Below are 110274 nucleotides of genomic sequence, written 5' to 3'. Positions count from 1 at the left end.
CTTGGGATTGATCTCGCTGCTGGATACCCAGCGGCGCCTTCAGTGTCAGTCATGAACCGCCGTATGCGGAACCGCACGTACGGTGGTGTGAGAGGGCGGCGGGAGTAATCCCGCTCCCTACTCGATCCTAGTTGGTTACCAGGCGCTGCTAACCAAGCGATATGCAGTGCGCAGCGAGCGTGGGTTACTGCTGCTCGTTAGCCAGCAGTGCCAACAGCGCATTTTGCTGTCGGCGGCTCATTTCGCGATACCGAACCAGGAGCGCCTGTTCTGAGGAGGACAGGTCATCCAGTTGCTCGTTCAACGCTTGGCGTGACGGTTGGGTTTGCTCAGGCAGAATGGGCAGATCAAGAAGGCTATGTTCGAGCCTGGCGATGATCTCGGAGTTCATGCTGCGGTGATGTTGCTTGGCGACGTCGGCAATGCGGTCGCGCATGCCCTCGGGCAGCCTTACAACGAACTTGTCTGCGGTGCGACTGGTGTAGTTTTGAGTAGCAGTTTTCATAGGGCAACAATGATCGCTTGTTTGAAGTGAGTTGGTACTGGCCAAGCGGAAAATGCAGCAAATTGCGCTTTGACAGACCACCACGCGGCTGAATGCAGCTGAATAATATAATTATAGACAACTAGAGCCTGTTAAGTGCCCTAGTTAATCCTGTTTTTTTACACTGCGCCAGTGGGTGACAAAAAAATGTCTCCGTTTTGTGACGGAATTACGACGAATGGCATTTAGCCATGAATGCCGATGCGGTGGTCAAAGTCGTCAGTATTCAGTTAACATGCGCTCTTAATTGATCGAGTTCAATGAGTTGGCACCGTCAGCTCATGCTCTTTACGCGCTTGTAGCTCAGCTGGATAGAGCAACCGCCTCCTAAGCGGTAGGTCCCCGGTTCGAATCCGGGCTCGCGCACCATTTATAGCAAAGGCTTGCGCGATGTTAATCGGCAAGCCTTTTTTGTTCCAGGTGGGCGCTCTTGCCTGCCGTTAAGCCGTTAAAATGTCCAGCATGCCTGCTTTTCCCGCGCAATGTGTTGCTGGGGTCTAGAACCGAGCGGGCGGATGAATCAGGAGGTTTCGGTGACTACCATCGGTTCGCAAGCAGTCTCTGATGCCTCGCTATCAGCTCGAGATGTTTATCAGTTATTCAAAAACGTAGCGCTAGGCCTGATTGAGGTGGAGCCCCTCACGCCGCAATGGTCTGAGGTGGAAACCGGGCGTGTGATTGTGTTGCTGGGCGACTATCGCGTGACCTTCTGCAAAGATGCAGGTGAGTTGGATCATTGCCTCAGCTGTGAGTCGCCTGACGGGCAGCTTGCCGATATAAATGATTGGCCGGCCAGAGGAACTGATCCACTTGAATTACTCAGCGTCTGGGAGCGCAGGCAGATGCTGTCAGCGCTCCAGGCTGCAAGCAAACGTTAAGCGATTGTGTATTCAGGTGAGGGCAGTCCTTTCCTCGTTCAATATCTGGTGCTTTCCGCTCAGGCTCTCAATATCTAAACCTTTCCCCCCTCATGTAGCTGCTCTTGTTGCTCATAGACGCACTCGGATATTCATTGATAGCGTATAGCTATAAGCCGCTTTGAATTATCTCAATGGCGTCAGCTGTCTGCCGTGCTTAACTTAGGGGCAGGTTGCAGGCACGCACCAAGGCTCATAACGCCTTCAACGCTGTTTGTGTAAGCCGTAACACCCAATACTGAAGCGGAGATCGACATGAGTGACAAGAAAGCAGGCGGATGCCCAGTGATGCATGGTTCAAACACCAAGTTAACGGGGCGGGGCACCATGAATAAGGATTGGTGGCCTAACCAGCTTAATCTGAGCATCCTGCATCAGCACAATCCCAAATCCGATCCCATGGGCGATGGTTTCGATTACGCTGCTGAATTTAATAAGCTCGACTTGGCTATGGTCAAGCGTGACGTTGCGGCACTGATGACCGACTCCAAGGACTGGTGGCCTGCCGATTACGGTCACTATGGTCCCTTCATGATTCGCATGGCGTGGCACTCTGCCGGTACTTACCGTACTGCTGACGGTCGCGGCGGCGCCTCCACCGGTAACCAGCGGTTTGCACCCTTGAATAGCTGGCCGGATAACGCCAACCTCGACAAGGCCCGTCGCTTGTTGTGGCCGATCAAGAAAAAGTACGGTAACAAGCTGTCCTGGGCCGATCTGTATATTCTCACCGGCAATATGGCGCTGGAAACCATGGGGCTTAAGCCTTTTGGCTTTGGCGGCGGTCGCGAGGATATCTGGGCCCCCGAAGAGGATATCTATTGGGGCGCAGAGGAGGAGTGGCTGGCAACCAGTGATAAACTCAATAGCCGCTACTCGGGTGACCGCGACCTGGAAAATCCGCTGGCCGCTGTGCAAATGGGTCTGATTTATGTCAACCCGGAAGGACCAGACGGTAAGCCGGATCCGTTGGCATCAGCACGCGACATTCGCGATACCTTTGAACGTATGGCGATGAATGACTACGAAACGGTTGCGCTCACTGCCGGTGGTCACACCTTCGGCAAGGTGCATGGTGCGGGCGACGCCGCGCATGTGGGGGCTGAGCCTGAAGCCGCGGCTATTGAAGAGATGGGTCTGGGCTGGAAGAGCAGCTTTGGTACCGGCAAAGGCGCTGACACCATTACTAGTGGTCTTGAAGGTTCCTGGACGCCGACGCCAACCCAATGGGATATGAGCTACTTCGATGTGCTCTTTGGCTACGAGTGGGAGCTGACCAAGAGCCCTGCCGGTGCTCACCAGTGGACACCGAAGAACCTGGCAGAGAAAGATCACGCGCCCGATGCCGCGGACCCAAGCAAGCGGGTGGGTATCATGATGTCTACCGCTGATATGGCGATGCGTGAAGATCCCCAGTACCGCAAGATCGCGCAGCATTTCCATCAGAATCCGGCTGAGTTCGCTGATGCCTTTGCACGTGCCTGGTTCAAGCTGACGCACCGTGACATGGGGCCAAAGGCACGCTACCTGGGACCGGACGTGCCAGCTGAAGACCTGTTGTGGCAGGACCCTGTGCCAGCAGTCGATCATGCTTTGGTTGATGCTCAGGATATTGCAACGTTGAAAGCCAAGCTGTTGGCATCGGGCTTATCGACAGCCGAACTGGTATCCACCGCCTGGGCCTCGGCCTCCACCTATCGCGACTCCGATAAACGTGGCGGCGCCAACGGGGCGCGCATTCGTTTGGCGCCCCAGAAAGACTGGGAAGCTAACCAGCCGCAGCAGTTGGCCAAGGTACTCAAGGCGCTGGAAGCAGTGCAAGCGGACTTTAACTCAGCCCAATCAGCGGGTAAGAAAGTGTCGCTGGCGGATTTGATCGTGCTTGGCGGAGCTGCAGCGATTGAGCAGGCAGCAGGCGCTGCTGGTCACCACATTGAGGTTCCGTTTGCACCGGGCCGCACTGACGCGACTGAGGAGCAAACAGATGCAGAGTCGTTTGAGCCTCTGAAGCCTGAAGCGGACGGTTTCCGTAATTATCGTCGCGCTCGCTTTACTGTCGCCGATGAGGAAATGCTGGTCGACAAGGCGCAGCTGCTGGGTCTCAGTGCCCCAGAGATGACGGTACTGGTGGGTGGTCTGCGCGTATTAGGCGCGAACCATGGTGCCAAGCAGCACGGAGTGTTTACCGACAGCCCCGGCACCTTGAGCAACGACTTTTTCGTTAACCTGGTGGATATGGATACTACCTGGGTACCCGTTGCTGGCGATGCTGATGTTTTTGAAGGGCGTGACAGTAGCACTGGCGCTATCAAGTGGACGGGGACACGAGTTGATCTGATTTTCGGTTCAAACTCGCAGCTGCGTGCGCTGGCGGAAGCCTATGCTCAGGACGATGCCAGTGAGAAGTTCGTCAGCGATTTCGTTTCAGCGTGGAACAAGGTAATGAACGCTGATCGCTATGACCTGATCTGATTCTCCTCTGTTAGTAAGCAGTAACCCTCGGGCGCCTTTTGGCGCCCGAGGTGTTTTCGGGCTTTGTTTCTGGCTTTGGCCCGTCGCTTGCTCAGCTTGATTCTCAGTACGAGAAATGAGGATGGATAGTTAGCCCGTAGGCTATTCTGAATAGTCTGATTTATGGGTTTTGATAAGCCGGTAGTGTTAATAGAGGCTCTGCCGTCGCAATCACCGTCGCAAACCAGGCAAAAGACCAAGAAAGATGTGCTCCGTGTATATTTTCTGTCACGCCATACCTGTAACCTGCGGCTGCAATTGATACGGCTTGGATATACTAAGATTGTTCCTCTCTATGCTTTAAGGAACTCTGGTCCAGGCTGGTTGGTCCACAAGCGCTGATGGCTGGCCAGGTTTATGTCTGGCTGTGTCGCGGTCAGCTCTTTGAGCGTCAAGCGGAAGATGGTTCAAAATCTTGTCCGCGTTAAATTGCTATATCCACTCGTTTTGTATTGCACGACTATTTGCACTGGAGCATTGATGTCTCACGCCCTGATGGCTTTTTCCTCTCTGTATTTCGCTACTCTGCTGATGCTGCTCGGAAGTGGTTTGTTGAGCACTTATCTGGGTTTGTACCTGTCCGCGCGGGAGGTGAGTGAGATCTGGATTGGCGTGCTGATGACCGGCTACTATGCCGGCTTGGTGCTGGGGGCGTCGGTTGGCCACAGACTGATCGCACGAGTGGGTCATATTCGCGCATTTGTGGCCAGTGCCGGAATCGTTACTGCCTCTGTACTAGGGCATGCGCTCACAGACAACGTATCAGTCTGGTTGGCTCTGCGGCTGCTGACCGGTATGGCAATGATGTGCCAGTACATGGTGCTGGAGAGCTGGCTAAACGAGCAAGCCGAGTCGCACCAGCGCGGCATGGTGTTTGCCAGCTATATGGTGGTGACCTTCCTTGGGTTGGTGCTGGGGCAGGTGGTATTCACTGTCATGCCTGAACTGCAGATCGAGCATCTGCTGTTTGTAGCCATGTGTTTCTCGCTTTGTCTGGTGCCCGTCGCGGTCACCAAACAGATTCACCCTGCGCCGCTGCATCCCGCACCGCTAAAAGTGAAACTCTTTGTACAGCGCATTCCGCAGGCGTTGACCACGGTTGCAGTATCAGGGCTGATGCTGGGGGCTTTCTACGGTATGGCGCCGGTCTTCGCCAAGACCGAGGGGCTGACCACATCGCAGATTGGTGTTTTTATGGCGGTAACTATTTGCGCAGGCCTTATGGCGCAGTGGCCTGCGGGTTGGTTGTCTGACCGGGTTGACCGTAGTCATCTGATTCAACTGAATGCCATCGTACTTACGGGTGTTGCGCTATTGATGGCGCTTGATTTACTGCCAGGCATGGCCTTGATGGTGCTGACAGCGATCTTTGGTTTTCTGGTTTTTACGCTTTATCCGCTTGCCGTCGCCTTGGCCAATGACCATGTTGAGCCCGATGATCGGGTGCCGTTGTCGGCAATGCTGTTGGTGACCTTTGGCTTGGGTGCCAGCATTGGCCCGTTGTTGAGTTCGGTAATGATGAAGGTATGGGGGCCCGAAATGCTCTACATCTTCATGGCCTGCTGTTCGATGGTACTGGTCTTCAGAGTGCGTGCCGCTACGGTAACGGGTGAGCATCTGGTTGAAGAGGCGCCACTGCACTTTATGCCGGCAGCAGGTAACCTGGCCAGCTCGCCTTTGTCTGCAGCGTTCGACCCCCGCGTTGACGAACAGGCTGTCGCTGATCAGATGCAGGATGACGTCGTAGAAGAAGAGGAAGCCATGAGTGAAGCAGAGGTGGCGGCAGCCGATGCGGATCAGGATGATCATCGCCCCGGCTGATACGGTACTTTCTAAAAGAGATCTTCCTTCTCGATCCGGCGCGCCTCACGTTGCAAGTAGTTTACATAGCGATCTATTTGGCGCTGGGCGAGGGGGGAAGGCTGTTGGAAGTGAATGCCAATCTGTGTTTCGTTGGCGGTTTCTATGAAACTAACGTGGCGAATAACCACGGCCAGTTCAAGTCTTCCTGTCTCTGGTAGATGCAGGTGGCAGGGCGAGAATAGCTCGCCCGGCTGAAGTGATGAGCACTGATCCCCTTCAATACGCGCTTTGCATCCGGTCGCTGAAATATCCATCAAGTAGGTAGTCAGCGTGCGTTGACGTTCTGGGTGATTCAGCTCTAATGGGACATCAGCTGTACGTCGCACGCTCGCACGAAACGCGCCGCGCTTCTGATGATACATTAGTTCTTTAGGCAGTTTGGTTGAGTATGCCGGGGCTTCATCAAATACGATTTGAGTGGCTTGGCCAGCGGCACAGCTCCAGCGCATGTGTATGCCTTCATGCCATGCGTCTATTTTGAATCCTTCGCCCTGGCTGGCATAGCGATCGCCCTCACGGGGAATCATTTCGTCGAGACAAAGGGCGTCGGCATCTGAGTCGACGTTGACGATAAAGCTCTGAAACTTCTGCGCGCGGTCATCAAAGGTGATGATTAGTGGATCGCGAGACTGCATCAGAGTTTTGAGTAAGGCTGTTATCTCAATGGCGGAGCGAACTTCGCGGGGCGGCTGCGGGCCTGCTTCTTGTGATAGTAGGGTAGACACTTCGAGCTCTCGATTTTATTGATTTAGCTGAGATAACTATACAGCAAGCTGGCTGTTTGGTATCAGTCTTAGACCTTTGTGAGGTCGCGGGAGATACCGGTACGACTCCGATTACCCAGCTGGTCATAGACATTTTGTCCGGATTCACCCTGGTTGCGTAATAGGTCTAGCAGGCTGGAAGTGCTGTTTTGACTGTGGCGCACCAAACGCGCGTTGCCGTCGTTAGCTGCTTTGCATTGCCCAAGGCGCTCAATGAAGCCCTGGTAGGCTGCGCTTAGCCCTGCATCGCCCAAGCTGGCGATATGACTTTTCAGCCCGTCGTCAGCAATATGCTGTGCGCTGCAGTAAGCTTTGATGCGGAAGTCGTGATTCGCCAAGGCTTCGATGAGCGGGCGTTTTTCCTGCAGGATTTTTTCAAGTTCGTCCATGTTTTGCTGGACGATTGATTCTCTCTCGCGCTCTGACAGTGCAAGATAATGCTCACAGTCCTGATCAGCCTGTTGAAGGATAGAGCTCAACTCATGCATCGGTATCTCCGTAAGCATGGGCCTGGATCAGATAGCTGCTCAGCTTTCTAAGCTAAGCAGCTTGTCGGCAATCCGCGTACTGTCGACCTGATAGCTGCCGTCAGCAATGGCCTGTTTTATTTGGTTGACCCGCTCACTGTCGACTTCCGGAAGGTCGCGCAAACGTTCTTCGATCGCCTGAAATTGCTGTGCTTGCGGGCTCAGGCTGACAGAGGAACGCTCGGTGCTGGTTTCTTTCGCTGCAGTGGTAGTCGCTGTTTCTGTCGTGTCGAGCGCGGCGTCACGCTTGCCAGCTGTATTGCTTGTCTGGCTGTTACGACTGGCCCCAGAAGGACCATTTGTCGAGTTGAAGTCAATGACCATGATGGTTTCCTCAAACTGTAAAATCTTCTCTAATTGCTTTAACGGCCGCGAGGCTGAAAACTTTAGGGAAAATAAGTGTGAAAAGCATCACTGTTTGGCGTGCTCGGCTCTAACGTGAGTATATCCGAAAATTCCTTGTTCATCACATGTCTACCCTGACTTGCCCCGCCGCGCTCACACGCGCTTTTATTTCACGGTTTGATCGCGTGTTACGCACTCTTATCTGGGCGCCCACCGCACCGTCCTCCATCGCTTCACCTGGCATTTTCACTGACACGCTGCCATTGCTGGCGCTGATCACAACTTTGTCGCCGCGGCGGATAACTTCGTTCTGCGCAATGATAGCGAAGGTGACTATGGTGTCGGGTGCTACTGGTCGGGTCAAGCGCATGCCGATGGCCTGCTCCGGCTCAACCAGATACTTGTCGCGCAGCAAGCTGGTATCTCGTTCCTGTAGTGTCAGATCGCTGGCGCTGAGCACGGTGTCCCTGGAAAGGGGGTGGGCGCTGACGAGCACCTGCTGATAGAGGCTGACCTGGCCCGGAACGAAAAGGCGCCAGGGTGAATCGCTGTTGCAGGTTAGCCTGACGGTCACTCGACCAACGGGAATATTCGGACTTTCCAGTTCTGCGCTAAGCTGTTCTTCAGGGCATAGCGGCAGGCGTAATCGGGCATCAAGCCGATTGAGCTTGATTTCGTAGCGCCCGGGCTGGCCAGTGCGAGCAATATGTTCCTGTACTTCTTGCTCAAGAAACTGATTGGTCGCGTCGATAAGCTGATCAATGAGGGGGGTCGCGAACAGTGGCGAGGAAAAAAATATCGTCAATGCCGCGCACCTGGTGAGAAAACGCATACAATTACCTTTAATAACAAACGATCGGTGCGTGTCATTTTACTGTCGGTTCGATAGCCTTATTGTCGTACTGCATGAAATATGCCGCATTGAGCACAATACGAAAAGGAGCTGCCCATGGCTGGTGTAATGGATTCAGTCAATCAGCGTACACAGCTGGTTGGCCAGAATCGGTTGGAGCTGCTGCTGTTCAGGCTGGCAGGTAATCAGCTGTACGGTGTGAATGTGTTCAAGGTCAAAGAGGTGTTGCAATGCCCTCGCCTGACCATGATGCCGAGGCTGCATCCGGTCGTGCGCGGAGTGGCGCATATTCGCGGCGGAACCTTGCCCATTCTCGATTTGAACCGGGCGACCGGCGGCCCGGGGCTTGATAATCTCGACACCGCGTTTGTTATCATTACCGAGTACAACTATAAGGTGCAGGGGTTTCTGGTTCGCTCAGTCGAACGTATCGTCAATATGAACTGGTCAGAAATTCATCCGCCGCCAAAGGGCACTGGGCGTGATCATTATCTGACAGCAGTGACGCGCGTTGATAATCAGATGGTTGAGATTATTGATGTCGAGAAGGTCTTGGCTGAAGTCGTGCCAACCAACGAAAAAATCTCAGAGGGGGTCATCAGTCAGGAAACCCAGGCGGAAGCTGTCTCGCGCAAGGTGTTGATAGTCGATGACTCCTCTATCGCGCGCAAACAGGTGTCTCGATGTTTGCAGGAAGTGGGGGTAGAGATCATCACGCTCAACGATGGCAGGCAGGCGCTGGACTGGCTTCGCGCGCAAGCCGACCTGGGCGAAGATGTGAGCAAGACGCTACTGATGATGGTCTCGGATATTGAAATGCCCGAGATGGATGGCTACACGCTGACGGCTGAGATTCGCAATGATCCGCGGCTGAAGAACCTGCATGTGATGTTGCACACTTCACTGTCAGGGGTATTCAATCAGGCAATGGTCAAGAAAGTGGGCGCAGATGATTTTCTCGCCAAGTTCAAGCCTGATGATCTGGCTCAGCGCGTTATTGATCGGCTTCATGCTCTGCGCGAGCAGACTGATTAGCCGATGGTGATAACTTTATCGACTACAACAACACAAGGCGGCCCGTGTGACTTTGGCTAATCAGGACTTTCAGGCTTTTCGTGAGTTTTTGGAGAAGGCCTGCGGCATTGTGCTGGGTGATAACAAGCAGTATCTGGTATCAAGCCGGTTGAATCGCTTACTGGAGCAGGAAAAAATTGGCAGCCTGGGGGAGTTGGTAAAGCGTATTCAAAGTCAGCCGCGCAGTAATTTGCGCGAGTTGGTTATTGATGCAATGACGACTAATGAGACTCTCTGGTTTCGCGACGTCTATCCTTTCGAGGTGCTCAAGAAAAAGCTGATTCCGGAGTTTATCAAAAGCAATCCGAACCAGCGCTTGCGTATCTGGTCTGCTGCTTGCTCTTCCGGGCAGGAACCCTACTCGCTGAGCATGTCGATTGACGAGTTCGAGCGGAGCAATGCGGGCCAACTGCGCAGCGGTGCGCAAATTGTCGCGACCGATCTGTCTGGTGGTATTTTGAACGCCGCCAAAAGCGCAGAATACGACAGCCTTTCGGTTGCCAGGGGGCTTTCGCAGGAGCGGCTGGCACGTCATTTTGACCAGTTGGCGCCTGGCCGTTGGGCGCTGAAGCCGGCGTTGCGCAATCGCGTCGAGTTTCGTGCTATCAACCTGCTCGACAGTTATTCGATGCTTGGCAAGTTCGATATTGTGTTCTGCCGTAATGTGCTCATTTACTTCTCGGCTGACGTAAAGAAGGACATCTTGCGGCGTATTCATGCCACGCTGAAACCCGGTGGTTATTTGATGTTGGGCGCCTCTGAGGCTCTCAATGGTTTGCCGGAGCTGTATCAGATGGTCCAGTGTAATCCGGGTATCGTTTACCAGGCACGTTGATCTCTGCTTAAGGTATTGCCGCTGACAATGGCGGCAATACTTTTGCCGCTTTATCTCCCCTCCGATTTATCCTTTGTTGCCGTTTGCCGGTAACTCCTTGCCGCTTTTGCCACTTTTTTTTCGCAACTAGCTGAATTTCCTGGGTTTTTAATTTTGGCACGCTGTTTGCTTTGTTGTTGGCATAGAGGCCTTTTGGCTTTGTGCCAGAACGAGGAAGGTTGCCATGAGTATCAGTTTCGACAACGCATTGGGTGTGCATGAGCAAGCACTCAAGTTCCGCTCCCAGCGGGCTGAGGTGCTGGCTAACAATCTGGCTAATGCGGAAACCCCAAACTACAAAGCGCGTGACCTGGAGTTCAGTGCCGTACTGGCGGCTCAGCAGCCAGGTGGCAGCCAGTCAGTCAGCCTGGCGCAAACCAACTCGGGTCACATTGCCGCCGATAGCCTCATAGACCAAGTGGCTGGGCTGCGGTTTCGCACCCCGCTACAGCCTTCGCTCGACGGCAACACAGTAGATGCAGAGGCAGAGAAGGCCGCTTACGCACAAAATGCGATCGACTTTCAGGCCAGCTTCACCTTCCTCAACAGCAAATTCAAGGGCCTGATGACAGCCCTGCGGGGAGATTAAACCATGTCTCTTGATAAAGTTTTTGATATCGCCGGCTCTGGTATGAGTGCGCAGTCGCTGCGGCTTAACACCGTGGCCAGCAATATTGCCAACGCCGAGACGGTTTCGAGCAGCATTGATCAAACCTACCGTGCGCGTAACCCGGTTTTTGCAACCATCTTCAGTGCTGAGCAGGGCGCTGGCGCCTCCTTGTTTAGTGATCAGCAGCAAGTTGGCGAAGGTGTTCAGGTTTTAGGTGTTGTTGAGTCCGACGCGGAGTTAGAACCGCGCTATGAGCCCGATCATCCCATGGCGAATGAAGATGGGTATGTGTTTTATCCCAACGTAAATGTGGTTGAAGAAATGGCCAACATGATGTCTGCCTCCCGGTCCTACCAGACCAATGTGGAAGTCATGAATACCGCCAAAACCATGTTGCAACGCGTCCTGACCCTGGGCCAGTAAACGGAGACATACCGACATGAGTGTCAGCAATAATGTGGCAGTGGGCAACAGTGTATTGGACCAGTACAAGTTCGATACAGATCGTGAGCCTAAGAGCGACGAGCTGGGCAAGGATCAGTTTCTCGAGTTGTTGGTTGCGCAGATGAACAATCAGGACCCCCTTTCCCCGCAGGAAAACGGTGAGTTTATTGCCCAGCTGGCGCAATTCAGTACGGTCGAAGGCATCGAGAATATGAACACCTCGATGGAGGCTTTGCTCAGTGGTTATCAGTCTTCACAGGCGTTACAGGCATCTTCTCTAGTGGGTCGTACCGTGATTGTGCCGTCTGATCAGGCGATTGTGGATACGGCTACAGGGGTCGAAGGTCAGTTCGCTCTGCCGGAAGACAGTGGCGCAGTATCTATCAAGGTGCTCGACAGCGCCGGTAGCCTGGTGAATACCATCAACATGGGTGATCTCAAAGCCGGGATGCATGATTTCAAATGGGATGGCAAGGATGGTAGCGGCAATGTCTTGCCGCCAGGTGCCTATACCTTTGAAGCGACCGCAGCGGTTGGTGGTACAACCAAGCAGTTGGCTACGCTGTTGCCGGCCAACGTGGATAGTGTATCGCTGGGGGCTGGCAATAATGGTGAGTTACTACTCAATGTGGCTGGCCTGGGCAGTATCAGTTTATCCAACGTTTACTCGATTAAATAACAGTCGTCCGCATCAGGCTGAGGAGAAATATTATGTCTTTTAATATCGGTTTGAGTGGTATCCGGGCGGCAGCTTCCGATCTGAATATCACAGGTAATAATATTGCGAACGCCGGTACCGTCGGCTTCAAAAGCTCGCGTGCCGAGTTTGCTGATGTCTATGCCGCCTCGGTTTTGGGTACTGGCAGCAACGCCCAAGGCAGTGGCGTGAGGTTGCAGAATACGGCGCAGTTGTTTACCCAGGGCAACATCGGTTTTACCGAGAACAGCTTGGACATGGCCATCAACGGTAACGGGTTCTTCGTTACCAGCAAGGATGGTGCGCTGTCTTATACTCGCGCTGGCTATTTTGGCACTGATAGCGACGGTAATATCGTCAATAACGCAGGTGAGCGCTTGCAGGGGTTTGCGGTCAACGCGGTATCCGGTCAGATCGATCAAGGCATTCAGACGGATCTTCGTGTTGATACGCGTTCAGCTGATCCGAATGCCACTACATCTATCAGCTCGACGCTGAATCTGAATTCTACACAGACCCGGCCCCCGGTCTACTCGCAAGGCTATGATACTGCCTATGCGGCTTCAATCGCTGGCGCCGTCGATCCTGCCAACCCGACGCCGGCTGAAATCGTGGCGGCCGAGACCGCAGGTCTGGCGGCGGCGCGAGCTACCTTTGATCCGACTAACTCGGCGTCTTACAACAGCTCTACGTCGGTGAAGATTTACGATAGCCTGGGTAACGATCACGTATTGACGAAGTACTTCGTGAAAAATGACGCGAACAGCTGGGATATGTACGTCCTGGTAGACGGTCGTGACCTGCAAAGCGGTACGCCTGCTACCGATCCAGCTTTTGATCCGACGGCAACCACGCGTTATGACGTGGACTTTAACAGCGTGGGTGAGCTGGTTAGTCCTCAGCCATACAACATAACCGGCTGGCAGCCGCTGGATAGTGAGGGGCAGCCAACGGGGGCCGAATCTCCGGTAGCGAATCTCGACCTGAATCTCACTGGCTCCACGCAATATTCATCCAGCTTCGCGGTGACCGCAGTATCGCAGGATGGCTTCACTACGGGTGAGCTGGCTGGCCTGGGTATCGATAAGTCCGGCTTGCTGGTGGCGCGCTATACCAACGGGCAAACTCGGGTTCAGGGGCAGGTGGTGCTTGCTACCTTTGCCAACCAGCAGGGCTTGAGCCCCTTGGGTAATACGGCTTGGTCGCAGTCATTCGAGTCGGGCGAGCCGGTAATAGGAGCGCCTACTACGGGGACATTGGGCAGTATTCAGTCCGGTGCGCTGGAGCAGTCGAACGTTGACATTTCCGAGCAGTTGATCAATTTAATCGTGGCGCAGCGCAACTATCAAGCTAATGCCAAAACCATTCAGACTGAAGATGCGGTGACCCAGACCATTATCAACCTGAGGTAAGTCGTCAGCGTATAAAACGGCGATCTCAGCGGCAATACCGGCAAATAGGCGTGCCGGTATTGCCGCTTTTTTTTGTCCTTTATTTTTTAAGTCTATGATTTTTATTGCTTAAATAGTAAATGTGGGTTGATGGCATGGTCTGTGCTTTATCTTCTGTATCAAGAGCAAAAGCGGCAATTCTTTGTCGCGTCAGTTGATGCGGGAGAAAGGACATGGACAAATCGCTATACATATCCATGACGGGGGCAAGCCAAAACGCGTTAGCGCAACGTTCGCACGCCAACAACCTGGCAAACCTCACCACCACCGGGTTTCGCAAGGACTTTGAACAAGCGCGCTCCATGCCGGTTTTTGGCGATGGGTTTGCTACCCGCGCCTATGCAATGACTGAGCGTCCTGGCACCGACTATTCCGCCGGAAGCATGCAAGAGACAGGTCGCGAGTTGGATGTTGCCGTCCAGGGCGAAGGTTGGATAGCAGTGCAGGCTCCAGATGGCACAGAAGCTTACACGCGTGCTGGCAACCTCAAGATTGATGCTTTTGGGATTCTGCGTACCTCTGGTGGCCTGCCAGTGCTGGGTAACGGTGGCCCCATTGCGATCCCGCCAGCAGAAAAGATCGAGGTTGGCTCGGACGGCACCATCAGCATCCGTGCCCTGGGTGAAGCACCCACGGTCATGGCAGAAGTAGATCGCATCAAACTGGTTAATCCTGATCCTGCCAGCCTGCGTAAGGCGGAAGACGGCCTGATGCGCGCTGATGGCGGCCTCGAGCAACCGGCCGACGGGGCTGTGCAGGTTGCGACCGGTTTTCTGGAAGGCAGCAATGTCAATGCGGTTGAAGAGATGACCTCGATGTTGACGCTCGCACGGCAGTTTGAGCTGCACATCAAGATGATGCGCACCGCTGACGAGAACGCTCAGGCGTCAGATCGCGTCCTGCAAATCAGTTAACGTTTAATAGCAGTGTCAGTTAACTGACACGCGAGGAGAGACACCATGCTCGCAGCACTTTGGGTCAGCAAAACCGGTTTGTCCGCTCAGGACACCATGCTCACCACTATTTCCAACAACCTGGCTAACGTATCAACTACGGGTTTCAAGCGTGATCGGCCGGAGTTTGAAGATCTGCTGTATCAGGTCAAGCGCCAGCCTGGCGGCCAGAGTACTCAAGACACGCAATTGCCTTCAGGTTTGCAGTTGGGTACGGGTGTACGGGTGGTGGGTACCCAGAAGATATTTACCGAGGGCACGCTGCAGACCACTGAGCAGCCACTGGATATGGCGGTCAATGGCCGCGGGTTCTTTCAGATCCTGATGCCCGACGGCAACATTGGCTATACCCGTGACGGTAGTTTTCATCTCGACGCCGATGGTCAGATTGTTACGTCCAATGGTTTCCCGCTTGAGCCTGGCATTGTGCTGCCAGATGACGTCCAGACACTGACCATAGGTGAAGACGGCACCGTCAGCATTTCGGTATTTGGCAATCCCGGCATTCAGCAGATTGGCAATATTCAGACCTCGGATTTCATCAACCCGGCGGGGCTGCAGTCGATTGGTAATAACCTGTTTTTGGAAACCGCCGCCAGCGGCGCGCCGCAGAACGGCAATCCGGGCGATAACGGTCTGGGTACTGTTCTGCAGAACACCCTTGAGAACTCCAACGTCAGTGTGGTTGAAGAGCTGGTCAACATGATCACCACTCAACGCGCGTACGAGATGAACTCCAAGGTTATTTCCACCGCAGACCAAATGCTGCAGTACATCAGTCAGAATCTCTGACGGGAGCTTAGTGTCATGAACTTCTTGCGTAACGCGTTGGTGCTTTTTGGCTTGGTGAGCCTGGTTGGCTGCATGCAGATGCCGCCAACCCGGGACGACCCGGCTTATGCCCCGGTTTTGCCGCGCACACCCTTGCCGCAGGAGTTGAACAACGGCGCTATTTACCAGCCCGGCTTCGAGATGAGTCTGTACAACGACCGTAAAGCGCATCGCGTCGGCGACATTATCACCATCACGCTGAGTGAGCAGACGGCCGCGCAGAAGAAGGCTGAGAACGAAATCGATAAAGAAAGCAACGTGTCCATTGGTAACCCAACCCTGTTAGGCAATACGGTTGGGTTCAAGGGCCTGGATCTGGGGGTGAGTGTTTCCGGTAATCGTGGCTTTGATGGTTCCGCCGACGCCAACCAGAGCAATAGCCTGACGGGCTCCATAACCGTAACTGTGGCTGAAGTGCTGCCTAACGGCATTCTGGCGGTACGTGGTGAAAAATGGATAACGCTGAACCAGGGCGATGAGCTGATACGTATTTCCGGTCTGGTGCGCGCGGATGATATTGGGCCGGATAACACCGTGCTGTCGACTCGGGTCGCCGATGCGCGCATTACCTATTCGGGTAACGGCGCTTTTGCCAATGCCAGTCAGCCGGGTTGGTTGAACCAGTTCTTCCTCAGCCCGCTGTGGCCTTTCTGACAGGAGAGACAAGATGCGCTTTTTATCGCTCTGCCTATGTCTGTTGTTGGCCAGTCCGCTGGTACAGGCTGATCGCCTGAAGGATATCGGCAGTATTGCCGGGGTCCGCAGTAACCAACTGATTGGCTACGGCCTGGTGGTTGGCCTGGACGGCTCGGGTGACCAGACCAGCCAGACTCCCTTTACCGTACAGACCTTCAATAACATGTTGGCGCAGTTTGGTATTACGGTACCGCCGGGTACTCGAATCCAGATGAAAAACGTGGCTGCTGTAGCGATTCATGCTGATCTGCCTGCCTTTTCGCGGCCGGGGCAGACCATCGACATCACAGTCTCTTCGATTGGTAATGCCAAGAGTCTTCGTGGCGGCAGCCTGTTGATGACGCCGCTCAAGGGTATTGATGGGCAGGTCTATGCTATTGCGCAAGGCAACCTGGTGGTGGGTGGCTTTGGCGCAGAAGGTGCGGACGGCTCGCGCATCACGGTAAACGTGCCCAGCGTGGGCCGTATTCCCAACGGTGCCAGCGTCGAGCGCGCGGTTGCCAGCCCCTTTAATTCCGGTGATCACTTGACCTTTAACCTGAATCGTCCGGACTTCACTACCGCCAAACGGGTGGTAGATGAGATCAACAGGACTTTCGGCCCTGACGTGGCGCAAGCCTTGGATGGCGGCAGTATTCGGGTGCGTGCGCCTATTGATCCCAATCAGCGCGTGGATTATCTGGCTATGGTTGAGAATCTGCGGATTGAGCAGGGTAACGCCGCGGCCAAGGTCATCATCAATTCGCGTACCGGCACCATCGTTATTGGTCAGGATGTGCGTGTGCAGCCAGCCGCGGTAACCCACGGCAGCCTTACTGTCACCATCAGTGAGAACGCGCAGGTGAGCCAGCCCGATGGCGTGCTGGCTGGTGGTCAGACCGTGATTGCACCCAGCTCGCAGATCAACATTGATCAGGGTGATAGCCGCATGTTTGTCTTCAATCCAGGTGTATCGCTGGACGAAATTGTACGTGCGGTAAATCAGGTAGGCGCGGCTCCTGGTGACCTGATGGCTATTTTGGAAGCACTCAAGCAGGCCGGCGCCTTGAACGCCGATCTGGTTATCATCTGAGTCGGGAGGCCAGCATGAGCATCAACAACAGCAGTCTCAACTACACCGACCTGAACAGTGTTAGTCAGCTGAAGTCAGGACCCAAGGCCAATAGCCCGGAGAATATCCGCAAGGTGGCTGAACAGTTCGAGTCGTTGTTTGTGAACATGATGGTCAAAAGCATGCGTGATGCCAATGCGGTTTTTGCTGAAGGCAACCCATTGAATACCCCGCAGACCCGGCATTATCAGGATATGTACGATAACCAGCTGTCGATTCACTTGGCGGAAAGCAAGGGCTTGGGGATGACCGATACCCTGATGCGTCAGTTGTCGCCGCAAGGCAGTACGACAGCCGCGTCTGCCAATGCTGGCAAACAGGCAGTAGAAGGGCTTGATCAGTCAGCTTTGCTGGCGCGTCGCCGACTGGCGATCTCATCCAACTATAGCGATTGGGCACAGCGTCACGCCCAGCAGAGCGCCATAGGTGCGCCTGACAGCAGTGAAAGCAAAGATAGTTCAAGCGTGGTGCAAAACTGGCAGCCGCTGCGCGCCCTGCAGGCGGCCGCTCGCAACGCTGAGAGCCCGTCCAGCGCACAGATGGTGAATAGCGATAGCGCTGCACGTACGCGCTTTGCCAATGCCGATGAGTTTGTTGAAACCATGCTGCCGATGGCTGAAAAAGCCGCTGCCAGGCTCGGTGTCGATCCACATTACCTGGTGGCCCAGGCCGCTCTGGAAACGGGTTGGGGCAAGTCAGTGATAAAAGGGAGCGATGGTGCCAGCAGCCACAATTTATTCGGTATCAAGTCGCATGGCGGTTGGCAGGGCGATTCTGCGCAGGTGATGACGACTGAGTTTCGCAACGGGGTAGCGGGTAAAGAGCGCGCCGCGTTCCGCAGTTATGATTCCTGGGAGCAGAGCTTTGAAGATTACGTCAGCTTCCTGGAAACCAACGGCCGCTACCAGCAGGCTCTGGGCAGCACCGCCAACCCGGATTCCTTCTTCCGTGAACTGCAGCAGGCCGGTTATGCCACTGATCCGCAGTATGCCAGCAAGGTCTCGCAGATTGCTCGCAAGTTGATCAGTGAAAGTGACACTCGTGTAGCGAACAACACAGCAGCGCCGGATAGCGCTGAGGGCAGGGCATAATGGCTGACCTTTTTGGTATTGGTCTCAGCGGGCTCAAGTCGGCTCAGACACAGCTGTCGGTCACCGGCCAAAACATCAGTAACGTCAACACCCCTGGCTATAGCCGCCAGACTGCGGTGCAGTCAACGCAGCTACCCACATTCACCGGCGCTGGTTACATCGGTAACGGTAGTAAAGTGGTGGATGTTGATCGCATCTATAATCAGTTTCTAACTAATCAGGTACGCTCCAGCACCTCCAGCAACGCTGAAGTCAAAGCCTTTCAGTCGCAAATGGAGCAGCTTAATACGCTGGTCTCCAGCAGCGCGACCGGTATCACCCCAGGCCTGCAGAATTACTTTGATGCGCTGCAGACGGCGATCGAAGACCCGTCCAATCTGCCCGCACGCCAACTCTTTCTGTCCGAGGCTGAGGGACTGGCATCACGTTTTAATACGGTACAGAGCAGTCTGGCGGGGCAGAACCAGTTTATCGGACAGCAGATGAGTACGCTGGCTGATCAGGCGAGCCGCCTGTCGGCTACCATTGCCGAGTTCAATGACAGCATTGCCAAGGCAGCTGCCAACGGTGCTCAGCCTAACGACTTGCTGGACTCACGTGACGAGGCCGTGCGCGAGCTGTCCAAACTTATAGGGATCAGCGTGGTACCACAGGACGATAATCAGATTAACGTCTTTGTTGGGTCCGGTCAGCCCCTGGTGGTGGGTAGTGAGGCTTCAACCCTGTCAGTGCGCAACGGTGCGTCTGACCCTTCACGGGTCGATGTTGTGCTGACCAGTGGTGGCTCGACGCAGGATATTACCTCACTGCTTAGTGGTGGCGAACTGGGGGGGCTGGTGCGCTATCGTCAGGATGTGCTGGATCAGGCGATGAACTCGATTGGTCGATTGTCATTGTCGATTGCTAATGAGTTTAACCAGCAGCAGGGGCAAGGGCTTGACCGCAATGGCAATGCGGGCTCACTGCTGTTCAACGACATTAACAGCGACGCGCTGGTGGATGGGCGCAGCCGTGCGCGGGCTAATAACAGCGACCCGAATGCCAAGCTGGACGTGCTGATCACCGATACTTCGCAGCTTGGCACCTCGGATTACGAGGTGGTTTTTAGTAGCTCGACTGAGTTTACCGTCCGCCGCACCTCTGATAACAAGGTAACCGGCCCCTACGATCTGACCAGTGCGCCGCCGCCAGAGCTGGATGGTATTTCCATTGAGTTGAGCGCCGGTAGCGTAGGTGCTGGCGATCGCTTTTTGCTGACCCCAACCCGTTATGCCGCGGCCAATATAGATGTGGTGATGACGGAACCTCAGGAGCTGGCGTTTGCTGCGCCGGCCAGCAGTGACGCTAATCTGGATAATCGTGGTACTGGTAGTATTACTCAGCCGGTGTTGACTGGTGGGCCTTCACCTATTGATCCTGCTGCGCTGCAGGCCTTGCTGCCGGTTGATCTGAGCTATGACTCGGCAACCGGAGAGCTGACTAGCTCCAGCGGCACACTGACACCGTCTCCGTTGGTTATTACCCCTGGCCAGACGAACGACGTCGAGCTGACCGTGGGCGGCTATACTTTCAGTATGCAAATGAGCGGCAGGCCAAAGGACGGCGACAGTTTTAGTGTCAACTTCAATACGGGTGTCGCCGATAACCGCAACGCGTTGGTGATGTCCGAATTGCAGACGTCCAAAGTGCTGGGCAAAGCCAATGGTGCTGATGGCTTCTCCTTCGTTGATGGTTATGGTGATCTGGTGCAACGTGTGGCCACTTTCACAGCTCAGGCGCGAACGGATGCGGAATCGACCGGTGCTGTGCTGCAACAGGCAACGAATAACCGGGACTCCGTCTCGGCTGTCAGCCTGGACGAAGAAGCAGCAAACCTGATCAAGTTTGAGCAGTACTACAACGCCTCGGCTCAGGTTATTCAAGTTGCGCGGTCTTTGTTCGATACACTGCTCAGCAGTATTCGCTAACGGGTAACAAAATATGCGGATTTCCACCATTCAGCAGTTCAACAGCGGCGTGCGGGGCATTCAGGATAACTATGCCAACGCGTCACGTACGCAGGAACAGATCAGCACCCGTAAACGCATTTTGTCGCCCGCTGATGACCCGGTAGCAACGGTGCGCCTGCTGCAGTTGAGTCAGGAGTCCAATAAGCTGGAGCAGTACAAGGGCAACATGACCGCCGCCAACAATAGTTTGGCGCAGGAAGAGGCTATTCTGAATTCGGTCAACAACGCCCTGCAGCGCGTGCGTGAGATTGCACTGGAAGCCGGTGGTGGTGGGTTGAGCGATGAAGACCGTGGTGCACTCGCGACTGAGCTTGAGCAGCGTGAAGAGGAGTTGCTGGATCTGTTCAACAGCCGCAACGCCCGCGGCGAATACCTGTTTGGTGGCTATCAGAGTAACGAAGCCCCTTTCATCAAGAACCCTGATGGCAGCTATAGTTATCAAGGTGACGAAGGTCAGCGCTCGGTCCAGATCGCCGGGTCAAAAACGGTAGCCTTGAATGATAACGGCAAAGATTTGTTCGTTGATGTGGGTAACGTTAACCGGGTACTGACTGCCGCCGATGCGGCCAATACCGGTACCGCGCGTATCTCGCTTGGCGTGGTTGAGAACAAGAACGACTACGATCAGAATTTTTATCCGCAGGGCAGTGTGGGTATCGTTATAGGCGCTACCGCCGATACCTACGAAATAGTCGATAGCGGCGGTACCCCCCTGGTGCCTCCGGTGACCGGTGCGCTTGAAGAAAACGATGACGGTGGTTACAACATTCGTTATGCCGGTGTTTCCGTCGTTTTGGATGGTGCACCGGCGGCGGGCGACAGCTTCACCATCACCACCGGGGACAGTACCGCTACCAGTGATAAGCGTGAAACGCGCGGCATTCTGGAAACCATTGCGAACCTGCGTGAGACGCTGGAAACGCCGACGACCAGCAGTGAAGACAAGTTGCAGCGCAGGGACGTGATTGCCATCACTCTCGACAACCTCGACAACGCCATGAACAGTGTATTGCAGGTGCAGACCACCATAGGCGCGCGAATGAACGTGATTGAGTCGACGCAGCTGCAAAACGGTGAGCTGTCGCTGATCAATACGTCGGTCACCTCCGAGTTGGAAGACCTGGATTACGCCGAAGCATTGAGCCGTCTCAGTTTGCAAACAATCGTGCTGGAAGCGGCGCAGCAAAGCTTCGTCAAGGTCAGCGGCCTGAGTCTGTTTAACCTCCTGTAGCCCGTTCTGTTGCGTTAGTGCGCAACAGGCGCTGGGCTAACGGCTGCAGCCTTCAACATCGCGATAAAGGCAATCGCAGCCGGAGAAAGCGGGCGTTGCAGACGGGTTACCAGGCCAAAACTGGTGCCGGGCATGAGCTTGGGCCAGTCGAGCAGCACCAGTTCACCCCGCGCCAGCTCTGCTGCCAATGTACTGTGGCTGGCAAAACTCAACGCGTCGCAGTTCATTACCAGTCGTTTGAGAACGTCCAGGTTGTCGCATTCCAGACTGATCAGCGGTGTATCTCGCGGAAAGGTGTCTTGCAGCAATTGCTCAATCACGCCAGGTAGCCGGAAGCTCGCTAACGGGTACTCGGCTAATTGTGCTGGCGTGAGTTGTTTGGCTTGCTTGATTAGCGGGTGGCCCGCGCGACAGAACAACAGGCTTGGCTCCTGCTGCAACGGCTCCACCTGCAGCAATGGGTCGCCCTCGAGTTCGCGAATATCCGCTACAAAAAGCTCGAGTTCTTCGGCCAGCAGTTGGCGCCGCAGTGCAACCCAGTGTTGAATCTCCAGCCTGACTCGCACGCCCGGGTAGCGCTGGTTGAACTGGCCCAGAACGCGTGGCAGCAGATCAGCTGCAGGGAAAGGGCCAGCGCCGATCAGCAGCTCGCCGTCTTCCAGATCATTGAACTGGCGCAAGGCATTCTTCAGTGCCGTGCTACCGGCCAGCAGACGCTTGGCGTGCGCGAGTACCAGTTGCCCCTGCGGTGTCAGCTCCACGCCCTTCCCGCCGCGTTTGATCAGGGCGCAGCCCAGACGGTGCTCCAGCGTCTGGATACTGCGGCTTAATGCTGGCTGACTAAGGCCAATAGCTTCACCGGCGCGGATAAAGCCCTGGTGTTCAACCAGGGCTGCAAAGTGGCGCAGTGACTTTAGGTCCAGCGGAGATTGTTCACTCATCGGCTCGCCAGTGATTCAATGATGGGACAGTCAGGTCGGTCATCGCCATGGCAGCAGTTGGCTAGGTCAGCCAATGTGTTGCGCATGGCCTGCAGGTCAGCAATCTTCTGTTCCAGTTCCTGCAGGTGTTGCTGCGCCAGACGTTTGACCTCGCTGCTGCTACGTGAGCGATCCTGCCATAGCATTAGTAGTTGTGCTATTTGCTCCATACTGAAGCCCATCTCACGTGCGCTATGGATAAAACGCAGGCTGTGCAGATCCGTTTGCGTATATTGGCGGTAGCCGGATTCACTGCGCGCCGGCGCGGGTACCAAGCCGATCTGTTCATAGTGGCGGATCATTCTTGCGCTGAGACCGCTGGCCTTGGCGACTTGACTGATGTTCATGGTTTCTCCGGGGTCCAGCGCTTCAACAGCAGTGCGTTGCTGACCACGCAAACACTACTAGCGGCCATCATCGCACCAGCCAGCATCGGATTCAGCAGGCCTACCGCCGCTAGAGGAATACCGACGCAGTTGTAAACAAACGCCCAGAACAGATTCTGTCTGATTTTACGCCAGCTAGCCCGCGATAACGAAAGCGCTGCAGGAACCAGCAGGGGGTCGCCGCGCATCAGCGTAATGCCAGCGCTGTGCATTGCAACGTCGGTGCCCGTGGCCATAGCCAGGCCGATATCCGCTGCGGCCAGCGCTGGTGCATCGTTGATCCCGTCACCCACCATGGCAACCACACTATGTTTAGCACGCAGACCTTGTACTACCTCTGCTTTTTCATTCGGCAGTACACCGCCCCGAGCCTGCAGTATCCCCAGTTTTTGCGCGACTGAGTCTGCGGCGGCCTGGTTGTCGCCGCTAAGTAGCAGTGTCTTGATGCCTTGGTCGTGAAGGCGGGCAACGGCTGCGGCTGCGCTAGGCTTGATGGTATCGGCAAAGGCTAGCATAGCCACTGCGCGTGGCGGGTTGTCGGCGGCCAGCCAGGAGATTGTCGCACCGGCGGTAGCCTGTTTCTGGACGTCGACGAGCCAAGCCGATAGGTCAATACCCTGGTCGGCCATCATGCGCTCGTTACCAAGCCATAGTTGCGTGCCGTCCACCATTCCTTGAGCGCCTCGTCCCGCGCAGACCTTGAAGCTGCTGGCTGCCGGCGCACTGACTGAATGCGCCTGGGCAAAATCGCATACTGCCTGCGCAAGCGGATGCTCTGCCTGCTGCTGAATAGCTACCGCCCAAGCCAATGCCTGCTCCTGCGTAATATCCTCAAGCAACTGAAAATTGGTGAGAGAGGGCTGGCCCACCGTCAAGGTACCGGTTTTATCGAAAACCACGGTATCAACCTGATGCGCTTGCTCCAAAGCGATGGCATCGCGGATAAGAATGCCGTGCTTTGCTGCCACGCCGGTGCCGACCATAATCGCGGTAGGTGTCGCCAGACCCAGTGCGCAGGGGCAGGCGATAACGAGCACGGCTATGGCATTGAGCAGAGCTTGTTCTGGCCCAATAATCAGACTGCCGATTACCCAGGTGAATAATGCGATCAGCATGACAATAGGTACGAAGATCGAGCTGACGCGGTCTACCATGCGTTGTATCGGCGCTTTGGACGATTGTGCACTCTCTACCAGCCTGACAATCTGGGCCAGCCGCGTCTCTGCGCCTACTGCGCGGGTTTTCAGCAGCAGCAGGCCGTCCTGATTCATGGCGCCCGCGCTAACGCTGTCGCCAGGCTCTTTGCTCACCGGCAGGCTTTCACCCGTCAGCATCGACTCGTCCACATGGCTGGCACCGTCGCTGACTTCGGCATCCACAGGGATGCGTTCGCCGGGTTTGACCACGACCAGGTCATCGACCATTATCTGGTCGAGTGGCACCAGTTGGTCCTCTGCGTTACCGGTGCGCCTGCGAGCAGTGTCGGGGCGCAAGGCGCTAAGCGCGCGTATGGCTTCAAGCGTCTGCCCTTTGGCGCGGCTCTCCAGATACTTGCCAAGCAGAATAAAGCTGACAATGGTTGCGGAGGCTTCGTAGTAGAGCGCCGGATTCTCGCCGGGCGCGGCCTGCAGCAGGTGCCATGTGCTCAAGGCCCAGCCGGCGCTGGTGCCCAGGGCAACCAGCAGGTCCATATTGCCGCTGCGATTACGCAGCGCATGCCAGGCGCCCTTGTAGAAGCGTGCGCCAAAGATGAACTGCACTATCGAGGCAAGCACCAGCTGGAGCCAGGGCGGCAGCATAAAACTGTGATTGCCAAAGAGGGCAGGGATCATCCCTATACCCAAGGGCAGGGTAAAGGCGACAGCCAGTATCAGCCAGGTCCGCTCCTTGCGCAGCTCGCTCGTCTGTTCGCCGTCCTGATGTTTGCCGGCGTCCAGCCACTGGCCGGGATAGCCAGCATTAGCTAGCGCATCCAATACCAACTGTTCATCGGCGCCTTTGAGTAGGGTGATACGGGCTTGCTGACTAGCCAGGTTGACCTCGGCGCTGAGCACGCCCGCAACATTCATCAAAGCCTGTTCTGCACGGCGCACGCAGCTGCCGCAGTTCATACCCTTGAGTTGAAGTTGACGCTCTTCTCGCTTTGCCGGGTAACCCGCCTTGTCCAGTTGAGCACTGACAGAACGCAGCTCCTCGGTGGTGGTGAAGTCGAACCGGGCGCTATTGGCGGCCAGGTTGACTTCCGCTTGCTGAATGCCTGTTGTGCTTGATAGCAGCTGTTCGACGCGGCTGACACAGCTGCCGCAGTTCATGCCGCCCAGTGTCAGGGTAATGGTCTGCATGTGGGTTCTCCAATTCTGCTGATGAACTCAGCATGCACCTTGACACGATGTGAGGGTCAAGCGGCGGCACTAAAAACCCAATTTGGGACCGCCGCTGCCTTCACCCAGTTTCAGGCCGACCTTGAGAATCCAGTCGTTATCCATGGCGGCAACGACCCAACTGTGGCCTTCCCATTGAATATGGTCGCCGACCACCGGGTGGCCGCCAAAGTGACGGCTGAAGAAAGCAGCCAAAGTCAGGTCCTGCATGTCTTGTGGCACATCAAAGCCATAGAATTTGCCGACTTCGCCCAGCTGCGCGTCGCCCTCCAGGATGAAATCACCGAAGAAGTTTCGGCTCTCCAGGTAGCGCGGCGCCTGGGCTTTACTGAACAGCTTGGACAGTGCAGGAAGGTCGCGGGGTCTGCCGACAACGCAGAGCACGTCGTTCAGCGCTAACTGGGTGCTACCGGTCGGATGCAGCAGACGATTACCGCGGAAAAGTGCTGCAATGCGCGTTTCGGTCGGCATAGTGAGGTCGCGCAGGGCGACACCCACACACCAGTTGGCGTTGTCCAATTGATAGATCAGTAGCTCGAAATCACCCTGTATGGCGGTATCCAGACTGGTGCGCTGCAGCGGCTCGGGTTGCGGTGGAATCTCCACCTTGCATAGCCGCGCAACCCAAGGCAATGAGGAGCCTTGCAGCAGCAGAGAAACCAGTACCACGACAAAAGCCAGGTTGAACAATAGCTGTGCCTGCTCCAGCCCGGCCAATAATGGAAAGAGCGCAAGTATGATCGGGACTGCGCCACGCAGCCCAACCCAGGCGATAAACAGGCGTTCTCGCCAGGAAAACACAAAGGGCGCCAGACAGATGAGAACCGCTATCGGCCGAGCAACCAAAATCAGGAAGAGCGCGATCAATACCGCAGGCATCGCGATGATCAGCATTTCGCTGGGCGTGACCAATAGCCCGAGCATCAGGAACATGCCGATTTGGCTGAGCCAGGCCATACCGTCCTGCACCTGCAGAATGTTCTGCAGATTGCGCACGCGCTTGTTACCCAAAATCAGGCCGGTCAAATAGATCGCCAGAAACCCGCTGCCGCCAATTTTGTTGGTGACGGCAAAGACCAGTATGGCGCCGCTGGTAATGAGTAGCGGGTAAAGCCCCACCGGCAAATGTACTCGGTTAACCAGCCACACCAGCAAAAAGCCGCCGCCCAGGCCGCAGAGCGCGCCAATACCGAATTGTTCGATCAGCAAGAGGGCGAAGTTCCAGCTAAAGCTGGTCTGTCCGCTAGACAGCATTTCAACCAGGGTAATGGTCAGGAAGATCGCCATCGGATCGTTGGAGCCGGATTCGATTTCCAGGGTAGCGCCAACGCGTTGCTTGAGGTTCAGGCCTTTGCCCTGAAGCAGGGAAAAGACGGCGGCAGCATCGGTGGAACCCACAATGGCGCCCAGCAGCAAGCCTTGCAGCCAGTGTAGATCCAGCAGCCAGGCAGTGAGCCCGCCGGTCAGGGTGGCGCTAATCAGTACACCAAGACTGGCCAGCGACATCGCCGGCCATAAACCGACGCGGAAGTTCTCCACGCGAGTACGCATGCCGCCATCAAGCAGGATGATGGCCAAGGCAAGGCTGCCGATCAGAAACGCGCTGCTGGTGTCCTCAAAGGCAATACCGCCCAGCCCGTCTTCGCCTGCCAGCATGCCGATCACGAGAAAGATCAGCAGCAGCGGGATGCCCAGCCGGGAAGAGAGTGAGCTAGCGAGTACGCTGAAGCAAAGCAGCAGCGCGCCAATCATAAAGATGGTGTTGATGTAATCCATTTAGCGCTTGCCTGAAAGCCGAATGATAGACACCTCTACTATATAGCCTCCCAGCCTGATGAGTAATAAAAATACTGTATAGTCAACACTTTGCGTGGCAAGAGGTGAGTATGGAAGCAGAATTTTGGCAAACCCGCTGGCAGCGCGGGGAAACAGGCTTTCACAAGAGCAGAATAAATCCGCTGCTCAGTCGTTGGTGGCCTGCGTTGCAGGTGCGTCCGAGTGCACGGGTCTGGGTGCCGCTGTGTGGCAAAAGTCTGGACATGCTCTGGCTGCGTGACCAGGGGTATGAGGTCCAGGGGGTGGAGCTTGCTCGCACTGCAATCGAGTCCTTTATCAGTGAACAGAAACTGGCCCTTACATGGCAGCAGCAGGATGAATTTGATGTTGCCATAGGCGCAGGTTTTGAGTTGCTGTGCGGCGACTTCTTCAAGCTCACCGCCGAGCAGATGAAAGACATCACTGCAGTCTATGACCGGGCTGCGTTGATAGCCTTGCCGCCCGATATGCGCCGTGCCTATGTCGCACATACTCGAGCCATATTGCCGCCGGGCTGGCAGATGCTGCTGGTGACCCTCGACTACCCGCAGCAGCAAAGGCCGGGGCCGCCCTTCAGCGTCCCGGACGATGAGGTACACAGTCTGTTTGCGGGCTGCCGCATTGAACTATTTGATGAGCAGGATGTGCTGGCCGATCATGCGGTCTTTGCCGCGCAGGGTATGGATCAGCTAGTTGAGCGGGTATACCGTATTCAAAACTGAAGGCGCTGTTCTTATTTTAACGTCCTTACTGTTCGCGGAGTTGCGATGCTGGCCGCCCTAGCTCTGGTATATAAACTGCTGCCGCTTTACGCAACTGTGGCCTTGGGTTGGGTTGCGGGCCGTTACCTGGATGCCAGCGGCAGGCACATTGCCGGCATCATGATGTACATAGTGACGCCTTCCGTGATTTTTGCCGGGGTGATGAATGCGCCGCTGTCGACTGAGGTGGTCATGCTGCCTTTTTTGACTTTCAGTTTGTGCTCGTTGCTTGGGCTACTGCATTTGTTTGTCGCGCGCCGCTGGTTACATGACGGCAGTGCCAATATGATCCCGTTATCGGTGGGCACTGGTAATACCGGTTATTTTGGTATCCCGGTGGCACTTCTGCTCTTCGGCGAGCAAGGCTTGAGTATCTACATCGTCTGCATGCTGGGTACCACGCTGTTCGAAAACTCGGTCGGATTCTATCTGGCGGCGCGTGGCCGTTTTGGGGTGCGTGACTGCGTGCTCAAGGTTGCTCGTCTGCCTTCGTTGTACGCATTCTTTCTGGCTGTAGCGCTCAACTACAGCAACGTCAGTATTCCCGCAGCTTTTATGCCCCTGTTCGACAACCTGCGGGGTGCTTATAGCGTCCTTGGCATGATGATCATTGGCATGAGCATTCTTAGCTTTCAAGGTTTGGCGGGCAATCCGCGGTTCACGGCGCTGGCGTTCTTTGGCAAGTTTGTCAGTTGGCCACTGGCTGCATTGGTGTTCTGGTTGCTCGACAGTCAGCTATTGCATATCTACGATGCGGCGGTTTATCGCGCAATCCTACTCATCTCGATCACGCCCATTGCGGCCAACACCGTTGTTATCGCCACCCTTCTGGATACGAGTCCACAGCAGGTGGCTGGAACGGCTTTGTTGAGCACCTTGGTCGCGCTGGTCTACATCCCGCTGGTAATCGCACTTGTGTTTCCAATGATCGCATAGTGGTGAGGCGCCATTTTTTTGTAAGCCAAGGGTTTTTATTCTGAAAACGACTAAAAGTCGTTAATGCTTTGGGCATTTTAGTCGATACTTAAAATAGGAAGCCAAGCATTGTGGGTAGGGAGTCTACCTGCGGTTCGCCGCGTTGTGATCTGATGCAAGCCAAGGATATTGGTGTTTTCCGGAGTGCTCTCGGAAGCTATTCACATGCGGTCGTTACAAGCCTCCAAGGAGTAGGTAGGGTCGCATGAGACGTCCCTCGATATCGCTGCCAATAAATAAAGAGTGCACACTCATGATTAGTCTATTTCGCAACTTGGGTTTCCGCTGGAAGCTCACCCTGCCTATTCTGGTTCTAGCCGCCTTATTCGTCGCTTTGGGTTTTTCCGCCATATCGGCGGTAAATAATGTTGAAAGTCGATTGATCAGGGTATCTCAAGAGTTGTTACCACAGAGCTCTACCATTCTCGAAGCAGACCGCGATCTTTACCAGGCTCTTCAGGCCGAACGGGCATTGCTGGCAGGTGTTGATTTCCCCGGTTTGGCCGATGACCAAACCGGTAATATGCAACAGGCCAGTGATCGTATTGCCAAGTACGGCGCTGCCACGGTATCACCCGAAGGCAAGGCCCTGGCTGCGGACTTTGCACGCGCTTTTGACGTCTGGAAGCGTACCTCTCTGGAAAACGTGCGCATGGCCGCTGCCGGTAACGCAGAGCAGGCGAGACAAACCAGCTTTAATCGCGGCTATGAAGAGTTCAGTAAGGCGCGTGGCCTGATCGACCAGATGACCGAGCTGGTCAATGCCGAAGCGGCGCAGGAAAGCATCGAGGCTGAAGAGGATGCCAATGCCAGCCATGCACGGGTGGCCATGGTCCTGGGGGTCGGGGTTGTAGTTTGCGTCTTGATGATCGCTTTCTTTCCGGGGCTGATTATCAATCCGCTGAAGGACCTGTTGCAGCGGATTCGCGATATCGCCGATGGCGAAGGTGATCTTACCAAGCGCGTTGTAGTTCATTCCAAGGATGAGCTGGGCCTGCTTAGCGAGGCCGTTAACGATTTTCTGCAGCAGCTGCAGACGCTTATCCAGCAGGTCGCGGAATCGACTTTGCAGGTTGCTTCTGCATCTGAGGAGATGAGTGCTATTGCCACTGGGCAGGAGCAGTTGGTCAACGAGCAGCATTTGGCGATTGACCAGGTCAGCACCGCCGCGACCGAAATGAGTGCTGCCATTCACGAGGTCGCTGATAACGCGCACAGCACAGCTGATGCTGCCAGTACTGCCGATAAGCAGGGGCACGAAGCGTCCGATATTGTTGGTCAGACCATGAATGATTTGCGTCGTTTGGCCGCTGACGTGGCGGAAGCCGCCGGGGTTATCGATAACCTGGAGCAGGATACCGACAAGATTGGTGGTGTGTTGAGCGTCATTGAAGGCATTGCCGAGCAAACCAACCTGCTGGCGCTGAACGCCGCGATCGAAGCAGCGCGAGCTGGTGAGCAGGGCAGAGGTTTTGCGGTGGTGGCTGACGAAGTGCGAGCTCTGGCCGCAAGGACGCAGGATTCCACTCGCGATATTCAGCAGATGATTCAGAAGCTTCAGGCCGGTGCCGGACAAGCCGTTACTGTTATGCAGCGCGGCGCAGAGTTGGCCGCGCAAAGCGTTGAGCGGGCAACGACGACCGAAAGCTCGCTGGCAGAGACGTCAGCTTCGGTGATGCGGATTAACGATATGGCCGCCCAAATCGCCGCTGCCTGCGAAGAGCAGAGCCAGACAACGGAGGACATCGCACGCAATATCAGTGGTATTCGCGATCTTTCCAACCAGTCCGCGCAGTCTTCGCAGGAGAGCCGTGACGCCAGTAACGCCTTGGCTCGCTTGGCTGCCACACTGCAACAACAGGTTGGTCGCTTTAAAACCTGATATTCGGGTTGTAACTTACGGGTAAGCCGTTACAATAGCGCGGCCTGACATCAGCTCAGGCCGCTATGGTGACCCTGCCGGTCCCCTCGCAATGATTCGCCGTGAACCTGGTCAGGCCCGGAAGGGAGCAGCCACAGCGGTTACATCGTGTGCCGGGGTGTGGCTGGCAGGGTTGCCACCCATATTTACCTCTTGTTTCTTCCCTCTTCTTAAGTCAGCTTCGCCGGCAAACAGATAGTCCGCGTTTGTTTGGGTGCAAAGCCGTGCGCGCCTGCCTGGTTTTGCGGCCAGGCAGGCGCGCTCCGGTCAGACCCTAAAGTGGCTGATCAGTTGTTGCAGGTCGTTGGCCAATCGCGCCAGTTCCTCGCTGGTCGCAGCGCTTTGCTCTGATGCGGTGCTGGTTTGCTGAGCGATATCGTTTACGTTGCTGATGTTGCGGTTGATTTCTTCGGCAACGGACGACTGCTCTTCTGCCGCTGAGGCGATTTGTATATTGATGTCGTTGATGCGCGTTACGGCATCAGTAATTGCCAGCAGGCGGTCACTGGCCAGCCCGACGGCTTCTACGCCACGTCCTGCCTTTTCTCTGCTGCTTTGCATTACGCTGACGGCTTGGTCGGCACCCGCTTGCAGGCGGGTGATCATGCTTTGAATCTCGGTAGTGGATTGCTGTGTGCGCGAAGCAAGTGCACGTACCTCATCAGCTACCACAGCAAAGCCGCGACCCTGCTCGCCGGCGCGCGCAGCCTCAATAGCGGCGTTCAGCGCCAGTAGATTGGTCTGCTCGGCAACACCCTGGATGACGCTCAGTACTGATGTGATGTTGCCGCTTTCTTTTTCCAGGCTCTGGATAACGTCGGCAGCGCGCTCAACTTCTTCGGCCAGGGTTTGGATGGCGTCGATAGTCTGGGTAGCCAGTTTGCGCCCCTGCTGGGCTTCCTGTTCGGCCTGGTGTGATGCTTCTGCTGCTCCTGCCGCGTTTCGAGCCACATCTTGAACGGTAGTGGTCATCTCGTGCATGGCGGTGGCGACTTGAGCTACTTCGTGGGTTTGCTGGCGCACTCCACTGCCGGTTTGCACGCTGATCGCGGAGGTTTCCTCTGCTGCGGTCGCCAGTTGGCTGCTGGAGCCGGCGACTTGGCTGATGGTTTGCTGGAAGCGTTCGGCCATGCGGTCAAAGGCCTGGCTGATGCGGCCAAGCTCGTCCTTGCTGCGATCATTGGTGCGGGCGGTGAGATTCCCCTCTGCGAGCTGATTGCTGGCGTTTTCGAGGCGCGCAACGGCTGCACTGATGCCGGCAATAATGCCCCACGCCAGCAGCGCGAGCACAGTGATCGCCAGCAGAGTAGTGACGGCTGCAAATACCAGATTGTCTCGATAAGCGGTTCTGGCCGATTGGTACTCCTGCTCGGCTATCTGCAGTTGCAGGTCGAGCATTCTGTCGAAGGTACTATCCAGTGCGCGGCTATAAGGTTGCAATGTGCCGAGCAAGTTTTGGTTGGCTTCGGCAAAGCGCTGTTGTTGCAGCTGGGAAACAGTGGGGTCGATACCCTGTATGAGCAAGTTTTCTAGCTGCGGTGCTGCGGTGTCGGCGAGCTGCTTTTCTTCCGCTGTGAGGTAGGTTGCCAGGTAAGCTTTCCAGTCATCCGTTACTCGCTTTCTGGCCGCTGTAACGGAGTTGATATGCTGATCTATCGCATGGTTATGGTTCGCACTAAGCGGTTGTGAGGGGGCGTGCTGTAGCGCGTACAATAGCTCGGATTGTATATGTTGCAGCTCATACTTGATCCGGCCCAGTTGCCCGGTAGGTACCAGACGATCCAGATAGACAGTTTCCAGCGAGTCGGCTGACTTGCTGATGGCTCTCACGGCAGCGACGCTCAGCAGTACCTGCAGCAATACCGCAAAGATAATCAGGCCAACCAGTCTTGTCTTGATGGTCAGGTTATTCAGTTTGTTCATTAATGTAGCAATCCGAAAATACGGGAAGGTGGGATGTCGCAGGCAATGAATATCGGTCTGCAGGCGCATTCGAACGCCTACTGGGTGCTATTCACTGAAATCACTACCATGTGACAGGCCATAAAGGCCTCTTTCCCTCGCATTGTCGCCCCTGCTTGCGATACATTATCCGCCAGCACTCGAACCAATGGAACCGAACCTAGCCAATGAGTTATCAGGTATTAGCCCGCAAGTGGCGCCCCCGTCTATTCCGTGAAATGGTTGGGCAAACGCATGTGTTGCAGGCGCTGATCAACGCGCTGGATAACAACCGGCTGCACCACGCCTATCTGTTTACCGGCACCCGCGGTGTGGGTAAAACCACGATCGCGCGTATTCTTGCCAAATGCCTGAACTGCGAGCGGGGGGTGAGTTCCGAGCCGTGCGGGGAGTGCTCCGCTTGTCGTGAGATTGACGAGGGGCGTTTTGTTGACCTGATTGAGGTCGATGCGGCCAGCCGCACCAAAGTAGAAGATACCCGCGAACTGCTGGACAACGTGCAGTACGCGCCGTCGCGTGGCCGCTTCAAGGTTTACTTGATTGACGAAGTGCACATGCTGTCCAGCCACAGTTTCAATGCCCTGTTGAAGACGCTGGAGGAGCCGCCTGAGCATGTAAAGTTTTTGCTGGCGACGACCGATCCACAGAAGCTGCCGGTTACCATCTTGTCGCGGTGTTTGCAGTTTTCGCTGAAGAATATGCCGCCAGAGAAGGTCGTCGAGCACTTGCGTCATGTGCTTGACGAGGAGACTGTTGGTTTTGATGACGAGTCGCTCTGGTTGCTCGGCCGTGCCGCTGACGGCTCAATGCGCGACGCGCTTAGCCTTACCGACCAGGCCATTGCTTTCGGTAACGGAGCCTTGCAGGTGGCCGAGGTGCGCAGCATGCTTGGTACTATTGACCATGGTCAGGTATTTGGCTTGCTGGAGGCGTTGGTAGCCCATGACGCCCGTGCATTAATGCAGGCTGTCGCCGATCTGGCTGAGCAGGGCGCTGATTTTGCTGGCGTGATGGCGGAGCTTATTTCTACCTTGCAGCGCTTGGCTATTGCTCAGGTGGTGCCCGAGGCAGCAGACAACAGCTTGGGTGACCAAGCTCGCCTGTTGGAGCTGGCCGGGCGCATCAGTGCAGAAGACGTTCAGCTATTTTATCAACTGGGGCTGCATGGCCGTCGCGATTTGCCGCTGGCCCCGGAGCCGCGCGGTGGTTTTGAAATGGCGTTGCTGCGGATGCTGGCGTTTCGTCCAGGCACCCTGGGTGATGGCCCGACGGTCAGCGCGCCAGCCAGTCAGGCCAAAACGCCTGATCCCGCGCCGGAAAAGCCGGTCGGACTCAGCCAGGCCAAGGCTGAGCCCGCAAGCGAGAGGCCAGCAGCCGGTGCTGAGCTATCTCAGGGCTCACCCGACAGCCCAGCCAAAGTCTCCAATGCGTCCGAGCCAGCTGCTAGGGTGACCCCTGAAGTGGCCGGTGAACACGGCGATGCGCAACAGGATGTTGCCCCCGTGGAGGTGGAGCAAGATTCCCGGCCGGTTGACGATCACGCGGACGATGGCTCGCCTGCCGCAGCAGTGCCGACACCACAGCAACCGCTGAACTCGCGTACTCCGGTTAAGCCGCCACCGAATGAACCGCCGGCCGAATGGCTGGAAGCGCCGCCGCAGGATGACGTGCCCGACCGTGAGGACGATGAAGAGCCACTGGATGTTTCTCAATATCTGGGCGACTGGTCAGATGAGCCGGTCATGGCCGTCGAGGACGCTTTAGTTGATAGTGCTGACGAAATCAGCAGTTTGCCTGCGGCGACGGGTGTGGCTGCACACTGGTTGGCATTGTTTGATCAGCTTGGATTGTCCGGTCTGACCCAGAGTATTGCTGCACACTGTGAGCTGGTCGCAAACGAGGGTGGAGCCTGGAAGCTGCACCTTGATCCCGGCCACAGTGCGCTATACAACGAAAATCATCGGTTGCGGCTGCAGCAGGCCATTGGTGCTCAGCAAGGCAGTGATATCCGCCTGGAAGTTGAGGTGCAGGCGCCGCAACAGGAAACGCCGGCGATTGCGGCTGCACGCCGCAAGGCGGCGAGGCAGAAGGCAGCCGAGGCGAGTATTAACGGTGATCCTATGGTCCAACGTCTGTGCAGTGAGTTTTCGGCTGAAATTTGTGAGGGCAGTATCCGCCCCATCGATGCGCCCGTTATTTAATCGTTAGAGGACAGAATCATGATGAAAGGTGGCATGGCAGGCTTGATGAAGCAGGCTCAGCAGATGCAGGAAAAAATGGCCAAGGTGCAGGAAGAGTTGGCTAATGCCGAGGTGACCGGGCAGTCTGGTGCTGGCCTGGTATCCGTGGTGATGACCGGCCGCCATGATGTGCGTCGGGTTAGCATTGATGACAGCCTGATGCAGGAAGAGAAAGAGGTCCTTGAGGACCTGATCGCTGCCGCATTCAATGACGCGGTGCGTAAGCTGGAAAAGGAAAACCAGGAGAAGATGTCCGGTATGACCGCAGGCATGAATTTGCCCGACGGCTTCAAGATGCCGTTCTGAACCAGCTGAAGGCGATACCTAGATGAGTTTTAGCCCCTTGATTCGGCAAATGATCGAAGCGCTTCGCGGCTTGCCGGGTGTAGGCCCGAAAACCGCCCAGCGCATGGCATTGCATTTGTTGGAGCGCGACCGCGCTGCGGCTGCGCATTTATCCAAGGCGCTCGATCAGGCGATTGCCGGTGTGGGCTATTGTCGTCGCTGTCGCACGCTAAGTGAGACTGAGCTCTGCGAGATATGTACAGACGAGAGGCGTGATGCCAGCTTGCTCTGTGTTTTGCAGAGCCCGGCTGATGTGTGGGCAGTTGAGCAGGCCGGTGGCTTCAATGGGCGTTATTTTGTGCTGAAAGGGCACCTGTCTCCTATTGATGGTATGGGGCCGGATGAGATAGGTGTGCCCGCGTTAGTCGATTGTCTGGAAGGTAGCGAGGTGACGGAAGTCATACTGGCAACCAATCCGACCGTGGAAGGCGAGGCGACGGCGCATTATATCGCCAGCTTGCTGCGTCCACGCGGCATCAAGGTGTCGCGTATTGCTCACGGTGTACCGCTGGGTGGTGAGTTGGAATATATCGACGGCGGCACGCTGGCGCATGCGCTGGCAGGCCGCACCCAGGTACTCTGATCTGAGTGCGGCTTGGCAAGGCGTTCAGCCGGCTAGTGTGCCTTGCTGGAAGTCACGCACCGCCTGGTGTATCTCGGCCTCGCTGTTCATCACGAAGGGCCCGTACTGAACCACTGGCTCGCCAATAGGTTTACCGGCGATGATCAGCAGTCGAGCGCCTTGGCCGCCTGCCTTGAGTTCTAGCAGATCCCCTTTATCGAAGCGACCCAGTCGGCCGGCTTTAAGGCCGGCCTGGCGCTCCTCGCCGTGCACCTCGATGTCACCTTCATATACGTAACTCACCAGGTTATGGCTACCAGGCACAGGCAGTATCACCTGTTCGCCGGGTGTCAGGTGAAGGTCTAGATAGAGTGGTTCGGTTGACTTGCCGGTAATAGCCCCCGACATTGCTGCGCCGTTCAGCTCCAGCGCCCCGGCAATTACCTTGAGTGAGCCACCGTTGCCAGTGGCGTATTCGGGGATGGCATCAGCGGGCAGGTCCTGGTAATGAGCCGGCTGCATCTTTTCTGCTGCTGGCAAATTCACCCACAACTGAAACCCGCGCATGGTGCCGTGGTCCTGCTGCGGCATCTCGGAGTGAATAATGCCTCGTCCTGCTGTCATCCACTGGACGCCACCGGGCTCAAGCAGTCCCCGATTACCCATGTGGTCTTCGTGCAGCATTCTGCCCTCAAGCATATAGGTGACAGTTTCAAAACCACGGTGGGGATGCGATGGGAAGCCGCCGATATAGTCTTCAGCGCTGTCTGACCCGAACTCGTCGAGCATCAGAAATGGATCAAAGCGTGCACTGTTGCTGCCGCCGAACACACGGGTAAGTTTGACGCCGTCGCCATCTGACGCAGGTTGGCCGACGATGGCTTCAAGCAGATCTCGTTTCTTGAGCTGGGACATGACGCACCTCCTTGGTTAAGCGATGCGTCATTGTAGTAACAGATAATTCGATTTAATAACGCAATAATTGCGTCATTCGTATCTGTTTTGCTGATCATGCTGCCAGGTCATGCTCCGGCTTTGGCGGCCTCGACATCATGGTCAAGCGCATCGATCAGCCGTTGATAAGCTTGGCAGGCATCAAAACTGCTGTCTGCAGGGTTCTCTTCCTGCAGCTGATTCATGCGGTCGCGCAACTCTTCAGCTTTGTCAGGATTGTTCTTGGTCATGTCATAAATCATTTGAGCTACTACGCCAGCCTTGTCGATGGCTATTTTCGGCGTGCAGACTTCCGGTTCAGGGGCTGTATCAGCAGAGACCTGAGTGGCTGACAGGCAGAATAATCCGGCAAGCAGCAGTGCTGAAAATTGTTTCATCATGACCTCGTATTTGGGTATCCAAGTGTTAATGGTAGCCTTATAGACGCCGAGCTCCAAGCGAGCAAATGAAGCGTTGTTACCCGCGGTGAAGTAAAGAAGGGTATTGCGCTGAGAAAAGGGACGATAAATGCAGCGTTGTAGGGCAGTTTTGGTGGGCTTGCTGGTTTTTTGCTGCGCGCATGTGTCGCAGTCGATCGCAGCGACGCTGAGGGTGGGGTTTGGTGCTAGTAAACCGCCCTATGTCTATGAACATGAGTCACGCGGGCTCGAGTATGATCTGGTTGCGGCTGCGCTGCGTGAGGGCGGTGATGAGTTAAGACCCTATTATGCGCCGGCTGAGCGCCTGCATCGTATGCTTAAGCAAGGTGAGCTGGATGCCATGGCGACTACTGGCAGCGCCAGCGATCTGGGCGCTTTCTATTCTGACAGTTACATCGAGTATCAGAACGTGGTCGTTAGTCTGGCCAGCAGGGATATTGTGCTACAGCGTATAGCGGATCTGGACGCGCTCTCGGTGAGTGCTTTCCAGCGCGCACGCTATATGCTGGGTGCTGAGTATGCTGCCATGGTTGGGCGTAATCCGGCGTACCGCGAAGAACCGCGCCAGATTATCCGTAGCTTGCTGCTCTATGCAGGTCGCGTGGATGCGGTGGTGGCTGATGAGCGGATTTTTAACGCGTTTAATCCGCTCATAGCTGGACAGGTCGATGTAGCGCAGCCGATAACCATTCATCGGCTGTTTGCGCCTACGCCTTACAGCGTTGGTTTTGTTGATAGTGCAGCAAGAGACCGCTTCAATACTGGTTTGGCAGCGCTTCGCGCCAGCGGTGAGTATGCCCGCATCGTGGCGCGCTACGCTGCTCAGTGATGCGGGCGAATACTTCAGTTACGTCCTTTTTGCCATTCACTCTTGAGACTGTTCCAGAAGGTTCTCAGGCTCAGTACCTTGTGGTCTACCGCATCAATAAATTCATCTAGATGCTCGATAAGGTCGTGCTGACTTTCATCGTTGTCCTGGTGATGAGCCAGTTGGTTTTCCAACTGGTTAAGTGATTCACGCAAGGCCTTTATGCGCTCTTCGGTTTCCTGTCGACTGTGTTGACTCATTGGTTCGCTCCTTGCGTTTAAATTTGGCCGATGCCGATCAGTGCGAGTGGTAGCACGAAGAAGGTGCCGCCGATGTAGCCGGCAACATAAAGTTTGTTGCGCTGAGCCAATGTGGCCAGGCCTTCGGCAAGGCGCGGTGGGATCTGGCGTAAAAACGGGATGCCGTAGATAACAGCGATGCCCAGCAGGTTGAAGAACAGGTGAACTAGTGCGATCTGCAAGGCGAGCACCGCGTTGTCGCCGCTTATAGCGGTGGCGGCCAGCAAGGCCGTTACGCAGGTGCCGATGTTGCTGCCTAGGGTAAAAGGGTAAACCTGGCGCATCGAAAAAACGCCGGTGCCGGCTAGTGGGACGATCAGTGAAGTCGTGGTTGAGGACGATTGCACCAACACAGTAATAACGGTGCCGGACGCCATGCCTGAGATCGGCCCGCGACCAACACTGGCGTGCATTATATCCTTGGCGCGCCCCACCATCACCTTGCGTAGCACACGGCCGATAGCTGAGACGACAAACAGAATCATGCCCACGCCGATCAGGATCAAGGCGATACCCTGCCAGACAGATCCTGGTAGCCAGGATACACACAGCTTGAGTAGGTCAATGGCGGGCGCAAGTACGGTTTTCATCAGATTGACGCTACCCATGTCCAGGCTGGCGTCGCTCACCAGGAGTGCGGCGACGACTTCCGAGCTGCGCTGCAATGGGTGAAAAAGCAGCTCGATCGGTAGCAGGATAATCACGGCCAGGATATTGAAAGCGTCGTGCACCGTAGCGGCAGAAAAGGCACGGCGAAACTCCTCACCGTTGCGCACGTGACCCAGTGCAACGATAGTGCTGGTCAGCGAGGTGCCGATGTTGGCGCCCATAATCAGGGGAATGGCAATTTGCACCGGCAGGCCGCCCGCTACCAGGCCAACAATGATCGAGGTTACCGTGCTGGAGCTTTGGATCAGTGCGGTGGCGACCAGCCCGATCATCAGCCCGACAAAGGGGTTGGTGGCGAAGGCGAAAAGCTCTTTGGCATTGGCGCCAGCCGCTGCCTTGAAACCACCGCCGATGGCACCGACGGCCGCCAGCAGTAAATACACCAATACCACCACGGTCAACCAGGAGAGCCATTGGCGGCTGGCGGGCTGGGTAGGTTCTTGTGAAAGCGGTTCCTGCGCAATAGAGGGGGCTTGGCTGCTCATCCAGGGCGTCCTGTTTCAGTGAAGGTTATGCTGGCCTTCTACTGTCTGCCGCGATTGCGGTGAAAACATGACGACGGGATGAATTTGCGATGACAGGGTGCTGTGGCTAGTCCTGTGCGGCCAGGAAGTCCCTCAGCATGTCGGGCGGTACGTCGCGCTTGTGGCTCAGGCTCGCGTCTCCAGTATCGGGGTGGAATACGATCAACAGCTCTTTTCGTTCAAGCTGCTTGCGTACCTGCGCAACGCGTTGCTCAAGACTGTCCTCAAAGCCATTATCGGTGCCGTCACGGGTGACGAAATCTTCGAGCAGGCGTTGCAGGGTTTCGGTTTCGAGCATTTGGTAAGGGATCAGCATGGGGTCGACTTCTCGGATGACTGTAAGTGCAATGGTACACTCGCAGGCCCTTGATTGACCGATTGACCTGCAATGATTACTGATCCGCTATTTTACCTGTACGCCATACCTGCCGTCCTGCTCTATGGCATTGCCAAGGGTGGCTTCGGCGGCAACATAGCCATCCTGTCAGTCCCTCTGATGGCGATGGTCGTGGCGCCGCAGCAGGCCGCAGCGATTCTGTTGCCGATACTCTGTGCCATGGATCTGGTCGCGCTGCGGACCTTTCGGGGCCGCTGGGATAAAACCAACCTGCGTATTATTCTGCCGGCAGCGTTGGTGGGGGTGGCGTTGGGTGCGCTGACTTTTCGCTATCTTAACGATTCCCATATCAAGCTGTTGATCGGCGGCATTGCCTTACTGTTTACGCTGAATATTTTGTTGCGCAGGGGTGTTGCTGACCCGCGTCCAGCCAGTCTTTGGCGTGGCAGTTTCTGGGGCATGATATCCGGCTTTACCAGTTTTGGTATCCATGCTGGTGGCCCACCTATCAACGTTTATATGTTGCCGCAACGCCTGGAAAAAACATTGTTGATGGGCACCATTGCGGTGTTCTTTACCGTAGTCAACTGGGTAAAGGTGCCGGCCTATGTATATCTGGGCCAGTTTTCCACCGAGAATTTGCTGACCTCTCTGGTTTTGCTGCCGCTCGCGCCCATTGGTGTGCGGTTGGGTTTCTGGATGCTGCAGCGTAGCAATGAGCAGTTAATCTATCGTCTTTGCTATATCTTTCTGTTTTTTACCGGTGGCAAACTTTTCTATGAAGGGGTTATCGGCTTGGTTGCTGCCTGATCAGCCGTTTCAGGCTGCTGTACAGGGGTGTGCTCTGGACAGGTTTGGCCAGGTAGTCGTCCATACCTGCCGCCATACCCTCGAGGCGGTGGCTGTCCAGAACATGGGCAGTCAGCGCCACAATAGGTATGCGTCTTAGGTGTTCGCGTTGCTCATGGGCGCGGATACGTCGCGTTGCCTCAAAGCCGTCCAGTACGGGCATCTCACAGTCCATCAGAATCAGGTCATAGCGCTGTGGATCATCCCGGTAGGCGCTTAAGGCCTCGGCGCCGTTGACTGCAATGTCAACGCTATAGCCGACCTTCTCCAGTAAGGTGCGCACGACCAACTGGTTTACCTTGTTATCTTCTGCGATTAAAAGATGCCCACCCGTCTGCTCGGTTGCGCTGTCGCGGCTCTGGATGTTGTTAGCGCCAGCATCGTGATCCAAGGCTTTTACTTGCCGCATCAGTTCGCGCATCTGCGTTGGTAACACGGGCGTGCTGTGAGTGATTAAACCCGGGGGCGCTACAGAGGTTGCGGGCTGAGTATTTGGGCTATGTAGCAAGAGTGTTTTTAGCTGCTGTTGCAGAGCTGAATGCACCAGCCGGTCTAGGGGGGCATCCGCTATCCCTGCAGTGGCCAATACCAGCAGATCATAGCCTGCGATTGCCGGTTGTTGGCTTTGGTCATCCAGGGCGCAGCAGGTGACATTGCAGCCGAGGCGTTCCAGTTGTAAGCGATAGGTAAGTTGCGCTCTGGGTTGCGCTGCGACGAGCAGCACCCGGCTGTCGATGCTGGTTGTTTGCGTTACTTCAGCGGCGGCTTCAGGCAACGCGATAGTGAAATCAAAGCAGGCGCCATTGTCAGGTTCGCTGACCAGGCTGATCTGGCCTCCCATCAGGCCAACCAGTTCTTGGCTGATCGTGAGTCCGAGGCCGCTGCCGCCGTAGCGTCGGGTCGTGCTGCTGTCTGCCTGAGTAAAAGAGCGGAACAGATTTTTCCTGGCCTCGACCGCAACGCCGATGCCGGTGTCGGTCACCCTGAAACGCAGTTGCCAGAGTCCTGTCTGGTCCTTGTCGGGCAAACCGGTCACATCGATCGCTACATGGCCACGTTCGGTAAACTTGACCGCGTTGCCAAGCAGGTTGAGGAGTACCTGCTTGAGCCGGGTCGGATCACCGATCAATTGGCCAGGTACCTCGGGTGCTAGGCTGCAGTAAAGACTCAGGCCTTTGTTCAGGCTTTGCGCGGTAAACAGGCTGGCAGTATCGGATACCAGTTCCTCCGGATCGAAGGCAATTGCTTCCAGCTCGACGTTTCCGGACTCCAGGCGGGCAAAGTCGAGGATATCGTTGATAACCGTGATCAAGGTATTGCCTGATTTGCTGATGGTATCCAGGTAATAACGCTGTGTGCCGTCCAGTCGGGTGTCGCGCAGCAACTGCAGCATGCCCAGTACGCCGTTTAGCGGGGTACGAATTTCGTGGCTCATGCGGGCAAGAAAACGGCTCTGCGCCTGCGTTTCCAGACGTGCCTGCCGTGCTTGCTCGTCAGCCTGGTAGCGCGCTTCCTGTAGTGCCTTGATTCGATCGGCGAGGCCCAGCGAGAGGATGAACATTTCTACGCAGATACCCAGCTTGACCCAGGTCGTACCGTAGGAGGAACCAAAGAACTCATAACCGAGTGAGCCTGCGGTAGACAGCATCAGCGAGCAGAGCAGCAGCACCCAGGCGCAGGTGTAATAGGAACCGTAGCGGAAGCCCGCACGCCACACGCGCAAGCCGCTGAACAGCAGGATGGCAGAGCTGACCAGGACGAACAGGCTTGCTGCTCGGTTATACAGGTCATGACTGATCAGCGGCAGCAGCACCATGCTCAGCAAGACAAGCACTATCTTGGCCTGTAGCAGGCGATCGAGGCGCGGGAAGTGCGCTGCGGTATGCAGGAAGTGCCGACTGAACTGCGTCGCCACGGCGCAGTGCATGAACATCAGGGTATAAATTGACAGCGACTGCACCGTATTACCCGGTGCCACCCATTTCCATAGCACGCCGTCGAACGCGATCATGAACAGCATCATATTGAAGGCATAGATCAGGTACCAGAGGTAGGTTACCTCGCGCAGCGATACCAGCAGGAAGAGGTTGTAGGCAAAGAGGCCAAGCATGATTCCGTAGAACAGCCCCGCAGCCAGAGAGCTGTTTTCCTGCGCCACGGCGTTGGCCGGCCAGGTAGAGGCATATAGCGGAACGACTACGGTGCTGGTGGTTTCAACGCGCAGGTAGAAGGGGTTGTCACCGGGCGCCAGGGTTACCGCCAGCCAGTGATTGCGCACTTCGATAGGTCGCTGCGCTTCGCTGATGTGATCGCCGCTTTGCTGGTGCTGAACGCCATCTGTGCCAAGTTGGTACAGGTCCAGCTGATCGAGCAGGTTGTAGTTGACCTCAACTACCGCATCCAGCGGCAGCTCGTTTGGGTTGCGCAGGGTAAAGCGTAGCCACCAAACCGAATCATTCTTGCCCTGGTTAACATGCTTGCCGTTGGTAGTGCGCCAGTCTTTTGCGGTCGTCTTATGCAACACCTGGTCCAGCGACATGCTGGCGCTGGGGTCCTCAAAGATCTGCAAGTGTGAGACCAGGTTGACCCGCGGAGTCTTGGTGTCCAGGGTCACAGCGGCAAGCTGCGCTGAAATAGGCTCTGTAGGCACAGGCGTGTTGGCTGAACTCGCCCCACAGTGCCAGAGCATCAGAACAAGGAACAGCAGGCTTAAGCGGCGCTCGCGCATCGGTATTCTTACCTGATCAAGCCATCAGCTGATTATTGTCTTTGTGGTGCGATGGCGTTGGCCAAAGGCTAGCACAACCTGGTCAATCTGGTGATAAGCCGTGCGTGCCTTTCTGACTACCGGTTTGCTCGCCACGGATCAGGCGACGTAACAGAAAGCGGTTTGGATGTACCGCTTCTGCCAGGTCCCTTGGCAGTGGTAGCGGTTCGCCGGTGATCCAGGCCGCCACCAGCTCGCCGCTCAGAGGGCAGCTGATCAGACCACGTGAGCCGTGCGCGGCGTTGATATACAAATCTTGATGCCAAGGCGCTGCTGAATCGGGCTGTTGCGAGGCATCCTTGGCCAGTATCGCGTAGCACTGGTTGAACGGGTCGGGGTCGGCGATGGGGCCAACCAGCGGGAGATAATCAGGCGCGGTACAGCGCAGTGCCGCTCGGGCTTGTAGTTCATCGGCCTGTTCGCGATACGGCGCAAAGCTATCGTTGAGTTGTGGCGATAGTGCGGCAAGCAGGTCCAGGTTACTGAGGTTCTCTTCGGCACTGGGCTGGTTGTCCAGCCGATCAAAGCGGAAACTGGCGCCCAGGTGGTGCTGATCCTGTTTGGCGGGTGATATGTAGCCATCTGCACACAGCACCGTTTTCAGGTTGAGGCTATCAGCGGTGGCCGGCAAGTGGGTGATCTGACCGCGAATAGCCTTCAGCGGCAGGTGACCACTTTGCTGGAAGCGAGCGCTTTCATGGGCGCAGCAGATAATGACGACCGGGGCGCTGACCAGCGTGTCGTCAGTCTGATCAATAATGTGCCAGTTGCCGTCTTCACGCTGCAGACGATCTGCACTCGCCAGTGGTTGAATGTCGATCAGCGCATGATGTGCCAGTTGGCGGCATAGCGCTGGTGGGTTGACCCAGCCAGCGCTAGGGAAGAAAAGCCCGGAGGTATTAATCTTTACGCCCGCCAGTTCGCTGGCCTGCGATGCGTTGACGGTATGCAGAAAATCGGCTGCGTAGTCCTGAGCGGCTAACTGTGATTGGCGCTCGGCTTCCTTGGCGTTTTTTGCCAGCTGGAGTACGCCGCAGGCTCGCCAGTTGTGCTCGCCCTCAGGTAGCTCACGTCGCAGTGTACGCAGGCTGTATTGATAACTGCTTTGAATGAAGCGCGACAGTGGCGGGTGATGCGGCGAGAGCTTGGCGTAGAGGATGCCTTGCGGGTTGCCTGACGCCTCCTGCGCTAGTTCTGAGTGACGTTCCAGCAAGGTTACGCGCCAGCCGCGTCGAGCCAACGCGTGAGCGGTGCTGCAGCCGGCGAGGCCACCCCCTATAACCAACGCGTGGCGTTCAGTGCGCTGTGGTGGTTTCGGTCTGGCGAACCAGGGCGGCTGCCATCCGGGCGTAACCTGGCCCCCCAGTTCGCCGCTCAGCATCTCTCGCTTGCGGCCAAACCCCTTGACCTTGCGCATGCTGAAGCCCGCTGCTTGCAGGCCGCGACGCACCTCGCCAACGCAGGTGAAGGTGGCGACCGTGGCATTGGGTGCAGATAGCCGCGCCATCTGCTGGTATAGGGCTGGTTGCCACATATCGGGGTTCTTGGCCGGCGCAAAGCCGTCCAGGAACCAGGCGTCCACGCTGGCATCCAGCTGCGGTAGGGTATCGAACACATCGCCAATCAGCAGTGTCAGGGTTACGCGGCCTCCGGCCAGACCAAAGTGTTGCCAGCCTGGCGCAAGACCGCTGTATTGCGCTAGCAGCTGGTCAGTCCATTCGGCCAGTTCAGGCCAGATGCTCAAGGCTCGACGCATATCCGTCGGTGTTAGCGGGTATTTTTCGGTGCTGACAAAATGCAGGTGTGCGCTCTTGGGGGCAATCTGATCCCAGAGCTGCCAGGCAGCCAGGAAGTTGAGTCCGGTACCAAATCCGGTCTCACCAATACAGAAGCGTGATTCGGCTGGCAGTGAGCCAAAGCGCTGGGCTACTTGGTTGTGTTGCAGGAAAACATGGCGTGTTTCATCCAGGCCAGCATCACGTGAGAAATAGACGTCGGCATATCGGATGGAAAATGGTTGCCCACCCTCTATCCAGTCCAGCTCTGCGTGGTAGGAAGTTGGCTCTGTCACTGTTGCTCCGGAATCAAAAAGTCGGAGCTATTGTAACGCTGACAAGAGCAGACTGCTGCGTTGGCTCAGGCTGATATTCAACTCATATTAGGTAATATCAGCAGCAGCCAGGTAGCAAGAAAGACCAGGGCAACAGTCGACCATTTTGGTTTTATCAGGGTTCTCATGGCGTACGCCTTTTATTGTTATGTGCTGTCAGCGCCTTGTGAGCACTTTGCGATGCGCTCGCCGCGGGTGGCGGCTTTACGCAAGGGCGCGAGACTAATGCATACCCAAAGGGGTTAAGCCTCCCGCCACACGCTATTTATATCATGTGTCTAAGGTGAGTTTAGTGATCTAAATCGCGTCTATTAGACTAATTGGCTACTAGACTCGGCGCGCATGTCGCCAAGCAATATGAAACTGCCATCATTTTGTAATCTAACGCCTGAAGCGCCTACGTGTGTAGGCGCCTAGCTTGCCAATGGATCAACTTAATTGGTCGGTCCGCGCGGCCATGATTAGATCGTTGCGATGCACGCCGCCTAGCCCATGGCTCCACCAGGTAACGGTAACCTGCCCCCACTCGGTTAGCAGGGCAGGGTGATGGTCTTCCTGCTCGGCGAGCGCGCCAACCTGATTGGTAAATGCGAGAGCGGCGCTGAAGTCCTTGAAGGAATAGACCTTTTCAATGCGCTCGACCGAGTCGACCTGCTTAACTACCCAGTCAGGCAGCTGTGCAAGCAGGCTATCGATCTGTTCGCTAAGCAATTTTTTTGCATTGGCTTGGCTGGTATCGAGTGCTTCGGTGCTGAGATCAGACATTGAGTTCTCCTGTTTAATCGAGTGCTGACCAGCATAGCAGCAGGTCAGCGCTTATAACGTGCTCTGCTACATAAGCGTATGATAGCTAGCAGTTCGTTGGACATTCTGAGTTGGGGGCATATGTGATTCGCTTGCGGTGGCTAAGACGGGGCCTTCGGTTTATTGGATGGCGTGCAGACAGCACTAGCCACCGAGAGAAAGCGATATCGGCATTGGGCACCACGGTGTCCCTGTTGCTGATCTATTGGACTACTCATCTTGGCTTTGGTGCCGAGGGTGCGCTTTGGGTTACCGGTTCCATGGGGGCCAGTGCGATTCTGGTGTTTGCCATCCCGCACGGCGCCTTGTCTCAGCCTTGGCCGGTGATCGGTGGTCACGTGCTGTCGGCTATCTTTGCTATTGCCTGTCTGCAATGGTTGCCGGGCACGCCCTTGATGGCTGCGTTGGTGGTAGGCGGCAGTGTGCTGGTGATGATGTATGCACGTTGTTTGCATCCGCCTGGCGGTGCCACGGCCATGATAGTCGTGCTGGGCGGTCCAACGGTGGCCGATGCTGGCTATGGCTTTGTGCTGTATCCGATCCTGCTTGATTGCGTGATCATCGTATGTGCGGCCATGTGTTTCAACAGCCTGTTTGAGAGTCGCCGCTATCCGTTGGCGCTGGTTAAGCATGAGGTTACGCGTCCACCGGGCATCGCACCGGAAGACTTCGAGCACGCGCTCAAGCAAATGAACTCCTTCATGGACATTCAATTCGATGACCTCTTGCGCTTGGTTGAGCTGGCTAACGCTAACGCACAAAGCAAGGGCGTGACTGCAGATGAGCTGACGGAAGGCCATTTCTATAGCAACGGATTACCCGGCAGCAACTGGTCGGTCCGTGAGGTGCTCCAGGTGGTCCGCAGGCCGGGCCGGGCGGGGCGAGTGCGCTACCGCATCGTCAAGGGCCGGGGTGAAGGTGGTAACGGCATCTGCCGCGCCAGTGAGTTCGTGCGCTGGGCTCGCTATAGAGTTGAGGCTGACAAGAACGGCACGGCCTGGCACCGTGTCGAAGTATCCTGATGCTGCAGAACCATAACAGTTTGCCCTGCAACAGAGGGGCAGCTGTCTCTATTCGCTTTGCCGGTCGCGTTTTAAAATAGTGTTTTATTCTCACTTTTATTCGAGTTATCCCCCATGCATGTGTCATCCGGTCGCTGGCTGTACGGTTTTTTATTGACGTTGACCACGACCATGCTCTGGGGCGTACTACCCATCTTGCTAAAGGAAGTGCTGCAGGTCATGGACCCCTATACCGTGACCTGGTATCGGTTTCTTAGCGCCGGTCTGGTGTTGTTCTGCTGGTTGGCGGCAAAACGACGTCTGCCTTCAATCAGGGCGCTGTCGTCACGCAATCGCGGTTTGCTTATCGTCGCGATCGGCGGTTTGGCCTGCAATTACGTGCTCTACGTGATGGCACTGCAACGGCTGACGCCCGGTACCATGCAGTTGATCATTCAGGTGGCGCCGATCATGCTGATGTTCGGCAGTATGCTGGTGTTCCGTGAGCGTTTTGGTATTGGCCAGCTTATAGGTCTGCTGGTGCTGATTCCGGGTTTTGGGCTGTTCTTCAATCAGCGTTTGCTGGAACTGCTGACGCAGATGACGAGCTATACCACGGGAATTCTGATCGCCATTGCCTCGGCGTTCAGCTGGGCTTTGTATGGTTTGGCACAGAAACAGTTGCTGACCATCTGGTCGTCGGTCACCGTGATGATGGTGATCTACCTGGCGTGCTCGGTGCTCTTGTGGCCGCTGGCTTCGCCGCTGGAGGTACTGCAGTTATCCACGCTGCAACGTTGGCTGTTGCTGGGCTGCTGCCTCAATACGCTGGTTGCTTATGGCGCCTTTGCCGAAGCTTTGGCGCACTGGGAAGCCTCGCGGGTCAGCGCGACCGTCGCTACCACACCATTGTTCACTTTTTCCCTGGTCGCGCTGGGTTCGATGCTATGGCCGAGTGTGATCGAGCCTGAGTTGCTTAACTCGCTGGCTTATCTGGGCGCGCTGATGGTGGTGGGAGGCTCTGCGTTGATCGCGTTGGCACCCAGCCTGATTCAGAATCTGCGCAACCGGCGGCTTCGGCGGTTGAGCATTACGCCACCGCCGGCGCCCTGATCACGCTTGGGGCGCGTGGTCACCGAGCATCAATTCGGGCCTGACCGCGGCATCGAACTCGTCTTCACTCAGATAGTTCAATGCCAAGGCGGCCTGCTTGAGCGTAGTGCCCTCGCTATAAGCCTTCTTGGCGATATCGGCAGCCTTGTCGTAACCGATAACGGGGTTCAAGGCGGTAACCAGCATCAGGCTGTTATCCAGATGCTCTCGCATGCGTTCAGCATTCGGCTGCAGGCCTTCAACGCAGTGCTCACGAAAACTGTTACAGGCATCGCTCAGTAGTCGGATTGATTGCAGCAGGTTGTGAATGATGACCGGCTTGAATACGTTCAATTGCAGTTGGCCGTTGCTGGCGGCGATGCTCAGGGTGGTGTCGTTGCCAATTACCTGACACGCGACCATTGATAGCGCCTCGCACTGGGTCGGGTTGACCTTACCCGGCATGATTGAGCTGCCAGGCTCGTTGGCGGGCAAGCGCACTTCGGCAAAACCAGCACGAGGCCCACTGCCGAGCAGGCGCAGATCATTGGCCAGTTTCATCAGGGTTACCGCCAGCTGTTTGCAGGCGCCATGCAGTTGCACCAGGGGTTCATGCCCGGCCAGGGCGGCGAATTTGTTGTCAGCGCTGGTGAACGGCAATCCGGTCAGCACGGCTACTTCACGGGCGAATTCATTGGCGAAGCGTGGCGGAGTATTAAGCCCGGTACCTACTGCAGTGCCGCCCTGGGCCAACGCCAGTACCGCAGGCATGGCTTGCTTGACCGCGTGTATGCCCATGTCGAGCTGGGCGACGAAAGCCGATAGTTCCTGACCAAAGGTGACTGGTGTGGCGTCCATCAAGTGAGTGCGGCCGATTTTGATCAGCTGTGCGTGCCGGTCAGCCTGGGCCTGCAAGGCCTCGCGCAGTGCAGCTGCCGCAGGCAGCAAATGCTCGTGCGCTTGCCGTGCAGCGGCAATGTGCATGGCGCTCGGAAAGGTGTCATTTGAGCTTTGCGACTGGTTGACCTGATCGTTCGGATGAACCGGGTGCTTGCTGCCCAGCGCTTGGCCGGCCATTTCGTTAGCGCGGTTTGCTATCACCTCGTTGGCGTTCATGTTGCTCTGTGTGCCGCTACCGGTCTGCCAAACGGAAAGCGGAAACTGCTGATCCAGCGCGCCGCTGATGACCTCGTCTGCCGCGCGTTCGATCAGGCTGGCCAGCTCTGCATCCAGCTCGCCGAGTTGGCAATTGGTCCGCGCGGCGGCTTTTTTGATGATACCCAGTGCGTGTACTACCGGTAACGGAATGCGTTCTTCGCCGATAGCGAAATGCGCAAGGGAGCGCTGAGTCTGTGCGCCCCAGTAACGCTCGGCGGGAACGTCGATGGGGCCCATACTGTCGGTTTCGGTACGTGTCGGCATAACGGCTTCCCTGAATTGCTTGAATGAATAGATCGGCTGTTGTGTGGTTACCTTGCAGGATAGTCTGCACGTGATACAGCTTGTCGACTATGCAGCTTGGACTCTATCGCGCACGGGTGGTTCGCTGCGCGTACATTTGCATTGGGCTACAATGGCAGCCCGCTTTTCCCCGGAGGTGATCATGGGCACTACCCAACAGGCATTGGAACGGGCGCTGCAGGCGCTGGCGCCAAGCCATCTCGAACTGGTCAATGAGAGTTATATGCACAGCGTACCGCCGGGTTCGGAGTCGCATTTCAAGGCCGTGCTGGTAAGTGAAGAGTTCAGTGGCTTGAATGCGGTCAAGCGCCACCAGGCGGTTTATCGCGCGCTCGGCCCGCTCATGCAGGAGATCCATGCGCTGGCGCTGCACACCTATACATCCGATGAGTGGCAGGCACGCCAACAGGCCCCAGCTTCACCGAATTGCCTGGGTGGAAGTAAGGCGGACCAGTAGCTGGCGACTGGTCGCTGACTGCTGTGGCGGCTTGAGTCTATTCAGGTATCCCGTGTCGTCAGTGGTTCTGTCGGTCGCGGCTCTTTGCTAGAATACCGCGGCGCGAAATAGCGTTCGAGCTGTCTGGATGCCTGAACGCACTATCCAAGGTGCGCCCTTTACGTGGGCGTCAACTGAATAAAAGAGGTAAGCATGTCTGCAATTGTTGTTGTGGCGCTCTACAAGTTCGTCTCGCTGGAAGATTACCAGGCCTTGCGCCAACCGCTGCTCGATACCCTTATGGCCAATGGTGTGAAAGGCACGCTGCTGCTCGCCCGCGAAGGGATCAACGGCACGGTAGCCGGGCCGCGCGACGGTATGGATGCGGTGCTTGCATGGCTGCGCAGTGATTCGCGTTTGAGCGACCTGGACTACAAGGAGTCGCTCTGTGACGAAATGCCCTTCTATCGCACCAAGGTCAAACTGAAAAAAGAGATCGTTACTCTCGGCGTGGACGGTATTTCACCCACCAAGCGCGTGGGGACCTACGTCGAGCCGCAGGATTGGAACGCCTTGATCAGCGACCCGGAAGTACTCTTGATCGACACCCGCAACGATTACGAAGTGTCCATCGGCAGCTTCCAGGGGGCCGTCGACCCTAAAACCAAAACCTTTCGCGAGTTTCCCGAGTACGTCAAGGCACACTACGATCCGACCAAACACAAAAAGGTTGCGATGTTCTGTACCGGCGGTATTCGCTGTGAAAAAGCCTCCAGCTATATGCTGGAAGAAGGTTTTGATGAGGTTTTCCATCTCAAGGGCGGGATTCTCAAGTACTTTGAAGAGGTGCCTGCCGAACAGTCGATGTGGGATGGCGAGTGTTTTGTCTTCGATAACCGCGTGACGGTGCGTCATGACCTGGCACCGGGCTCCTTTGATCAGTGCCATGCCTGCCGCCATCCGGTCTCGGCAGAAGACATGGCATCGGTGCTCTACGAGGAAGGTATCAGTTGTCCGCATTGTTACGACAGCCTGCCCGAAAAGACCCGGCAGCGGGCAATCGAGCGGCAGCGCCAGATTACACTGGCCAAAGTGCGTAATCAGCCGCATCCTATCGGTCAACCACAACACCTGGCATCGCCTAACGCCAAGGCAGACTGACCGCGACGCCAATCGCCGCCTGTGAGGTAATTCATGAGCCAGCGCCTTATCTATGTAATGGACCCCATGTGCTCATGGTGCTGGGGCTTCGCTCCGGTCATTGATGCCATTGCCGAGGCCTACCCTCTGTTGCCATTGCGTCTGGTCGCAGGTGGCTTGCGGGCCAACCACGGCGCGCCACTGGATGAGCATACGCGCGCGGTGCTGGCTGAGCATTGGCAGGCGGTCGCTGAAGATTCAGGCCAGCCAGTGGGTGATCCACAGTCGCTTCCCGGCACCTTCGTTTATGACACCGAACCCGCTTGTCGGGCCCTGGTCGTAGCGCGAGAGTTGGACCAAGCTAAGGTCTGGCCTTTTGTGCGCGCAGTTCAGCAGGCATTTTATATTGATGTTGAGGACGTCACGCACGCTGCTGTGCTGGTGGCATTAGCCGAATCTGTTGGTTATCCGCCAGCTGAATTTGGTGAATTGTTTGATCAGCAGAAGACCCGCGAGATGACCCTGGCCGATGTAGCCTGGGTAGCTGATCTGGGGATGGCGGGTTTGCCGATTTTACTTGCCGAGCGAGAAGGGCAGTTGGCACTCTTGGCTAACGGCTGTCAGCCTGCGGATCAGGTTTTAGGCTTATTGGCGCGTTGGGTCGAGGCAGGGCAAAAGGCGGGTGTGGTTACAGCCTGACTGCGAGCCTTGCTATAGCGTGCTCGCAGTCAGTATCTCAGCGCTTACTTGCGTGGCGAAACCAGTGCGGGTTTGGGCTTTTCTTCCGGCGCATGGAACAGCAGGAAAAGCTGAGTCAGCACGCCAGGAATGTGCTCCATCATGTCTTCGACCATATCCTGGTCTTCTTCAATCTCAATAAACTCAGGCTGATCAGCAAAGAGCCCCGAGCCAACCATCACGGGCAGCAGTAGTTCGCTTACCAGTTCTTCGTCATTGTTGAACCAGGCTTCCTCGCGCAAAAACACGCCTTCCATGAAACCGATACACCAGCTGCGCAAGTCAGAGTAGTCCGGCTCATCGCCGAGGCTCAGTTCGCAGGGCAGCTCCATATCCTCATCGCTGGCCAGTTCACGCGCCAGGCGGATTTTCAGCTCGCGCAGGGTACTGACGATATCGGTCTTCTGCTGATCGTCAGCATAGTTTGGGGTTTCGGCAAACAGCTCAGCCAGCCACTCGTCTTCAGCCACGTCTTCGGGGCTAACCGACAGGGCTGTCAGGTAGCCGCAGGCGGCCATATAGTCCAGCGCTTCATCGTGCAGGTCATCGGCGTCCAGGAATTGCTGTAGTCGCTGGAGTTGATCATTAAATGACATGGGACACCTCTCTATGATTATTCCGGCATTTTACGCATGCCCCCGGACAATTGCCAAAGACGTTATACTCGACGACCCAAAGAGTTGGTCCTGAATTGCATAGGAGTTTCATGCGCGAGCAAGCCCTGCAACAACTTCGCGACGTTTTTGGCTACGGCGAATTCCGTGGTCAACAGGCTGATATCATCGATCAGGTGGCCACCGGTGGCGATGCCTTGGTGCTGATGCCGACGGGTGGCGGCAAGTCTCTGTGCTATCAGCTGCCAGCATTGCTGCGTGATGGCTTGACGATTGTGGTCTCGCCACTTATTGCCTTGATGGAAGATCAGGTCGCCACCCTGACCGAGCTGGGCCTGCGGGCAGCTGCCTTAAATTCTACGTTGAGCGATGATCAGCAGCGCGAGATTGCGCGCCAGATGCGCGCTGGCGAACTTGATTTTCTTTATATGGCGCCGGAACGCTTGCTCAAAGCGCGCACCCTGAACTTTTTACAATCGTTGAATATTGCGTTGTTTGCCATAGATGAAGCCCACTGTGTGTCGCAGTGGGGGCATGACTTCCGCCCGGAATACCTGCAATTGGGGCAATTGAGCGAGCTGTTTCCCGGTGTGCCGCGCATGGCGCTGACCGCAACAGCAGATGAGCGCACCCAGGCCGAAATTGTACAGCGTCTCAAGCTGGAAGACGCCGCGCACTTCATGTCGGGCTTCGACCGACCCAATATTTTTTACCGTATTGTCCCCAAGGATAAGCCGCGTCAGCAGTTGCAACAGTTTTTGCGTGGTCATCGCGGCAATGCGGGCATCGTCTATTGCCTGTCGCGTAAGAAAGTTGAAGATACGGCCGCCTGGTTGAGTGATCAAGGCTGGCCGGCGCTCCCGTATCATGCTGGTTTGCCGCCAGACCTGAGGGCTACGCACCAGAAGCGGTTCCTCAATGAGGAAGGCCTGATCATGGTGGCAACTATTGCTTTTGGTATGGGTATCGATAAATCCAACGTGCGCTTTGTTGCCCACCTGGACTTGCCGAAAAGTATTGAAGCCTATTATCAGGAAACCGGGCGTGGTGGTCGCGATGGCCTGCCGGCCGATGCCTGGATGGCCTATGGGCTGCAGGATGTACTGATGCTCAATCAGATTATGGCCAACTCCGAGGGTGATGAGCGTCACAAGCGCATCGAACGGCATAAGCTGGACGCCATGCTGGCGCTCTGTGAGATGACCAGTTGCCGTCGTCAGGCGTTGTTGGGCTACTTTGGCGAAGAGCTGGCTAAACCCTGCGGTTATTGTGACAACTGTCAGGAGCCCGTCGCTACCTGGGACGGTAGCGAACCGGCACGCATGGCATTGTCCACTGTCTACCGCAGCGGCCAGCGCTACGGGGTTGGGCATCTGGTCGATATCTTGCTGGGCCGCGATAACGAAAAAATCCGCACTTCCGGACATCAACACCTTTCCACGTACGGTATTGGCAAGTCCTTGGCTGAAACAGAATGGCGTTCGGTGTTCCGCCAGCTGATTGCCCGCGCGCTGGTTGAAATCGATCTGGACGGCTTTGGTAGTCTGCGGCTCGCCGATAGTTGCCGCCCCTTGTTACGCGGCGAGGAGACCCTGTTACTGCGTAAGGATGTGACGCGTACTAGTGCGCCGCTTGGCAAGCCCGGCAACAAGGCAGTCATTGCCGACGCTGATCGCGAGCTGTGGGAGGCGCTGCGTGCCAAGCGCAAGCAGCTGGCCGATGCGCATGGCGTACCGCCTTACGTCATCTTTCCCGACAGCACCTTGGTCGATATGCTACGGCAACGTCCGGATACGTTGCAGGATATGGGGCTGGTCAGCGGGATTGGTTCGCACAAGCTGGAGCGTTATGGCGCGGACTTCCTGCAGGTGTTGCAGCAAACGGGGGCGGGTAGCGAGCTGGTTGAGCAGGACGCCAAAGCTCAGGCCCATGAAATCAACGCGCTGGTACTCTCGGGTATGAGTGCAGAGCAGGCCGCGCTGCAGGTAGGCAAGCCATTGAGGCAGGTTTACAGCCAGTTGGCACAGGCGATTGCCACGGGTGATCTGACGCTGGAGCAGGCTATTGATATCGGCCCGGCTCAGCTCGAGCGCATTCAGGATGCCTTTCTCAATCATGACGGTGAAGATTTGCCCGGCGTGCGTACCCTGGCGCGTGAACTGGATGAAGCTATAGACGAAGGGGTGCTGCATTGCATACGCGCCGCGCTGGTGGCAGAGATCAGCGGTTGAGAATGCTCGGGCGCAACCAGTAAATCAGAAGGTTTGCCCGAGCTTCATGTAAAAGGCTTCCTGGCCTTCTTCATTGGCGCCCAGACCAAAAAATAGTGGTCCGAGCAGTGTATCCATTCCCAGTAGCAGGCTGCCGGCACCGAAGTAACCGGTGTCGAAGCCTTCTTCATCGCGGTTGTAGACCCGGCCATATTCCAGACTGGTACCGACGTAGAGTGGTAGGCTGAGAATATCGAAATAGCTGGGGTTTAGCCGGCGGTAGTACACCATCCGTCCTAGTTGATAGTTTTGCCCGGCTAGTCCGTCTTGCCGGTAGCCTGAGAATAAGCCGGGGCCGCCCAGAATGAAGCTGCTTTGCGCCACGTTGACGTCACTGTCTGTGCGACCTATAAAGGCCCCCAGCTGCATACTGTTGAGACCAAAGCCAAACGCCTTGTTGGCTTTGATCTCAAATTGTTGATAGCGTTCATCGGCGCCCAGGTCGGGTTCTGATTGCCGCCAGCTGATGTTGGCTTCGTCGCCGGAGTGAGGGAAGTTCACGTTATCCAGGGTGTCGCGATTGAACTCGATACCGTAAAAGGCCTCTTCAAAGTTAATACTGGGGGATTCCGGGTCACCGACGCGGACTTTGGATTGCCCCCAGTAACGTGACAGGCCAAAGCGCACCTCACCGGTATTGGCTATCTGCCGACCCAGGTTGATGCCGGTACCGTAGCGGCGCTGGCGATAGTCCACCACCGGTATATCGTCCTGAAGCACTTCAACGTTGCGCGACTCACCGTCGACGAAGGGCGCGATAAAGTAACGCGAGCCATAGTCCAGTGGCTGGTAGAACTCGGAGTAGAGGATCTGGTGCGCGCCTACTTGCAGGCGTGTCAGCCACTCCGCGCCCAGCGGGTTGAGGCCGTTAACGCGGAAGCTGGCACCGATGTTGTATTGGCTGCCACCTTCAAAGTCATCGACCAGATTCAGACCCAGGCGCAAGTAGTCCGTGCCTGTGCGGCGTCCGGCCGTGTGGATAAGCAACGTATTGTGACCATCCTCGTGCACTACCTCGTAGGTGACGCGACTGAAGTAGTCGGTACCGTAAACGGTGCCCATGTCGGTCTGCAAGCGAGCGAGATTAAGCGGCTCGCCGACTTCTTGCCGGATCATGGCGAGTACCACTTCGTCAGCAACCTTGCCGCTGTTGTCGACTTCTATAGCATCAATGATTGCCTGGCGCTGGGGGCGAGCACTGGCAAGATTGCCGCCGCTAACCGGTTCTCCCGGGTTGATGAAAGACAGCGCCTGATGAGAGGTGCGCAGGCTGGCGGCACCAGCCTCTATCGCCTCGGCACTGCGTTCAAAGCTGTTAAAGCCCATATCACCCAGTTGTGGCTGTAGCAACAGATCCTGCGGTCCCAGGGTGGCCAATTGTTTCTCGGAGTTGGCGCGGGTCAGCAAGGTGGTGGTTTGATCCATGATGTCCAATACGCTTTTCAGCTCTTGCGTGGACTTCAATGGGGTGCCGATATCAACCACGATAACGCGGTCAACGCCCATGGCACGGGCGACATCAATGGGCAGGTTCTTGGATAACACGCCATCGACCAGTAGGCGGCCATCGACTTCTACCGGTGAGAAAAAGCCGGGTAGTGCCAGGCTGGCGCGAATGGCCAGGGGCAGGTGCCCATGATCAAAAATAACGGCTTCGCCGCTGGCGATATCCGTTGCTACCGCACGGAAAGGGATAGGTAGTCGGTTGAAATCGTCAATTTCGTTGGTATGCACCAACAGGCTTTCCAGTTGCAAGCCCAGGTTTTGTCCTTGCAGCAGGCCGAGAGGAAAGCTGAGCTTGCCGTGATCGAAACTCAGACGCTGTTTGACCAGAAAGTCGCGATCATCCTGCTTACGTCGGAAGGGTATGTCTTCGCGCAATGGCGCGTCGGCGAGGGTGTTCTGCCAATCCAGGTCAAGCGCTATCTTCTCCAGCTCTTCAGCACTGTAGCCCGCAGCGTAGAGACCGCCGATGACCGCACCCATGCTGGTGCCGGCGATCGCGTCAATCGGGATATTCATCGCCTCAAGCTGCTTGAGAACGCCGATGTGCGCGAGCCCACGTGCCCCGCCGCCAGATAGAACCAAGCCCGTACGCAAGGGTTCGGCGCAAGCCCAACTCGAGAGGGTGAGCAACAGTAGCAGTAGAGCCCGTTTCAGCATGCTTGGCTTCCAGACGACAGATAGCGTTATTAAAAGCGGCCATTGTATACGAAGGCCAGCCTTTGTGCGGCGCTCAAAGCAAGTTGGGGACTGTCATCGCAGAGACGTATTAGTGTCACAAACCAGTCACGCCCACTGCGTAGCCTGACAGCATCTTCCAAAGGAGATGGGCGTATGAACAGTGGCGTGTCGTTGCCGACAGAAAAGAAGCAGAAAGTGAAAACCTTGTGGATTTCGGATCTGCACCTGGGTACGCGCGGGTGTCAGGCTGAAAAGCTCGCAACCTTTCTCAAGTCCTATGATTGCGAACATCTTTATCTGGTCGGCGACATCATCGACGGTTGGCGCTTGCGCAAAGGTATTTACTGGCCCCAGTCGCACACCAATGTGATGCGGCGCGTTCTCACGATGAGCAAGCGCGGTACGCGGGTGACCTACGTTACCGGTAACCACGACGAGTTCTTGCGCCGCTATTCGAGCCTGCAGCTGGGCAATATCGAGCTGGTCGACGAGGCGATTCATACGACGGCCGATGGGCGTCAGCTGCTGGTCATACACGGTGATCAGTTTGACGTCATAACCCGCTGCCATCGCTGGTTAGCCTTCCTGGGTGATCATGCCTACGAGTTCAGTCTGGTCCTCAACCGCTGGTATAACCATTGGCGCAGCCGGTTTGGTTATGGCTACTGGTCGCTGTCTGCCTACCTTAAGCAGCGGGTAAAGAAAGCCGTCAACTTCATCAGCGACTTTGAGGATGGGATAGCCCACGAGTGCGTCAAAAGAGGCTATGACGGCGTGGTCTGCGGGCACATTCACCATGCCGAAATTCGCCATGTGAAAGGCATCGAGTACCACAACTGTGGTGATTGGGTGGAGTCCTGCACGGCGTTGATAGAGCACGAAGATGGTCGCATTGAGCTGTATCGCTGGGACGATGCCGTGCTACTGGAGCGCGCGGATGAAGCCGATGCGTTGAAGGCGAGAGCGGCGGCCTGAGCGGTGCCCTGGGGCAGGTGAACTGCCTTCGGGCAGGTTAGACAATGACTTTGTCCTTAAGCTTGCGCGCCGCCTGCTCCAGGGCCGTTACGATCTGATCCTTGTCGTAGTTGCGAATATTGTTGGTATCAAGATACATGGAGAAGCCCGCCATCTCGTGCTCAACAAAGGTCGGCGCAATACCCAGCTCGCGCCGCAGACCAACGACCTGATAGATCTGTACTGGTCGCGAAAAGCCCTTGACGCTGATCTGACCTTTGTCACGGCACATGATGATGTCTTTGATCAGCGAATAGGTTTCGTGCGAAATCAGGATTTCACCAGCGTCGGCGGCGCTTTCGAGCCTGCTTGCCAGGTTCACCTCGCGTCCGATGATGGTGTAATCCATGCGCGTGGCGGCGCCAAAGTTACCGACGGTGCAATAACCCGTGCTCAAGCCCATGCGAATTTCCAGCGGCTTGGTGATACCGCTGCTACGCCACTGTTGACGCAAGACCTTCATGTGCTTGCGCATGGCAATGGCCATGGAGACGGCGGCCTCTGCATCTTGCTTGACGCCACTGCTCTTCGGGTCACCAAAAAACACCATGACGCAGTCGCCAATAAACTTGTCGATGGTGCCACCATGCTGCAACGCAATGCGTGACATCTCCGTCAGGTAGCTGTTCAGCAGGTCGGTCAATGCTTCAGCTTCCAGCTCTTCTGCCAGTTCGGTAAAGCCACGAATGTCAGAGAAAAAGACGGTTAGTTTTTTTCGGCGCGTCTCCAGTTTGACCGTGCGTTTACCGGAGAAAATCGACGCCCACACTTGCGGCGACAGATACTTGGACAGGTTGGCGGCCAGCTTGGCGGTTTTCTCCTGCTCGGCACTGATTACCGCCTGAGCCGCTTCCAGATTTCTGCCTTGGCGATGGACGAAGGCCGCAGTCGTCAGGATACAGAGGCTGGTGCTGAGAATACTGGTTACCGAGACGAGCACGGAGCTGTGCACGTTAAGCTCGGGAGTGAACGCGGCTGCGCAAAGCAGCATGCCAGCAATGGTGAGCAGCCAACTGGCAATGAGATAGGTCGTACCGCCAGCGATCAGGCAAGAGAAGCCAAGTAGTAGTGTGAACATCAGGCTGGGCACAAAGTTAAAGCCCACTAGTGCCACGAACATACCGGTATGCAGTGCGTCCAGCGCGAGCAGAATCAGGCGCCGTGGTACCTGGTTATTGTGCATCAGCCATTTGGGTAGATATTGGGCCAACTGCGGGTAGGCAAGAGCATAGAGGATCGCAGCTAGAACAGTATTGGTATGGCCGTTCTCGACCAGCACGGCAGCAAAGGTCACCGCGACGGACAAATAGGCTATGACCCTGGAGTAGTAGCCTTCCAGTGGCGGTCTAACAGGAGTTATACGGCTTTTTGCAGTCATGATCAGTCGGTTTCCAGGGCCTGGTGAGATATCCGGGCTGGGAAATGCCAGTCGAACCATCTCGCTGGCTGATCATAATATGACTGGGTATCCGGGGGGAACACCAAGGTTGCCCCGCAATCGTGCGATCTGGGGTCTATTGACCATTCGTCAGGCGCGGCGCCAGCCAGTTAAATGCCGTACTTTCCTGTCTGGCGCGCTACTTTGGTGCGTTTTACACCATGGGGTTGATCCGTTGCCGGAGTCAGTCCATGGATTTGTAAATTGAGCGTTTTGGCTTGGCGAATACATTGCGTAGCATCGGCTCGAAAAACGCCAGCGGCTCACTTTCGTAGTCGGCGTCAAACGCGGTTGCGTCATATTTGGCGCAGAATTCGGCCGTGTATTGATACAACGGGTGATCCTTGAACTGGTCGCGCAGGTGACGATCCATGCCCAGGTGGTGAAAGAAATAATAGCCCTGAAAAATACCGTGTTTCTCGACCATCCACAGGTTTTCTTCGCTGACAAAGGGCTTCAGGATGGCCGCAGCGATATCGGGGTGGTTGTAGCTGCCGAGGGTGTCGCCGATGTCGTGTAATAGCGCGCAGACGACGTATTCCTCGTCACGGCCATCGCGGTGTGCGCGTGTGGCCGTTTGTAATGAATGCTGCAGACGGTCAATCGGGAAGCCGCCAAAGTCGCCGTCGAGCAGCATGAGATGGGCAATGATGCGGTCAGGCAACTGCTTGGCGAAAGGGCGGTAATGATCTGAAATGATGCCCCAGTCTTCGGCGGTACCTTCCTGCATCGCGCTAAAGGTTGCACGTTGCTCACCCATGGTTGAGCTCCTCTTATTGTGGTTTTGGATCAGGCTTTGTTGGCATCATAGTTCCACAAGGCGGGACTGACTGTCGCGCTGCTGACATTCGAAGTGTATGCAAGGTTAAAAGCGAATTCGTCCTGTCAGTGCATCACGTAACATGACCCAGTCGCCAAGCAAGCTATAGAGTGGATAGGTAAAGGTGGCGGGCCTGTTGTGTGCAAAAAAGAAGTGACCGACCCACGCAAAGCCGTAGCCCGCAACCGGGATGGCCAGCAGCAGCCACCAAACCTGAGATACCACTACGCAGGCCAGAATAAGTAGTACCAGAGCGCTACCGGCATAATGCAGGCGGCGGCAGATGTCATTCTGATGTTCGCTCAGATAGTAAGGGTAGAACTCAGCGAAGCTGCTCAATCTCTCTTCCGTGCTGTGGTTTTTATGTTGGGACATAGTAACTCCGGATCGGCTGGATTTATTCGCTGCAGGTTGTTCCTGAGGATTGCAATAGTGAGGCGTTGAATTGCCACTATAGTGTAGGCTGTCGCTATAGCCATGGCCTTGTGCGCCAGAACGCTATCTGCGTTTGGCAATTTATCTTGGTGGTAACTTTGTTCTATGATCTGGCGCCAATTAACATCGGTTTCACCGTCAAATTGATCATCCTTGTTGCGAGAAATCATGGGGCACGCTGAACGCACGACATCTGCTGGCTGGGCCAGGGCTATTGTTCAAGCGCTGGAGAACAGTGGCTTGAACGCGGCTGACCTGTTTGCTGATTTAGGCATAGAGGCGGCAGTGCTCAGCGATCCCGATGGGCGTATTCCGCAAGACAGTATGACGCGGTTATGGCGGCGTGCAGTGGAAATCTCAGGTAATCCGGCGATTGGCTTGAATATGGCGCAGACCATGCGCCCTGGCCATTTCAGCGTGGTTGGCTATGCCATGATGTCGAGTAGTACCTTGCTGGAAGGCTTTGGCCGTGTCGTTCGTTATCAGCGCATTCTGGGAGAGTCGGCGGATCTCGTACTTTCGGTCGAACCCGGTTTTTATCGCATCAGCTTTGGCATCCACGGCGATCGTGTACCGGCATGCGCGCAGAGTCGGGACGCGGCCATGGCTTATGCCTTGGCTTTTTGCCGTTGGATGACGGCGCAGCACATTCGCCCGTTACGGGCGACCTTCGATATGCCTGAGCCCGCTAACCTGAAGCCCTACACAGAGCTGTTTGATTGCCCGCTTGAATTTGGCGCCAGCGCGCATAGTCTGGAGCTGGCGCGTGACTTGATGGAGGCGCCGCTAGCCTCAGCCAACCCTATGCTGGCGCAGTTGCATGATCGCTTTGCGGGTGATTATCTGGCGCGTTTTGAAACGGACCCGATAACCCATCAGGCGCGGCAGGTTCTCTGCCGTTTGCTGCCGCAGGGTGAACCAAAGCGTCAGGCGGTGGCGACGGCGATGAAGATGAGTACCCGAACCTTGCAGCGACGGCTGCAGGAAGAAGGAATCAGCTTTCAACAGCTGCTGGAAAAAACCCGGCGGGAACTGGCGCTGCAGTATCTCGGTCAACCCAAACTCACACTGTTTGAAATTGCTTGTCTGCTGGGTTTTGCTGATCCAAGCAATTTTTTTCGCGCGTTCAAACGTTGGTTTGGGTTACCACCAGGTCAGTATCGCGAACAGGTGTTACTGAACGAGCGGCAGAGTCAATCGGAGGATGAATGTCAGTAGATGCTCTTAGGGCACTGCATCAGCGTGTTTCAGTACCCCGCCTGATAGGGCCCGCTCCTGATCCCGAGCAGCAACAGGCAATGTTCGACGCGGCATTGCGTGCGCCGGACCATGCCTATCTGCGGCCTTGGCGCTTTCTGGTCATGCAGGATGAGGGGCTGGAGGCGCTGGGTGAGCTGTTTGGTAAGGCGGCGCTGGCGGATACCCCGGATCTGTCGGCCGACACCTTGGCTCGCACACAGGGGTTACCGCTGCGGGCGCCGCTGCTGATCGTCGCCATTAGCTGCCATCAGGAGCATCCTAAGGTGCCCGCTATCGAACAGGATCTCGCCTGTGGCGCGGCTGTCAGTAATATGCTGATTGCGGCGCATGCGATGGGACTCGGCGCCGTTTGGCGCACCGGCGCGCTGGCTTATCACCCACTGGTGAAGCAGGGCTTGGGGCTGGCCGAAAATGAGCAGATCATTGCTTTTTTGTACGTTGGTCACCCGGCTGGTGAGCGCAAGCAGGTGCCGCAGCTCAATAGTGATGACTTCTTCCAGCGTTGGCCCCACAGCACCTAGTGCTGTGGTAACTCAACCACCGCTTTGAGTCCGCTGCCCTCGACACTGGTAAAGGCCAGCCTGCCCTGGTGGCGTGCAATGGCGCGAGCGGCAATGGTCAGCCCGAGCCCATAGCCGGTGTCAGGCGGCTGCCCCGGAAGGCGCACAAAAGCTTCAGTGAGCCTGTTCAGCCAAGGCTCCGGTACGCCTGGCCCTTGATCTTCCACGCTGATTTGCCAATGTGCCCCCTGTTTTTTTGCCTGGATGCGGATACTGCCGTCCTGCGGGCTAAAGCGCTGGGCATTGCGTAGCAGATTATCGAAGGCGCTGGCCAACTGATCGGGCCAGCCGCTCAGGCGCAGATCACTTTTACCTTCAAGAGTAATCTGTAGGTCAGGGCTGGCGAACTGGGCATCTTCAACCACCTGCGCAAGCAGCGGATCCAGCGCGAATGATTGGGCCGGTTCTGTCGGGCTATCGAGTCGACTTAGGCTGAGTATCGCGTCGATCAGACGGTCCAGGCGGTCGCATTCTAGATCCAGGCGCTGCCATAGCGCGGCGTCAGCATTTATCTGGCGCTGGCTACCCAGCGCCAGACCAACGCGCAGTCGAGCAAGCGGAGAGCGCAGTTCATGGGAGATGTCGCGCATTAACTGCTGTTGGCTTTCCAATAACGTCTGTACTTGTCCTGCCATATGTCCGAATTGCCGCGATAAATCGCCAATCTCATCTTTACGTTGGTTGACGCGGTCGAGGGTTTTGGCTTGGAATTGGCCACGACCCAACGACTGGGCTGCCAAGCCAAGTTCGCGCAGCGGAGCTGTCAGGTAGCGGCTAAGCAACAGACTGAGTAGCGCCAGTAGGCCCATGCCCATAGCAATATTGAGTAGCAACCGAATGGGGGCTCGCTCGCTGTTCCAGAGGCCCGGTTCGGCGATATGGACTGCCAGCAGGTAGTCATTGTGCTCTGTCTGCCAGCTAAGTTGCAGCATTCTGCCGCGCGATCGCGGCGGCTGCGGCATCGAGGGCCGTGGGCGTGCTTCATCGTTTGGGGCAAGACGTGGGCCGCGTCGCAGCGTGCCGGGTAGCAGGCTTTGCCCATTGCTATCGAACAGGCGCGCACTTATTTGATGTTGTCGCCGCTGTAGCTCAAGCCAGGCTTGTGCTGCAGCGGCGCCTTGTTGTTCATAGCGGCTGGTCAGTTGCGCGGCAAAGTCACGCAGAGGTGGGTTTAATTGCAGCAGCAGCCAGTCCTGCTGCAGTGCGCGACTGACCAGAAAGCCTGAGCCACCGACCAGCAATGTGGCGAGCCAGAGTACGGCAAAGACTTTCCAGAACAGGCGCATTCATGAACTCCGCTGGTGGTCGGTTATGGCTTAGCGCATGGGCGGTCGTCGCGGTGCTCACGACGTTCTGCCATGCGCTCGCGACGTTCCGCATGCATTGCTTCTGCTTTGTCTCGTTGCTCTGCCGTCAGCACAGCATCCATCCGTGATTTGGCTTCTTCGCGCAGCGCTCGCATCTTGGTGCCTTCTTCTGCTCGAATCTGGCGGATTTGCTCTTGTTGTTCGCTTGTCAGTGATAATGCTTCAGTCATGCGCTGCATGCCACGTTCATGCCGATCATTGTTGTCAGCGCCTGCCAGTGCTGCGCCAGACATCAATGTGGCAACGATAAGCGTGGCGGTAAGAAGGCGTTTTTTCATGGTATTTCTCCGAGTCGACCTGGCCGGGTTATCCCGGTCATTGGCTACAGAGTGTAAAGATCGGTATGTCAGCTATAGCCGGGACTTGGTAAAGATTTGGTAAAGATGGCTTTACCAGACAGGGTCAGGCGCTGAACAGGTAGCCGCGGCTACGAATGGACTGGATGCGTGGATGACCCTCTGGGTGCGCGCCGAGTTTGCGGCGCAGGTTGCTGATATGCATGTCCAGGCTGCGATCATAGCTACCCAGATTTTTCCCCAAGGCGCTGAGTGATAGCGTCTGGCGGTCGACCAACTGCCCGGGTTTTTCCATCAGGGTGCGCAGGATCAGTGCCTCGCTTTGGGTCAATTGCAGTGGCTGGTCGCCTAGCCAGGCGAGCAGGCTGTCGTAGTCGAGCTTGAGATTGCCCGCTTGTAGTTGGTTATTGCTGCCGGGTTGGCTGCGACGCAGTAGTGCTCGCAGGCGGGCGACCAGTTCGCGCGGATCGCAGGGCTTGGCCAGATAGTCGTCTGCCCCCAGCTCGAGCCCCAAAATCCGGTCGACCGGCTCGCCGCGGGCGCTCAGCATGAGTACTGGCGTTTTGCAGCTTTGGCGCAGCTGCCGAAGAATATCGAGACCATTCATGCCCGGTAGCATCACGTCCAGAATGATGGCAGCAAAATTACCCTGATTCGCCGCCTCTAGGCCACTGGGGCCGTCGTGGGCAGCGCTCAGCTCAAAGCCTTCGACCGCCAGCCAGTCTTTCAGCAGCTCACAGAGTTCCTGGTCATCGTCGATGATCAGTACTGGGTGTGGCGTCAGTTCAGCCATTCGTTGCGTTTGCGCCGCCCGATTTTTGCCAGCATGAAACCGAGAAACAGGCTGGCCGCAACGGTAAGGCCGCCGACCAGAAACCAGCGCTGGCGCTGCTGAACCAGAGCGGTCTGTGCACTCAGGCGCGCGGCTTGATTATTGTTGCGCAGCTCCTGGTTCTCTTGCTGCAGTTGCTGGAAAGACTCGCCTGGTGAGTTATTGGCCAATTGATCCGCAAGCCGTTGGCGTTCGGACTCTACTTTGGCCAGTTCTGCCTGCAAGGTACCCAGATCCTGCTCTTGATTGGCAGACTCATTGGTTACCGTGGTCTCTGTAGCCAGTTCTGCTTCCTGAGCGGGCGCAGCAGCTGCAAACATAACCGTACTGAGCAGCAAGGCCGGAGCAGAGAAACGTTTGAACATGAGCAATATCCTTGGATTAAGCTGGAAAGACACGCTTGAAAGGTTTTACCGTGACCTGTTGATAAACACCAGCCGCGACATACGGATCAGCATCAGCCCAGGCTTGCGCTTGCTCAAGTGAGGCGAATTCCGCTACCACCAGGCTGCCGCTGAAGCCAGCACTGCCAGGGTCGGCTGCATCAACCGCCGGGTGTGGGCCGGCGAGCAGCAGGCGGCCTTCGTTCTGCAGTGTCTGCAGGCGCGCGAGATGATCGGGACGGGCGGCCAAGCGGGCGCTCAGGCTGTCTACTTTATCGGTAGCCATGATGGCGTAGAACATTGCACTTCCTTGAAACGGTGGTTGTGTGTAGGGTGCCGGCTTGCTTGCGTCGAGCGCGGTTGGGCACCTGATATCGTTCATGTTGCTTAGGTATTGAACCAGCTTAGGCCGCATAATAGGCGAAAAGCGCGCTGTCCCGTCAAGCGCTGGACCCGAAGGAGAGTCATTTGTTAGCTGATTTGCATATGCATAGCACCGCCTCCGATGGTGCTCTGGACCCTGCCGAATTGATGCGTCGTGCCAGTGAAGCGGGCGTGGAGCTTATAGCACTGACTGATCACGACTGCGTCGATGGTCTGGAAAGCGCTGCCAAGACGGCTGGTGAGCTGGGTATGCGCTGGGTCAGTGGCGTAGAAATGTCGGCGCAATGGTATGGCCACACGCTGCATATTCTCGGGTACGCTTTCGACCCGCTCCATCCAGTGATGATGCAGTCCCTGGCTGAGGTGCGTGATGGTCGCTGGCGGCGTGCTGAGCAGATTGACAAACGCTTGGCTGCCAAGCGTATGCCGGGCGCCTACGAGGGTGCTGTAGCGGCGCAGTTGGCCGCGGGTGGGCAGGCAGATCAGCCACCGGGTCGGCCGCATTTCGCCGACTGGATGGTGACCGCCGGACATGTCAGTGATCGCGGCGAGGCTTTTCGTAAATGGCTGGGATCAGGCAAGCTGGGGGATATCAAGCAGCACTGGCCGACCCTACCTGAAGTAGTACAGCAAATTCGCAGCGCCGGCGGGATAGCGGTAGTCGCGCATCCTTGGCTCTACGGTCTCACGCGCAGCAAATTACGCGCCTTGTTGCGCGAGTTTGCCGCCGCCGGCGGTCGAGGTATTGAAGTGGCTAACGGCAAGCAGCCGGTCGAGCAGGTTGCCTATTTGGGCAAGCTGTGTGTTGAGTTTGGTTTTCTCGCCAGTTGCGGCAGTGATTTTCATACGCCGGATTCACCCTGGACCGGGCTTGGCAAAATGACCGCTTTGCCGCCAGATTGTGAGCCCGTCTGGGATGATAGGCTGTTTGCGAGCTAAACTTGAGTAGTGGCAAGCTAAACCTCGTAACCCAACGCAGAGTACCCTTAGATTATGAGTCAGTTTTTTCACGTTCATCCAGCCAACCCCCAGGCGCGGCTTATTCGCCAGGCTGCAGATATTATTCTGCAGGGCGGGGTAGTCGCTTACCCCACGGACTCGGCCTATGCGCTGGGGTGCCGTTTGGGTAATAAAGAGGGGCTGGAGCGCATTCGCCGCTTGCGCCAGCTGGATGACAAGCACAACTTCACCCTGGTGTGTCGCGATCTGTCCGAGTTAGGAGTGTATGCCAAGGTGGATAACACCATCTTTCGGTTGCTCAAGGCGACTACCCCTGGGCCTTACACCTTTATCCTCAACGCCACGACCGAAGTACCACGCTTGCTGCTGCACCCCAAGCGCCGCACTATCGGTCTGCGTATTCCGGATCATCAGATCACGCTGGACCTGCTGGCGGCGCTCGGTGAGCCAATGATGAGCGTCACCTTGATGCTGCCCGATGACAATCTACCGCTCACGGACCCGGAGCGGATCCGCGACTTGTTGGGCAAGCAGCTGGACTTGATCATTGATGGCGGTGCCTGCACTGTGGAGCCTACCACTGTGCTTAGCTTGCTCAATGGCGAGGTAGAATTGATGCGCGAAGGCCTCGGTGACCCGGAACCTTTTGGTATCAGTCGCAGTGTTCAGCATGAAGACTGAGCAGGAACGCTGACGTAGCCGGCAATATCGGTATAATCGCCCCCTAATCATAGCCACAATACTTTCAGGAGTTACCCTTGAGTTCTGTTGATTCGCAGCGCCGTGTTTTGTCAGGCATGCGCCCTACCGGGCGTTTGCATCTGGGCCACTATCACGGCGTGCTAAAAAATTGGGTCAAGTTGCAGCACGAGTTTGAGTGCTTTTTCTTTGCCGCCGACTGGCACGCACTGACTACCCATTACGAGAATCCTCAGGGCATCGAGCAAAGCGTATGGGACATGCTGATTGACTGGCTGGCGGCAGGTGTCAGCGGTAACTCATCCACGCTCTTTATTCAGTCGCAAGTGCCCGAGCATGCCGAATTGCACCTGTTGCTGTCGATGATGACGCCGGTCAGCTGGCTGGAGCGCGTGCCAACCTACAAAGATCAGCAGGAAAAACTCAAGGATAAGGACCTGGCGACCTATGGCTTCCTTGGGTACCCCTTGCTGCAGAGCGCAGACATTCTGATTTATCGCGCAGGCCAGGTACCAGTGGGTGCCGATCAGGTCGCGCACGTCGAGATAACACGCGAAGTGGCTCGTCGCTTCAACCATTTGTACGGCAAGGAAGTCGGCTTTGAAGAAAAGGCCGAAGCCGCCGTGCACAAAATGGGTAAGAAAGCGGCCAAGTTGTATAACAATCTGCGCAAGGCTTATCAGGAACAGGGCGATGCTGATGCGCTGGAAACGGCCCGCGCACTGCTGAAAGAGCAGCAGAACATCACCCTGGGCGATAAAGAGCGTCTGTTCGGCTTCCTTGAGGGCGGCGGCAAGGTGATCCTGCCTGAGCCACAGGCGCTGCTGACGCCTGACTCCAAGATGCCTGGCCTGGATGGCCAGAAAATGTCCAAGTCGTATGGCAATACCATAACGCTGCGTGACACAACGGATGAGGTGTCGGAAAAAGTCCGCCGCATGCCGACTGACCCCGCTCGAGTGCGCCGCACCGATCCGGGTGACCCAGCCAAGTGCCCGGTATATCAGCTGCACCAGGTATACACCGATCAGGCTACCCATGATTGGGTCCAGGAAGGCTGCCGTAGTGCCGGTATTGGCTGTATCGATTGCAAAAAGCCAGTGATTGACGCCATCAGTAGTGAATTGGCGCCAATGCAGCAGCGTGCGCGTGACTATGAAGACAACCCCGATGCGGTTCGTTTGATTCTCAATGAAGGTACCGAGCGGGCGCGAGAAGCGGCGCGCGATACTCTTATCGAAGTGCGCCAGGCCATGGGCCTGCACTACCGGCAGTGATGCATGGCTGATCAGCCGCAGGATGCAGCTGTCAGCTCCTCTGCTGATTCCGCCATCCGCCCCGCCAAGCCTCTTGCGCTGGGCGGTGGCGGCCAGCAGGAACTTCCGTTCGCCCTGGTTTACGGGCAGGCCTACACGGAGATGCCGCAGGACCTCTATATCCCGCCCGAGGCGCTGGAAGTATTTCTCGAAGCCTTCGAAGGGCCGCTCGACCTCTTGCTCTATCTGATTCGCAAACAGAACATTGATATTCTGGATATTCCGGTCGCGGAAATAACCCGTCAGTACATGGGTTATGTCGAGCTGATGCAGGAAGTACGCCTGGAGCTAGCTGCTGAATACCTGGTCATGGCTGCCATGCTGGCCGAGATCAAGTCGCGTTTGCTGTTGCCGCGACCCGAACGCGAAGATGACGAAGAGCACGACCCGCGTGCAGAGCTGATTCGTCGCCTGCAGGAATATGAGCGTTTCAAGAAAGCCGCAGAAGATATCGATAGCCTTTCCCGCTTGGGTCGCGATTTTCAGCTGGCCCAAGCCGAAGTGCCTGAGTACTCCTCGCGTCGTCCACACCCCGACGTGGATATGCAGGAGATGCTGCTGGCGCTGTCGGAGGTTTTGCGCCGTGCGGATATGTTTGAGAGTCACCAGATCAGCCGTGAGGCACTGTCTACCCGCGAGCGGATGGCGCAGGTGCTGGATAAGCTCAAGGGGGGCAACTTTGTGCCCTTTGTCAGCCTGTTCAATAGCAGTGAAGGCAAACTGGGTGTGGTGGTTACCTTTATGGCGGTGCTTGAGCTGGTAAAGGAACAGCTGGTTGACCTGGTGCAGAGCGAGGCTTATGCACCTATTCATATCAAGGCGAGAGGTGAAGATGAGTCAGCCACCGATTGAGCATATTCTTGAAGCTGCATTATTGGCTGCTGGTCGCCCCTTATCGCTGGATAAAATGCGCGAGTTATTCGATGAGGGCCTGCAGCCCGGCAACGAGGACCTGCGCAAAGCACTGGGCAAATTGACCAAGCACTACAGCTCACGTGCGATTGAATTACGTGAGGTGGCCAGTGGCTGGCGGTTGCAGGTGCGCGAGGCGTACACCCCCTGGGTAAGTCGCCTCTGGGAAGAGCGGCCACAGCGCTACTCCCGTGCCTTGCTGGAAACGCTTGCCCTGGTTGCCTATCGACAGCCGATTACGCGGGGCGAGATTGAAGATATTCGCGGCGTGGCGGTTAGCAGTCAGATTGTGAAAACCCTGCTTGAGCGCGAGTGGGTGCGCATCGTGGGGCACCGCGACGTGCCGGGCCGTCCAGCCATGTACGCTACCACGCGTCAGTTTCTCGACTACTTCAACTTGCGCAGCCTGAATGAACTGCCGCCCCTGGCCGCTGTGCGTGATCTGGATGAACTGGCCGCGGGACTGCCCTTGCAGGATGAAGGCGTTGATGCTGCCGCCGATGTGGATACGCCCTGGATGCCGGTTGAACCCTTGAAGCCATTGGAGCCGGGGCAGAGCGAAAGTGGCTTTCACCACCTGCTTGACGAGCTGAACTCGATGGAAGCGAATCTAAAGAGTGACTTTGATGACATGCCGGTCTCGGACATGCCGGTTGCGGACATGCCGGTCTCGGACATGCCGATACGCTCCGCCAGTGGCGCGCCGGCAGATGATGCGGATACTTCGGACGAGTGAGCTGGCTGGCGCGGCGCACTGGTGCTATTCTTCGCAACCTTGATTAATTCCTACACCGGGAGGTGCCCGCATGACTGATGTAACCGAAACCGAATCCCCCTCTATCCCAGTTCCTGGCGAAAAGCTGCAGAAAGTACTCGCACGCGTCGGCCTGGGTTCGCGCCGCGAAGTTGAAGGCTGGATTTCCGCTGGCCGCGTCACCGTTAACGGTCATGTTGCCGAGTTGGGCTGTCGCGTCGATAGTCTCGATCAGATCAGTGTCGATGGACGTCCGCTCAAGCGTGACTTGAACACCGAAATCGTGCGCCGCGTCATGCTCTACAACAAGCCCGAAGGTGAGGTTTGTACCCGCGACGACCCTGAAGGTCGCCCCACGGTTTTTGACCGACTGCCGCGTCTGAAACAGGGCCGCTGGATCAACGTCGGTCGTCTCGACATCAATACCACGGGTCTGCTGCTGTTTACGACAGACGGCGAGTTGGCTAACCGCCTTATGCACCCGTCCTATCAAATGGACCGTGAATACGCGGTGCGGGTGATGGGTGAGGTGGAAGACGAGATGATTGAGCGCCTGAAAGAAGGCGTCATGCTTGAGGATGGTCCTGCCAAGTTTACTGATGTGGTGGCTTCCGGCGGTGAAGGTATCAACCGCTGGTTCCACGTTTGCCTGTTAGAAGGTCGTAACCGCGAAGTACGCCGCTTGTGGGAATCCCAGGGTCTGCGCGTCAACCGTCTGAAGCGTGTGCGCTTCGGGCCGGTGTTTCTCGGGCCGGAACTGCCGGTTGGTCGCTGGCGCGAATTGAAGCAAAACGAACTGGATGCCCTGAGCCTTGAAGTGGGACTGGACCCGATCAAGCTGCCTGTGTTGAAAACCAGTGAAAAGGAGAAGCAGCAGCGTTTGGCGCGTAAGCCGTCGATGCACCAGGCCCGTCAGCCTCGCCGCACCAAGGTGCCGCGCAAATGAAGTTGAAGGACTAGTAGAGTTTAAAAAATGCGCCATATTAGTGGCGCTTTTTTTTGCCTTTTTTTTTGCCTTTTTTTTAATCGCCATTTTTTTGATCTTTTTTTTTGCAATTGTTTGAGGTGAGCAGGGTGCTTTGCTATTGTCGCTCCATTAGTTGATGTTCAACAGTGAGGTTGACATGCGTGCTTCAGGGATAAGAACGAAAAAAAATAATGGGTTGTTCAATAGAAACCCTTCACCCAAGCACCCGCTTACGGCGCTCATGTTGGCGTCTGGGCTGCTGCCGGGATGGAGCCTGGCCAATGATATTACGCTGCACACTGGCAGTGGCGGGCAGACCAATACCGTTATCTCCGTCAGCGGCGCTAATACCGATATCAGCACCGGAACGGTGCGTGGCCAGACCGGCTTCAACTCCTTCGGTAACTTCACTGTCGATACGGGTAACACGGTTAATCTCCACGTGCCGGGTGGTGCCAATAATCTGGTTAACCTCGTGCATGATTCGCGCGCGGTGGTCAACGGCACGCTGAATGGCCTGAAAGGCGGCAAGATTGGCGGCAATATCATTTTTGCTGACCCACACGGCTTTGTAGTCGGCTCCTCCGGTGTTGTGAACGTAGGCAGTCTAACGGTTACTACCCCCAATACCGCGACCATGGACGAGCTTCACCGTGTTGCCGTAGTCGATGGCGCAATGACCGGTGATCAGGCTGACGACTATGTGGCCAAGCTGGCGGCTGGTGAGCTACCCAGCGCCGAGCTGGCAAGTGACGGCAGCAACGCCATTGTCATCAGTGGTATGGTCAACACCAATGGTTCGATCAAGCTGCATGGCGCATCCGTTCTGATCGAGGCAACCGCCGGACTGGAGTCTGGCACAGATGTCGCCCGCACTGTCTTCAACAGTACGGTGAATACGGACGGCCTGACTATTGGCGACGGTATTGCCCGTGCTGATGGCGGTATCGTTATTACCGCCACCGATAATGTTGAGATTTCTGGTGAGCTGGCTGCCTTGATGGCTGATGACTCTGGTGCTCAGGTGCAGGTTGCCGCGCGCAAGTCACTGGAGCTCAACGGCAATGCGCTAATCAGCACCACTGGTCAGAACAGCAAAGATGGCGGTGATGTCATCGTTGAAGCGCCCTCAATTACTCTCACCGACAACGCTCGTATCGTCACCCGCGCCACCGGCGCAGGTAGTTCGGGCGATATTGCCCTTAACGCACTAAGCGATATCAGTTGTACCTTCTGCGACGAGGATGCCGAGGCGCAGACCCTTGATGAGCTGAAGAATGGCATTGAGCGTCAGGCCAATCCATGGTTGTCGGCCAATCTCGGCAAGGCTGAGATCATCATTGGCGAAAATGCAGAGCTGGATGCTGGCCATGCCACCGGTACCAATGCCGGAGATGTCACTCTGGATGCCTATGGCCTTAATCGGCAGATGGCAGGGTACGCTGAAGCCGGCGCCCGGATTGACGTGGACGGTAGTATCACCGGCCGCAACGTTACCATCACAGCTGATGCACGTGCCGGGGTCGCCCGAGATATTCTCGGTATGCTGCTCAGCAAGTACGACCTCAAGAACGACATCTCCCAGCTTGCATCCGATAATGGCTGGACCGAAGCGGAAACCTGGGCCAACGTGCTCGATACGTTGGCTGATCCGATCAAGGCGTATGCTGGTACCACAGATACCAATGCATTCCTCGAAACACCCACCAACTTCAGCGAACTGACCCTGCTTGTGCCGAACCTCTCGGCCTACATCGCCAAGGCTGATGCGGTTGTTGATATTGGTGCCACTGCCAACCTCAACACGTCTGAAGATTTGACCGCGTGGGCGTCCACTTCGCGCAATGTTTCCAGCTCCACCTGGAGTATTCCGGTTCTCGGCAAGAAAATTCCGTTTGGCTTTGATGCCGCGTACGGTCAGATTTCCGGGCTGACCGAAGTGGCGATAAACGAGGGTGCCACGCTCAACGTCGGTCAGGATCTAACGGTAGTTGCGCACAGTGACAATAGCCTGTCAGTTACTGCTGCCGCGGAAAACAGTGTGGACGGCGAAGGCAATGCGCTGAAAACCATGGGTCTTGGCTTCGGCATGGCGATGAGCGATATCACTACCCGCGCGGTAGTCGCTGATGGCGTCAATTTGACCGTAGGCCGCGATGTCAGCGTACTTGCCCTGACCGAGCAGGAGCTGGAAAACAGCGTCAGCTTCAAGGCCAGCGGAGAGGGTGCCACCGGCGGGCCGGCGGTCGGGGTATCACTGTTCAATAGTGATACCTACGCCGAGTTCAGTGCGGATTTATCCGGTGCTCGTAATCTGAATGTTAACGCGGCCAACCTAGTCTACAAGCAGATCACGTCCGTTTCTGTCTCTGCTGGTGCGTCCGAACCGGGGTATCTCGACAAGCTCAAGAAGAAGGCCAATGAGCAGGTCGCCAAACCAGTCACCGATTACTTGGGCGATAGCCTCAAGGACTTATTTGGCATTACACCCAAAGCCAAGGACGATACCGATAGTTCTACGCCCGCGACTGAAAGCAAGTTCCGCTTGGCATCGGCGGTGGACGTGACCCTGTCTGATCACAGTGTTAGATCGGTACTGGGTGGCGGCACCGCCGCGCCGATTATCGACGTCAGTGGCGACTTGGTAGTGAATGCATGGCAGCAGCAACAGAATCTGCACAACGCCGCCGAAAGCACCGTGAATGCCTCGGCCAAGCGTGAGGACGGAACGACCGATGGCGCAGAGGTGTCGCTTAGCGTCGCCGCAGTATATACCGAGCTGGATCAGCAAACCCATGCCATCATCGGCGATGGTACCCAGGTCAATGCCGGCCGCATTGGTGTGGGCGCTCGTTTCGAGCAACCTATCGGGCTGCTTGGGCTGGACCGCTGGAGTTCACTGAAACAGGTCTACGCCAACCTCAAGCTGCTGAGTGAAGGCCCTCAAGCGGTCGTCGGCAAAATTGCCACCCAGTACGCGAATTCGACGGGTGAAGCTGACAAGCTTGGCATGGCTGGCTCGCTGTCGATTCTACAGAACCGTATTGATACCCGCGCGTGGGCGGGTGATAACGTCAATCTGACGGCTACCTCCAACGACGATGTGGCCTGGTCCAGCTTGCTGGCCGCCGTGCTGCCAGAGCTGGACAGCACCGCTGCACTGGAAAGGCGCCGTGAAGCCCTGCGTACGCTGGGCTGGGAATGGTCTGCTCCATTGCAGGTCGTCGCTGATAACCAGCTTGAACAGTTGGCAGTTGCCGGCAACTTCGATGCTTTGTTCGGCACCACAAGCAAGGATGGTGGTGCGGTGGGTGCTGGTCTCAACATCCAGATCACCGACAACCAGGCGGTCGCTGGCATTGGTGCAAACGGCAGTCTTACCGCCGAGTCGGTAAATGTCAGTGCGCTACAGGACGAACTGATCATTGCGGTCAGTCCCTCGGCCGGCAAAGGCGCGAGTGTGGCCGGTAACGGCTCTATTGTGGTCAGCGTGGTCGACAGTACCGTGCATGCCTCCATTCACAACAGTACCGATGTGACGGCGGGTAGCGTAACCCTTGATGCTGAGCACGAACTCGGCTTGTGGAGCGCTGCTGGTGCTATCGCTGCGTCCGAAAATGTCGGTATCGGGGCCGGCGTCGCAGTGAACGTCGTCAATACGGATGTTTACGCATTGGTTGGCAACAACGTCGGCTGGCGGCCTGACTACCTGTCGACGGGGCTGACAGATAGCACCCGGGGCAACTGGCTGGTCAACGATCTTACGCTCAGCGCACAAAGCTCCGGGCAAAGTGGTGCTTTCTCGATTGCCGGCGCGCTGGCGCGCTCGGAGCAGGAAAAGGAACAGCAGGACGACGTAGCCAGCCAGAGCGGCGGGGCTGACTCCGGCTCGCAGGAAAAGGCTGGTAGCCTGGGTGAGGCGATCAAGACTTCGTTGACCAATGGTCTTGCGCTGATTACGGGTGAAGTGCAAAACGCTCAGGACAGCGCCGTGTCCACTGGTGAAGCGGCGATGGACAAGATAGGCGAGTATTGGGAAAAGCTGCAGACTGCATTCAACGGTGACAGCAGCAGTGACGGCAGTGACGGTACCACCAAGGAAGGCCTCAGCCTGGCAGCTGCGGCTTCTGCCAGCGTCAACGTTTCAGCGCAGAAGAACCGTGCCCATCTGGGCAGTATCGTACTCGATCCGCGTGATGCCGATGGCAGCAAGGTCAATGTGCTTTCGCTCAATCAGACCCACCAGTTCAGTGGTTCCGGCGCAGGCGCCCTGACGCTGTCTGGTGGTGACAAGAGCCAGCATAGCGCTGCATTAGCCGGTGCGGTCGCCTACAACCAGCTGAACAACGTGACCGAAGCGCTGATGCAGGACAGCGTTCTGCGCAGTAATGATCTGCTCAAGGTACAGGCCGCCAGCGGGGGTGATCAGATTGCCATGGGGTTGGGGCTGTCGGTCGCTGCCGGTGGTGAGAGCAACGTGGCGGTAGCTCTGTCCGGCTCTGCCGGCGTGTTCAACAACCAGACACGCGCTGCGGTGATTGATAGCGACGTTGCGCAGCGCAGTGCCGCACCCGGCACTATTGCTGTAAATGCCTACGACCGTTCCCGCTCACTGCTGGGCGGCGGCTCCTTTGCGGTAAGTAAGGATAAGGGCGGGAGCGCCGGCGGCTCGATGGTTCTGGCTATCATGGGCAATCAGCTTGAGTCCGAATGGCTGGGCAGCACGGCTAGTGATTTTGACAGTTTTGAGGTCAAGGCCAACAGTGCTTCTCGCGTGTTAGCCGGCGCGCTGGCGGTGGCTGCCAGCACGGGCCAGCAGAGTGGTTCGGGCGCTGGCTCATTGTTTGTTGTCGTGATGAACAACAAGGTCAAGGCGAACGTCGACAAGACTGACAACGCAGATTCGTCACTGACTGGCGGAGACGTCACCGTCGCCGCCGCGAGTGTTCCGGGTAGTGGTGCTCTGAATAGTATCTTTAATTACGACGCCAGTGCCGATAATGCGCTAAGTGAAACAGGTCTGGACATGACTGGCAGCAGTGCTACCTCACAGATTGAGGTGGAGGCTGAGACCAACGATGAGCTGTTCAGCGAAGACGGTATTGATACCGATACCGATGAAGCTTCCAGCACTGCCGATACCACCACACGTAATCTATTTGATAGTGGCGATATCGCCGGTGAAGCCGTGCTGGCTATCGCTGGAAGCGTCGCAGGCACTAGCGGCAAGACGGCAGTCGGCGGCGCTATTGGTGTGGTTTACAACGGCAGCGACTACAGCGCCAGCGTCGCCAATACCGATATCGATCTGACCGGCGATCTGGGTATTATTGCGCGCAATGAAACCGACGTGTTGGCGGGCACCATTGGCGCCGCGGTTGCTTCAAATATTTCTGTTGCGGGCTCGGCTACCGCGTTGATTGGCCGTGGCAAGGTATCCGCGGATCTGGATATGACCGGCCGCACCCTCAAGGCAGATGATCTCACCGTTCAGGCGCTGAAAACCGGTGGCCTCTATTCGCTGGCCGGTAGTATCGCTGGTAGCACTAATACCGCTGCGGTGGGCGCTGCGTTCAGTATCAATGACATGCAGCAGAGCGCTACTGCTAACGTCAGTGGCGGTACCTACGAGCTGACCGGTGACGCGACGCTTAATGCAGCTCAGCAGAGCCGTATCATTACTGCGGCGCTATCGGGTGCGGTCTCTGCCAGTGGCTCCGGTGTTGGCGCGGCAATGACGTACAACCGTATTGCCGATACCACCACGGCAGAGCTCTCTTCGGCGCTGATGAGCGCGCGTAATCTGTCCATTTCTGCCAGCCAGCCCAACCTCGGCGCTAGCATCTGGTCGCTGGCGTTCAACCTGGCCGCTGGTGGCGGTACCGCTGGCGTTGGCGCAGGCGTTGCGGTCAACCTGATCGACGCCGAACGGGAGGCCAAGCTGACCGACAGTACGGTCAATTTGAGCGGCGACGCCAGCCTGGTGTCCGCTCTGGACGGCGAAATCTGGAGTATTGGTATTGATGCTGCCGGTGGTGGAACCGCTGGCGTCGGCGGCTCCTTCGCTGCCAACAACATCAATGGCAGAGACGAAGTCAGCATCTCCGGCAGTACGGTCAATGCCCTTGGCAACGATCAGACTCTGACGCTGGACGCCAGCGCCGGTGCGGGTCTCACCATTGCTTCGCTGGCAGGCTCAGTGACCGGTGGCGGAACGGCTGCCGTCGGGCTTGCTGCATCGGTCAACCGCATTGCGGCAGATCGCAGCGCTTTGATTGAGGGCGCTAGTTTGATCGATGGCTTTACCGATGCCGGTCTGAAAAGTGGCGTGCAGCAGGCGATCTATTCTATCGCCGTCGCTGGTGGCGGTGCCGGTACGGTAGCCGTTAACGGAGCGACTACCACTAATATCCTGGACGGTGAGGAGCGTGCAGAGATTCTCGCTAGCGAATTGACGAATGTCGGCAGTCTGTCGCTCTCGGCTGCCGAAGGCTCGCGCACTATCTGGGGCCTGGGCGCGGTGATCAATGGCGCTGGCGGAACGGCGGTTGGTGCGGCCAACGTCAATAACATTATTCTCGCCAAGCGGGTGGCGAAGATCGAGGACTCGCTGGTTACGGTAACCGGCTTGCTGAATGTGGCCAGCGGCGGCGATGCGCTGATTCGCTCGGCAGCACTGGGCGGCGGCGGGGCCGGTACAGCCGCGGTCGGAGCATCGATTGCAGTCAACGTGGTCGACGGCGAAGAGTCGGCTAGCATCGAAGGCAGTGAAATCAAGGGTGCTAGCGAACTGAACGTCGAGGTCACCAAGGGCGAGGTCGATATCAAGACCCTGGCCGGCAACGTGCAAGGAGCGGGTGCTGGAGCGGGTGCTGGTGCGGTAGCGGTCAGCACGGTTACACAAGTGCGTCAGGCGTGGATCAGCGACAGCAGTCTGGAGCTGGCAGCTGGTGCCGATGCCCGAGTTGAGGCGCTTACCCAGGCTAATATTGATACGCTTGCCCTCAGTGGCGCCGCAGCAGGTACGGGCGCTGCGGCGTTCTCCAACACGAGTAACAACATTGATGCACGCACATACGCACGCGTTCTGAACAGCGGCGGTGAGGCGGATCAGATGCTGGTTAAGGCGCGTGACGCCTCCAGTATCAACTCTCTCTCCGGTGGTATCGCGGCGGCGGGCAGTGTTGCTGCGGGGGTTGCTACAGCGATCAACCGTATCAATAACGACATTGAGGCAAGGGTTTCTGGTCGCCATACGGACGGTGGTTTCACACTGAACGATCTGGCGGTTCAGGCGCAGTCGGATGCCGAAATCAATACGATTTCCGTTTCTGGTGGGTTCTCCGGAACGGTCGCGGCCAGCGGCGGAGTCTCTACCAGTATCCTGGATACCAGCGCGCGCGCGCTGATCAATGGTGGTGCTGGCGTACTGGCGCAGAACAACGTTGCGGTCACCGCCTTCAACAGCGATATCATCAACTCCTCCGCAGGTGTGGTTGCCGGCAGCGGCAATGCAGCAGTATCCGGCCTGCTGACGGTCAATGTGTTGCAGAGCGATACCGAGGCCGCCATCCGCGATGCGGCTACTGAGGTGACTGCTCTGGCGCTGGGTGATGGTGTTTCGGTCGACAATGGTGAGGTCGAGAACGCCCCTGATCCGGACGCTTGGGCCGATACCGAGCAGTTTGATCCCTCGCTTGACCTGCGTACCGGCAGCGAGTTGGTAAAAGGCGTGGCGGTCCGTGCAACCTCGTTGCAGCAGGCTGGGCAGATAAGCGTGAGCGCTGCTGTCTCGCTGGTTCCACTGGCTAGTGCCTCGGTCGGTGGTGTCAGCAATACCCAGGTGCTGGGTGGTTCGACCCTGGCGGCGATTGACCAGGCGCAGATCAATCAAAGTAATACAGGTGCGGCGGCAGACCAGCAGGTCAGCGTTGGTGCCGCGAGCCACAGTTACAGCGTTGGCGGCGTATTGAATGCGGCGTTATCTCTGGGGGCTGCGGCCGTTGCCGTAACCGCAGATACCGGTGTTATCAGCCGAGATGTTACTGCGCGGGTACGTGGTGCCAAAGTTACCACTCGGGGCGCAATGGATGTACATGCAAACGCGACTAACTCGGCCAGCAACATTGTGCTTAGTGCCTCCGGCGCGATTGTCGGTATTGCAGGTAGCGCGGCGGTGCTGGTTCTGGAAGGTAGTACCGAGGCGCTGGTGGATGGTGGCAGCGATCTCACTGTCGGTAGCCTGGATGTCACAGCCAACGCCATCAATAGCCTGGCTCCCAGTGCGGATACAGCCTCTGGCGGTGCGGTGGGCGCCGGTGCGGGTGTCGCCGTCGGCTACAACCGCAGCACAGTCCGTGCTTGGCTTGGTGCTCAGCCAGGTAGCCTTGAAGGGCGTACCAGCGTCACCAGCGGTGGTGCAATCAGTATTGAGGCGGACAGCCTTACTCGCCTCTTGGGTAATAGTATTAGCGTTAGCGGTGGTGGAGCGGCCATGGCTGGTTCGGTCAACGTGTTCATCGTTGAGAACGTGACCGAAGCTGGCGCTGGCAAGCTCGACCTGGGCTCGTCGGCTAATCGGGCGGCAAGCCTTACAGTTGATGCTTATGACAAGCTGATTGCCCTGAGCAATGCAGGCTCGGCCGCAGTTGGAGGCTTATCCCTTGGCGCCAGTGCGAACGTACTGGTCGCCAACAACGCAACCCGGGCAATGCTTCTCGATTCGCAGGTTTATACCAGCGGGGCGATCCAGGTGGGCGCCGCGCGCGACGTGGATGTGGAGCTGTATACCGTCACCGGAGGCGTCGGCGGTAGTGCGGCACTGGGTGGTAGTGTTGGCTTACTGATGTTGGGGTCGGGTTCCACTGCTGTTGAAGGTACCGACCCGCTGGATGAGCTGAATCAAAATGGCACTGGTACGCTATCGATGGTTGATGGCTTTACCAGCCGCGATACTCAGGTTACTGAGTACGATACCGTGGTTTACGACAGCGCCACCGGACAGTATGTGGTCGAGCGTCGCAGCAACTCGGCGGAGACGAGCCTGATTAATCAGAGCGGCCAGATTGGCTCGAGTGCCGATCGGCTCAAGGCAGGTACTACTTACTCCCATGAAACACTGGCGCGTATCAAGGGCGGCCGCGTTGATAGTCTGGGTGCCGTCAAGGTCAGTGCTATCGATTCCATCGCTACCCGAAACTTAAGCGGATCGCTACAGCTGGGGGCTACTGCTGCAGTGGGTGCTGCTGTGTCTTACACCCTTTCTAATGCCCGAGTGACCACTGATGTTGATGCGACCGTAATAGCCGAATCGTTGTTGACGACGGCGCAAAGCAAAGCGCTTAAAGACGAACCAGCAGTCAAGGTCGAGAGTTATACCGGTGCTGCCGGGTTCGGTGCAGGTATTGGCGCTGCAGTATCGGTCGCTGAGATGAATAATATTGTCAGCGTCAAACTGGCGGGTGATCAACGCTATAACTCAAGCCTTAACGCCTCGGCTGCAGATTCTCTGGGCTTATCAGTTACCGCAGATGGTGCGGCGTTTGGCGCTGTTGCGGCGGGTTTGGTGATTGGTACCGGGCTGCGTGACAGCGAAGTGGGTGTCAGCGTTGCCGCTGACAGCAAGTTGAGCGCCAACGGAATCAACCTGTCTGCTCAGGGTGCCGGAGCGTTAGAGGTAACAACGGTCGGTGCAGCGGGTGGTTTGCTTCTGGCCGGTACCGCAGTTGCCGCGCTGGGTATCGACAGCACGCGGGTCACTACAGAAGTAGGCGATCGTACGATTCTGGATGGAGGGGCTAATGGTGTGTTGGTGCAGGCTAGCGCCGCACCGCAGATTGATGTTAGCGCCACGGGTGTCAGTGTATCGGGTGGGGCAGGCGTTGGGGCTTCCTACGCGCGGGCGCAGAGCAGTAGCAAGGTGACTGCGAAGCTGGGCAATGCGGTTGATGTAAAAGGGACTGGTGGCCTCAAGATCTTGGCTAAGCTAGACCATCAGCGCACTGGTTCAGAGGTTGATCCGGACGAGGCGGCGGTCAGGGCACGTTCGATGGCCGGTACTGGCGGGCTATATTTTTCTGCCAATGGCTCGGTTGCCGAGGCGATCAATAGTTCGTCGGTACGAGCAACTACTGGCACCGACCTGAAGCTGCCCTCCGGCCGCGTTGAGATCGATGCACAAAGCCATACTCAGCAGTATGCCGAGGCGACGGGTATTGCCGTGGGCGGTCTTGCCGTAGGAGCTTCTGTCGCCGAGGCGCGTTCCACCACTGTAACAGAGGCTATTCTCGGTGATCGGGCGAATGATCGTGACGGTGCTTCTTTAATCACTGATCTGTTGGTATCGGCTGATGGCGAAGATATCAATCAGGCGAAAAGTATTGCCGGTAGCGGTGGTTTGATTTCAGGCAACGCCACTATTGCGCGTACCCGGACCTCTGGAACCGTGCTTGCAGACATTGGCAAGGCGGTTGATATCGCTGCCTCCAGTCTGGCGCTCACCGCTAAGTTCAATGCGCTTTACGGCACCCATGCAAACTCGGTTAATGCCGCTGTCATAGGCGGCAGCGGGGCTGGTTCCGACAACGAGGTCACGGTTAGCACCACCGCACGAATCAGCGACGACGCCGAGTTGTACGTCCTGCGAGATGTGCTACTGAGTGCCAACTCAAACATTTACACTCGCCATCTGGGTGAGGCTGCGACCGGTGCCGGTGGTGGCGTTATCAGTGGTCAGGCGGTTTTCAATCAGTCTGATGTAATAGCGGATAGCAAAGTCGATATCGGGGAGCGCACCATCCTGGTTGCCGGTCTCGCTGGTGGCGATTACGACGGCAAGCTGATCGCGCGAGCCTTCACTCGTCATGAAGCCTCCGAGGATGTCACTTTGAGCACCGGTGGTGCCATTGCCGGAGGCGGGGTCAATAACGTTCACAACGCGACCTTTACCAATACCGTGAAAGTAGGGGAAGACGCCTACCTGAGTGCCTATGGCCAGATTGGTCTAGGGACCTACACCCTGTCTTCAACGGCAATCGAGGCGCTCGTCAGCACGTGGGGGGCGGCGGGGGTCGGTACCGCTAACGCGCAGGCAAACATCAGCAGTCTGCAGTCAGTCTCGGTTGCCGATGACGCAACGCTAGCCGCACTGGGCAACATAGATCTGTCCGCCGGGCGTGATCCGGAGGGTCTGTGGCAGACCCGTATTAGTGCCGATAGCGTAGCTCACAGTGTGGTGCGGGGTATCATTGCGGTACCTGACGCGCGTGCGGATAGCAATATTAACAACGCTGCCAGCGTTATCGTTGAGCAGAACGCGTCTGTGTTGGCTGCGCGCAATATTACCGTGGGTGGTTACAACGGAATTACCTCAGCTCTTGCCGATGGCGAGGCGCGTGGTTATCAGCTCGGATTTATCCCGATTACCAGCCGTGATAGCCACACCAGCGAGGTGCGTGGCAGCTCTGCCCGGCTTGATGGTCGATTCCTGGCTGGCCGCTACAACGAGCTGATCATCGATATTGCCGCCGATGGCAGTATTACCCAGAGCGCAGGTCTGCCGACTGCGGCACTGAGTACTTCTAACTTTGTCCCGGCCGACTTTCTGAATAGTTACTCGGGGATGGATCCGATTACCAGGCAGATCCTGCTGAGCACCATTTCCAGCACTGCAACCGGGTCAATTGAATTGGGTTCTCTCTTGGCGGCTGGTGGCAATATCACCGTCAACGCAGATAGCCTGTCCGGGTCCGGCAATTTGACTGCCAACGGTGGGGCAAAGATTCAGATCACCAACCGCAGCAGCAAATACCTTCTGTTGGGCGATGCGCTGATTCCGGATGAACCGGGTGGTCATGTCCTGTTTACCGGCGGTGCTGGACGCTCCCAGTTCACCAGCGGTCTGATCAATGAAGTCAACGCAGATCGTCGGGCGGAAGTCCGTATCGACAACAGCTATGCGGGATACTCCGGTAACGTCAGCTATGGTCCGGCTATTTTCCTTACCGGGGATATCTACAACCTGGGCGGCCTGGTGCACATCTCCAACGCCAAGGGGTCTCTTGGCCAATTCGGCTCAACCTACGGGCAGCAGGTACTGATAGAAGTACCGGAAGGCTCGATGTCGGTATTCCAGCCCAATGGCTACTGGGCTGTGGGCTCCAACCCGTTATCCGAGTGGAAGAGTTTTGCTGGTGTGACCGGCTCGGCCAACACTGCTATCGAGTTGATCGCGAACTACGTATACGGCCCGGTGGGGATAGTGCTTAACAACTCGGGCTTGCTGATTCGGGCGGGCGGCAGTGGCCAGTCGGGTAGCAGCGACATTCTCTTTGGTGGTTGTCTGCCGGCGTCTTTGAGTAGTGGCTCAAACTGCTCGCAGTCTACAGCGCAGTCTTACACGGGAAGTGCTCTGCAGTTCCGCGGCATTGATAACGCCGCTTCCTGGATACCGACCATTGGTCTGCGCTCTTTAAACAAGAGCACGGCCAGCTATGACTCGGCTGATCTGACCGGCAGTGCTGCGAGCAAGCAGATTGTTGGTGGTCAGGTGGGTATTCAGGCGCGCTACATCGACATTAACGGGACTATCTCCAGCGGTCAGGCAACCAGCCGTAGTCTGACCGTTAGCGCGAGCTTGGATAGCTGGCTTGCCAACCATGCCTGCGCGTCCCGTACCTGTGTGTCAGCGGTAGATATCCCGCTTGGGTATCTGTCTGCCTCCGCAGGCAGCGCTCCAATAGCGGCCAAGTACGATTTTGTGAATCAGCGCATTCTTGTCGACGATGTCAACGCTTCGGGCGGTGGGTTCGTTTACATGAAAGGGGCGATTATCAGTACCAATCCGCTTGGCCGTATTGAAGTCAACAATGGCTACGGACAGGTCACCATAAGTAATTTGTCTCAGGCGAAGCTACAACTTGGCAATATTGATACTGGTGCCGGCTCAGTGGGTATTGTTCAGATTGTTGATACGCTCAAAGATAGGGTGAATGGCCAGTACGCCAGCAGTTGGTATGTACATACTCAGGGTAGTGGCCTGTCTGTATTTGATAACCGCAACGGTGGCAGCTCGATCAGCAGTGCCTATCTGGTCGGCAGTTCATCGGCCAGCAGCGCAACCTACACCCCGGACGCTAATGTGCGTTATGGGTGGAGTCAGCAGGCGTCGCTGAAACGTGAAGTGAGTCGAGATGCTGATAGCTTCTATGTCAGTGATTGGGTATGGAACTACCCTTCCGGGCAGCCGAATGATCCCTGGAATGTGGGCAGTGGCAGCCTTTTCTATGGTAATGGCACCGAGGGGGTGTATGAGCAAGACATTAGTGGGTCAGTGGGGGATTTCTACAGCATTGGGGTTAACTACCACGGCTGCGATGGCGGTATTGGCTCAAATTGTAACTGGAGCTTCAAAGCCAGTGATCAGTACGACAGTGGTGATCGTGCCGGTGAGTACTATGCTCAGTGGGGTTATCGCTTTGCGCGCAGCGCGCAGCTCACGATCAGTCACTCGGTCAAGGCAGATAACCCGTTCCAGATTGCGTTTATCGGCAACGCTACCGGTTTAATCGATGCAACCACGACCAACGATCTGTATGTCGGTGGTCGGCTCAACAATCCGGGTGGAAGTACCGTATTGACTGCCGGTGGCAATATCGTCGGCATGCCGGACGCTAACTCCTACAGCATGCATCTGACGATGACGGCGGCTGGAGAAGTGGGCAATGCGGGTAGTCCCTTCGCCGCGAGTTTGGCACCCGGCGGCACGCTATCGGTGTTGAGCGGTTCTGCGGGCGTAAATCTGGATATTGGTTCGGATGTGATCATCAAACAGGTTGATGCTGGTAATGGCAGCGGGGACGTTGTGATATCAGCGTCCGGCAACCTGCTGGGCAGTAGTGTTGTTGCGGCAACTACACCGCACGTTCGTGGACGTAATATCACGCTCTCCAGTGTGGCTGGCGGTATCGGTGAGAGCGGCAAAGCGCTGCGCGTTCACGGCAAAGAGGTAGCGACTGCCAATGGGGGTAGCGAGCACGGCGTGCTCAATGCTTTCGCTAATCGCGATATCTACCTGCATGAAACCGAAGGTGACAGTTGGGTAGGTAGCATCCGGTCCGAAACCGGTGATGTCTGGCTTCGCGTTCAGAGTGGCTCGCTATATGATGCTGGCCGCCGTCTCGCCTCCGATACCCTGGACGAATCCCAGCGCCAAGCGGTGTGGGAAAAACTCAGTCTGACTGAAGCCTATGGCGCCGAAGAGAATATCTACGCCACCTCGGTCAAGCCGTTCCAGAATATGGTTGACGCCAGTTACCGCGAATACTGGCAGCTAAAAGCGCTGGGCAGTGTTGCCGGTTCGGACTTTGTGCTTGATGACGCGAACCTCGCATTTATTCGACCGCTGGCAGAGCTGAGACTTGGAGCCTCGGGCGTGACTGACGCGCAGGTAAAACAGTTTGTCAGTGAGCGCTTTGCCGAGCTTGAGTCTTTCTTCGCCAGCAATATCGACGCTGACTGGCGCACACAGAGTGCGTTCCAGAGTTACGACGCATCGTTTGCTTACAGTGCATCTGCGGTGCAGGTTGATGCGTTGACCAATGACGCAATCTGGACAGCGGGCGAATTACTCTATGCGATTGACCAGACCGCTCTTGGGCCATCTTCGGGCACCTCCGTGGGCTCAGCCGAGCCCAATTTGTTCGGGCGCAATGTCAGTATTCAGGTCGCTGGTGATGTGGGGCAACTGGCCGACGCGCTGGAAATTAGTCTGGCCGATCTGAAAAACGGTAACCTCAGCGTTCAGCAGGCCGCTGCGCTTGCGGTCGCTAACGCGCCAGGCGATGTTGTGTTGAATCGCAATGCGGGCGGTGAGGTGGTCAGTCTATCGGTCAGCCGTACCTCACCATTCTATCTGGAAGCATCCGAGCGCTTTGATGCTGATGTCGGCGGCTCTCTCTACCTGCAATCTGCTGGTGACCTCAAGGTTGGTGTTGTCAACGCGCTAAAAAATGCGCGCCTGGCCGCTGCCGACGGAATTCTTGCGGCACAGGGAGCTGGTACCGGTCGATTCGGGATTGGTCAGGATCTGACCCTGCTGGCCGGAACTGGTAGCCTGGGCACCGATGACAGTGAGCAGAGCATGCTTACACTCAACGTTGGCGGACGCCTTTTGGCGGCGTCTGCTGGCCAGGATGTTGCACTGCAATGGGCAAACGGCGACTTCCGTATTGGTCAGGTGTTTGCGGTTGGCGATATCCACCTCAATGCGCTGGATGGCAGCCTGCTTGGGCAGTTCGATCAGTTGAGTGTCAGTGGGCGCAATATCCATCTGTTAGCCAGGGACGACATCCGTGGTGCAAGCGGGGCGCTGGAAGTCGAGCTCGAATCTACTGCAGCAGGTGAAGTATCGGGGCTCGCTGGTGGCGAGGCGCTGCTTAGCAGCGGTAAGTCGCTGTCGGTTGGCGAGTTCGGTGCAGGTGGCTTATTGAGTCTTTCTAGCCAGGCAGACTTGGCCGCTAGCAACCTGCAGTCCGGTGCAAATATGCAGCTAGATGCACAAGGTAAGGTCGAGCTGAAGCGAGCTGAGGCCGCCGGACACTTGCTGATCAACAGTCTGGATGCAGTATCGCTTGCCGACAGTGCAACAGCGGGTAGCAACCTGACTGTGATCGCAAGCAGCCTGGATATGGCAGATGGCAGTCGCTTCAGTACTGGCGGCACGCTTGCGTTGACGACTACCGGTGATATGCGTCTGGGCCTGCTGGACAACACGGGCACTGCCGCGACGCAGTTTCTGGTCAAGGCAGGTGGCTTGCTGCTGGCTAACGGCGACGGACAGGTCAATCTTCGCGGCACGCACGCGGGTATCGCTGAGCTGGAGGCCGGTCTCGGTATCGGCACCGAGGTTACACCGCTGCTGGTTGACCTGCCTAAGCTGACCCAGGTTGCAGCGATAACGGGTGACATTGTCCTGCAGCAGCAAAACGAGTTGAGAATTGATGAGCTGCTGTCCCAAAACGGCCGGGTGGTGCTCGGTAACGACGGGGGCTTGCTATCAGCAGGTTTGCTGGACGCTTATCAAACGCTCTCCTTCGTTGGCGGCAGTCTCTCGGCCGACAAGCTCTGGACTCGCACCGATGATATGTACCTGAACCTTGCTAATGATCTGGATGTAACTGCGCTGAATGCCGCTGGTCGACTGGATCTGCTGGTAGGACGGAACGCGCGGTTGGGCACAGCGGAGGTGCAAGGGCTGTCCGACATCAATGTCACGGGCGACCTGCAACTTGATGCGCTGCACGCGCGCTCGAATACGCTGTTGTCGCTGGGTACTGGTTCCTCGCTGGGGTTGTTGGATGTAACCGGTGACCTGAATCTTGCGGTCGATGGCCTGTTGAACTTGACCCAGGCAGAGGTCACGGGTGATGCGCAGCTGCAGCACCGTGGCGTGGCAGGTACCTCGCTGGAGTACGGTGTTTTGAACGTTGGTGACAACTTGTCGGTCACCGGCATAGGTGACTGGGTGGGGGGGCAGGCAAATGTTCAAAACGATGTTGTGTTCGACGTCGGTTCTGCCAACCTGGGCAGCGTTGACAGCACAACCGGTGCTCTGTCGTTGCAATCAGAAGGGCTGTTTGCCGCCCAGTCGCTGACCAGTCGACAACAGTCGGTTGAGCTGCAAGCTGGGTCTGCGCTGCTGGGTAATGTGCAGGCCGCGACCACCCTGAAAGTGAATACCAAGGGTGATCTGACCATCGCAAATGGCCGCAGTGGCGGCAATCTGACGCTGACTGCCGAGCCTGGCTTCACGGGCACTATTCGCTTTGGCGAGCTGGCTGACCCGGACGCACTCGATGTGCTGGTGCCGGCTCATCTCTACTCCGGCGCCGACATCCTGGTGCAAACCGATGGTGATGTCTTCGGCGGCAACGCAGAGGCGGTTGGCGAAGTACGCATGGTTGGCCGCAACCTGAACTTTGGGCGTGCTCAGAGCCTTGGTGCCGATGTCTTCCTGCAAGCAACGGGTGATGCAGATCAGGGTGATGGCAACATCACGGGCCTGCTGGTCGAAGCGGCGCGGGATGTATCCATTCTTGCCAATGGCAGCCTGTTCATGCCGACGGTGCGCTTCGGTGGTACCTATTCGCTGAAAGCGGGTCGCGATCTCACCGTAGGTATCGGTCAGGATCTCAATGTAAGTGGTGCCGCTGAAGCGGGGAGAGATCTGACCTTTATTGTTGGTGGTTATGTCGATTTGGCAAATGTGACTGCCGGACGCCATGTCAGCATTACGTCTGGCGAGTTCATCAATATCGATGACAGTGTCACCGCAGGGGGCAACATTCTGCTGGCGACAGCAAATGGCGGAATTACCGTTGGTAACGGCGTTATCTCTACTGGTGTTCCCTATCAGGGTGAGTTGCTGAGCGGCAATATTCAGCTCACCGCGACGGGCGATATTCGCGCTACCACGGTTAGCTCAGCATTGGGCAACGTGGATGCTGAGGGGCATCACCTATCGTTCGATAACCTGTTTGCTGAACAGGATGTGAATTTGCTGGCACTGGGCGCGATTGTGGTTAACGAGAGCGTCAGCGGAGGCGATCAGGACTGGTTTGCGAACGAGGATATCAGCTTCCAGCGTTTACTAGCGGGTGGGCAGGTGCTACTCGATAGCCTGCTTGATACCCGTGGTGATCAGGTTGTTGCTGATGCAGGCCTCACAGTCAATGCGGGTTGGCGCGCGGGTGTTGCTTCTCCGGCGAACATTCAGTTCCGACAGGTCGTTGCGCCGTCCATGAGTCTCTGGGCTGGCTCAGCAATTGAGGTGGCAGATGCTCAACTCGGCCAGTCGGCAGATCTCCACGCCCAAGACGTTCAGCTAACAGCCGAGCATACGGGTACTGGTACGCTGCAATTGTTGGCAGAAGGCTTGAACAACAGCGGGGCTGCGGGTGATCGTTTATTAGTCAGGCTTCAGGCCTCAGCGGTTAATACCTCGCTGTTGGACATGGTGTACACCGACTTTGAAACCTCCGGCGCGATTGCTGATTTCGCGGATATTCGCAACGCCGACTACCTGCGCTTGCGTACCCCGCAGACGCTGCTGATTGGGGATAACCTGTCGCCGGCTTACCGGCCGGAAGCCAATGTCCAGTTGTACGAGCTTGATAAGGCGTTCTGGTTGTTCCAGAACGGCGTATCTACCTATACCGACGCCTATGTACTGCACCGAGATGCTACGCATCTGGTCCGTGTCCCGAACTTTGCCGAAGGGCATCAGGACGGCGGGGTTGATTATCAGGGCATCACCGCGGCTCGGTACGCTCAGGCAATGCTCGCGCCTGACCTGATGGATCTGCGGCTCGGGCAGTTGCTGAATCAGGCTGCAGGTTACCCGTCGGCGCCCGCCACGCAAGTGCAGGTGCCGGGGGTTATGGGGCCGGTGAATCTGCAATGGCAGCAGGACTCAACCAACAATGACGGTGAAGAGGAGCGGTGGGACATCTGATGACAACTCAGTCAAGGACTAGTAAGCGAGTATGGATGCTGGCGGTGGCTGCAATGCTGCCCTGTGTTGTCGAAGCTCAGGTGGTTCTGCCCGGTGGTGTTAGTCCTGGGCAGGTTAACCCGAGTTTGCAGCGCGAGCAGATCGATGCTCAGCGGCGTCAGCAAGCGATTGAGGAACGGGCGCGTCGCGTAGATATACCCGCATTGCAGGGTGAGCAACCGGAGCAGGGCGATGCGCTGCCGGCGGACAGTCCGCCCTTCGTATTGAGTGGCATCAGCTTTAATACGTCGGTCTTCATTACACAAGAGCAGCTAAAGGAGATCGCCGGCCAGTATGTCGGCCGTGAGATCACCTTTGCTGATCTCAATCAGATGATTCGTCAGGTGAATAAGCTGTACGCCGATGATGGGCAATTGACGGCGCGGGCAATTATCCCTCCTCAGTCACTCGACGACGGTCAACTTAGGGTTGTGCTGGTCGAGGCAAAACTGGACGGCGTTAACTTTACTGGCGAGGGAGAGAGTGTTGATGAAGCGTTTTATCGTGAGCGCTTGAACCTGACCGAGGGGGAGACGCTAAACAGCCCGATGCTGATCGAGGCCATTCGTCGCTTCAATGCCACCAGCCAGGGGCCGCAGATATCGGCTGGACTGGCGCCGGGGGAGCGTTTCGGTACAACCCGAGTTGATGTTGAACGGTTCGAACCAAAGCGTTTCGATTGGTCGTTGTTCGCTAATAATTATGGCAGCGAAGGTACTGGGTACGAGCAGTTGGGCGGTACGCTCAACTGGTTTTCACCGACCGGGGCCGCCGATAATATCAGTGCGGTTTTGGTGGGTACTCGCGGCAGTCAGTATATGAATCTGCGCTACTCCCGCCCGGTCAACCGCCGCAACGGCTTTGCCTGGGTCGAGGCCGGAGCCAATAGCATGGAGATCAAGCGAGGGCCGCTGGCTGACCTGAATATTGAAGGTGATTCCAGTAACTACGGCATCGGCTTTGATCAGCCGTGGTGGCTGTCGGATCGCTGGTTGCTGTTAGGTGGACTGGGTTATACCTCCCAGACCTCAGAAACGACGCTCGAAGGGGTTACTCTCAGCGAGGTGGATATTCAGGAGGTTTTCCTGAAGGGCCAGTTCGAGTATCGCGCAGCTCCATGGTATGCGCGCTACGAGCAGCGTATACGTCAGGCGTCGCCGGACAACGCGTTAACCGGAGATAGCGGTAACTTCACCATCTTGACCGGGGATCTGTATACCTCGCGCCAGCTGAGCGAACGTTACGAGCTGGTTGGCAAGGCTGGCTGGCAATACGCAACCCGTCAGGAGGAGTTGCCATCTGCCTTGCACAAGCAGTTTGGTGGTATCAGTGCCCAGCGCGGCTATGAACCTGGCATCATTACTTCGCCCTGGGGCGCCAACTTCAGCGTTGAAGGTTATTGGAGTGCCAATGATCGTTGGCAGCCATTCGTGTTCATGGATTACGGCAGGGCCATGGAGTTGGGCGATGAAGATGTTGACCTGATCAGCGGCGGAGCGGGGGTTAATAGCCGCTGGTGGAATGACAGGGTCTCTGCAAGCCTGCTGGTCGCAGGTGCATTCAAGGATGTGGTGCCCGATCAGGACAGCGGACAGGTATTGTTGCAGCTGGTATTCCGTTAGGCGTTATTTCTATTGCGTCGCTACGACGCCAGAAAGGCAATGACGCTCGGGCAACAGTAAAACGCGGCTTGTGATGCAGTAAGAAAAGGCTCTACGCTCGGTCAGTAGTAAAACGAAACAACCGGACAAGAAATCAAACAGGGAGTAAGAAGGATGTCAACGCTGTTACTTTACAAGGAAATCAAGGCGCTTAATCGTGATCAGCACAAAGCGCTTAAATTAAAGACAGACAAAGGATGCGAGTTCGCTGCAGGAACGCACATCGTACCTTTGGCGGGGCTGGAATTTTTTCAGGCGGCGCGCAGCTATCCGATCGTATTCGTTGGCGAAGGTGAAGGGCTCAGCCCAATCGCGCTCATGGGGCTCAAGCAGGGGCTAAACAGCTTCGTTGATGATTCTGGCAAGTGGCGCGCGAATACCTATGTTCCTGCGTTTATTCGTCGTTATCCCTTTGTGCTCGCGCAATCGGACAATGATGGGTTTACAGTTTGCTTTGACGAAGCTTACGCGGGCTGGAACGAAGAGGAAGGCCGCGAGTTATTTAGCGAGTCCGGTGAGAACAGCGAATACTTGAATGAGATGATTCAGTTTCTGCAGAACTTTACTGCAGAGATGCAACGCACAAGAGAATTTGTAAATGTTCTGCAGGAAATGGAACTGTTGGAGTCTCGTACACTAAAACTCACCCACGTTAGCGGTGAAACTTTTGTACTCAAGGATTTCCACGCCGTCGATGAGGAGCGCTTCCTCGCATTGGGCGATGAGCAGGTTCTCAGGTTGAATAAAGCCGGGTTCCTCGGTTGGATTTACGCCCATTTGATGTCGTTGGGCAACAGCAACCTTTTGTTTGAACACTATCTGGCGAACCGCCCTGACAGAACGCACTGAGCGTTCTTTTAGTTGCTTTTGCCTTGGCGCCATTGACCTTCGTCAGTGACCTGGTTTCGGCCATCGTGCTTAGCCTGATACATTAATAAATCTCCGCGATTGATCAGGCTTTTTACGGTGTCGTCGGTACGCATGGTAGCCAATCCAATGCTGACGGTCAGTGGGATTGGCTGGCCGTCCAGCTCGAACTGCATATGCTCCACGGATTCGCGAATTCGTTCAGCCACCATACGACCAGCTTCCAGTGTGGTGGTGTTGAGCAGCACCACAAACTCCTCGCCGCCCAGTCGGTATAAGCCGTCCACAGAGCGAAGCGAATCGCTGATGCAATTGACTACGGCTTTAAGTGCAGCATCGCCGTAGGCATGCCCATAGCGGTCGTTGACCTGCTTGAAATGGTCTATGTCCAATACCAATAGCGCGAGAGGCTGCTGGTTGCGATGACTTTGGCGGATATCGCGCTCCAGGTTCTGGTTCAGCGCTAGCCGGTTGCCCACCCCGGTCAGCGCGTCATTCAGAGCGCAGGCGAGTGCCTCGCGGTACATAAGCGCGTTCCGCAGGGGAAACAGTAGGGTGCCTAGTAACGTCTCGATGGCCAGCAGCTCTTTTTCGTCGAAGCGCTGTTTTCGGCTGAACTGGAGTTCGCCCAGATAGTTGCCCTGGTGGGATACGCGGTAGCTGCAGCGGTGTACGCCTGATTGGCCTACGCAGAAGGCGTTGGGGTCAGCGTTGTGCTGATACTCCAGTCCATCAATCTGCAGTAGCTCGCGCAGACCTTGGTAGAACTGGCTCAATACGCTATCCACTTCCAGTGTGGTTTGCAGGTTTCGCAGCAGTTTCTGCTGTATTTGCTCAAACTGTGCGCCCTGTTGAACTGCGGCGCGGCGAGCTGTGTTGGTTTTCAAACTACTGCCGAGTTTTATGCGGGCGGTATCGAAGTCGATGGTATTTCCCTGCGTGTGCATAATGGCGAGTCCTGGTGTGAACGCTTATGCAGGAGTTCAAGCAAGCAATGTGCCACTATTTATATTCTATATTTTTCAATGTGTTGTGTTGTCTGATGGAAGGTTTTAAGTATAGGGGCGGCAAGAAATTGCCGCCCCTTTTGCCAGCGCTGCCGCCTGGGGTGGGCGGCTCGTCAGAATTTTGGCTACTGAGCGTCGATAGCCTGGCCATTGGTCTTGCGACTATCAGGGCCTAATAAATAAAGGAAGGCGGGCATGATTGCGCTCGGCTCAGGATTATTCTCTGCCGGCTCGTTGGGATAGGCCTTGGCGCGCATTTTAGTGCGGGTAGCGCCGGGGTTCAGGCTGTTAACTCTGATCTCGCTGGTGCCGTCCTGCTCGTCTGCCAAAGTCTGCATCAGGCCTTCTACGGCGAACTTGCTGACGGCGTAAGGGCCCCAATAGGCACGCCCCTTGCGGCCAACACTGGATGAAAGCAAAACCACTGAGGCATCGGGCGCGGCGCGCAGCAGCGGCATCATGGTCTTGGTGAGCAGGAAGGGCGCATTAACGTTGACTTGCATGACTTTTAGCCAGGCGTCCGCTTTGACTGTATCCATCAAGGTACGCGGGCCTAGCTCGGCGGCGTTATGGACCAGGCCATCAAGCTTGCCAAAGGTATCGAACAACTGGTCGGCGAGATCTTCGTAGTCCTTTTCCAGTGCGGTTTCCAGATTCAGCGGGCAGATGGCTGGCTGTGGGTGGCCTGCGGCCTCGATCTCGTCGTACACAGCTTCTAGCTTGCTCAGCGTGCGACCAACCAATACCACGGTCGCGCCATGTGCTGCGCAGCTCAGTGCACACGCACGACCGATGCCGTCGCCAGCGCCGGTAATCAGAATAACGCGGTCCTTCAGCAGGTCTGCGGGGGCGGTGTAATCAAACATGCAGTGTCTCCTTTACGCGCCGCGCCTCCAGCCAGAAGCGGAGTTCAGTCGCGTTGTTGATGCTGTGGGTTGCTTGCCAGCTGGCGGGATCATCGCCGGCAGGAATATAGCCGTAAAGCGCGGCGACAGTGGCGGTTCCGGCTGCATTGCCAGACTGAATGTCGCGCAAATGGTCGCCGACGAAGACGCAGTCGCCGGGTTCTACACCCAGCTCTGCGCAGGCTTTGAGCACCGGCTCAGCGTGGGGTTTACCGTGCGTAACCTGGTCCGGGCAGATCAGGCTGCCACAGCGCTCTGCCAACCCCATGGCCTCGATCAGTGGGATGCTGAAACGACTCATCTTGTTGGTCACCACACCCCACGGCAGGCCTTCGGCGTCTAGCCAGTCGAGTAGGTCCATGATGCCCGGAAAGGGGCGGGTGTGGACTGCCAGTTGCTGCGTATAGCGACGCAGGAAGTCTTCGCGCAGATCGTCAAAGCCAGCGCCATCTGGACGCATGGCAAAAGCAGCGCAAAGCATGCCAACCGAGCCGTCGGACACCTGACTGCGCACCAGTGCGGGATTAGCCATTGGCTTGCCGTGTTCCTGCAGCATGGCGTCGATAATGGCCATGAAGTCATCAACGGTGTCGAGCAGGGTGCCATCCAGGTCGAACAGAACGCTGGTGAGCATCAGGCGTCAGCTCCACGCTGGCAATGGATCATGTAGTTGACGTCGACATTGGCCTCCAGCTTGTAAATCTTGGTGATGGGATTGAAGGTCAGCCCGGTCATATCAAGCAGGTTCAGCCCGGCTTCACGCGACCAGCCACCCAGCTCGGCAGGGCGGATAAACTTGGCGAACTCATGGGTGCCACGTGGCAGCATGCGCAGTACGTATTCGGCGCCGACGATAGCGAACAGAAACGACTTGGGGTTGCGGTTGATGGTCGAGAAAAAGACGTGTCCGCCGGGTTTCACTAGCTTGGCGCAGGCGCGTATCACTGAGCTGGGGTCGGGCACGTGCTCGAGCATCTCCAGGCAGGTCACAACGTCAAAGCGGCCGGCGTGTTGCTCGGCAAACTCCTCAGCGGTGCTCTGCTCGTAATTGACCTCTACGCCGGACTCCAGTTGGTGCAGGCGCGCGACCGACAAGGGCGCTTCGCCCATATCGATGCCGGTGACCGTAGCGCCACGCTGGGCCATGGCCTCGGCCAGAATGCCGCCGCCGCAACCGACGTCCAGCACTTCCTTGCCTGCCAAAGGCACGCGCTCGTCAATCCAGTTGCTGCGCAGCGGATTGATTTCGTGCAACGGCTTGAACTCGCTGTTGCGATCCCACCAGCGGCTGGCTAGCGCTTCGAACTTGGCTATTTCGGCACGATCAACGTTAAGACTCATGTGTATCCCCTTTGCGAATGCGTGTGGCCAGTTCACTGGCCTGCTGCAGTATCGGACCGATATCCAATGAGCAGAGTTTCCCTGCTAGCAGCTTCTGTTTGCCGGCTACCCATACATCAGACACCTGGGCAGCGTTGCAGGTATAAAGCAGTTGTGAAACGGGCTCGTACGTTGGCTGCTGTGCCAGCCCGGAAAGATCGATCGCTGCCAGGTCGGCGAACTTGCCGATCTCCAAAGACCCGGTTTCTTCCGCCAGCCCCAACGCTTGGGCGCCGGCCAGCGTTGCCATATGCAGCGCGGCGTGGGCATCCAGCGCGGTCGGGTCGCCAGCGATCAGCTTGGCCAGAAAGGCGGCGCTGCGCATTTCGCCCAGCATATCCAGATCATTGTTGCTGGCAGCGCCATCGGTGCCCAGTGCGACGTTGATCTGCTGATCCAGCAGGCGTTTTACCGGCATGGCGCCACTGGCCAGCTTCATATTGGATTCGGGGCAGTGGATGACCTGCACACCATGCTCGCTGAGCAACCTGAGGTCATCGTCATTGACCTGAGTGACGTGGACTGCCTGCAGACGCGGGCTAAGCAGGCCCAGCTGTTGCAGACGTTGCAGTGGGCGCATGCCGGTGAGGCGCACGGCCTCTTCCACTTCAAAGGCGGTTTCGTGGATATGCATGTGAATCGGCAGGTCCAGCTCGTCAGCCAGGGTGCGGACGCGAGTCAGGGTCTCGTCGCCCACGGTGTAAGGCGCATGCGGGCCAAAGGCAACGCTGATCAGCTCGTTGTGGCGCGTTTCATCATGCAGCTTGAGGCCCTTGGCGATGCCTTCTGCGCTATCGCGTGCACCGGGAATCGGGTTGTCGATAACCGGGAACGCCAACTGTGCGCGGATGCCTGCATCCATCGCGGCGGCTGCGGCAATGTCAGGATAGAAATACATATCGGCAAAGCAGGTGGTGCCGCCCTGCAACATTTCAGCAATCGCCAGCTCAGTGCCCAGACGGACAAAGTCGGGATTGACCCAGCGACCTTCGGCAGGCCATATATGGTCTGTCAGCCAGGACATCAGCGGCAGGTCGTCGGCAAGGCCGCGGAACAGGCTCATAGCCGCATGGCCATGCGTATTGACCAGGCCAGGGATCAGCAGGTGATCCGGTAGCTCACGCCGCTCGCGTACGTTTAGCTCATGGGTCTTGTCTGTTGGTAGCAGCGCAATGATGCGCCCCTGGTGCACGGCTATGGCATGCTGCTCCAGCACCAGACCACGTGGTACCACAGGTACTATCCAGCGTGGCAGGATCAGCAGGTCGAGTTCGTCGGGTAGAGTTGTCATGTCGAGTTCGTCTTGTTTCATGCTCGGGAGTATAACCTTAGGCTGTAGGGGCGTGCAGTGGATTAAGCTGAGTATCATGGCTGCGCGGCTGGATTGGCTCGGGTTGGCACTGTCAAAGCAGGATCGAGCGAGAACAGGGTTTATCGGTTTAAGCGGAACAAGGGGAGCTCGCTATGCTGCAGTCCAAAACATTGAGTAGTGAGCAGGTATCGCTGGAATCCATCGAGTGGTTGGGCAATGGCCATCTGCGTTTGCTGGATCAGCGCAGGCTGCCTGATCGAATTGCTTATCGCGACTGTAATAATGTAGCGGAGGTGGCCGAGTCTATCGCCAGCCTGGTAGTGCGCGGTGGTCCGGCGATGGGTATTGCTGCGGCCTATGGCATTGCCATGGCCGCGCAGCGTATTCGCACCAGTGACAATTGGGAAGCAGCGCTGGCGGCGGATTTCGACATGCTCGAAGGCGCACAGTCAACCGCGATCAGTCTGTCCTGGGCGCTGGGTATCATGCGTGAAACCCTGCGTAAGTTGACGTTGCCACAGGATGTGCCGGCGCGTCTGTTGCAGGCAGCCATTTCTGTACATGAAAGCGATCGTGAGGCTAACCGCAGTATGGGACGGCTGGGCATGCAACTGATTGGCCGCCGGCAAAAAAAGCCGCAGAAAATCATGCTGCACTCCAATGACGGGGCTTTGGCTACCGGTGGTTATGGCACCGCTTTTGGTGTGGTGCGTGCGGCGCATGAGGCTGGTCTGGTTGATCAGGTGTATGTCAGTGAAACCCGGCCCTTGCTGCAAGGCGCGCGATTGACCGCCTGGGAGCTGGCGCAGGCCGGGATTCCAGCGCAGCTGCATATTGATAGCGCTGCAGCGCACCTGATGAAGAGCCAAAACATTGCCTGGGTGGTGGTGGCCGCAGATCGCATTGCTGCCAATGGTGACGCTATTTGCAAAATAGGCACCTACGCTCTCGCAGTGCTGGCCATGCATCATGGCGTGCGCTTTATGGTCGTAGCGTCCAGCTCTTGCATTGACCTGGCGCTGGAGGTGGGCGACGACCTGGCGCTGGAGGAGCGCTCAAGTCGGGAGTTGCTGCAATTCGGTGAGCGTGATTTTGATACCGGGATAGCGGTCAGTAATCCGGTATTTGACGTGACCCCGGCTGACCTGCTGGATGTGATTGTCACCGAGAAGGGCGCAATCGAACGTCCGGACGAGCAAAAGCTGGCCGCTTTGCTCAGTCATCACCGCTTGCATTGAGCCAGCAGCCCCTGAGCGCGCTCAGGGGCCTTTTTAGCCTCTGCTTTATGCTCCCGCCCATGGTCTGTCTGTGGTATCCTGTGCGGCTTTGAACGGGCGGGTTGAACGGTGTTGCGGCCAAATCGCCGCCGCCTTCGCAGGTGAGCGCTGTCATCCCCCTTGTGCGCTTGAATAATGCTATTGGCATCAATGAGTTGCCGACAATAAAAGGAATGCCGTTTCATGGGTGAACTGGCCAAAGAAATCCTTCCAGTCAGTATTGAAGACGAACTGAAACAGTCCTACCTCGATTACGCCATGAGCGTGATCGTCGGGCGGGCCTTGCCGGACGTACGTGACGGCCTCAAGCCGGTGCACCGTCGGGTGTTGTTCGCCATGAGCGAGCTGAACAACGACTGGAACAAGCCCTACAAAAAATCGGCCCGTGTGGTCGGTGACGTTATCGGTAAATACCATCCGCACGGTGATTCGGCTGTCTATGACACCATCGTTCGTATGGCCCAGCCGTTCTCGTTGCGCTATCTGCTGGTCGATGGTCAGGGTAACTTCGGGTCGGTCGATGGCGATAACGCGGCCGCCATGCGTTACACCGAAATCCGCATGACCAAGTTGGCCCATGAGCTGCTGGCCGATCTGGATAAGGAAACGGTCGACTGGGTGCCCAACTACGACGGCACCGAACAGATTCCAGCGGTGTTGCCAACCAAGGTTCCCAACCTGCTGATCAACGGGTCCAGCGGTATTGCGGTCGGTATGGCCACCAATATTCCGCCACACAACCTGACTGAAGTGATCAACGGCTGCTTGGCGCTGATCGCCAACCCTGATATGACCATCGATGATCTGATGGAGCATATCCCCGGCCCAGACTTCCCTACTGCGGGCATTATCAATGGCCGTGCCGGTATCGTAGAGGCCTACCACACCGGCCGTGGCCGTATATACGTGCGGGCCCGCTGCGAAATTGAAGACATCGACAAGGTGGGTGGTCGTCAGCAGATCATCATTCACGAGCTGCCGTACCAGTTGAACAAGGCACGTCTGATCGAAAAGATCGCCGAGCTGGTCAAAGAGAAGAAGATTGAAGGTATCTCTGAGCTGCGCGACGAGTCTGATAAGGACGGCATGCGCGTGGTTATCGAGCTGCGTCGTGGCGAAGTGGCCGAAGTGGTGCTCAATAATCTGTATCAACAGACACAGATGCAGGGTGTATTCGGTATCAACATCGTTGGCCTGCTGGATGGGCAGCCGCGCATCCTCAATCTGAAAGAGCTGCTGGATGCCTTTGTGCGTCACCGCCGCGAAGTGGTTACCCGTCGCACTGTGTTCGAGTTGCGCAAGGCGCGTGAGCGTGGCCACATCCTCGAAGGCCAGGCGGTTGCACTGTCCAATATCGACCCGGTTATCGAGCTGATCAAGAAGTCGCCTACGCCAGCTGAGGCCAAGGTGGCGTTGATCGCTAAAGCCTGGGAGCCAGGTGCGGTAGTCGAGATGGTTGAGCGCGCCGGTGCTGAATCCTGCCGCCCGGATGGACTGGATGAGCAGTACGGATTGCGCGAAGGCAAGTACTTCCTGTCACCAGAGCAGGCACAAGCGATTCTTGAATTGCGCCTGCATCGCCTGACCGGTCTTGAGCATGAAAAGCTACTGACTGAATATCAGGAAATCCTCAAGCAGATTGGCGAGTTGCTGCGCATTCTCAACAGCCAGGAACGCCTGATGGAAGTGATCGTCGAGGAACTGGAGCTGATTCGCGACAACTACGGTGATGAGCGTCGCACTGAAATCGTTGCGTCTCGTATGGATCTCACCATCGCCGACCTGATCACCGAAGAAGATCGCGTAGTGACCATCTCTCACGGTGGCTACGCCAAGAGTCAGCCGCTGGCTGATTACCAGGCGCAGCGCCGCGGTGGTCGTGGCAAGGCCGCGACAGGTGTCAAGGATGAGGATTACGTCTCCCATCTGCTGGTTGCGCACAGCCATACCACGCTGTTGCTGTTCTCCAGCCGCGGCAAGGTTTACTGGCTGAAGACCTATGAAATCCCGGAGGCATCACGCACCGCGCGGGGTCGCCCGCTGGTCAATCTGCTGCCGTTGGAGGAAGGTGAGTTCATTTCCACCATGATGCCGGTTGATGAGTACACCGAAGGCTGGTTCATCTTCATGGCGACCGCCAAAGGTACCGTCAAGAAGACGCCGCTGGAGCAGTTCAGTCGTCAACGCAGCGTGGGCTTGATTGCGCTGGACCTGGAAGAGGGCGATACGCTGATTTCGGCCGCGCTGACTAATGGCGAGCGCGAAATCATGTTGTTCTCCGACGGTGGCAAGGTCACTCGTTTTAAAGAGACCGACGTGCGTGCCATGGGTCGTACCGCGCGCGGTGTACGCGGCATGCGTCTGGCCGAAGGCCAGAATCTGGTTTCCATGCTGATCGCCGAGGAGGGTTCGCAGATTCTTACGGCCTCGTCGCGCGGCTTTGGCAAGCGCACTGCGGTAGAAGATTTCCCGCAATACAAACGTGGTGGTCAGGGCGTTATCGCCATGGTCTCCAACGAACGGAACGGGCCGCTGGTCGGCGCAGTACAGGTCGTTGATGGCGAGGAGATCATGTTGATCTCGGATCAGGGCACGCTGGTTCGTACCCGCGTCAGCGAAGTTTCCTGCCTGTCGCGCAACACGCAAGGCGTGATGCTGATTCGTCTGGCAGCAGACGAGAAGCTGGTCGGTCTGGAGCGTGTGCAGGAGCCCTCGGAAGAGGAGCTTGAGGCAATGGTCGAGATGGATGAAGAGGGTAACCCTCTGCCGGTTGAGCCTGTTGCCGCCAGTGAAGACGATGAGCAACAACCCTTGGATGATCAGGAGTAATCGTGAGTAAGCGTCTGTTCAATTTCTGTGCGGGTCCGGCGGCGTTGCCGGAAGCGGTCTTGCAGCAGGCTCAGGCTGAGCTGCTGGACTGGCAGGGCAAGGGTTTGTCGGTGATGGAGATGAGTCACCGCAGCGACGAGTTCGTCAGTATCGCGCAAAAGGCCGAGCAGGATTTGCGCGACCTGTTGACGATTCCGGACAACTATAAAGTGTTGTTTTTGCAGGGTGGCGCCAGTCAGCAGTTTGCGCAGATTCCCTTGAATCTGATGCATGAGGGCGGCACTGCCGACTACATTGATACCGGTATCTGGTCACGCAAGGCTATCGACGAAGCCTCGCGGTTTGGTGCGGTCAATGTTGCTGGCAGCGCAAAAGCCCATGACTACTTCGCTATTCCGGGCCAGAACGACTGGCAGTTGTCGCAAGACGCAGCCTATGTGCATTACTGCCCCAACGAGACTATTGGTGGCCTGGAGTTCAACTGGGTGCCCCAGACGGGTGACGTACCGCTGGTAGCGGATATGTCCTCGAACATTCTGTCGCGCCCGATTGACGTCTCGCAGTTCGGCATGATCTACGCTGGCGCACAGAAAAACATTGGGCCCAGCGGCTTGGTAGTGGTGATCGTGCGTGAAGACCTACTCGGTAATGCACGGGCAAGCTGTCCCACCATGCTGGATTACGCGGTAGCGGCGCAGAACGACTCCATGTACAACACGCCGCCGACGTTTGCCTGGTACCTGTCCGGCCTGATATTTAGCTGGTTGAAGGAGCAGGGCGGTCTCGAGGGTATGAAACGCATTAATGACGCCAAACAGCGCAAGCTGTACGCCGCCATCGATGCCAGCGAAATGTACAGCAATCCGATCAATATCGCTGATCGGTCGTGGATGAATATTCCCTTCCGTCTGGCCGATGATCGACTGGATAAGCCTTTTTTGGCTGGCGCTGAAGAGCGCGGCTTGCTGAATCTAAAGGGCCACAGGTCGGTAGGTGGTATGCGCGCGTCCATCTATAACGCGGTGCCTGAAGCCGCAGTAGATGCACTGGTGGCCTATATGGCCGAGTTCGAACAGCAGCACGGTTGATTTCCATGTCAGATGAAGACCAGTTGAAGGCGCTGCGTAAGCGCATCGATACGATTGACGAAAAAATTCTCGACCTGATCAGTGAGCGCGCAGCCTGCGCGCATACAGTAGCTCAGGTTAAGCAGAAGTCCCTGCCGGCGGATGCCAAACCGGTGTTTTATCGCCCCGAGCGCGAAGCCTGGGTGCTCAAGCATATTATGGAGCTGAATCAGGGGCCGTTAGACAACGAAGAAGTCGCGCGCCTGTTTCGCGAAATCATGTCTGCTTGTCTGGCGTTGGAGGAGCCGTTGCGGGTGGCCTACCTGGGGCCGGAAGGCACCTTTACCCAGGCAGCAGCGCTGAAGCATTTTGGTCACTCGGTGATCAGTGTGCCAATGGCGGCGATTGACGAGATCTTCCGTGAAGTGGCCGCGGGTGCCGTGCAGTTTGGTGTGGTGCCGGTGGAGAACTCTACTGAGGGCGCCATCAATCACACGCTGGACAGCTTTCTTGAGCATGACATGGTCATCTGCGGCGAAGTTGAGCTGCGCATTCACCACCACCTGCTGGTGGGTGAGAACACGCGTGCAGACAAGATTTCCCGCGTGTACTCGCATTCGCAGTCGCTCGCACAATGCCGCAAATGGTTGGACGCGCACTATCCAAACGTCGAGCGCGTAGCGGTGGCGAGTAATGCCGAGGCCGCCAAGCGAGTCAAAGGCGAATGGAACTCCGCCGCTATCGCCGGTGATATGGCCGCTGAGCTTTACGGTCTGACCAAGTTGGCCGAGAAGATCGAGGATCGCCCGGATAATTCGACGCGATTCCTGATCATCGGCAGTCAGGCAGTGCCGCCAACGGGGGATGACAAGACCTCGGTCATTATCTCCATGCGCAACAAGCCGGGTGCCCTGCATCAACTACTGCAGCCGTTCGACTTGAACGGCATCGATCTGAGTCGGATCGAAACCCGTCCGTCGCGTAGCGGTAAGTGGACCTATGTGTTCTTCATCGACTTTTTCGGCCACCAGCATGATCCGTTGATCCGTGACGTACTGGAAAAGATCAACGATGACTCGGTGGCCCTGAAGGTACTGGGGTCCTACCCAAAAGCGGTACTTTGAAACGTCAGCGACAAGCTGTAAGCCTCAAGCTGCAAGATGCGGCGGCCTGGCTTGCAGCTTGTCGCTTGTAGCTTGTCGCTTGTAGCTTGAGGCTTGTGTATGACTTGTGACTTTCTCGCTCTGGCGCGCCCGGGCGTACAAAAACTATCCCCTTATGTGCCAGGCAAGCCGGTAGAAGAGCTGGCGCGTGAGTTTGGCCTGCGTGCGCAGGATATCGTCAAGCTGGCGAGTAATGAGAATCCGCTGGGTCCCAGTCCGGCGGTCAAGGCAGCTATTTCAGCAGCCCTGGCAGAGATGACACGCTACCCCGACGGCAATGGCTTCGCCCTCAAGCAAGCGCTGTCCGCCAAGCTGGGCGTTGCGACCTCGAATCTGACGCTGGGCAATGGCTCCAACGATATTCTCGAGCTGGTGACCCGTGCCTTCGTGGGGCCTGAGCATGAAGTTATCTTCAGTGACCACGCCTTTGCGGTGTATCCCATTGTGACTCAGGCTGTCGGCGCCAAAGCGGTAGCGGTCCCTGCGCGTGACTGGGGGCATGATCTGCCTGCCATGGCGGCGGCTATTACCGATGCGACGCAGCTGATTTTTATTGCCAATCCCAACAACCCGACAGGCACCTGGATCGAACGTAATGAGCTTGAAGCCTTTCTGGCGCAAGTCCCGGAGAACGTTCTGGTGGTGCTGGACGAGGCTTATACCGAATACGTTGAGACGGATGACGTTCCTAATGGCGTCGACTACCTGAGTCAGTACGACAACTTGCTGGTCTCGCGTACCTTTTCCAAGGCTTACGGCTTGGCTGCGCTGCGGGTCGGTTATGGCATTTCCAGTCCGCAGGTGGCTGATGCCATGAATCGCGTGCGCCAGCCCTTCAACGTGAACAGTCTGGCTCTCGCTGCAGCGCTGGCGGCGTTGCAGGATGAGGCTTATCTGATCGAAAGCCGTCGCATCAATCGCCTGGGCATGCAGCAGCTGGAAGATGGCTGCGCAGCGCTGGGGCTTGGCTGGATTCCCTCCAGAGGGAATTTCCTCGCGATCGATCTGGGACGAGAAGCTGCGCCGGTCTTTCAGGCCCTGCTGCGTGAGGGGGTCATTGTGCGTCCGGTCGCCAACTACGGTATGCCTAATCATTTGCGCGTCACTGTGGGCTTGCCGGACGAAAATCAACGTTTCCTCGACGTGCTCAAGCAGGCACTGATCAGTGGTTGATGTAACCGACGTGTCATCGGTAACTCCCATAATCGGACGCCTGACGGTGGTCGGTCTGGGTCTGATTGGCGGCTCATTTGCCAAGGGCATGCGCCAGAGCGGCCTATGCACCGAGGTAGTGGGCTGTGATCTGGATCCGGTCGCGCGTCGCCAGGCGGTGCCGCTGGGTGTGGTTGACCGGGTAACGGCTGATTTGTCAGAGGCTGTGGCGGGCGCCGATATGATCATGCTCGCGGTGCCCGTATTGGGTATGCGCGCGGTGCTCGAGCAGCTTGCTGCGATGCCATCGCAAACTGCCGTAATTACCGACGTGGGCAGCACCAAGGGTGCTGTGGTCAAAGCGGTGGAAGAGGTCTTCGGGCGGGTGCCAAGCAACTTCGTGCCGGGGCACCCGATAGCTGGCTCAGAGAAAAGTGGTGTCGAGGCGGCGCGAGCTGATCTGTTCAAGCATCACAAGGTTATTTTAACCCCGCTTGAGGACACCAGTAAGCAGGCATTGGCGCTGGTGCAGCAATGCTGGCAGGCGCTGCAGGCGGATGTAGAGCAGATGAGCATGGCCGATCATGATGAAGTGCTGGCCGCGACCAGCCATCTGCCGCACCTGCTCGCGTTCTCTCTGGTCGATACCCTGGCCGGGCGTAACGAAAATCTGGAGATCTTCCGCTATGCCGCTGGCGGGTTCAGAGACTTTACCCGTATCGCAGCAAGCGATCCGGTGATGTGGCGAGATGTTTTTTTGGCCAACCGGGACGCCGTATTGCGCAGCCTGGATGCCTTTACTCAGGATTTGAGCCGCTTGCGCGATGCGGTCGAAAGCCGGGATGCCAATACCTTGTTGGGCGTATTTACCCGAGCCAAGTCGGCGCGTGAGCATTTCAGTACTATTTTGGCCCGCCGGGCCTACATGGAACCTATGCAAACTAAATCCATTAATTTCGTCGCCAGTCCCGGCGGCAAGGTGCAGGGCCAGATTCGCGTGCCCGGCGATAAATCCATTTCTCACCGCTCCATCATGCTGGGTTCGCTGGCTGAAGGCGTGACTGAGGTCGAAGGCTTTCTGGAAGGCGAAGACAGTTTGGCTACCCTGCAGGCCTTCCGCGACATGGGTGTGGTGATCGAAGGTCCGCATCATGGCCGCGTGACTATTAACGGGGTAGGCCTGCAAGGGCTACAGGCACCACCCGGTTCGCTGTATCTGGGTAACTCCGGTACCTCTATGCGCCTGCTGTCAGGTCTGCTGGCGGGTCAGACCTTTGATACCGTGCTGACCGGTGATGCGTCCCTGTCCAAGCGTCCCATGGGGCGTGTGGCCAAGCCGCTACGTGAGATGGGCGCCAAAATCGAGACCGCTGACGAGGGGCGTCCGCCACTGCGTATATCGGGTACTGGTCGCCTGATGGGTATGGACTACAGCATGCCAATGGCCAGTGCTCAGGTTAAGTCGTGCGTCCTGCTGGCTGGCTTGTATGCCTCCGGCAGTACCTCGGTGACCGAGCCTGCGCCGACGCGCGACCACACTGAGCGTATGCTCAAAGGGTTTGGTTACCCGGTCAAGGTCGATGGGGCAACGGTAACTATCGAGTCTGGTCACAAGCTGCAGGCCTGCAAGATCGATGTGCCCGCAGATATTTCGTCCGCCGCCTTCTTTATGGTTGCGGCGAGTATCTGTGAAGGCGCTGATCTGCTGCTGGAGCACGTCGGTATCAACCCCACGCGTATCGGAGTCATCAATATCCTGCGCGAAATGGGCGGCAACATCGAGATGTCCAACGAGCGCGAAGTTGGCGGTGAGCCGGTTGCTGATATTCGGGTACGCTACGCGCCGCTCAAGGGGATCGAAATTCCCGTTGATCAGGTGCCTTTGGCTATCGACGAGTTTCCGGCACTCTTTATCGCTGCTGCCTGTGCTGAAGGGCGCACTATTTTGCGTGGTGCGGAGGAGTTGCGAGTCAAGGAGTCTGACCGTATCCAGGTTATGGCTGATGGTTTAATTACACTAGGCGTCAAAGCAGAGCCTACGCCGGACGGCATCGTGATCGATGGCAGTCGCATTGGTAGCGGCAGCGTCGAAAGTCACGGTGATCATCGTATCGCCATGTCCTTTGCAGTGGCGGCATTGCGCGCCGAGGGCGAGATACACATTAAGGACTGCGCCAATGTGGCGACATCATTCCCGGACTTCGTTGGTCTGGCGCAAGGCGTCGGCATGCGGGTCCGTCTGGAGGAGAACGCGTGACTGAACAAGCTATTCCGGTGATCACCATCGACGGCCCCGGCGGGTCGGGAAAGGGCACTATCGCCGGCTTGCTCGCCAGTCGACTGGGTTGGAATCTGCTGGACTCGGGTGCTCTGTACCGAGTCTTGGCCTTTGCCGCCGTTAATCATGGCGTATCCTTGACCAATGCAGAGTCGCTGGAAATGCTGGCCGGGCATCTGGATGTGCAGTTTGTCGCAGTTGAAGATGCCCGCGAGCAGCACATCATCCTGGAAGGTGAAGAAGTGACTCGCGCGCTGCGCACTGAAATAGTGGGGGCTGGTGCGTCACAGGTTGCGGCTATACCGGGAGTGCGGGCCGCTTTGCTGCAGCGTCAGCGCGCCTTTCGCGAGGCGCCAGGTCTGGTTGCTGATGGCCGTGATATGGGCACCGTGGTTTTTGCCGACGCCGAATTGAAGATCTATCTGACCGCCGGTGCCGAAGAACGTGCAGGTAGGCGTCATCGGCAGTTGCTCGAAAAGGGCGAAACTGCTAATCTGGCGAGTCTTCTCGATGAGATTGTTGCGCGGGATGATCGGGATATGAATCGCAGCATTGCGCCATTGCGGCCGGCTGATGATGCAATCCAGATTGATTCCACGCAAATGAGCATTGAAGAAGTACTTGAAATGGTTCATCAGGAAGCGCAAAAACGCGACCTTTTGGGCTGATCAGGCTGCTCTATCCGGGCAACCAGCCAAACCGGAAAGAGCATTGATACCATCAACCCACGCAAGCTGGTGGCGTGGCGGGTAAGTCGCTGAACGGCGCGCTCTTGAGCGGCTGGGCGGTAGCTGCCTTTATACTTAATTTACAGGATTCCAAATGAGCGAAAGCTTTGCCGAACTTTTTGAAGAAAGCCTAAAAACCCTTGATATGGAGCCGGGCTCCATCATCACCGGTATCGTTGTGGACATCGACTCCGACTGGGTCACCGTTCACGCCGGTTTGAAATCAGAGGGTGTTATCCCACGCGAGCAGTTCCTGAACGACCAGGGTGAACTGACTATCGAAGTGGGTGATGAGGTTCACGTTGCACTGGATGCCGTTGAAGACGGTTTCGGTGAAACCAAGCTCTCCCGCGAGAAGGCCAAGCGTGCCGAGTCGTGGAAAGTCCTCGAAGCTGCTTTCGCTGCAGAAGAAATCGTCAAGGGTGTTATCAACGGCAAGGTCAAAGGTGGCTTTACCGTCGACGTCAACACCATTCGCGCGTTCCTGCCTGGTTCCTTGGTTGATGTGCGTCCGGTTCGTGACACCACTCACCTGGAAAACAAAGAGCTGGAATTCAAGGTCATCAAGCTGGACCAGAAGCGCAACAACGTTGTCGTTTCCCGTCGCGCTGTCCTCGAAGCCGAAAACTCCGCAGAGCGCGAAGCGCTGCTGGAAACGCTGCAGGAAGGTCAGGTGGTCAAGGGTATCGTCAAGAACCTCACAGATTACGGCGCATTCGTCGATCTGGGCGGCGTAGACGGCCTGTTGCACATCACCGATATGGCTTGGAAGCGTATCAAGCATCCGTCTGAAATCGTCAATGTTGGCGACGAGATCGATGTCAAGGTGCTGAAGTTTGACCGTGAGCGCAATCGCGTTTCTCTGGGTCTGAAGCAGCTGGGCGAAGATCCATGGGTCGCTATCACTGGTCGCTACCCAGAAGGCACTCGCGTTACTGCCAAGGTCACCAACCTGACCGATTACGGCTGTTTCGCAGAGCTGGAAGAAGGTGTAGAAGGCCTGGTTCACGTATCCGAAATGGATTGGACCAACAAGAACATCCATCCTTCTAAAGTTGTCAACGTTGGCGACGAAGTAGAAGTTATGGTTCTGGATATCGACGAAGATCGTCGTCGTATTTCTCTGGGCATCAAGCAGTGCAAGATGAACCCATGGGAAGAGTTCTCCAGCAAGTTCAACAAGGGCGACAAGATCTCCGGTTCCATCAAGTCCATCACTGACTTCGGTATCTTTATCGGTCTGGACGGTGGCATCGACGGTCTGGTTCACCTGTCCGACATCTCTTGGAACGAAGCCGGTGAAGAGGCAGTACGCCGCTTCAAGAAAGGCGACGAGATCGAGACTGTTATCCTGTCTGTTGATCCAGAGCGTGAGCGCATCTCCCTGGGCGTCAAGCAGCTGGAAGACGATCCGTTCTCCAACTTCGTTTCCCTGAACGAGAAAGGCACCATCATCACTGGTACCGTCAAGGAAGTTGATGCCAAGGGCGCTGTAATCACCCTGGCTGACGATATCGAAGGCACTCTGAAAGCCTCCGAAATCAGCCGTGACCGTGTTGAAGATGCACGCAACGTTCTGAACGAAGGCGACGCTGTTGAAGCCAAGATCATCAGCATCGATCGTAAGAGCCGCGTCATCAGCCTGTCTATCAAGGCGAAAGATGTTGAAGACGAGAAAGAAGCCATCCAGGACCTGCGTAAGCAGGAAATGCTGGCAGCTGGTCCGACCACCATTGGTGATCTGATCAAGCAGCAGATGGAAGGCAAGGGCGGCAACTAAGCCTCTCGCTTTTCCTGCATAGAAAAAGGGCGACTTCGGTCGCCCTTTTTTGTGTCCGCGCTCTAAGCGCCAAGCCTCAAGCCTCAAGCTGCAAGCTGCAAGCTCCAAGCTCCAAGCTCCAAGTCGGAAGCTAGAAGCTAGAAGCTTAACCCCCAACCCAAACCCGCTTAGCTGTTACTCCAGCGCCGGTAGTTGTGTGCTCAGCCCGCAGGCCGCACTGATTTTGCTTCCAGCTTCCAGCTTCCAGCTTCCAGCTTCCAGCTTCCAGCTTCCAGCTTCCAGCTTAAAGCTAACTCCCACCCAAACCCGCTTAGCTGTTACTCCAGAGCCGGTAGTTGTGTGCTCAGCCCGCAGGCCGCGCTGGTTTTGCTTCCAGCTTCTGGCTTCAAGCTAACTCCCACCCAAACCCGCTTAGCTGTTACTCCAGCGCCGGTAGTTGTGTGCTCAGCCCGAAGGCCGCACTGGTTTTGCTTCCAGCTTCTGGCTTCAAGCTAACTCCCACCCAAACCCGCTTAGCTGTTACTCCAGCGCCGGTAGTTGTGTGCTCAGCCCGCAGGCCGCACTGGTTTTGCTTCCAGCTTCCAGCTTCCAGCTGGGTTCTACCCCGTTTCCACGGACGGTTATAAAACAGCTAAGAGCTTTTGATCCTGCGCAGCAACTCTACGTCGCATCCTAGGATTATGGAACCGCTCGATGTATTCAAATAGGTCTGCTCTTGCCT

Annotated in this window: 83 protein-coding genes, 1 tRNA gene, 1 other RNA gene and 3 pseudogenes; 53 read left to right on the top strand and 35 right to left on the bottom strand. The window is 56.7% G+C overall.

What is annotated here, in order from left to right; all coding sequences use genetic code 11:
* Positions 1-184: 184 nt before the first annotated feature.
* Positions 185-505 carry an Arc family DNA-binding protein gene (locus tag EF096_RS11155; protein WP_123889713.1) on the bottom strand — a complete coding sequence of 107 codons (321 nt, stop codon included), beginning with the start codon at positions 503-505 and terminating at the stop codon, positions 185-187.
* 331 nt (positions 506-836) lie between these two features.
* Between EF096_RS11155 and EF096_RS11150 the strand changes: the two genes are divergently transcribed.
* From EF096_RS11150 to EF096_RS11130, 4 genes are all read left to right on the top strand, one after another.
* Positions 837-913 (top strand) — tRNA-Arg (locus EF096_RS11150).
* Positions 914-1077: 164 nt separating this feature from the next.
* Positions 1078-1422, top strand: a complete 345-nt coding sequence (locus tag EF096_RS11145; protein ID WP_123889712.1) for a DUF7693 family protein — start codon at positions 1078-1080, stop codon at positions 1420-1422.
* A gap of 294 nt (positions 1423-1716) precedes the next feature.
* Positions 1717-3933 (top strand): catalase/peroxidase HPI, encoded by a 2217-nt coding sequence (gene katG, locus EF096_RS11135; RefSeq protein WP_177412336.1) that lies wholly within the window; start codon positions 1717-1719, stop codon positions 3931-3933.
* Positions 3934-4452: 519 nt separating this feature from the next.
* Positions 4453-5793, top strand: coding sequence for an MFS transporter (locus EF096_RS11130; protein WP_123889709.1), 1341 nt, complete (start codon positions 4453-4455; stop codon positions 5791-5793).
* An 11-nt stretch (positions 5794-5804) separates the two neighbouring features.
* Here the strand turns inward: EF096_RS11130 and EF096_RS11125 are convergent, their stop codons facing one another.
* From EF096_RS11125 to flgA, 4 genes are all read right to left on the bottom strand, one after another.
* A complete protein-coding gene (locus EF096_RS11125; protein WP_123889708.1) occupies positions 5805-6560 on the bottom strand; it encodes a flagellar brake protein in 756 nt (251 codons plus the stop codon).
* Between the two features lie 68 nt (positions 6561-6628).
* The gene (locus EF096_RS11120; RefSeq protein WP_158611269.1) at positions 6629-7087 is read right to left on the bottom strand and encodes a flagella synthesis protein FlgN; all 459 of its coding nucleotides are present in this window, start codon (positions 7085-7087) and stop codon (positions 6629-6631) included.
* Between the two features lie 39 nt (positions 7088-7126).
* Positions 7127-7450, bottom strand: a complete 324-nt coding sequence (flgM, locus tag EF096_RS11115; RefSeq protein WP_123889706.1) for a flagellar biosynthesis anti-sigma factor FlgM — start codon at positions 7448-7450, stop codon at positions 7127-7129.
* A gap of 142 nt (positions 7451-7592) precedes the next feature.
* Positions 7593-8276 carry a flagellar basal body P-ring formation chaperone FlgA gene (flgA, locus tag EF096_RS11110; RefSeq protein WP_235869717.1) on the bottom strand — a complete coding sequence of 228 codons (684 nt, stop codon included), beginning with the start codon at positions 8274-8276 and terminating at the stop codon, positions 7593-7595.
* A gap of 144 nt (positions 8277-8420) precedes the next feature.
* Here flgA and EF096_RS11105 point away from each other — a divergent pair, with 144 nt between their 5' ends.
* The 13 genes from EF096_RS11105 (at position 8421) to flgL (ending at position 21396) form a co-directional block, all read left to right on the top strand.
* Positions 8421-9359 carry a chemotaxis protein CheV gene (locus EF096_RS11105; RefSeq protein WP_123889704.1) on the top strand — a complete coding sequence of 313 codons (939 nt, stop codon included), beginning with the start codon at positions 8421-8423 and terminating at the stop codon, positions 9357-9359.
* A 46-nt stretch (positions 9360-9405) separates the two neighbouring features.
* Positions 9406-10233 (top strand): CheR family methyltransferase, encoded by an 828-nt coding sequence (locus EF096_RS11100; protein ID WP_123889703.1) that lies wholly within the window; start codon positions 9406-9408, stop codon positions 10231-10233.
* Positions 10234-10456: 223 nt separating this feature from the next.
* Entirely contained in the window at positions 10457-10861 is a 405-nt protein-coding gene (flgB, locus tag EF096_RS11095) for a flagellar basal body rod protein FlgB (RefSeq protein WP_123889702.1), read from the top strand.
* 3 nt (positions 10862-10864) lie between these two features.
* A complete protein-coding gene (gene flgC / locus EF096_RS11090) occupies positions 10865-11305 on the top strand; it encodes a flagellar basal body rod protein FlgC (RefSeq protein ID WP_123889701.1) in 441 nt (146 codons plus the stop codon).
* A 16-nt stretch (positions 11306-11321) separates the two neighbouring features.
* The gene (flgD, locus tag EF096_RS11085) at positions 11322-12005 is read left to right on the top strand and encodes a flagellar hook assembly protein FlgD (protein WP_123889700.1); all 684 of its coding nucleotides are present in this window, start codon (positions 11322-11324) and stop codon (positions 12003-12005) included.
* Positions 12006-12037: 32 nt separating this feature from the next.
* Positions 12038-13435, top strand: a complete 1398-nt coding sequence (locus EF096_RS11080; RefSeq protein WP_123889699.1) for a flagellar hook protein FlgE — start codon at positions 12038-12040, stop codon at positions 13433-13435.
* A gap of 212 nt (positions 13436-13647) precedes the next feature.
* Positions 13648-14388 (top strand): flagellar basal-body rod protein FlgF, encoded by a 741-nt coding sequence (gene flgF, locus EF096_RS11075; RefSeq protein WP_123889698.1) that lies wholly within the window; start codon positions 13648-13650, stop codon positions 14386-14388.
* 45 nt (positions 14389-14433) lie between these two features.
* Positions 14434-15219 carry a flagellar basal-body rod protein FlgG gene (gene flgG, locus EF096_RS11070; protein WP_123889697.1) on the top strand — a complete coding sequence of 262 codons (786 nt, stop codon included), beginning with the start codon at positions 14434-14436 and terminating at the stop codon, positions 15217-15219.
* A gap of 15 nt (positions 15220-15234) precedes the next feature.
* Positions 15235-15912 carry a flagellar basal body L-ring protein FlgH gene (flgH, locus tag EF096_RS11065; RefSeq protein WP_123889696.1) on the top strand — a complete coding sequence of 226 codons (678 nt, stop codon included), beginning with the start codon at positions 15235-15237 and terminating at the stop codon, positions 15910-15912.
* 13 nt (positions 15913-15925) lie between these two features.
* Entirely contained in the window at positions 15926-17026 is a 1101-nt protein-coding gene (locus EF096_RS11060; RefSeq protein ID WP_123889695.1) for a flagellar basal body P-ring protein FlgI, read from the top strand.
* Between the two features lie 14 nt (positions 17027-17040).
* Positions 17041-18156: a flagellar assembly peptidoglycan hydrolase FlgJ gene (flgJ, locus tag EF096_RS11055; RefSeq protein ID WP_123889694.1), complete on the top strand. Its 1116-nt coding sequence runs from the start codon at positions 17041-17043 to the stop codon at positions 18154-18156.
* Positions 18156-20123 (top strand): flagellar hook-associated protein FlgK, encoded by a 1968-nt coding sequence (gene flgK / locus EF096_RS11050; protein WP_123889693.1) that lies wholly within the window; start codon positions 18156-18158, stop codon positions 20121-20123. The genes flgJ and flgK overlap by 1 nt, the downstream gene beginning before the upstream one ends.
* A 13-nt stretch (positions 20124-20136) precedes the next feature.
* Positions 20137-21396 (top strand): flagellar hook-associated protein FlgL, encoded by a 1260-nt coding sequence (gene flgL / locus EF096_RS11045; RefSeq protein ID WP_123889692.1) that lies wholly within the window; start codon positions 20137-20139, stop codon positions 21394-21396.
* A gap of 14 nt (positions 21397-21410) precedes the next feature.
* On the opposite strand, the gene EF096_RS11040 is transcribed toward flgL, so the two are convergent.
* The 4 genes from EF096_RS11040 to EF096_RS11025 form a co-directional block, all read right to left on the bottom strand.
* On the bottom strand, positions 21411-22337 hold the full coding sequence (locus tag EF096_RS11040) for a LysR family transcriptional regulator (RefSeq protein ID WP_123889691.1): 927 nt from the start codon (positions 22335-22337) through the stop codon (positions 21411-21413).
* Entirely contained in the window at positions 22334-22723 is a 390-nt protein-coding gene (gene cueR / locus EF096_RS11035; RefSeq protein WP_123889690.1) for a Cu(I)-responsive transcriptional regulator, read from the bottom strand. Before cueR ends, EF096_RS11040 begins: the two co-directional genes overlap by 4 nt.
* Complete coding sequence (locus tag EF096_RS11030) at positions 22720-25104, bottom strand: heavy metal translocating P-type ATPase (protein ID WP_123889689.1); 2385 nt, start codon at positions 25102-25104, stop codon at positions 22720-22722. Before EF096_RS11030 ends, cueR begins: the two co-directional genes overlap by 4 nt.
* Positions 25105-25173: 69 nt before the next feature.
* Positions 25174-26919, bottom strand: coding sequence for a potassium/proton antiporter (locus tag EF096_RS11025; protein ID WP_123889688.1), 1746 nt, complete (start codon positions 26917-26919; stop codon positions 25174-25176).
* 110 nt (positions 26920-27029) lie between these two features.
* On the opposite strand from EF096_RS11025, the gene EF096_RS11020 reads away from it, so the two are divergent.
* From EF096_RS11020 to ffs, 5 genes and pseudogenes are all read left to right on the top strand, one after another.
* Positions 27030-27680: a thiopurine S-methyltransferase gene (locus EF096_RS11020; RefSeq protein WP_123889687.1), complete on the top strand. Its 651-nt coding sequence runs from the start codon at positions 27030-27032 to the stop codon at positions 27678-27680.
* Between the two features lie 45 nt (positions 27681-27725).
* On the top strand, positions 27726-28655 hold the full coding sequence (locus tag EF096_RS11015) for an AEC family transporter (RefSeq protein WP_123889686.1): 930 nt from the start codon (positions 27726-27728) through the stop codon (positions 28653-28655).
* A gap of 244 nt (positions 28656-28899) precedes the next feature.
* Positions 28900-29718, top strand: a pseudogene (locus EF096_RS20960) (HAMP domain-containing protein); the annotation flags it as partial.
* A 69-nt stretch (positions 29719-29787) separates the two neighbouring features.
* Positions 29788-30576, top strand: coding sequence for a methyl-accepting chemotaxis protein (locus EF096_RS20955; RefSeq protein ID WP_372237893.1), 789 nt, complete (start codon positions 29788-29790; stop codon positions 30574-30576).
* Positions 30577-30651: 75 nt separating this feature from the next.
* Positions 30652-30748, top strand: an RNA gene (ffs, locus tag EF096_RS11005) — signal recognition particle sRNA small type.
* Positions 30749-30882: 134 nt separating this feature from the next.
* Here the strand turns inward: ffs and EF096_RS20950 are convergent.
* Together EF096_RS20950 and EF096_RS20945 are read right to left on the bottom strand one after the other, a co-directional pair.
* Positions 30883-31587, bottom strand: a complete 705-nt coding sequence (locus tag EF096_RS20950) for a methyl-accepting chemotaxis protein (protein WP_408003380.1) — start codon at positions 31585-31587, stop codon at positions 30883-30885.
* Between the two features lie 153 nt (positions 31588-31740).
* Positions 31741-32538, bottom strand: a pseudogene (locus tag EF096_RS20945) (MCP four helix bundle domain-containing protein); the annotation flags it as partial.
* 206 nt (positions 32539-32744) lie between these two features.
* Between EF096_RS20945 and dnaX the strand changes: the two are divergent.
* The 3 genes from dnaX to recR are packed head-to-tail and all read left to right on the top strand — an operon-like array spanning position 32745 to position 35745.
* A complete protein-coding gene (dnaX, locus tag EF096_RS10995; protein ID WP_123889683.1) occupies positions 32745-34778 on the top strand; it encodes a DNA polymerase III subunit gamma/tau in 2034 nt (677 codons plus the stop codon).
* Between the two features lie 18 nt (positions 34779-34796).
* On the top strand, positions 34797-35123 hold the full coding sequence (locus EF096_RS10990) for a YbaB/EbfC family nucleoid-associated protein (RefSeq protein ID WP_123889682.1): 327 nt from the start codon (positions 34797-34799) through the stop codon (positions 35121-35123).
* Positions 35124-35145: 22 nt separating this feature from the next.
* A complete protein-coding gene (recR, locus tag EF096_RS10985) occupies positions 35146-35745 on the top strand; it encodes a recombination mediator RecR (RefSeq protein WP_123889681.1) in 600 nt (199 codons plus the stop codon).
* Positions 35746-35769: 24 nt separating this feature from the next.
* On the opposite strand, the gene EF096_RS10980 is transcribed toward recR, so the two are convergent.
* Together EF096_RS10980 and EF096_RS10975 are read right to left on the bottom strand one after the other, a co-directional pair.
* Positions 35770-36639, bottom strand: coding sequence for a pirin family protein (locus EF096_RS10980; protein ID WP_123889680.1), 870 nt, complete (start codon positions 36637-36639; stop codon positions 35770-35772).
* Between the two features lie 107 nt (positions 36640-36746).
* Positions 36747-37115, bottom strand: a complete 369-nt coding sequence (locus EF096_RS10975; protein WP_123889679.1) for a hypothetical protein — start codon at positions 37113-37115, stop codon at positions 36747-36749.
* Between the two features lie 70 nt (positions 37116-37185).
* Here EF096_RS10975 and EF096_RS10970 point away from each other — a divergent pair, with 70 nt between their 5' ends.
* Positions 37186-37926, top strand: a complete 741-nt coding sequence (locus tag EF096_RS10970) for a substrate-binding periplasmic protein (protein WP_123889678.1) — start codon at positions 37186-37188, stop codon at positions 37924-37926.
* 14 nt (positions 37927-37940) lie between these two features.
* On the opposite strand, the gene EF096_RS10965 is transcribed toward EF096_RS10970, so the two are convergent.
* The 3 genes from EF096_RS10965 to EF096_RS10955 all read right to left on the bottom strand — a co-directional run bounded on the left by EF096_RS10965 (position 37941) and on the right by EF096_RS10955 (position 39713).
* On the bottom strand, positions 37941-38165 hold the full coding sequence (locus tag EF096_RS10965; protein WP_123889677.1) for a hypothetical protein: 225 nt from the start codon (positions 38163-38165) through the stop codon (positions 37941-37943).
* A gap of 17 nt (positions 38166-38182) precedes the next feature.
* On the bottom strand, positions 38183-39358 hold the full coding sequence (locus tag EF096_RS10960) for a Na/Pi symporter (protein WP_123889676.1): 1176 nt from the start codon (positions 39356-39358) through the stop codon (positions 38183-38185).
* 106 nt (positions 39359-39464) lie between these two features.
* Positions 39465-39713 carry a YheU family protein gene (locus tag EF096_RS10955; protein WP_123889675.1) on the bottom strand — a complete coding sequence of 83 codons (249 nt, stop codon included), beginning with the start codon at positions 39711-39713 and terminating at the stop codon, positions 39465-39467.
* 72 nt (positions 39714-39785) lie between these two features.
* On the opposite strand from EF096_RS10955, the gene EF096_RS10950 reads away from it, so the two are divergent.
* A complete protein-coding gene (locus tag EF096_RS10950; RefSeq protein WP_123889674.1) occupies positions 39786-40544 on the top strand; it encodes a sulfite exporter TauE/SafE family protein in 759 nt (252 codons plus the stop codon).
* Here EF096_RS10950 and EF096_RS10945 read toward each other — a convergent pair.
* The 3 genes from EF096_RS10945 to EF096_RS10935 all read right to left on the bottom strand — a co-directional run bounded on the left by EF096_RS10945 (position 40522) and on the right by EF096_RS10935 (position 46225).
* Entirely contained in the window at positions 40522-43311 is a 2790-nt protein-coding gene (locus EF096_RS10945; protein WP_123889673.1) for a hybrid sensor histidine kinase/response regulator, read from the bottom strand. The two genes, EF096_RS10950 and EF096_RS10945, sit on opposite strands and share 23 nt — an antisense overlap.
* 82 nt (positions 43312-43393) lie before the next feature.
* Complete coding sequence (gene mnmC, locus EF096_RS10940) at positions 43394-45421, bottom strand: bifunctional tRNA (5-methylaminomethyl-2-thiouridine)(34)-methyltransferase MnmD/FAD-dependent 5-carboxymethylaminomethyl-2-thiouridine(34) oxidoreductase MnmC (RefSeq protein ID WP_123889672.1); 2028 nt, start codon at positions 45419-45421, stop codon at positions 43394-43396.
* A gap of 468 nt (positions 45422-45889) precedes the next feature.
* Positions 45890-46225, bottom strand: a complete 336-nt coding sequence (locus EF096_RS10935; protein ID WP_123889671.1) for a 4a-hydroxytetrahydrobiopterin dehydratase — start codon at positions 46223-46225, stop codon at positions 45890-45892.
* A gap of 122 nt (positions 46226-46347) precedes the next feature.
* On the opposite strand from EF096_RS10935, the gene EF096_RS10930 reads away from it, so the two are divergent.
* Together EF096_RS10930 and EF096_RS10925 are read left to right on the top strand one after the other, a co-directional pair.
* On the top strand, positions 46348-47286 hold the full coding sequence (locus EF096_RS10930; RefSeq protein WP_439270543.1) for an HPP family protein: 939 nt from the start codon (positions 46348-46350) through the stop codon (positions 47284-47286).
* Positions 47287-47400: 114 nt separating this feature from the next.
* Positions 47401-48378 carry a DMT family transporter gene (locus tag EF096_RS10925; protein ID WP_123889669.1) on the top strand — a complete coding sequence of 326 codons (978 nt, stop codon included), beginning with the start codon at positions 47401-47403 and terminating at the stop codon, positions 48376-48378.
* Here the strand turns inward: EF096_RS10925 and fumC are convergent, their stop codons facing one another.
* Complete coding sequence (gene fumC / locus EF096_RS10920) at positions 48379-49779, bottom strand: class II fumarate hydratase (RefSeq protein ID WP_123889668.1); 1401 nt, start codon at positions 49777-49779, stop codon at positions 48379-48381.
* 181 nt (positions 49780-49960) lie between these two features.
* Here fumC and EF096_RS10915 point away from each other — a divergent pair, with 181 nt between their 5' ends.
* From EF096_RS10915 to EF096_RS10905, 3 genes are all read left to right on the top strand, one after another.
* Positions 49961-50275 carry a BolA family protein gene (locus tag EF096_RS10915; RefSeq protein ID WP_123889667.1) on the top strand — a complete coding sequence of 105 codons (315 nt, stop codon included), beginning with the start codon at positions 49961-49963 and terminating at the stop codon, positions 50273-50275.
* Between the two features lie 192 nt (positions 50276-50467).
* Positions 50468-51415, top strand: coding sequence for an oxygen-dependent tRNA uridine(34) hydroxylase TrhO (gene trhO / locus EF096_RS10910; RefSeq protein WP_123889666.1), 948 nt, complete (start codon positions 50468-50470; stop codon positions 51413-51415).
* Positions 51416-51448: 33 nt separating this feature from the next.
* Positions 51449-52093 (top strand): DsbA family protein, encoded by a 645-nt coding sequence (locus tag EF096_RS10905; protein ID WP_123889665.1) that lies wholly within the window; start codon positions 51449-51451, stop codon positions 52091-52093.
* Positions 52094-52137: 44 nt separating this feature from the next.
* Here the strand turns inward: EF096_RS10905 and EF096_RS10900 are convergent, their stop codons facing one another.
* Positions 52138-52728, bottom strand: a complete 591-nt coding sequence (locus EF096_RS10900) for a YecA/YgfB family protein (RefSeq protein ID WP_123889664.1) — start codon at positions 52726-52728, stop codon at positions 52138-52140.
* A gap of 110 nt (positions 52729-52838) precedes the next feature.
* Here EF096_RS10900 and recQ point away from each other — a divergent pair, with 110 nt between their 5' ends.
* The gene (recQ, locus tag EF096_RS10895; RefSeq protein ID WP_123889663.1) at positions 52839-54977 is read left to right on the top strand and encodes a DNA helicase RecQ; all 2139 of its coding nucleotides are present in this window, start codon (positions 52839-52841) and stop codon (positions 54975-54977) included.
* A gap of 24 nt (positions 54978-55001) precedes the next feature.
* Here the strand turns inward: recQ and EF096_RS10890 are convergent, their stop codons facing one another.
* Positions 55002-57179: a patatin-like phospholipase family protein gene (locus tag EF096_RS10890; RefSeq protein ID WP_123889662.1), complete on the bottom strand. Its 2178-nt coding sequence runs from the start codon at positions 57177-57179 to the stop codon at positions 55002-55004.
* A 174-nt stretch (positions 57180-57353) separates the two neighbouring features.
* Here EF096_RS10890 and EF096_RS10885 point away from each other — a divergent pair, with 174 nt between their 5' ends.
* Entirely contained in the window at positions 57354-58175 is an 822-nt protein-coding gene (locus EF096_RS10885; protein ID WP_123889661.1) for a UDP-2,3-diacylglucosamine diphosphatase, read from the top strand.
* Positions 58176-58212: 37 nt separating this feature from the next.
* Here the strand turns inward: EF096_RS10885 and EF096_RS10880 are convergent, their stop codons facing one another.
* The 3 genes from EF096_RS10880 to EF096_RS10870 all read right to left on the bottom strand — a co-directional run bounded on the left by EF096_RS10880 (position 58213) and on the right by EF096_RS10870 (position 60847).
* Positions 58213-59592, bottom strand: coding sequence for an adenylate/guanylate cyclase domain-containing protein (locus EF096_RS10880; RefSeq protein WP_123889660.1), 1380 nt, complete (start codon positions 59590-59592; stop codon positions 58213-58215).
* Positions 59593-59836: 244 nt separating this feature from the next.
* The gene (locus EF096_RS10875) at positions 59837-60412 is read right to left on the bottom strand and encodes an HD domain-containing protein (RefSeq protein WP_123889659.1); all 576 of its coding nucleotides are present in this window, start codon (positions 60410-60412) and stop codon (positions 59837-59839) included.
* 105 nt (positions 60413-60517) lie between these two features.
* A complete protein-coding gene (locus EF096_RS10870) occupies positions 60518-60847 on the bottom strand; it encodes an Mpo1-like protein (protein WP_123889658.1) in 330 nt (109 codons plus the stop codon).
* Positions 60848-61075: 228 nt separating this feature from the next.
* On the opposite strand from EF096_RS10870, the gene EF096_RS10865 reads away from it, so the two are divergent.
* Positions 61076-62125 (top strand): AraC family transcriptional regulator, encoded by a 1050-nt coding sequence (locus tag EF096_RS10865; protein ID WP_123889657.1) that lies wholly within the window; start codon positions 61076-61078, stop codon positions 62123-62125.
* Positions 62116-62688, top strand: coding sequence for a nitroreductase family protein (locus EF096_RS10860; protein ID WP_123889656.1), 573 nt, complete (start codon positions 62116-62118; stop codon positions 62686-62688). The genes EF096_RS10865 and EF096_RS10860 overlap by 10 nt, the downstream gene beginning before the upstream one ends.
* Here the strand turns inward: EF096_RS10860 and EF096_RS10855 are convergent.
* The 5 genes from EF096_RS10855 to EF096_RS10835 all read right to left on the bottom strand — a co-directional run bounded on the left by EF096_RS10855 (position 62685) and on the right by EF096_RS10835 (position 65906).
* A complete protein-coding gene (locus EF096_RS10855) occupies positions 62685-64013 on the bottom strand; it encodes a HAMP domain-containing sensor histidine kinase (RefSeq protein WP_123889655.1) in 1329 nt (442 codons plus the stop codon). The two genes, EF096_RS10860 and EF096_RS10855, sit on opposite strands and share 4 nt — an antisense overlap.
* A 23-nt stretch (positions 64014-64036) precedes the next feature.
* On the bottom strand, positions 64037-64372 hold the full coding sequence (locus EF096_RS10850) for a Spy/CpxP family protein refolding chaperone (protein ID WP_123889654.1): 336 nt from the start codon (positions 64370-64372) through the stop codon (positions 64037-64039).
* 124 nt (positions 64373-64496) lie between these two features.
* Entirely contained in the window at positions 64497-65183 is a 687-nt protein-coding gene (locus EF096_RS10845) for a response regulator transcription factor (RefSeq protein ID WP_123889653.1), read from the bottom strand.
* The gene (locus EF096_RS10840) at positions 65171-65587 is read right to left on the bottom strand and encodes a hypothetical protein (RefSeq protein WP_123889652.1); all 417 of its coding nucleotides are present in this window, start codon (positions 65585-65587) and stop codon (positions 65171-65173) included. The genes EF096_RS10845 and EF096_RS10840 overlap by 13 nt, the downstream gene beginning before the upstream one ends.
* Before the next feature lie 16 nt (positions 65588-65603).
* Positions 65604-65906, bottom strand: coding sequence for a YciI family protein (locus tag EF096_RS10835; protein ID WP_123889651.1), 303 nt, complete (start codon positions 65904-65906; stop codon positions 65604-65606).
* 167 nt (positions 65907-66073) lie between these two features.
* Between EF096_RS10835 and EF096_RS10830 the strand changes: the two genes are divergently transcribed.
* From EF096_RS10830 to EF096_RS10790, 9 genes and pseudogenes are all read left to right on the top strand, one after another.
* Positions 66074-66928, top strand: a complete 855-nt coding sequence (locus EF096_RS10830) for a PHP domain-containing protein (RefSeq protein WP_123889650.1) — start codon at positions 66074-66076, stop codon at positions 66926-66928.
* Between the two features lie 54 nt (positions 66929-66982).
* Positions 66983-67630: an L-threonylcarbamoyladenylate synthase gene (locus EF096_RS10825; RefSeq protein WP_123889649.1), complete on the top strand. Its 648-nt coding sequence runs from the start codon at positions 66983-66985 to the stop codon at positions 67628-67630.
* 77 nt (positions 67631-67707) lie between these two features.
* Complete coding sequence (locus tag EF096_RS10820) at positions 67708-68925, top strand: tryptophan--tRNA ligase (protein ID WP_123889648.1); 1218 nt, start codon at positions 67708-67710, stop codon at positions 68923-68925.
* A gap of 174 nt (positions 68926-69099) precedes the next feature.
* Complete coding sequence (locus EF096_RS10815; RefSeq protein WP_372237894.1) at positions 69100-69816, top strand: segregation and condensation protein A; 717 nt, start codon at positions 69100-69102, stop codon at positions 69814-69816.
* Positions 69791-70612, top strand: coding sequence for an SMC-Scp complex subunit ScpB (gene scpB / locus EF096_RS10810; protein WP_372237892.1), 822 nt, complete (start codon positions 69791-69793; stop codon positions 70610-70612). Before EF096_RS10815 ends, scpB begins: the two co-directional genes overlap by 26 nt.
* A gap of 70 nt (positions 70613-70682) precedes the next feature.
* A pseudogene (rluB, locus tag EF096_RS10805) lies at positions 70683-71570 on the top strand (23S rRNA pseudouridine(2605) synthase RluB); the annotation flags it as partial.
* Positions 71571-71838: 268 nt separating this feature from the next.
* A complete protein-coding gene (locus tag EF096_RS10800) occupies positions 71839-90108 on the top strand; it encodes a leukotoxin LktA family filamentous adhesin (RefSeq protein ID WP_158611267.1) in 18270 nt (6089 codons plus the stop codon).
* A gap of 53 nt (positions 90109-90161) precedes the next feature.
* A complete protein-coding gene (locus EF096_RS10795; RefSeq protein ID WP_235869718.1) occupies positions 90162-91769 on the top strand; it encodes a ShlB/FhaC/HecB family hemolysin secretion/activation protein in 1608 nt (535 codons plus the stop codon).
* A 153-nt stretch (positions 91770-91922) separates the two neighbouring features.
* Positions 91923-92657: a SapC family protein gene (locus tag EF096_RS10790; protein WP_123889642.1), complete on the top strand. Its 735-nt coding sequence runs from the start codon at positions 91923-91925 to the stop codon at positions 92655-92657.
* Between the two features lie 8 nt (positions 92658-92665).
* Here the strand turns inward: EF096_RS10790 and EF096_RS10785 are convergent, their stop codons facing one another.
* The 5 genes from EF096_RS10785 to EF096_RS10765 all read right to left on the bottom strand — a co-directional run bounded on the left by EF096_RS10785 (position 92666) and on the right by EF096_RS10765 (position 97258).
* Positions 92666-93622: a GGDEF domain-containing protein gene (locus EF096_RS10785; protein WP_123889641.1), complete on the bottom strand. Its 957-nt coding sequence runs from the start codon at positions 93620-93622 to the stop codon at positions 92666-92668.
* Positions 93623-93807: 185 nt separating this feature from the next.
* The gene (locus EF096_RS10780) at positions 93808-94548 is read right to left on the bottom strand and encodes a YciK family oxidoreductase (protein WP_123889640.1); all 741 of its coding nucleotides are present in this window, start codon (positions 94546-94548) and stop codon (positions 93808-93810) included.
* On the bottom strand, positions 94541-95221 hold the full coding sequence (locus tag EF096_RS10775; RefSeq protein ID WP_235869716.1) for an HAD-IA family hydrolase: 681 nt from the start codon (positions 95219-95221) through the stop codon (positions 94541-94543). The genes EF096_RS10780 and EF096_RS10775 overlap by 8 nt, the downstream gene beginning before the upstream one ends.
* Positions 95221-95928, bottom strand: coding sequence for a bifunctional 2-polyprenyl-6-hydroxyphenol methylase/3-demethylubiquinol 3-O-methyltransferase UbiG (gene ubiG / locus EF096_RS10770; RefSeq protein WP_123889638.1), 708 nt, complete (start codon positions 95926-95928; stop codon positions 95221-95223). The genes EF096_RS10775 and ubiG overlap by 1 nt, the downstream gene beginning before the upstream one ends.
* Positions 95918-97258 carry a TRZ/ATZ family hydrolase gene (locus EF096_RS10765; protein WP_123889715.1) on the bottom strand — a complete coding sequence of 447 codons (1341 nt, stop codon included), beginning with the start codon at positions 97256-97258 and terminating at the stop codon, positions 95918-95920. Before EF096_RS10765 ends, ubiG begins: the two co-directional genes overlap by 11 nt.
* Before the next feature lie 176 nt (positions 97259-97434).
* On the opposite strand from EF096_RS10765, the gene mtnA reads away from it, so the two are divergent.
* The 8 genes from mtnA (at position 97435) to rpsA (ending at position 109553) form a co-directional block, all read left to right on the top strand.
* Positions 97435-98517 carry an S-methyl-5-thioribose-1-phosphate isomerase gene (mtnA, locus tag EF096_RS10760; RefSeq protein ID WP_123889714.1) on the top strand — a complete coding sequence of 361 codons (1083 nt, stop codon included), beginning with the start codon at positions 97435-97437 and terminating at the stop codon, positions 98515-98517.
* 222 nt (positions 98518-98739) lie between these two features.
* Complete coding sequence (gene gyrA, locus EF096_RS10755; protein ID WP_123889637.1) at positions 98740-101385, top strand: DNA gyrase subunit A; 2646 nt, start codon at positions 98740-98742, stop codon at positions 101383-101385.
* A 2-nt stretch (positions 101386-101387) separates the two neighbouring features.
* On the top strand, positions 101388-102473 hold the full coding sequence (gene serC, locus EF096_RS10750; RefSeq protein WP_123889636.1) for a 3-phosphoserine/phosphohydroxythreonine transaminase: 1086 nt from the start codon (positions 101388-101390) through the stop codon (positions 102471-102473).
* A gap of 5 nt (positions 102474-102478) precedes the next feature.
* Positions 102479-103576, top strand: coding sequence for a prephenate dehydratase (pheA, locus tag EF096_RS10745; RefSeq protein ID WP_123889635.1), 1098 nt, complete (start codon positions 102479-102481; stop codon positions 103574-103576).
* A 99-nt stretch (positions 103577-103675) separates the two neighbouring features.
* Positions 103676-104788, top strand: coding sequence for a histidinol-phosphate transaminase (gene hisC / locus EF096_RS10740; RefSeq protein WP_123889634.1), 1113 nt, complete (start codon positions 103676-103678; stop codon positions 104786-104788).
* Positions 104781-107024 carry a bifunctional prephenate dehydrogenase/3-phosphoshikimate 1-carboxyvinyltransferase gene (locus EF096_RS10735; protein ID WP_123889633.1) on the top strand — a complete coding sequence of 748 codons (2244 nt, stop codon included), beginning with the start codon at positions 104781-104783 and terminating at the stop codon, positions 107022-107024. Before hisC ends, EF096_RS10735 begins: the two co-directional genes overlap by 8 nt.
* The gene (cmk, locus tag EF096_RS10730; RefSeq protein ID WP_123889632.1) at positions 107021-107713 is read left to right on the top strand and encodes a (d)CMP kinase; all 693 of its coding nucleotides are present in this window, start codon (positions 107021-107023) and stop codon (positions 107711-107713) included. Before EF096_RS10735 ends, cmk begins: the two co-directional genes overlap by 4 nt.
* Positions 107714-107867: 154 nt before the next feature.
* Entirely contained in the window at positions 107868-109553 is a 1686-nt protein-coding gene (rpsA, locus tag EF096_RS10725) for a 30S ribosomal protein S1 (RefSeq protein WP_123889631.1), read from the top strand.
* Positions 109554-110274 lie beyond the last annotated feature (721 nt).

It is taken from the genome of Pseudomonas neustonica (genome assembly GCF_003797945.1).
GTDB classification, from domain to species: domain Bacteria; phylum Pseudomonadota; class Gammaproteobacteria; order Pseudomonadales; family Pseudomonadaceae; genus Halopseudomonas; species Halopseudomonas neustonica.
This window is presented reverse-complemented; position numbering and strand designations above follow the sequence as displayed.

What these genes read in the sequence shown, in the direction of transcription:
- EF096_RS10870 (WP_123889658.1), bottom strand. Translation starts at nt 60,847, where the DNA reads ATGTCCCAACATAAAAACCACAGCACGGAAGAGAGATTGAGCAGCTTC.
- EF096_RS10875 (WP_123889659.1), bottom strand. Translation starts at nt 60,412, where the DNA reads ATGGGTGAGCAACGTGCAACCTTTAGCGCGATGCAGGAAGGTACCGCC.
- katG (WP_177412336.1), top strand. Translation starts at nt 1,717, where the DNA reads ATGAGTGACAAGAAAGCAGGCGGATGCCCAGTGATGCATGGTTCAAAC.
- rpsA (WP_123889631.1), top strand. Translation starts at nt 107,868, where the DNA reads ATGAGCGAAAGCTTTGCCGAACTTTTTGAAGAAAGCCTAAAAACCCTT.
- EF096_RS10865 (WP_123889657.1), top strand. Translation starts at nt 61,076, where the DNA reads ATGGGGCACGCTGAACGCACGACATCTGCTGGCTGGGCCAGGGCTATT.
- flgM (WP_123889706.1), bottom strand. Translation starts at nt 7,450, where the DNA reads ATGGTCATTGACTTCAACTCGACAAATGGTCCTTCTGGGGCCAGTCGT.
- hisC (WP_123889634.1), top strand. Translation starts at nt 103,676, where the DNA reads ATGACTTGTGACTTTCTCGCTCTGGCGCGCCCGGGCGTACAAAAACTA.
- flgG (WP_123889697.1), top strand. Translation starts at nt 14,434, where the DNA reads ATGCTCGCAGCACTTTGGGTCAGCAAAACCGGTTTGTCCGCTCAGGAC.
- EF096_RS11120 (WP_158611269.1), bottom strand. Translation starts at nt 7,087, where the DNA reads ATGCATGAGTTGAGCTCTATCCTTCAACAGGCTGATCAGGACTGTGAG.
- flgJ (WP_123889694.1), top strand. Translation starts at nt 17,041, where the DNA reads ATGAGCATCAACAACAGCAGTCTCAACTACACCGACCTGAACAGTGTT.
- EF096_RS11020 (WP_123889687.1), top strand. Translation starts at nt 27,030, where the DNA reads ATGGAAGCAGAATTTTGGCAAACCCGCTGGCAGCGCGGGGAAACAGGC.
- EF096_RS10900 (WP_123889664.1), bottom strand. Translation starts at nt 52,728, where the DNA reads ATGTCATTTAATGATCAACTCCAGCGACTACAGCAATTCCTGGACGCC.
- EF096_RS10970 (WP_123889678.1), top strand. Translation starts at nt 37,186, where the DNA reads ATGCAGCGTTGTAGGGCAGTTTTGGTGGGCTTGCTGGTTTTTTGCTGC.
- EF096_RS10965 (WP_123889677.1), bottom strand. Translation starts at nt 38,165, where the DNA reads ATGAGTCAACACAGTCGACAGGAAACCGAAGAGCGCATAAAGGCCTTG.
- EF096_RS11105 (WP_123889704.1), top strand. Translation starts at nt 8,421, where the DNA reads ATGGCTGGTGTAATGGATTCAGTCAATCAGCGTACACAGCTGGTTGGC.
- EF096_RS10960 (WP_123889676.1), bottom strand. Translation starts at nt 39,358, where the DNA reads ATGAGCAGCCAAGCCCCCTCTATTGCGCAGGAACCGCTTTCACAAGAA.
- EF096_RS20950 (WP_408003380.1), bottom strand. Translation starts at nt 31,587, where the DNA reads ATGACCACTACCGTTCAAGATGTGGCTCGAAACGCGGCAGGAGCAGCA.
- flgL (WP_123889692.1), top strand. Translation starts at nt 20,137, where the DNA reads ATGCGGATTTCCACCATTCAGCAGTTCAACAGCGGCGTGCGGGGCATT.
- EF096_RS10845 (WP_123889653.1), bottom strand. Translation starts at nt 65,183, where the DNA reads ATGGCTGAACTGACGCCACACCCAGTACTGATCATCGACGATGACCAG.
- flgH (WP_123889696.1), top strand. Translation starts at nt 15,235, where the DNA reads ATGAACTTCTTGCGTAACGCGTTGGTGCTTTTTGGCTTGGTGAGCCTG.
- trhO (WP_123889666.1), top strand. Translation starts at nt 50,468, where the DNA reads ATGTCTGCAATTGTTGTTGTGGCGCTCTACAAGTTCGTCTCGCTGGAA.
- EF096_RS10950 (WP_123889674.1), top strand. Translation starts at nt 39,786, where the DNA reads ATGATTACTGATCCGCTATTTTACCTGTACGCCATACCTGCCGTCCTG.
- EF096_RS10795 (WP_235869718.1), top strand. Translation starts at nt 90,162, where the DNA reads ATGCTGCCCTGTGTTGTCGAAGCTCAGGTGGTTCTGCCCGGTGGTGTT.
- ubiG (WP_123889638.1), bottom strand. Translation starts at nt 95,928, where the DNA reads ATGAGTCTTAACGTTGATCGTGCCGAAATAGCCAAGTTCGAAGCGCTA.
- EF096_RS10935 (WP_123889671.1), bottom strand. Translation starts at nt 46,225, where the DNA reads ATGTCTGATCTCAGCACCGAAGCACTCGATACCAGCCAAGCCAATGCA.
- EF096_RS10840 (WP_123889652.1), bottom strand. Translation starts at nt 65,587, where the DNA reads ATGTTCAAACGTTTCTCTGCTCCGGCCTTGCTGCTCAGTACGGTTATG.
- EF096_RS11015 (WP_123889686.1), top strand. Translation starts at nt 27,726, where the DNA reads ATGCTGGCCGCCCTAGCTCTGGTATATAAACTGCTGCCGCTTTACGCA.
- EF096_RS11080 (WP_123889699.1), top strand. Translation starts at nt 12,038, where the DNA reads ATGTCTTTTAATATCGGTTTGAGTGGTATCCGGGCGGCAGCTTCCGAT.
- EF096_RS10945 (WP_123889673.1), bottom strand. Translation starts at nt 43,311, where the DNA reads ATGCGCGAGCGCCGCTTAAGCCTGCTGTTCCTTGTTCTGATGCTCTGG.
- EF096_RS10835 (WP_123889651.1), bottom strand. Translation starts at nt 65,906, where the DNA reads ATGTTCTACGCCATCATGGCTACCGATAAAGTAGACAGCCTGAGCGCC.
- EF096_RS10955 (WP_123889675.1), bottom strand. Translation starts at nt 39,713, where the DNA reads ATGCTGATCCCTTACCAAATGCTCGAAACCGAAACCCTGCAACGCCTG.
- EF096_RS10785 (WP_123889641.1), bottom strand. Translation starts at nt 93,622, where the DNA reads ATGCACACGCAGGGAAATACCATCGACTTCGATACCGCCCGCATAAAA.
- EF096_RS10790 (WP_123889642.1), top strand. Translation starts at nt 91,923, where the DNA reads ATGTCAACGCTGTTACTTTACAAGGAAATCAAGGCGCTTAATCGTGAT.
- flgK (WP_123889693.1), top strand. Translation starts at nt 18,156, where the DNA reads ATGGCTGACCTTTTTGGTATTGGTCTCAGCGGGCTCAAGTCGGCTCAG.
- EF096_RS10915 (WP_123889667.1), top strand. Translation starts at nt 49,961, where the DNA reads ATGGGCACTACCCAACAGGCATTGGAACGGGCGCTGCAGGCGCTGGCG.
- EF096_RS11060 (WP_123889695.1), top strand. Translation starts at nt 15,926, where the DNA reads ATGCGCTTTTTATCGCTCTGCCTATGTCTGTTGTTGGCCAGTCCGCTG.
- EF096_RS10905 (WP_123889665.1), top strand. Translation starts at nt 51,449, where the DNA reads ATGAGCCAGCGCCTTATCTATGTAATGGACCCCATGTGCTCATGGTGC.
- EF096_RS10980 (WP_123889680.1), bottom strand. Translation starts at nt 36,639, where the DNA reads ATGTCCCAGCTCAAGAAACGAGATCTGCTTGAAGCCATCGTCGGCCAA.
- EF096_RS10880 (WP_123889660.1), bottom strand. Translation starts at nt 59,592, where the DNA reads ATGACTGCAAAAAGCCGTATAACTCCTGTTAGACCGCCACTGGAAGGC.
- EF096_RS10925 (WP_123889669.1), top strand. Translation starts at nt 47,401, where the DNA reads ATGCATGTGTCATCCGGTCGCTGGCTGTACGGTTTTTTATTGACGTTG.
- EF096_RS10890 (WP_123889662.1), bottom strand. Translation starts at nt 57,179, where the DNA reads ATGCTGAAACGGGCTCTACTGCTACTGTTGCTCACCCTCTCGAGTTGG.
- EF096_RS10775 (WP_235869716.1), bottom strand. Translation starts at nt 95,221, where the DNA reads ATGCTCACCAGCGTTCTGTTCGACCTGGATGGCACCCTGCTCGACACC.
- gyrA (WP_123889637.1), top strand. Translation starts at nt 98,740, where the DNA reads ATGGGTGAACTGGCCAAAGAAATCCTTCCAGTCAGTATTGAAGACGAA.
- EF096_RS11040 (WP_123889691.1), bottom strand. Translation starts at nt 22,337, where the DNA reads ATGAGTGAACAATCTCCGCTGGACCTAAAGTCACTGCGCCACTTTGCA.
- flgF (WP_123889698.1), top strand. Translation starts at nt 13,648, where the DNA reads ATGGACAAATCGCTATACATATCCATGACGGGGGCAAGCCAAAACGCG.
- flgD (WP_123889700.1), top strand. Translation starts at nt 11,322, where the DNA reads ATGAGTGTCAGCAATAATGTGGCAGTGGGCAACAGTGTATTGGACCAG.
- recQ (WP_123889663.1), top strand. Translation starts at nt 52,839, where the DNA reads ATGCGCGAGCAAGCCCTGCAACAACTTCGCGACGTTTTTGGCTACGGC.
- EF096_RS20955 (WP_372237893.1), top strand. Translation starts at nt 29,788, where the DNA reads ATGAGTGCTATTGCCACTGGGCAGGAGCAGTTGGTCAACGAGCAGCAT.
- flgB (WP_123889702.1), top strand. Translation starts at nt 10,457, where the DNA reads ATGAGTATCAGTTTCGACAACGCATTGGGTGTGCATGAGCAAGCACTC.
- EF096_RS10850 (WP_123889654.1), bottom strand. Translation starts at nt 64,372, where the DNA reads ATGAAAAAACGCCTTCTTACCGCCACGCTTATCGTTGCCACATTGATG.
- flgC (WP_123889701.1), top strand. Translation starts at nt 10,865, where the DNA reads ATGTCTCTTGATAAAGTTTTTGATATCGCCGGCTCTGGTATGAGTGCG.
- cueR (WP_123889690.1), bottom strand. Translation starts at nt 22,723, where the DNA reads ATGAACATCAGTCAAGTCGCCAAGGCCAGCGGTCTCAGCGCAAGAATG.
- EF096_RS10825 (WP_123889649.1), top strand. Translation starts at nt 66,983, where the DNA reads ATGAGTCAGTTTTTTCACGTTCATCCAGCCAACCCCCAGGCGCGGCTT.
- EF096_RS10990 (WP_123889682.1), top strand. Translation starts at nt 34,797, where the DNA reads ATGATGAAAGGTGGCATGGCAGGCTTGATGAAGCAGGCTCAGCAGATG.
- EF096_RS10855 (WP_123889655.1), bottom strand. Translation starts at nt 64,013, where the DNA reads ATGCGCCTGTTCTGGAAAGTCTTTGCCGTACTCTGGCTCGCCACATTG.
- EF096_RS11155 (WP_123889713.1), bottom strand. Translation starts at nt 505, where the DNA reads ATGAAAACTGCTACTCAAAACTACACCAGTCGCACCGCAGACAAGTTC.
- EF096_RS10800 (WP_158611267.1), top strand. Translation starts at nt 71,839, where the DNA reads ATGTTGGCGTCTGGGCTGCTGCCGGGATGGAGCCTGGCCAATGATATT.
- EF096_RS10885 (WP_123889661.1), top strand. Translation starts at nt 57,354, where the DNA reads ATGAACAGTGGCGTGTCGTTGCCGACAGAAAAGAAGCAGAAAGTGAAA.
- EF096_RS10780 (WP_123889640.1), bottom strand. Translation starts at nt 94,548, where the DNA reads ATGTTTGATTACACCGCCCCCGCAGACCTGCTGAAGGACCGCGTTATT.
- fumC (WP_123889668.1), bottom strand. Translation starts at nt 49,779, where the DNA reads ATGCCGACACGTACCGAAACCGACAGTATGGGCCCCATCGACGTTCCC.
- pheA (WP_123889635.1), top strand. Translation starts at nt 102,479, where the DNA reads ATGTCAGATGAAGACCAGTTGAAGGCGCTGCGTAAGCGCATCGATACG.
- EF096_RS11025 (WP_123889688.1), bottom strand. Translation starts at nt 26,919, where the DNA reads ATGGATTACATCAACACCATCTTTATGATTGGCGCGCTGCTGCTTTGC.
- EF096_RS10860 (WP_123889656.1), top strand. Translation starts at nt 62,116, where the DNA reads ATGTCAGTAGATGCTCTTAGGGCACTGCATCAGCGTGTTTCAGTACCC.
- dnaX (WP_123889683.1), top strand. Translation starts at nt 32,745, where the DNA reads ATGAGTTATCAGGTATTAGCCCGCAAGTGGCGCCCCCGTCTATTCCGT.
- EF096_RS11030 (WP_123889689.1), bottom strand. Translation starts at nt 25,104, where the DNA reads ATGCAGACCATTACCCTGACACTGGGCGGCATGAACTGCGGCAGCTGT.
- EF096_RS11130 (WP_123889709.1), top strand. Translation starts at nt 4,453, where the DNA reads ATGTCTCACGCCCTGATGGCTTTTTCCTCTCTGTATTTCGCTACTCTG.
- EF096_RS10765 (WP_123889715.1), bottom strand. Translation starts at nt 97,258, where the DNA reads ATGACAACTCTACCCGACGAACTCGACCTGCTGATCCTGCCACGCTGG.
- recR (WP_123889681.1), top strand. Translation starts at nt 35,146, where the DNA reads ATGAGTTTTAGCCCCTTGATTCGGCAAATGATCGAAGCGCTTCGCGGC.